Annotated in this window: 102 protein-coding genes and 5 tRNA genes (2 of these 107 running past the window's edge); 52 read left to right on the top strand and 55 right to left on the bottom strand. The window is 36.4% G+C overall.

The window, feature by feature from the left end; genetic code table 11:
• Both AYC65_RS11785 and AYC65_RS11780 read left to right on the top strand, forming a co-directional pair.
• Nucleotides 1-2,088 carry the 3' portion of a cation:proton antiporter gene (locus AYC65_RS11785; RefSeq protein ID WP_034866448.1) on the top strand. The gene continues 189 nt to the left of window position 1, outside the view, so 2,088 of the gene's 2,277 nt are visible here — the last part of the coding sequence; its start codon lies off the left edge, out of view; it ends in the stop codon at nt 2,086-2,088.
• A 77-nt stretch (nt 2,089-2,165) separates the two neighbouring features.
• Nucleotides 2,166-2,633: a hypothetical protein gene (locus AYC65_RS11780; protein ID WP_034866470.1), complete on the top strand. Its 468-nt coding sequence runs from the start codon at nt 2,166-2,168 to the stop codon at nt 2,631-2,633.
• Between the two features lie 9 nt (nt 2,634-2,642).
• On the opposite strand, the gene AYC65_RS11775 is transcribed toward AYC65_RS11780, so the two are convergent.
• Complete coding sequence (locus AYC65_RS11775) at nt 2,643-3,290, bottom strand: hypothetical protein (protein ID WP_034866451.1); 648 nt, start codon at nt 3,288-3,290, stop codon at nt 2,643-2,645.
• A 357-nt stretch (nt 3,291-3,647) separates the two neighbouring features.
• Here AYC65_RS11775 and AYC65_RS11770 point away from each other — a divergent pair, with 357 nt between their 5' ends.
• From AYC65_RS11770 to AYC65_RS11755, 4 genes are all read left to right on the top strand, one after another.
• Nucleotides 3,648-4,598, top strand: a complete 951-nt coding sequence (locus AYC65_RS11770) for an NAD-dependent epimerase/dehydratase family protein (protein WP_034866453.1) — start codon at nt 3,648-3,650, stop codon at nt 4,596-4,598.
• Nucleotides 4,599-4,632: 34 nt separating this feature from the next.
• Nucleotides 4,633-5,544, top strand: a complete 912-nt coding sequence (locus tag AYC65_RS11765; protein ID WP_034866454.1) for a helix-turn-helix domain-containing protein — start codon at nt 4,633-4,635, stop codon at nt 5,542-5,544.
• Between the two features lie 292 nt (nt 5,545-5,836).
• A complete protein-coding gene (locus AYC65_RS11760; protein WP_034866455.1) occupies nt 5,837-7,192 on the top strand; it encodes a hypothetical protein in 1,356 nt (451 codons plus the stop codon).
• Nucleotides 7,193-7,433: 241 nt separating this feature from the next.
• On the top strand, nt 7,434-8,279 hold the full coding sequence (locus AYC65_RS11755; protein ID WP_034866458.1) for a GLPGLI family protein: 846 nt from the start codon (nt 7,434-7,436) through the stop codon (nt 8,277-8,279).
• A gap of 16 nt (nt 8,280-8,295) precedes the next feature.
• On the opposite strand, the gene AYC65_RS11750 is transcribed toward AYC65_RS11755, so the two are convergent.
• Nucleotides 8,296-9,489, bottom strand: a complete 1,194-nt coding sequence (locus AYC65_RS11750) for a serine hydrolase domain-containing protein (RefSeq protein WP_052114591.1) — start codon at nt 9,487-9,489, stop codon at nt 8,296-8,298.
• A 211-nt stretch (nt 9,490-9,700) separates the two neighbouring features.
• The gene (locus tag AYC65_RS11745) at nt 9,701-10,489 is read right to left on the bottom strand and encodes a PhzF family phenazine biosynthesis protein (protein ID WP_034866460.1); all 789 of its coding nucleotides are present in this window, start codon (nt 10,487-10,489) and stop codon (nt 9,701-9,703) included.
• A 151-nt stretch (nt 10,490-10,640) separates the two neighbouring features.
• On the opposite strand from AYC65_RS11745, the gene AYC65_RS11740 reads away from it, so the two are divergent.
• Both AYC65_RS11740 and AYC65_RS11735 read left to right on the top strand, forming a co-directional pair.
• A complete protein-coding gene (locus AYC65_RS11740; RefSeq protein ID WP_034866461.1) occupies nt 10,641-11,183 on the top strand; it encodes a GNAT family N-acetyltransferase in 543 nt (180 codons plus the stop codon).
• Nucleotides 11,184-11,313: 130 nt separating this feature from the next.
• Complete coding sequence (locus AYC65_RS11735; RefSeq protein ID WP_034866463.1) at nt 11,314-12,465, top strand: serine hydrolase domain-containing protein; 1,152 nt, start codon at nt 11,314-11,316, stop codon at nt 12,463-12,465.
• Nucleotides 12,466-12,583: 118 nt separating this feature from the next.
• On the opposite strand, the gene AYC65_RS11730 is transcribed toward AYC65_RS11735, so the two are convergent.
• The 7 genes from AYC65_RS11730 to AYC65_RS11700 all read right to left on the bottom strand — a co-directional run bounded on the left by AYC65_RS11730 (nt 12,584) and on the right by AYC65_RS11700 (nt 13,816).
• Nucleotides 12,584-12,823, bottom strand: coding sequence for a GIY-YIG nuclease family protein (locus tag AYC65_RS11730; protein ID WP_257788238.1), 240 nt, complete (start codon nt 12,821-12,823; stop codon nt 12,584-12,586).
• Nucleotides 12,824-12,941: 118 nt separating this feature from the next.
• On the bottom strand, nt 12,942-13,196 hold the full coding sequence (locus tag AYC65_RS11725) for a GIY-YIG nuclease family protein (protein ID WP_034866467.1): 255 nt from the start codon (nt 13,194-13,196) through the stop codon (nt 12,942-12,944).
• A gap of 51 nt (nt 13,197-13,247) precedes the next feature.
• A tRNA-Arg gene (locus AYC65_RS11720) sits at nt 13,248-13,321 on the bottom strand.
• Nucleotides 13,322-13,364: 43 nt separating this feature from the next.
• Nucleotides 13,365-13,439: transfer RNA gene (locus AYC65_RS11715), tRNA-Pro, on the bottom strand.
• 82 nt (nt 13,440-13,521) lie between these two features.
• Nucleotides 13,522-13,595: transfer RNA gene (locus AYC65_RS11710), tRNA-Arg, on the bottom strand.
• Nucleotides 13,596-13,640: 45 nt separating this feature from the next.
• A tRNA-Pro gene (locus AYC65_RS11705) sits at nt 13,641-13,715 on the bottom strand.
• Nucleotides 13,716-13,731: 16 nt separating this feature from the next.
• Nucleotides 13,732-13,816: transfer RNA gene (locus AYC65_RS11700), tRNA-Ser, on the bottom strand.
• Between the two features lie 130 nt (nt 13,817-13,946).
• On the opposite strand from AYC65_RS11700, the gene AYC65_RS11695 reads away from it, so the two are divergent.
• The 5 genes from AYC65_RS11695 (at nt 13,947) to AYC65_RS11675 (ending at nt 23,758) form a co-directional block, all read left to right on the top strand.
• Nucleotides 13,947-14,987 (top strand): N-acetylmuramoyl-L-alanine amidase, encoded by a 1,041-nt coding sequence (locus AYC65_RS11695; protein WP_034871147.1) that lies wholly within the window; start codon nt 13,947-13,949, stop codon nt 14,985-14,987.
• Between the two features lie 166 nt (nt 14,988-15,153).
• Complete coding sequence (gene aspA, locus AYC65_RS11690; protein WP_034871146.1) at nt 15,154-16,557, top strand: aspartate ammonia-lyase; 1,404 nt, start codon at nt 15,154-15,156, stop codon at nt 16,555-16,557.
• Between the two features lie 83 nt (nt 16,558-16,640).
• Entirely contained in the window at nt 16,641-19,556 is a 2,916-nt protein-coding gene (locus AYC65_RS11685; protein WP_078674583.1) for a M16 family metallopeptidase, read from the top strand.
• Nucleotides 19,557-19,832: 276 nt separating this feature from the next.
• Entirely contained in the window at nt 19,833-21,329 is a 1,497-nt protein-coding gene (putP, locus tag AYC65_RS11680; RefSeq protein WP_034871166.1) for a sodium/proline symporter PutP, read from the top strand.
• 167 nt (nt 21,330-21,496) lie between these two features.
• Nucleotides 21,497-23,758 (top strand): glycoside hydrolase family 3 C-terminal domain-containing protein, encoded by a 2,262-nt coding sequence (locus AYC65_RS11675; protein WP_034871145.1) that lies wholly within the window; start codon nt 21,497-21,499, stop codon nt 23,756-23,758.
• A 68-nt stretch (nt 23,759-23,826) separates the two neighbouring features.
• On the opposite strand, the gene AYC65_RS11670 is transcribed toward AYC65_RS11675, so the two are convergent.
• Entirely contained in the window at nt 23,827-25,962 is a 2,136-nt protein-coding gene (locus AYC65_RS11670; protein WP_034871144.1) for a S46 family peptidase, read from the bottom strand.
• Nucleotides 25,963-26,095: 133 nt separating this feature from the next.
• Here AYC65_RS11670 and AYC65_RS11665 point away from each other — a divergent pair, with 133 nt between their 5' ends.
• Nucleotides 26,096-26,575, top strand: coding sequence for a copper resistance protein NlpE (locus AYC65_RS11665; RefSeq protein ID WP_034871143.1), 480 nt, complete (start codon nt 26,096-26,098; stop codon nt 26,573-26,575).
• 49 nt (nt 26,576-26,624) lie between these two features.
• On the opposite strand, the gene AYC65_RS11660 is transcribed toward AYC65_RS11665, so the two are convergent.
• The 16 genes from AYC65_RS11660 to AYC65_RS11590 form a co-directional block, all read right to left on the bottom strand.
• Nucleotides 26,625-26,996, bottom strand: coding sequence for a hypothetical protein (locus AYC65_RS11660; protein ID WP_034871142.1), 372 nt, complete (start codon nt 26,994-26,996; stop codon nt 26,625-26,627).
• An 11-nt stretch (nt 26,997-27,007) separates the two neighbouring features.
• Nucleotides 27,008-27,652, bottom strand: a complete 645-nt coding sequence (locus AYC65_RS11655; protein ID WP_034871141.1) for an MgtC/SapB family protein — start codon at nt 27,650-27,652, stop codon at nt 27,008-27,010.
• A gap of 89 nt (nt 27,653-27,741) precedes the next feature.
• Nucleotides 27,742-29,463, bottom strand: coding sequence for a HAMP domain-containing sensor histidine kinase (locus AYC65_RS11650; protein ID WP_034871140.1), 1,722 nt, complete (start codon nt 29,461-29,463; stop codon nt 27,742-27,744).
• A 5-nt stretch (nt 29,464-29,468) separates the two neighbouring features.
• Nucleotides 29,469-30,578 carry a histidine kinase gene (locus AYC65_RS11645; RefSeq protein ID WP_034871139.1) on the bottom strand — a complete coding sequence of 370 codons (1,110 nt, stop codon included), beginning with the start codon at nt 30,576-30,578 and terminating at the stop codon, nt 29,469-29,471.
• Nucleotides 30,579-30,722: 144 nt separating this feature from the next.
• Nucleotides 30,723-31,811, bottom strand: a complete 1,089-nt coding sequence (locus tag AYC65_RS11640) for a porin (RefSeq protein ID WP_172795469.1) — start codon at nt 31,809-31,811, stop codon at nt 30,723-30,725.
• 92 nt (nt 31,812-31,903) lie between these two features.
• Nucleotides 31,904-32,470 carry a potassium-transporting ATPase subunit C gene (locus AYC65_RS11635; RefSeq protein WP_034871137.1) on the bottom strand — a complete coding sequence of 189 codons (567 nt, stop codon included), beginning with the start codon at nt 32,468-32,470 and terminating at the stop codon, nt 31,904-31,906.
• Nucleotides 32,471-32,481: 11 nt separating this feature from the next.
• Complete coding sequence (gene kdpB / locus AYC65_RS11630) at nt 32,482-34,521, bottom strand: potassium-transporting ATPase subunit KdpB (RefSeq protein ID WP_034871136.1); 2,040 nt, start codon at nt 34,519-34,521, stop codon at nt 32,482-32,484.
• 25 nt (nt 34,522-34,546) lie between these two features.
• Entirely contained in the window at nt 34,547-36,241 is a 1,695-nt protein-coding gene (kdpA, locus tag AYC65_RS11625) for a potassium-transporting ATPase subunit KdpA (RefSeq protein ID WP_034871135.1), read from the bottom strand.
• A gap of 6 nt (nt 36,242-36,247) precedes the next feature.
• The gene (locus AYC65_RS21250) at nt 36,248-36,325 is read right to left on the bottom strand and encodes a potassium-transporting ATPase subunit F (RefSeq protein WP_165698305.1); all 78 of its coding nucleotides are present in this window, start codon (nt 36,323-36,325) and stop codon (nt 36,248-36,250) included.
• A gap of 441 nt (nt 36,326-36,766) precedes the next feature.
• Nucleotides 36,767-38,095, bottom strand: a complete 1,329-nt coding sequence (locus AYC65_RS11620) for a sigma-54-dependent transcriptional regulator (RefSeq protein WP_034871134.1) — start codon at nt 38,093-38,095, stop codon at nt 36,767-36,769.
• Nucleotides 38,096-38,205: 110 nt separating this feature from the next.
• A complete protein-coding gene (locus AYC65_RS11615) occupies nt 38,206-38,658 on the bottom strand; it encodes an HAD domain-containing protein (protein WP_034871133.1) in 453 nt (150 codons plus the stop codon).
• A gap of 9 nt (nt 38,659-38,667) precedes the next feature.
• The gene (locus tag AYC65_RS11610; RefSeq protein WP_034871132.1) at nt 38,668-39,048 is read right to left on the bottom strand and encodes a ParB N-terminal domain-containing protein; all 381 of its coding nucleotides are present in this window, start codon (nt 39,046-39,048) and stop codon (nt 38,668-38,670) included.
• Between the two features lie 126 nt (nt 39,049-39,174).
• Nucleotides 39,175-41,154 (bottom strand): heavy metal translocating P-type ATPase, encoded by a 1,980-nt coding sequence (locus tag AYC65_RS11605; RefSeq protein ID WP_034871131.1) that lies wholly within the window; start codon nt 41,152-41,154, stop codon nt 39,175-39,177.
• Nucleotides 41,155-41,211: 57 nt separating this feature from the next.
• Nucleotides 41,212-41,919: a LytR/AlgR family response regulator transcription factor gene (locus tag AYC65_RS11600; RefSeq protein ID WP_034871130.1), complete on the bottom strand. Its 708-nt coding sequence runs from the start codon at nt 41,917-41,919 to the stop codon at nt 41,212-41,214.
• Nucleotides 41,919-43,073 carry a sensor histidine kinase gene (locus AYC65_RS11595; RefSeq protein ID WP_034871129.1) on the bottom strand — a complete coding sequence of 385 codons (1,155 nt, stop codon included), beginning with the start codon at nt 43,071-43,073 and terminating at the stop codon, nt 41,919-41,921. The genes AYC65_RS11600 and AYC65_RS11595 overlap by 1 nt, the downstream gene beginning before the upstream one ends.
• A gap of 75 nt (nt 43,074-43,148) precedes the next feature.
• Nucleotides 43,149-43,886 carry a CPBP family intramembrane glutamic endopeptidase gene (locus AYC65_RS11590; protein ID WP_034871128.1) on the bottom strand — a complete coding sequence of 246 codons (738 nt, stop codon included), beginning with the start codon at nt 43,884-43,886 and terminating at the stop codon, nt 43,149-43,151.
• A gap of 162 nt (nt 43,887-44,048) precedes the next feature.
• Here AYC65_RS11590 and AYC65_RS11585 point away from each other — a divergent pair, with 162 nt between their 5' ends.
• Nucleotides 44,049-44,534 carry a DUF6265 family protein gene (locus AYC65_RS11585; protein ID WP_034871127.1) on the top strand — a complete coding sequence of 162 codons (486 nt, stop codon included), beginning with the start codon at nt 44,049-44,051 and terminating at the stop codon, nt 44,532-44,534.
• Nucleotides 44,535-44,538: 4 nt separating this feature from the next.
• On the opposite strand, the gene AYC65_RS11580 is transcribed toward AYC65_RS11585, so the two are convergent.
• The gene (locus AYC65_RS11580) at nt 44,539-44,907 is read right to left on the bottom strand and encodes a Fur family transcriptional regulator (protein WP_045185062.1); all 369 of its coding nucleotides are present in this window, start codon (nt 44,905-44,907) and stop codon (nt 44,539-44,541) included.
• Nucleotides 44,908-45,098: 191 nt separating this feature from the next.
• Here AYC65_RS11580 and AYC65_RS11575 point away from each other — a divergent pair, with 191 nt between their 5' ends.
• Nucleotides 45,099-45,563 carry a hypothetical protein gene (locus AYC65_RS11575; protein WP_034871125.1) on the top strand — a complete coding sequence of 155 codons (465 nt, stop codon included), beginning with the start codon at nt 45,099-45,101 and terminating at the stop codon, nt 45,561-45,563.
• Nucleotides 45,564-45,624: 61 nt separating this feature from the next.
• Here the strand turns inward: AYC65_RS11575 and ligA are convergent, their stop codons facing one another.
• The 3 genes from ligA to AYC65_RS11560 form a co-directional block, all read right to left on the bottom strand.
• Entirely contained in the window at nt 45,625-47,631 is a 2,007-nt protein-coding gene (gene ligA / locus AYC65_RS11570) for an NAD-dependent DNA ligase LigA (RefSeq protein ID WP_034871124.1), read from the bottom strand.
• A 75-nt stretch (nt 47,632-47,706) separates the two neighbouring features.
• On the bottom strand, nt 47,707-50,163 hold the full coding sequence (locus tag AYC65_RS11565) for a DUF5686 family protein (protein ID WP_034871123.1): 2,457 nt from the start codon (nt 50,161-50,163) through the stop codon (nt 47,707-47,709).
• A 125-nt stretch (nt 50,164-50,288) separates the two neighbouring features.
• Nucleotides 50,289-51,626 (bottom strand): carboxylesterase family protein, encoded by a 1,338-nt coding sequence (locus AYC65_RS11560; RefSeq protein WP_034871122.1) that lies wholly within the window; start codon nt 51,624-51,626, stop codon nt 50,289-50,291.
• A 101-nt stretch (nt 51,627-51,727) separates the two neighbouring features.
• Here AYC65_RS11560 and AYC65_RS11555 point away from each other — a divergent pair, with 101 nt between their 5' ends.
• Nucleotides 51,728-52,222 carry a thermonuclease family protein gene (locus AYC65_RS11555; RefSeq protein WP_234300318.1) on the top strand — a complete coding sequence of 165 codons (495 nt, stop codon included), beginning with the start codon at nt 51,728-51,730 and terminating at the stop codon, nt 52,220-52,222.
• A 252-nt stretch (nt 52,223-52,474) separates the two neighbouring features.
• The gene (locus tag AYC65_RS11550) at nt 52,475-53,188 is read left to right on the top strand and encodes a 3-ketoacyl-ACP reductase (protein WP_034871165.1); all 714 of its coding nucleotides are present in this window, start codon (nt 52,475-52,477) and stop codon (nt 53,186-53,188) included.
• Between the two features lie 67 nt (nt 53,189-53,255).
• Here the strand turns inward: AYC65_RS11550 and alaS are convergent, their stop codons facing one another.
• From alaS to AYC65_RS11535, 3 genes are all read right to left on the bottom strand, one after another.
• Nucleotides 53,256-55,859 carry an alanine--tRNA ligase gene (gene alaS, locus AYC65_RS11545; RefSeq protein ID WP_034871120.1) on the bottom strand — a complete coding sequence of 868 codons (2,604 nt, stop codon included), beginning with the start codon at nt 55,857-55,859 and terminating at the stop codon, nt 53,256-53,258.
• Between the two features lie 213 nt (nt 55,860-56,072).
• The gene (locus AYC65_RS11540; protein ID WP_034871119.1) at nt 56,073-56,921 is read right to left on the bottom strand and encodes an ABC transporter permease; all 849 of its coding nucleotides are present in this window, start codon (nt 56,919-56,921) and stop codon (nt 56,073-56,075) included.
• Between the two features lie 5 nt (nt 56,922-56,926).
• Nucleotides 56,927-57,817: an ABC transporter ATP-binding protein gene (locus AYC65_RS11535; protein ID WP_034871118.1), complete on the bottom strand. Its 891-nt coding sequence runs from the start codon at nt 57,815-57,817 to the stop codon at nt 56,927-56,929.
• 98 nt (nt 57,818-57,915) lie between these two features.
• Here AYC65_RS11535 and AYC65_RS11530 point away from each other — a divergent pair, with 98 nt between their 5' ends.
• Nucleotides 57,916-59,259, top strand: a complete 1,344-nt coding sequence (locus AYC65_RS11530) for an AAA family ATPase (RefSeq protein WP_034871117.1) — start codon at nt 57,916-57,918, stop codon at nt 59,257-59,259.
• Nucleotides 59,260-59,434: 175 nt separating this feature from the next.
• Here AYC65_RS11530 and AYC65_RS11525 read toward each other — a convergent pair whose 3' ends face one another.
• Nucleotides 59,435-60,001, bottom strand: coding sequence for a Crp/Fnr family transcriptional regulator (locus AYC65_RS11525; RefSeq protein ID WP_034871116.1), 567 nt, complete (start codon nt 59,999-60,001; stop codon nt 59,435-59,437).
• 177 nt (nt 60,002-60,178) lie between these two features.
• Between AYC65_RS11525 and prfB the strand changes: the two genes are divergently transcribed.
• The 6 genes from prfB to AYC65_RS11495 all read left to right on the top strand — a co-directional run bounded on the left by prfB (nt 60,179) and on the right by AYC65_RS11495 (nt 65,713).
• Nucleotides 60,179-61,288 carry a peptide chain release factor 2 gene (gene prfB / locus AYC65_RS11520; protein ID WP_034871115.1) on the top strand — a complete coding sequence of 370 codons (1,110 nt, stop codon included), beginning with the start codon at nt 60,179-60,181 and terminating at the stop codon, nt 61,286-61,288.
• A gap of 9 nt (nt 61,289-61,297) precedes the next feature.
• Nucleotides 61,298-61,774 (top strand): cupin domain-containing protein, encoded by a 477-nt coding sequence (locus AYC65_RS11515; protein WP_034871114.1) that lies wholly within the window; start codon nt 61,298-61,300, stop codon nt 61,772-61,774.
• Between the two features lie 93 nt (nt 61,775-61,867).
• Nucleotides 61,868-62,545 carry a DedA family protein gene (locus AYC65_RS11510; RefSeq protein WP_034871113.1) on the top strand — a complete coding sequence of 226 codons (678 nt, stop codon included), beginning with the start codon at nt 61,868-61,870 and terminating at the stop codon, nt 62,543-62,545.
• Nucleotides 62,546-62,640: 95 nt separating this feature from the next.
• On the top strand, nt 62,641-64,560 hold the full coding sequence (dnaG, locus tag AYC65_RS11505; protein ID WP_034871112.1) for a DNA primase: 1,920 nt from the start codon (nt 62,641-62,643) through the stop codon (nt 64,558-64,560).
• 70 nt (nt 64,561-64,630) lie between these two features.
• Nucleotides 64,631-65,314, top strand: coding sequence for an ATP-dependent Clp endopeptidase proteolytic subunit ClpP (gene clpP / locus AYC65_RS11500; protein ID WP_034871111.1), 684 nt, complete (start codon nt 64,631-64,633; stop codon nt 65,312-65,314).
• Nucleotides 65,315-65,479: 165 nt separating this feature from the next.
• Nucleotides 65,480-65,713, top strand: coding sequence for a hypothetical protein (locus tag AYC65_RS11495; protein ID WP_034871110.1), 234 nt, complete (start codon nt 65,480-65,482; stop codon nt 65,711-65,713).
• Here the strand turns inward: AYC65_RS11495 and AYC65_RS11490 are convergent, their stop codons facing one another.
• The 3 genes from AYC65_RS11490 to AYC65_RS11480 all read right to left on the bottom strand — a co-directional run bounded on the left by AYC65_RS11490 (nt 65,714) and on the right by AYC65_RS11480 (nt 67,427).
• Complete coding sequence (locus tag AYC65_RS11490; protein ID WP_034871109.1) at nt 65,714-66,130, bottom strand: EamA family transporter; 417 nt, start codon at nt 66,128-66,130, stop codon at nt 65,714-65,716.
• A gap of 18 nt (nt 66,131-66,148) precedes the next feature.
• Nucleotides 66,149-66,847 carry a VIT1/CCC1 transporter family protein gene (locus AYC65_RS11485; protein WP_034871108.1) on the bottom strand — a complete coding sequence of 233 codons (699 nt, stop codon included), beginning with the start codon at nt 66,845-66,847 and terminating at the stop codon, nt 66,149-66,151.
• Between the two features lie 160 nt (nt 66,848-67,007).
• Nucleotides 67,008-67,427: a GNAT family N-acetyltransferase gene (locus tag AYC65_RS11480; protein ID WP_034871107.1), complete on the bottom strand. Its 420-nt coding sequence runs from the start codon at nt 67,425-67,427 to the stop codon at nt 67,008-67,010.
• A 142-nt stretch (nt 67,428-67,569) separates the two neighbouring features.
• Here AYC65_RS11480 and AYC65_RS11475 point away from each other — a divergent pair, with 142 nt between their 5' ends.
• Nucleotides 67,570-68,487, top strand: a complete 918-nt coding sequence (locus tag AYC65_RS11475; protein WP_234300316.1) for a hypothetical protein — start codon at nt 67,570-67,572, stop codon at nt 68,485-68,487.
• Nucleotides 68,488-68,508: 21 nt separating this feature from the next.
• Here AYC65_RS11475 and AYC65_RS11470 read toward each other — a convergent pair whose 3' ends face one another.
• Nucleotides 68,509-69,429: a DMT family transporter gene (locus AYC65_RS11470; RefSeq protein WP_034871105.1), complete on the bottom strand. Its 921-nt coding sequence runs from the start codon at nt 69,427-69,429 to the stop codon at nt 68,509-68,511.
• 128 nt (nt 69,430-69,557) lie between these two features.
• On the opposite strand from AYC65_RS11470, the gene AYC65_RS11465 reads away from it, so the two are divergent.
• Nucleotides 69,558-70,028 (top strand): Lrp/AsnC family transcriptional regulator, encoded by a 471-nt coding sequence (locus AYC65_RS11465; RefSeq protein WP_034871104.1) that lies wholly within the window; start codon nt 69,558-69,560, stop codon nt 70,026-70,028.
• A gap of 82 nt (nt 70,029-70,110) precedes the next feature.
• Here AYC65_RS11465 and folP read toward each other — a convergent pair whose 3' ends face one another.
• Nucleotides 70,111-70,971, bottom strand: coding sequence for a dihydropteroate synthase (gene folP / locus AYC65_RS11460; protein ID WP_052114770.1), 861 nt, complete (start codon nt 70,969-70,971; stop codon nt 70,111-70,113).
• A 53-nt stretch (nt 70,972-71,024) separates the two neighbouring features.
• On the opposite strand from folP, the gene AYC65_RS11455 reads away from it, so the two are divergent.
• The 8 genes from AYC65_RS11455 to AYC65_RS11420 all read left to right on the top strand — a co-directional run bounded on the left by AYC65_RS11455 (nt 71,025) and on the right by AYC65_RS11420 (nt 79,420).
• Nucleotides 71,025-71,561, top strand: a complete 537-nt coding sequence (locus AYC65_RS11455) for a DUF1599 domain-containing protein (protein ID WP_034871103.1) — start codon at nt 71,025-71,027, stop codon at nt 71,559-71,561.
• 41 nt (nt 71,562-71,602) lie between these two features.
• Nucleotides 71,603-72,688, top strand: coding sequence for a BT_3928 family protein (locus tag AYC65_RS11450; RefSeq protein ID WP_034871102.1), 1,086 nt, complete (start codon nt 71,603-71,605; stop codon nt 72,686-72,688).
• Between the two features lie 51 nt (nt 72,689-72,739).
• Complete coding sequence (locus AYC65_RS11445; protein WP_034871101.1) at nt 72,740-74,209, top strand: M28 family peptidase; 1,470 nt, start codon at nt 72,740-72,742, stop codon at nt 74,207-74,209.
• Between the two features lie 45 nt (nt 74,210-74,254).
• Nucleotides 74,255-74,608 (top strand): hypothetical protein, encoded by a 354-nt coding sequence (locus AYC65_RS11440; RefSeq protein WP_034871100.1) that lies wholly within the window; start codon nt 74,255-74,257, stop codon nt 74,606-74,608.
• A gap of 33 nt (nt 74,609-74,641) precedes the next feature.
• Nucleotides 74,642-76,768, top strand: coding sequence for a S9 family peptidase (locus AYC65_RS11435; RefSeq protein ID WP_034871099.1), 2,127 nt, complete (start codon nt 74,642-74,644; stop codon nt 76,766-76,768).
• A gap of 22 nt (nt 76,769-76,790) precedes the next feature.
• Nucleotides 76,791-77,549, top strand: a complete 759-nt coding sequence (gene tpiA / locus AYC65_RS11430) for a triose-phosphate isomerase (RefSeq protein ID WP_034871098.1) — start codon at nt 76,791-76,793, stop codon at nt 77,547-77,549.
• Between the two features lie 36 nt (nt 77,550-77,585).
• Nucleotides 77,586-78,413 carry a 50S ribosomal protein L11 methyltransferase gene (gene prmA, locus AYC65_RS11425; RefSeq protein WP_034871097.1) on the top strand — a complete coding sequence of 276 codons (828 nt, stop codon included), beginning with the start codon at nt 77,586-77,588 and terminating at the stop codon, nt 78,411-78,413.
• Nucleotides 78,414-78,475: 62 nt separating this feature from the next.
• Nucleotides 78,476-79,420 (top strand): SH3 domain-containing protein, encoded by a 945-nt coding sequence (locus AYC65_RS11420; protein WP_234300314.1) that lies wholly within the window; start codon nt 78,476-78,478, stop codon nt 79,418-79,420.
• 86 nt (nt 79,421-79,506) lie between these two features.
• Here the strand turns inward: AYC65_RS11420 and AYC65_RS11415 are convergent, their stop codons facing one another.
• On the bottom strand, nt 79,507-80,352 hold the full coding sequence (locus tag AYC65_RS11415; protein ID WP_034871163.1) for a M23 family metallopeptidase: 846 nt from the start codon (nt 80,350-80,352) through the stop codon (nt 79,507-79,509).
• Between the two features lie 189 nt (nt 80,353-80,541).
• Between AYC65_RS11415 and AYC65_RS11410 the strand changes: the two genes are divergently transcribed.
• From AYC65_RS11410 to AYC65_RS11400, 3 genes are read left to right on the top strand one after another with little or no spacing between them, the layout of a single operon-like run.
• Nucleotides 80,542-81,552, top strand: a complete 1,011-nt coding sequence (locus AYC65_RS11410) for an NAD(P)H-dependent glycerol-3-phosphate dehydrogenase (RefSeq protein ID WP_034871095.1) — start codon at nt 80,542-80,544, stop codon at nt 81,550-81,552.
• Nucleotides 81,553-81,580: 28 nt separating this feature from the next.
• On the top strand, nt 81,581-83,062 hold the full coding sequence (gene mqo / locus AYC65_RS11405) for a malate dehydrogenase (quinone) (protein ID WP_034871094.1): 1,482 nt from the start codon (nt 81,581-81,583) through the stop codon (nt 83,060-83,062).
• Nucleotides 83,062-83,661, top strand: a complete 600-nt coding sequence (locus AYC65_RS11400; protein WP_034871093.1) for a DUF1684 domain-containing protein — start codon at nt 83,062-83,064, stop codon at nt 83,659-83,661. Before mqo ends, AYC65_RS11400 begins: the two co-directional genes overlap by 1 nt.
• Nucleotides 83,662-83,784: 123 nt before the next feature.
• On the opposite strand, the gene AYC65_RS11395 is transcribed toward AYC65_RS11400, so the two are convergent.
• The 3 genes from AYC65_RS11395 to AYC65_RS11385 form a co-directional block, all read right to left on the bottom strand.
• A complete protein-coding gene (locus AYC65_RS11395; protein WP_034871092.1) occupies nt 83,785-85,152 on the bottom strand; it encodes an MFS transporter in 1,368 nt (455 codons plus the stop codon).
• A gap of 17 nt (nt 85,153-85,169) precedes the next feature.
• On the bottom strand, nt 85,170-86,000 hold the full coding sequence (gene kduI, locus AYC65_RS11390) for a 5-dehydro-4-deoxy-D-glucuronate isomerase (RefSeq protein ID WP_059333885.1): 831 nt from the start codon (nt 85,998-86,000) through the stop codon (nt 85,170-85,172).
• A gap of 118 nt (nt 86,001-86,118) precedes the next feature.
• Nucleotides 86,119-86,883 carry an SDR family NAD(P)-dependent oxidoreductase gene (locus AYC65_RS11385; RefSeq protein WP_024566487.1) on the bottom strand — a complete coding sequence of 255 codons (765 nt, stop codon included), beginning with the start codon at nt 86,881-86,883 and terminating at the stop codon, nt 86,119-86,121.
• A gap of 196 nt (nt 86,884-87,079) precedes the next feature.
• Here AYC65_RS11385 and AYC65_RS11380 point away from each other — a divergent pair, with 196 nt between their 5' ends.
• Nucleotides 87,080-87,556, top strand: a complete 477-nt coding sequence (locus AYC65_RS11380; RefSeq protein ID WP_034871162.1) for a GNAT family N-acetyltransferase — start codon at nt 87,080-87,082, stop codon at nt 87,554-87,556.
• A gap of 105 nt (nt 87,557-87,661) precedes the next feature.
• Nucleotides 87,662-88,138 (top strand): GNAT family N-acetyltransferase, encoded by a 477-nt coding sequence (locus AYC65_RS11375; RefSeq protein ID WP_034871091.1) that lies wholly within the window; start codon nt 87,662-87,664, stop codon nt 88,136-88,138.
• Here AYC65_RS11375 and mtaB read toward each other — a convergent pair.
• The gene (gene mtaB / locus AYC65_RS11370) at nt 88,135-89,481 is read right to left on the bottom strand and encodes a tRNA (N(6)-L-threonylcarbamoyladenosine(37)-C(2))-methylthiotransferase MtaB (RefSeq protein WP_034871090.1); all 1,347 of its coding nucleotides are present in this window, start codon (nt 89,479-89,481) and stop codon (nt 88,135-88,137) included. The two genes, AYC65_RS11375 and mtaB, sit on opposite strands and share 4 nt — an antisense overlap.
• Before the next feature lie 413 nt (nt 89,482-89,894).
• On the opposite strand from mtaB, the gene AYC65_RS11365 reads away from it, so the two are divergent.
• From AYC65_RS11365 to AYC65_RS11355, 3 genes are read left to right on the top strand one after another with little or no spacing between them, the layout of a single operon-like run.
• Nucleotides 89,895-90,935, top strand: a complete 1,041-nt coding sequence (locus tag AYC65_RS11365; protein ID WP_078674586.1) for a UDP-glucose--hexose-1-phosphate uridylyltransferase — start codon at nt 89,895-89,897, stop codon at nt 90,933-90,935.
• Between the two features lie 2 nt (nt 90,936-90,937).
• Nucleotides 90,938-92,098 carry a galactokinase gene (galK, locus tag AYC65_RS11360; RefSeq protein WP_078674587.1) on the top strand — a complete coding sequence of 387 codons (1,161 nt, stop codon included), beginning with the start codon at nt 90,938-90,940 and terminating at the stop codon, nt 92,096-92,098.
• Between the two features lie 15 nt (nt 92,099-92,113).
• Entirely contained in the window at nt 92,114-93,175 is a 1,062-nt protein-coding gene (locus AYC65_RS11355; RefSeq protein ID WP_234300313.1) for an aldose epimerase family protein, read from the top strand.
• Nucleotides 93,176-93,274: 99 nt separating this feature from the next.
• Here the strand turns inward: AYC65_RS11355 and AYC65_RS11350 are convergent, their stop codons facing one another.
• On the bottom strand, nt 93,275-94,057 hold the full coding sequence (locus AYC65_RS11350; RefSeq protein WP_034871088.1) for a hypothetical protein: 783 nt from the start codon (nt 94,055-94,057) through the stop codon (nt 93,275-93,277).
• A 114-nt stretch (nt 94,058-94,171) separates the two neighbouring features.
• On the opposite strand from AYC65_RS11350, the gene glgP reads away from it, so the two are divergent.
• Nucleotides 94,172-95,836, top strand: coding sequence for an alpha-glucan family phosphorylase (gene glgP / locus AYC65_RS11345; protein ID WP_034871087.1), 1,665 nt, complete (start codon nt 94,172-94,174; stop codon nt 95,834-95,836).
• Between the two features lie 72 nt (nt 95,837-95,908).
• Here glgP and AYC65_RS11340 read toward each other — a convergent pair whose 3' ends face one another.
• On the bottom strand, nt 95,909-98,107 hold the full coding sequence (locus tag AYC65_RS11340) for a glutamine synthetase III family protein (RefSeq protein WP_034871086.1): 2,199 nt from the start codon (nt 98,105-98,107) through the stop codon (nt 95,909-95,911).
• Nucleotides 98,108-98,387: 280 nt separating this feature from the next.
• On the opposite strand from AYC65_RS11340, the gene AYC65_RS11335 reads away from it, so the two are divergent.
• Nucleotides 98,388-98,804, top strand: coding sequence for a hypothetical protein (locus AYC65_RS11335; RefSeq protein ID WP_034871085.1), 417 nt, complete (start codon nt 98,388-98,390; stop codon nt 98,802-98,804).
• 83 nt (nt 98,805-98,887) lie between these two features.
• On the opposite strand, the gene AYC65_RS11330 is transcribed toward AYC65_RS11335, so the two are convergent.
• Both AYC65_RS11330 and AYC65_RS11325 read right to left on the bottom strand, forming a co-directional pair.
• Complete coding sequence (locus AYC65_RS11330; protein ID WP_034871084.1) at nt 98,888-100,159, bottom strand: Y-family DNA polymerase; 1,272 nt, start codon at nt 100,157-100,159, stop codon at nt 98,888-98,890.
• Nucleotides 100,160-100,394: 235 nt separating this feature from the next.
• Nucleotides 100,395-101,141, bottom strand: coding sequence for a DeoR/GlpR family DNA-binding transcription regulator (locus AYC65_RS11325; RefSeq protein ID WP_034871083.1), 747 nt, complete (start codon nt 101,139-101,141; stop codon nt 100,395-100,397).
• A 123-nt stretch (nt 101,142-101,264) separates the two neighbouring features.
• On the opposite strand from AYC65_RS11325, the gene AYC65_RS11320 reads away from it, so the two are divergent.
• Complete coding sequence (locus AYC65_RS11320; RefSeq protein WP_034871082.1) at nt 101,265-101,792, top strand: 5' nucleotidase, NT5C type; 528 nt, start codon at nt 101,265-101,267, stop codon at nt 101,790-101,792.
• A gap of 58 nt (nt 101,793-101,850) precedes the next feature.
• Here AYC65_RS11320 and AYC65_RS11315 read toward each other — a convergent pair whose 3' ends face one another.
• Both AYC65_RS11315 and AYC65_RS11310 read right to left on the bottom strand, forming a co-directional pair.
• On the bottom strand, nt 101,851-103,038 hold the full coding sequence (locus tag AYC65_RS11315) for an MFS transporter (protein WP_157877526.1): 1,188 nt from the start codon (nt 103,036-103,038) through the stop codon (nt 101,851-101,853).
• Nucleotides 103,039-103,226: 188 nt separating this feature from the next.
• Nucleotides 103,227-105,026 (bottom strand): DUF4091 domain-containing protein, encoded by a 1,800-nt coding sequence (locus AYC65_RS11310; RefSeq protein WP_034871080.1) that lies wholly within the window; start codon nt 105,024-105,026, stop codon nt 103,227-103,229.
• A gap of 170 nt (nt 105,027-105,196) precedes the next feature.
• Here AYC65_RS11310 and AYC65_RS11305 point away from each other — a divergent pair, with 170 nt between their 5' ends.
• Together AYC65_RS11305 and AYC65_RS11300 are read left to right on the top strand one after the other, a co-directional pair.
• Nucleotides 105,197-106,333 (top strand): acyltransferase, encoded by a 1,137-nt coding sequence (locus AYC65_RS11305; RefSeq protein WP_034871079.1) that lies wholly within the window; start codon nt 105,197-105,199, stop codon nt 106,331-106,333.
• A 68-nt stretch (nt 106,334-106,401) separates the two neighbouring features.
• Nucleotides 106,402-108,648, top strand: coding sequence for a glycoside hydrolase family 20 protein (locus tag AYC65_RS11300; protein WP_034871078.1), 2,247 nt, complete (start codon nt 106,402-106,404; stop codon nt 108,646-108,648).
• A 67-nt stretch (nt 108,649-108,715) separates the two neighbouring features.
• Here the strand turns inward: AYC65_RS11300 and AYC65_RS11295 are convergent, their stop codons facing one another.
• From AYC65_RS11295 to AYC65_RS11280, 4 genes are all read right to left on the bottom strand, one after another.
• On the bottom strand, nt 108,716-110,116 hold the full coding sequence (locus AYC65_RS11295) for a TolC family protein (RefSeq protein WP_034871077.1): 1,401 nt from the start codon (nt 110,114-110,116) through the stop codon (nt 108,716-108,718).
• Nucleotide 110,117: 1 nt separating this feature from the next.
• The gene (locus tag AYC65_RS11290) at nt 110,118-111,275 is read right to left on the bottom strand and encodes an HlyD family secretion protein (RefSeq protein ID WP_034871076.1); all 1,158 of its coding nucleotides are present in this window, start codon (nt 111,273-111,275) and stop codon (nt 110,118-110,120) included.
• 2 nt (nt 111,276-111,277) lie between these two features.
• On the bottom strand, nt 111,278-111,607 hold the full coding sequence (locus tag AYC65_RS11285; protein ID WP_024565144.1) for a DUF3302 domain-containing protein: 330 nt from the start codon (nt 111,605-111,607) through the stop codon (nt 111,278-111,280).
• Nucleotides 111,608-111,793: 186 nt separating this feature from the next.
• Nucleotides 111,794-112,399 (bottom strand): Crp/Fnr family transcriptional regulator, encoded by a 606-nt coding sequence (locus tag AYC65_RS11280; protein ID WP_234300311.1) that lies wholly within the window; start codon nt 112,397-112,399, stop codon nt 111,794-111,796.
• Between the two features lie 117 nt (nt 112,400-112,516).
• Here AYC65_RS11280 and AYC65_RS11275 point away from each other — a divergent pair, with 117 nt between their 5' ends.
• The 4 genes in view from AYC65_RS11275 to AYC65_RS11260 are tightly spaced (at most 22 nt apart) and all read left to right on the top strand, a layout consistent with a single transcriptional unit that may run on beyond the window.
• The gene (locus AYC65_RS11275; RefSeq protein WP_024565142.1) at nt 112,517-113,512 is read left to right on the top strand and encodes an isoaspartyl peptidase/L-asparaginase family protein; all 996 of its coding nucleotides are present in this window, start codon (nt 112,517-112,519) and stop codon (nt 113,510-113,512) included.
• Nucleotides 113,513-113,534: 22 nt separating this feature from the next.
• Entirely contained in the window at nt 113,535-114,092 is a 558-nt protein-coding gene (locus AYC65_RS11270) for a hypothetical protein (protein ID WP_034871075.1), read from the top strand.
• Nucleotides 114,093-114,107: 15 nt separating this feature from the next.
• Nucleotides 114,108-114,770 (top strand): copper homeostasis protein CutC, encoded by a 663-nt coding sequence (locus tag AYC65_RS11265; protein ID WP_034871074.1) that lies wholly within the window; start codon nt 114,108-114,110, stop codon nt 114,768-114,770.
• 3 nt (nt 114,771-114,773) lie between these two features.
• Nucleotides 114,774-115,343, top strand: the 5' portion of a protein-coding gene (locus AYC65_RS11260) for an SGNH/GDSL hydrolase family protein (protein ID WP_034871073.1). It continues 51 nt past the right edge of the window; only the first 570 of its 621 coding nucleotides appear in the window; its start codon is at nt 114,774-114,776; the stop codon falls past the right edge of the window.

The raw sequence follows: 115,343 nt of genomic DNA, 5'->3' as shown, positions 1-115,343 counted from the left end.
CTGTTATTGATACAGATTGTCACTATTATATTGGTAGCAAGACTTTTCGGGTGGATATGCATGAAGATGAAGCAACCTTCTGTAATAGGAGAGATGATTGCAGGTATTGCTCTCGGTCCTTCTCTTTTAGGACTTTATTTTCCTGAATTTTCAGCATTTCTTTTCCCTAAAGAATCATTAGGAAACCTTCAGTTCCTCAGTCAGATAGGACTAATTTTCTTTATGTATATCGTTGGAATGGAACTCGACCTTAGTGTTCTTAGAAAGAAAGCTCATGATGCAGTAGTGATTAGTCATGCCAGTATTATTATTCCTTTTGCTTTAGGAATAGGGCTTTCCTATTTTATTTATAAAGAATTTGCACCGGATGGTGTGCAGTTTAGCTCGTTTGCACTATTTATAGCCATTGCAATGAGTATTACAGCATTCCCGGTTCTGGCAAGGATTGTTCAGGAGCGGAATCTGCAGAAAACTAAACTGGGGACTATTGTTATTACCTGTGCAGCAGCCGATGATATTACAGCATGGTGTATTCTGGCAGCAGTTATTGCCATTGTAAAAGCAGGATCATTTGCCAGTTCTATCTATGTCATTATTATGGCAATTGCTTATGTTTTCTTAATGATTAAAGTAGTGCGTCCGTTCCTGAAAAGAATAGCCGACCTGCAGACCGGAAAAGGAATTATGAGCAAATCTGTTGTTGCTATATTCTTCCTCATTCTTATTATTTCTGCTTATGCAACTGAAGTTATTGGTATACATGCATTATTCGGGGCTTTTATGGCGGGTGCTATTATGCCGGAGAATACTAAATTCAGAAATATATTTATAGAAAAAGTTGAAGATGTAGCATTAGTTGTATTGCTTCCTTTGTTCTTTGTTTTTACCGGATTGAGAACGGAGATTGGGTTGTTAAATCATGGTCATTTATGGATGACGGCCGGACTAATCATTTTAGTTGCTGTTACCGGTAAATTTATAGGAAGCGCACTCACAGCGAAGTTCCTTCGTATAGGTTGGAAAGATAGTTTGACTATTGGTGCATTGATGAATACCCGTGGATTGATGGAGCTGATTGTTCTGAATATTGGCTATGACCTTGGTGTACTAAGTCCGGAAATATTTGCGATGATGGTTATTATGGCATTGTTCACAACATTCATGACAGGGCCTTCATTAGACTTTATCAATTATATTTTTAAAGGAAAAAAATCTGAGAACGAAGAAGATGTTGACGATAGTGGTAGAAAATATAAAGTATTGCTCTCTTTCGATGGGCCGGAATCAGGAAGTACCCTGCTGAGGCTTGCTGATAATTTTACCCATAAAATGAACGGAAACAAAAGCATTACAGCGATGAATATTGCTCCGGTACAGGAACTTCATGCTTTTGAAATGCAGGATTTTGAAAACGAACAATTTGTAGATGTAGTACAGACATCTAATGAACTTAAACTGCAGATTACCACTTTGTTTAAAGCTTCTAATGATGCTGAAAATGATTTGGTGAATATTACCAACAAAGGCAATTATGATTTGCTACTCATTATGCTCCGAAGATCGATTTATGAAGGAAGCTTACTGGGCAGATTGCTAGGTTTTACAACCAAGATTATTAATCCGGAAAGACTGCTGAATACCGTAAAGGGTAAATCATATATGTTCAATAATTCACCGTTTGATGACTTCACTCTGGGGATATTAGATAAATCCAATATTCCTGTGGGGATAATGGTAGATAAGAATTTCGAAAATGCCGGAAAGGTATTTGTTCCAATCTTTGACTTGAATGATTTCTACCTCGTGGAATATGCAAAAAGGCTGATTAATAACAACGACTCGCAGATTATTATTCTGGATGTGGTGGGACAAATTCGTAGAAATACAGAGATCCGTGAGTTGATAAGAAGTATTGAACAGATCGCTCCTAATCATATTACATTATATAACGAAAGAACTATAGAAAGGGAATTTCTGGAGTCTCAGGATCTTATGCTGATTAGCAGTAAAAGCTGGAGAAGCCTTATCGATTCAAAGAGTCTTTGGTTATCCGATATTCCGTCTACTTTAATTATTTCTAATCCGTAAGGCAACTTTAAGCTCTATTAAGGATGGCTTTTGTTGAAGAATAGGGTATATTTATGCTCCAACAAAGAATGCAAAGTATGGAAGTTAATGTAGAGAACGGAAATATAATCCTTAAAGAGTATCATTTGCAGATAGAAAAAGGGATGTTGTTAAAAGATCTTCAGCAGACGGAATTTTACAAAAATTATAATAACGGAATGCGTGATGTTAAAACAGGCTATTTCTGGTATTATTTTGATGCTGTTGATATTAAAGGCTATAAACTTTCATTCGATCTGTGTTTTTTGGGAGATACACTAGATAAGATTTTTATGAACACTCATGAAAAATCAGATGCAAAAACATGGGATGATTGGAGTGAAGCAAAGGAAATGAAAGTTTTTGAGCGAAATAATCAGTTTTTATCAATGATATTAGGAATACGGCCTACAAAAAAGAAAAAGACGCCATACCCTACCTGTACATTTAATTTTCCGTGGGGAAATGCATGGTCGGTTTACGATCCCAGAAGTGCTACAAGCTTTATGGGAATACATTACGATTAATAGGTAATCTTATTTATTCCGGATCAATTTCAGAAGCTTGCTGTACTCACCTAAAATACTTTTCTGCTCTTCAGCGATATAGTCACTACTAAACGGAGCTCCACAATCTTCACTGTTTAGGATGTGAATAAGCTTTCCGTTTACAAAATAACTTCTGTTCTCAGTAATTTCAGATTTATCAAAGTCAAAAGCTTCGGTATCATTATTTTCCTTCATGGCTTTCGTGTCATAATACAGAGGTCTGTTGTATTTATAGTCTTTTTCATATACAAAAGACAATTGTCCGTTTAAAAGATAATATTCAGTCAATGTTTGTCCACTTTCTCCAAATATTCGGGTAATTATTTTTTCAAGTTTATTTTTCTGATAATAATACTTTGCTTCTCCACCTTCAGCAGATTCAAAAAGATCCCGTTGCTTTATTAAATGCCATTTCTCTATGGAATTGATTCTTTTGAAATTGTCCCGAACAGGTTTTAGTTTGTCTGTAAGATATTCATTAACCGGAAGATCTTCCTTATTGAAGCTTGCCCTAGCTTGTATAGTATTATATCGGTGTACAGTGTGCTTTTCTTTAGATATTTTAGTGCTTTGTGAAAATACCAGATTAGGAACAGTTAGAAAAACCAGTATATAGCAGAAGAATATTTTTTTCATAAATAGTGTTTTTAGGTGTGTTTTCTAAGAGCATGAAGATACTAAAATTTATCATTTTGCTTTATCATTATTATAGAGCAGAGATTCTGTTACAATTTACCTTAATTAAGATACTCTTATATTTTCCTTTCTGTCGAACTTTGCTATACAAAAATTACTAAGAGTCTGTTTGAATATTATTGCTAATACTCTTCGATAATTCGTCAAGCTCATTACAGGCTTAGAGCTCAGAGTGACATTGCTCGTCTCAAATATCTTATTTTTAGAGGTGTCAGGCTGAGCTTGTCGAAGCCTAATGTTTTTTTGAATTAAAATTAAACAAGCTCTTAGTATAAACACTTTAAAAATATAGACGTTATGCAAACAATATTAGGTGCCAACGGCCAGATTGGCGAAGAATTGGCAAGAGAGCTGAAAAGAAATTTTACTTCAGATATACGTATTGTCAGCAGGCATGCTCAAAAGGTAAATGACACAGATGAGATATTCTCAGCAGACTTATCTGTTCGTGATAAGGCTATTGAAGCAGTTAGAGGCAGCGAGATTGCTTATTTTACATTAGGACTTCCGATAAGTTCTGATCTTTGGGAAAAACAATTTCCGGTTATTCTCCGTAATGTAATTGATGCTTGTAAAGTTAATGGAACCAAGCTTGTTTTCTTCGACAATACCTATATGTATCCGCAAGACGATCGGATTTTGACCGAAAATATAGCATTTGCTCCTCTTGGCAGAAAAGGTAGGGTAAGAAGAGAAATGGCAGAAATGGTATTGAAGGAAATTCAGTCCGGTGAACTGGAAGCTGTTATTTGCCGTGCTCCCGAATTTTATGGACCGGCTAAAACACAAAGTATTACCAATACTTTAATTTTTAATAATATAAAAGAAGGTAAGACACTAAAGGTACCATTGAGTGACAAGAAAAAAAGAAGTTTGATATGGACGCCCGATGCCAGCCGTGCAACAGCATTGATCGGAAATACACCCGATGCATTTGGCCAAACGTGGCATCTTCCTGTGGATAAGAGTCATCCTACATACCGTGAATTCATCAGAACAGCTTCAGGAATTTATGGTAAGGATCTGAAATATTCTGTAGTTCCTAAATTTGTTTTCAGTATTGGTGCTTTATTCAATAAAAAAATGAAAGAACTACTGGAGCTTCTCCCAAGATACGAACACAATAATATTTTTGATGATTCGAAGTTCAGAAAAAGATTCCCTGAATTTAAGGCTACCAGTTACAAGCAAGGAATAGAGCAGATTAAAAAAGAGCAGTTTCAACAACAAAATAAATCAGTAATTTAGTGATGATTAAATCTGAATATCAATTTATATAGATATGAAAACTCCGGCAAAAGTTTCATCAATTAGCGCAATGCACCAATTTTTAGGACTTAAAAGACCTGCAAATCCATTAATTAGTGTATTTAATTTTGATGAGGTAAAACTGGAACCTGAAACTATTCTCAGTGCAGTAACAACAGATTTTTATGTAATTGCTCTAAAGAAGGATTGTGCAGGCGGAAAATGTAAATATGGGCAGCAATATTATGATTTCGACGACGGGATTATGTATTTTATCGCACCCCATCAGGTTTTACAGTTTGAAGATGTACTGCTGAATAGTGTGAGAGGTTTTGTATTGGTTGTACATCAGGATTTCTTACATGGATATGCGCTAGCCTCCCAAATCAGGGAATATGGCTATTTCTCTTACACAGCAAATGAAGCGCTGCATCTTTCCGAAAAAGAAGAAAAATCCATTATGGACATTATCCATAATATAGAGCAGGAGATAGATGCTAACATGGATTTGTTTACACAGGATCTGTTGGTGTCTAATCTGGATCTTTTGCTAAAATATTGCGACCGTTTTTATAACCGTCAGTTTTTAACCAGAAAAAAAGCCAACAATGATTTACTTTCAAAATTGGAAGCTTTACTGGATGATTATTTTAAAAATGACAGACAGATTGTGAGTGGTATTCCTACAGTTCATTTTATTGCAGAGCAACTACACCTTAGTGCCAATTATCTTAGCGATATGCTTCGGGTGCAAACTGGGCAGACTACGCAGCAGCATATCCAGAACAGATTGATAGAAAAAGCAAAAGAACTGCTGTCTGCTACTGAAATGTCTGTTTCCGAAATTGCCTATCATTTGGGCTTTGAACATCCACAATCTTTTCATCGATTATTTAAAAATCGTACTTCTGTTTCCCCATTGGAGTTTAGGGCGTCGTTTAATTAATTTCTGTAAACAAAAATTTTCATTCGAATAATTAAAATAAAATTTACGAATTGAATATTTCCCCGGCATAGCTTGTTGGGGATTTTTTACATAAGAATCGAGAATTTCTGCTGGTGCGAACCTATGGCTCGTGACATCTATATTGATAGGAGCCATAGGCTTGCGCTAGCGGAGGGAATGATATAAGAAGGTGAGGGAATTTATATGATTATCAATGTTTTAATTTGAAATAAAGTGTTCAATTATTTTATTTTCTTTAATTTTGAGTCAATCAAATCACAAAAATATAAAAATGAAAAAAGAACTAAAAACCATTTTTTCTGTAGCATTATTGTGTATTATTAGTAGTTGTAATAATGATGATTTGCAACCTAAAAATAGAAATGAGCTACAGGCAGTAAATCAAAAATTCCAGAATGTTAATGCTACATATGTTGTAGATTACTTTAAAAGAAATTTAGAATCAGAAAATTTAGAAGTAATTGAACAATCTTATTACGATAAGGTAGTTACTACAGATAGTTTGAAATCTGAAAAAGAAAGAATCTGGAAACTCTGGAAAGACGCTAATATTAGTAGATTAGGTACTCTGCCTAGTACTAATGCAAATGGGACAGAATTTATCTGGGATATTCCTCAAGGTCAACGTATGAAAATAAAAACCTTTACTAAAGGTAGTAAGCCTGCTTCTGGATATCCATTTTTTATTAATCTTCATGGAGGTGGTGGTTATAGTAACCTATCAGGGCCATGGGAATCATCTACAAATTCAGGAGAGTGGAGTGCAGCACAAACTTTGGGAAAAGCATACCAGGATAATCCGAGTTATTATTTTGTGCCTAGAATGGCGGATGATAGAATTGGAAGATGGTATTATAAACCCCAGCAGACAACTTGGCTGAGAGCTTGGCAATTAGCAGTACTTTCAAATGAAATAGATCCGGATAGAACGTATATCTTAGGCATCTCCGAAGGAGGATATGGAAGCTTTAGAATGGGTGCTTTTTATGCTGATTATTTTGCAGGAGTTGGCCCTATGGCCGGACCTGAAACCAAAGAAGCTGCTCCCATAGAAAATTTAAGAAATACTTCCATTAGAATCGAGGTTGGTGAATTTGATACAGGATTTGGTCGTAATGAGATGGGGGAATTATGGAAGCAAAGACTTGATAGTGCTGCTTCTGCAAACCCGGGTTACTTTAACCATGTCGTTACTATACAACCAGGCAAAGGCCACGGGATTAATTATTATAATGTGACTCCTTGGTTAATCCAGCAAAAAAAGAGAGATACTTATCCTAATATCTTATCATTTATGTATTATGACACAGATGGTGGTTATAGAAAAGGATTTGGTTATGTTAGATTAGATGGGCTTAATAAAACAGGAGGTCGCAAGTCTTTTGAAATTAAAAAGGACGGTAATAACTATGATATCACTACAAAGGATGTTAAAGGAGTAGTTTCCGGAAAAATAAGTCTCTATGTTGATAAAGTAGATTTTTCAAAGCCTATTGTGGTTACCCTAAATGGAAAGGAGGTATATAATGGAAACGTAAAGAATAGCCTTGGTGTTATGGTTGAAAGTATTGCCTTGTTTGGAGATCCTGGCCGTATTTATTCATCTAAAATAGATATCAATATTTAAGATATATAAATTAATATATGTTGGATTTTGTTTTTCTAATTATTAAAATTTAATCAGCATAATTACACCCCGATTAACCTCGGGGTTTTTCTTTTTCTCATGATATTCTGTGAAGTAACAAAAAAGTATTCCTGCCAAGTACTGAATGAGTATTATAAATTATGAGTATGTATTTTAGTAAATTAAATTACTAAATACCGCGCATAATTGTATATTTATGAGGTATTAGAAATTTGTTAAAATGAAATATATTTTTTCTTTCATCTCTTTTTTTACTTTTTTATTTTGTTATGCACAGGAATTTAAATTTGCAGATAATGCTTCTTTCAAGCCGTTTCCTTATAGTGTGGAAAGTTTGGATACAAGTTATCAGAATATTTATTACCAGCTATCTTTTGCCAATAACTCTGAAAAGCCCGACTCTAAAAAGCAGGCTGTCTGTATTCTGGAGTTAGGAAAAATTAAATCTAAATTTTTTGATTTTAATAGTGTAAAAAGTGATTCTCTGACGAAGAAATACAGTGTTGAAAAAGAAATTACCGGAAAGGAATTGACTGCTATGCTTGCCTTTAAAACCAATTGGGAAAATGTATTGATAAGAGATATTCAGACTAAGAATATTATTTTTCAGGATCATGCGAGTAAAACTTTTCAATATGAAGGAACTCAGCCTGAATTAAAATGGAATTTAGAAAAAGAAAGCAAAACTATTTTGGGCTATACTTGCAATAAAGCAACAACGGAATATAGAGGAAGAAAATATACAGCTTGGTATACGACGGATATTCCAATTAGTAGTGGACCTTATGTTTTTGAAGGCCTTCCGGGACTTATTTTAGCCATTTCGGATTCCAAAGATCATTTTAACTTTACAGCAATTGCTATGGATAAAAATCCAAGAGAAATTTACCTCAATAATGGGAAGCATATTATAAAAGTGAGCCGCGATCAATTTCGAAAAGTTCAGAAAAATTACCATAGCAATCCCGGTTTTTATATAAATGGTGGAGCCTATAATGCAGACGGAACTGAAGTAAAAGTGGATCCAAGATATAGTAAGCCGTATAATCCAATTGAACTAGAGTAAAAATAAAAACTTTGTGCTATTTAAATTGAGGGACAAAAAAGCGATCCCAGTTATAAATACGGGCAACACTATTGCAAATTTCAAGCATTAGTTCCTGGTTATTGCTGTTGGTCATAACCACAACGCCGTAACCCTTGTCCAGGCTCCCATACGACGCACAGGTAAAGCCTTCGTTGCCACCGTTATGATTAAAGTAGTAAGCTCCGTTTTTATACCGAAGGAAAACACCCAAAGCGGCCTTGCTCTCATCATAGTTTACAACTGGTGTAAAACGTTCTTTCATGTATTTCTGTGATAGTATTTTTTGAGATTTCCCCTGTAATGTCAGCTGACATTCAATTATATATTTAGCCAGATCTTCAGGTGTAGTCCAAAGTCCGGCGGCGGCATATTCCGGATACAAATGATATTTTCCTTTTACCTTCTTCCCATCTGTATAATATCCTGAAGCAATATTCAAGGTGTCATTTTTTACTGAATATGTACTATGGGTCATTTGTAACGGAATAAAAATCTCTCTTTTTATAAAATCTGTATAGCTTTTCTTAGCTACATCTGTAAGGATTAGTTGGGAAATCATAGTGCCTCCTCCTGAATAGTCGAATGCAATTCCTGGTTCTTTTACAGAACGTACAGGTTTGGAATTGGCAGGTGGAGTTCCGTTTAAGATTTGTATAATATTGGGTATAGCTGCTGTTCTTTCATAACCTCCGAATCCTGAAACATCTAGACCTCCGGAATGGCTCAACAGATTTCTGGGAGTAATTATTTTATTTTTGGAAATGCTGTCATAGGGAAAACGCCAGCTTTTTAGGTAATGGTTGATATCCTGATCAAGATCTATTTTGCCAAGCTGTACCAGTTTCATAAAAGCCAGGCTGTTGATGGTTTTACTTATTGAAGCTGCCTGAAATAAAGTATTGACGTTGGTTTTTCTGTTCTCTTCTTCATCTGCATATCCGTATGCTTTCACCCATTCTATTTTATAGTTATTGATAACCGCAATACTTACTCCCTTAACGTTGAGTTGCTTCATTCTCTCAATAATGTTAAAATCAGGTACTTTATTACTGCCTGAAATAACAGATGGACTTAGAGAGTTTTCTACTTTTTCAATTTTGTTTTTAATTTCATTATTCAACTTCTGAGCAGATGAGTAGCCGGAAAATATTATAGAAAATAGTACTAAAATAATTTGTAATGTTTTCATAATAAGTGAATTGGTTTGTTTTGCAATTTAATCATTTAGCCAATTCATTGTTAGTGAAAAGTGACAATGTTAAGGATAAACCTCTGTGAAAATAAAAAAGCCTTACCTGACTATGTAAGACTTTAATATAATTCTTTTGAACCTAATTAAAAGTAAGCTATAAACTTTCCTTGTTGTTCTTGGGATTGAGTTGTTAATAATAGAGCTTAGGTTACTCTATCCACAAATGTCCCATAGAATAGGTTCTGCCTTTACCCGCTACGATCACTCTTTCATTTTTGTTTTCACAATAAAGCTGGCCGCCTCTTTCTGATAGCTGGCGGGCGAAAAGTTTATCCTTTCCTAATCTCGATGACCAGAACGGAATGAGTGAACAGTGTGAAGAGCCGGTTACAGGATCTTCAAGAATCGAAGACTGTGGCGTAAAATATCTTGAAACAAAATCACTGTCGGTACCTGCTGCTGTCACAACAACACCGCCCGGATCCAGATTGATAAGGTCGAAAATAGATCTTTCAATTTCAATTTTTTTTATGTCTTCCTCAGATTCATATACCAGTACATAGTCTCGTGATTTGAAGACTTCCTTAGGTTGTATATTGAGAGATCTGGTTATAATATCCGGAAGAGTAGAGGATTCAGGCATCCTTGACGGGAAGTCCATATAATAAAATCCATCTTTTACATCCACTGTTAATTCACCACTTTTGGTTTGAAAAATGATTCTGTCGTTCTGATAGTTTAAGATGGAAGCTAAACAATGAGCTGTAGCAAGAGTAGCATGCCCACACAAATCCATTTCTATTTCAGGTGTAAACCATCTTAGATGAATAGTATCGCCATTGTCGATAAAAAAGGCCGTTTCTGCTACAGCATTTTCACGGGCTATTTTTAAGAGTATCTCATCAGGTAACCAATTTTTTAACGGAACAACACATGCAGGATTTCCATGGAAAATATCTTCTGTAAAAGAATCTATTTGATATAATTCTAGCTTCATAATTGATAAAATTTCGGTTAATAACAAAGATAAGCTATTCTCCGGACAGGCCTTGGTCTTAATGATGTTCTAACGATATATTTTGCTCGTATTTTGTACAGCATATTGTACGGCTTATAGCTTTTTGTATATTAGTTTCATATAAGTAATTATGAGCAAGATAGATATGAATTCAGCAGTTTTCCCAATTTTGAAAACTGAAAGATTAACGCTCAAGCAATTATCAATTGATGATCATCAAGATATTTTTGCTTTGCGTTCCGACCCGGAAATTAACGAGTTTCTTGGCAGGCAAATATGTGAAACAAATGAAGAGGCAATAAGTTTCATTAATAAGGTTAATAATAATATTAAAGAAGGCAATTCTTTTTATTGGGCAATTACTTTAACAGAAACTAATACACTTGTTGGTACAATATGTTTATTTGACTTTTCAACCGAAAATGATAGCTGTGAAATAGGATATGAATTAATGACAAAATTTCAAGGACAAGGTATAATGACAGAAGCTGTTCAAGTTGTGATTGACTACGTATTTCACACTTTGAAACTCGAAAAAATACTTGCTGTTACACACTATAAGAATCAGAGTTCAACCAATCTTCTGTTAAAATTCGATTTTGTAAAATCGATAGAAACGCTCAAAGAAGATCCTGAATTGAATATTTTTACTTTGAGTAAGGAGTGTAAATGATGTGAAGTGAAAAATAAGTAGAGAACTACAGTTTTTATATTATATTATTTTTGTATTCTGATGATTTTCTAAAGTAATGTTAAACTTTCAAATATTTGAGAATTAGCTACAACCATATCAAAAATTGAAAATGAAAAAAAATATCATTTACCTTTTATTGCTTTTGTCTTTGTTAAGTTGCCAAAAGTCCTATAAACGCTCTACTGATTATTCATACACAAAACCTATTCAACTATCCGATAGTATTAAAGTAGATTACCTATATAATACTGGAATGGATACCGTTCAAATAATAAATCTTACAAAACTCATATTGTCAGATACTATTCCGAATATACACAGCCTACTCATACTTAAAGATAATAAGCTGGTTTATGAAAACTATTTTGCGGGAGATGATGAAATTGTGGGAAAGAAACTAGGCTATGTAGAACACGGTATTGAGGATTTGCATGACTGTCGGAGTATGTCAAAAAGTGTTACATCTGCCTGTATAGGAATTGCTGTAAAAAAAGGACTTATTAAAAATATTGATGACTCTATTTTCCCCTATTTTAAGCAATATCAGAATGATTTCGATGAGCAAAAGAAAAAAATCACCATTCGTCATTTACTGACTATGACAAGTGGTCTTAAGTGGAATGAAGATATTTCTTATAGAGATCCAAGAAACACAGAACTTAGAATGGATATGAGTTCTGATCCAATTGATTTTATTTTGAGTAGACCAATGGTTTCAGAGCCCGGTGCTACATGGAATTACAATGGCGGTAATACACAATTATTGGCAGAAATAATAAAATCAGTCAGTGGTTTACCCATAGATAAATTTGCTGAACAAGAATTATTTACCCCTCTAGGTATCAATAAATATGAATGGCTTCCGTTGGTCAAAAATATGCCTGCCGCAGCATCAGGAGTTCGATTACGTTCAAGAGATCTACTTAAATTCGGGATGTTGTATATGAATGACGGAAAATGGAAAGATAAAGACATTTTAAATACCGATTGGACAGAGCAATCTCTGAGTTCAGCCATAACAAGACCTTCTACAAAAGATAAAAATGCAGGATATGGTTTCCAATTTTGGACATTCAAGGAAACAATAAAAGATAAAGAAATAGAAATTCAGGAAGCTAAAGGAAATGGTGGGCAAAGGATATTTTTTTGTAAGCCGTTAAATTTATTAGTTGTGATAACAGCAGGAAATTACAATAACTGGGAAATAAAAAATGATTCTAAAGCGGTCTTATTGAAATATATAATTCCTGCGATAAAATAAGCATCTGTTGTTGGAGTATGAAAGGAGGATAGCAAGTAGAATTAAAAAGTTCTGATGATTATGAAGCGAGCGCGACAGGATTCGAACCTGTGACCGTTCCGATTGAAATCGGAGTGCTCTATCCAGTCGAGATTTTTATAAGTTGTTCAATTTTCTTTTTACTTTTCCATGCCTTTATTTCGCGTTTTCTTTTGTATGCAGAGCTTTTATCATCAAAAGTTTCAGAATATACAATAATCCAATCTTTAGCACGAGAAGTAAAACCTTTATAATTAGAAAGGTGTTTTCTCAATCTCTCATTAAGTTCTTCTAAGCAATGACCAATATAAAATTGATCGAGAGTATAGGAGTGTAATATATAGCAGAAACAAATAGCTAAATATAAACAAAAAAGCCTCTACATTTCTGTAAAGGCTTTTTAAAGTGAGCGCGACAGGATTCGAACCTGTGACCGTTCCGATTGAAATCGGAATGCTCTATCCAGTCGAGCTTTTTATAAGTTGTTCAATTTTCTTTTTACTTTTCCATGCTTTTATTTCGCGTTCTCTTTTATATGCAGAGCTCTTATCGTTGAAAGTTTCAGAATATACAATAATCCAATCCTTAGCACGGGAAGTAAAACCTTTATGATTAGAAAGGTGTTTTCTCAATCTCTCATTAAGTTCTTCTAAGCAATGACCAATATAAAATTGATTGAGAGTAGAGGAGTGTAACATATAGCAGAAACACATAGCTAAATATAAAGAAAAAAGCCTCTACATTTCTGTAAAGGCTTTTTAAAGTGAGCGCGACAGGATTCGAACCTGTGACCGTCTGCTTAGAAGGCAGATGCTCTATCCAGCTGAGCTACGCACCCTTCATGTATAAAAAAAGCTTTTTAAACTAAAAAGCTTTTTAAGTCGGGATGGCAGGATTCGAACCTGCGACCTCCTGGTCCCAAACCAGGCGCGATGACCGGACTACGCTACATCCCGAGTATTTTTAAAATCTGTAAAGATTTTTACAAATGCAGAAAAAAATATAAAAAAATAAAAGCCTTATTAGATAAGGCTTTTGTGAGCGCGACAGGATTCGAACCTGTGACCGTCTGCTTAGAAGGCAGATGCTCTATCCAGCTGAGCTACGCACCCATTTTGGTAAAAAAAAGCTTTTTGAACCAAAAAGCTTTTTTTAAGTCGGGATGGCAGGATTCGAACCTGCGACCTCCTGGTCCCAAACCAGGCGCGATGACCGGACTACGCTACATCCCGAATATTTTTTATACTGCGGAGGGTAAGGGATTCGAACCCTTGCGACCCTTGCGAGTCGACAGTTTAGCAAACTGCTCCGTTAACCACTCCGGCAACCCTCCTTATTTTTTAATGATCTTTTGTTCTGCGTTTGCGAGTGCAAATATAGAACGGATTTTTGAATTTACCAAAACTTTTTTGCATTTATTTTTTGTATTTTTGACAAAATAAAAACCTTTAAAACACCTATTGATGCGTAATACATTATATTTCATCGGATTAAGTGCAGTGCTTTTTTCCTGCGGTTCTTCTAAAAATGTTACACCTCAGAAAAAAAACTTACCAGTAAATAAAAATAATACCAGTAATGTTACTGCAAAACCACAAACGCCGTCTGTGCAGACCCCGGTAAAACCGGCTATACAGAAAGACCATGGAGTAGAGTTTTATACAACAAATATTGCTGACATTACTAAAAACGATAATACAGCAAGTTATGGTAGTATTGTAACTGCTAAACCAATGGGTTACCAGATTACAAAAAACTATTTTCCGGCTATAGGACAAAATTTCAGACAGCGCTATCTTATTCTTCACTATACAGCGTTGGATAATGATCGATCCATTACGGCATTAACACAAAGAGGTGTAAGTGCCCATTATTTGGTAAGTGATATCAACGATCAGGAAATCTACCAGATTGTAGACGAAAATAAAAGATCCTATCATGCAGGGGTAAGCAACTGGAGAAAAGACTCTAACCTAAATGATACTTCCATTGGGATTGAAATTGTGAATAGCGGATTTACAACAAATGCTTCAGGTCAGAGGATTTTTGCAGATTTCCCGGATTATCAGATCAGAAAAGTAGCTGCATTAGCTAAAGATATCGTACAACGCTATAATATTCCGCCAACGAATGTTTTGGCACACTCAGATATAGCCCCCGGCAGAAAGCAGGATCCAGGGCCAAAATTCCCGTGGAAAAAACTATATGACGAATACCAGATTGGAATGTGGTATGATGAAGGTATACGTGCAGGGTTCCTTAATCAGTTAGAGACAGGAACTTTTGAATCCGATAAAAATACACCACCATTCATTTATAAAGTACAGAGCCAGCTTCAGTCATTAGGATACCAAGTTGATTTATCCGGGCAATGGGATAATCAGACTAAACTAGTTGTTCAGTCATTCCAGTATCATTTCTGGCCGCAATTAGGAGACGGAGTTCTGGATATGGGAACTTATGCTACTTTATTGGCATTATTGCAAAAGTATCCGTCAAAATAATGGATTGAAAAATATTTCTTAAAAGAAATATTTGATTAATATTTTTCTTAATTCCTGCCCCTGAACATAAGGAGCAGGAATTTTTTTTCGTAATTGATTTATTATAAATGATTTTTTTCTAATCCAATATATTTGGTTTAACTTTAGAGTTTAAAATTTTTGAATAATGAATGATTACAGAATTGAAAGTGATCTGATAGGTGAACTAAAGGTTCCGGTAAATGCATACTATGGAGTACAGACGCAGAGAGCGATAGATAATTTTAAAATTTCCAATGATCACTTATCGGATCATCCGGAGTTTATTAAAGCTTTTGCTTTCGTCAAAAAGGCAGCTGCTCAGACTAATTTTGAATTAGGACTTTTAGATGAGATCATCAATAAAAATATAACAACAGCTTGTGATGAGATTATCGCAGGGAAAATGCATGAAGAGTTTCCAACGGATATGATCCAGGGCGGAGCAGGAACTTCAATGAATATGAACGCTAATGAAGTAATTGCGAACAGAGCTTTGGAACTTATGGGACACCAGAAAGGTGAATACCAGTTCTGTTCTCCAAACGATCATGTAAACCTTTCTCAGTCTACTAACGATGCTTATCCTACTGCAATTCGTATAGCATTATACAACCTGAATAAAACACTTGTAGAGCGTCTGGAATTACTGATTCAATCATTCAGAAAAAAAGCGGATGATCTGAAAGATGTCATTAAAATGGGGCGTACCCAGCTGCAGGATGCAGTGCCTATGACAATGGGGCAGGAGTTTAATGCTTTCGCCAATACTCTTCAGGAGGAAATAGCCCGTTTGAATACGAATGCAGATCTGTTCCTTGAAACCAATATGGGAGCAACAGCAATTGGTACAGGGCTTAATGCGCATCCGGATTATGCTTTGAAATGTACAGAGAATCTGGCTAAGATTTCAGGAGCAGATGTAGTGTTGGCTTCAGACCTTGTAGAGGCAACACCTGATACCGGAGCTTATGTTATTTATTCTTCTGCAATGAAAAGAATGGCTGTGAAGCTTTCCAAAATTTGTAATGACTTAAGATTATTGGCTTCAGGACCGAGAGCTGGTTTTTATGAAATTAATTTACCAAAAATGCAGCCCGGATCCTCTATTATGCCTGGAAAAGTAAATCCGGTAATCCCGGAAGTGGTAAATCAGGTTTGTTTTAAAGTTATTGGGAATGATCTTACTGTAACTTTTGCAGCAGAGGCTGGTCAGTTACAGCTTAATGTTATGGAACCCGTTCTTACGCAATCAATCATGGAGTCTATCCGTTTTCTGAAAAACGCGATGGATACTCTTCGTGAAAAATGTATAGATGGTATTACAGCCAACAAAGAAGTTTGCCTGAATATGGTGAAAAACAGTATTGGTATTGTTACAGCACTTAATCCATATATTGGATATAAAAATAGTACTAAGATTGCTAAAGAAGCCCTTGATACTGGTAAGAGTGTATATGATCTGGTATTAGAGCATGAATTATTAAGCAAAGAAAAACTGGATGAGATTCTGGCACCTGAAAACATGCTGAATCCACATGCAAAATTCTAAAAGAAAATGATATTAACAAATAGAGAGGAGTTTTTTACTCCTCTTTTATTCTAAATATACGCTCTTTTATAAAAATATATAATATGAGAAAAATAGTATCTACACTTTCCTTAGTTTTGTTGATGAATATGATGAACGCACAAGATTTTAAAATACAGACATTAAAAGATAATAAAGGTTATACTTATGAAACGGTAAATAATGATCCGGATCATGTAAGAGTATATACCCTGAAGAACGGTCTGAAGGTATTTCTGGCTAAGAATACAGATGCACCGAGAATTCAAACCTATATTCCTGTACGTACAGGTTCCAATAATGACCCTGCAGACAATACTGGTTTAGCCCATTATTTAGAGCATATGGTGTTTAAGGGAACGTCAAAACTAGGAACTAAAGACTGGACTAAAGAAAAAGCTTTGATTCAGCAGATATCAGATCTTTATGAAGCACACAAAGCAGAAAAAGATCCTGCTAAAAAAAGAGAGATCTATAAAAAAATAGATGCTGTTTCTCAGGAAGCCTCCAAATATGCAATTGCGAACGAGTACGATAAAGCAACATCTTCTATTGGTGCTACCGGTACCAATGCGCATACCTGGTTGGATGAAACTGTTTATAAAAATAACATTCCAAATAACGAGCTGGAGAAGTGGTTTAAAATAGAAAAAGAACGTTTCTCTGAATTAGTGCTTAGATTATTCCATACTGAACTGGAAGCTGTTTACGAAGAATATAACCGTGCACAGGATAATGACGGAAGACTTGTAAACTACGAATTGATGGATGCTTTGTTTCCAAAACATCCAAACGGTCAGCAAACAACTATAGGAACAGCGGAACACCTGAAGAACCCTTCCATGGTAGCGATCAATAAATATTTTGATACTTATTATGTTCCTAACAATATGGCTGTAGTATTGGTAGGAGATTTGGATTTTGATAAAACGATTGCACTCGCAGATAAATACTTCGGAACTTTCCAGTATAAAGAGCTGCCAATGAAGAAAATGGTTTCGGAAGAACCCATGACTAAAATTGTTGAGAAAACAGTGAAAAGTCCTACCACACCAAGATTGCAAATGGCATGGAGAACAGATAGCTATGGATCTAATGAATCCCATCTGGCAGAAATAACAGCACAGATTCTTAGCAATAGTGGGGAAGCAGGACTTTTGGATACCAATGTCAATCAGCAGCAGAAAGCACTGCGTGCAGTTGCTTATAACTCTCCGCTGAAAACCTATGGATACTTTACTATGGTTATTGTCCCTAAAGAAGGGCAAAGCATGCAGGATGCAAAGCAATTATTACTGCAACAGATAGATCTTGTTAAAAAAGGAGAATTTCCGGATTGGATGATTCCGGCAATTATAGAAGACATGAAGCTCTCCAGAATGAGACAGCTGGAAACAGCTGACGGACTTGCAACCAATCTTTATGATACTTATATCAAAGGTAGAAGCTGGGACCAGGAGCTTAATGAGATCAACGAATATTCTAAGATTACAAAGGAAGATATTGTAAAATTTGCCAACGATTTCTTTAAAGATAACTATGTCGTTGTCTACAAAGAAAAAGGTGTAAATGATAAACTTGTCAGAGTAGAGAATCCAGGTATTACACCAATTCAGCTAAATAAAGATGCACAGTCACCTTTCCTTAAAGAAATCATTTCCGAAAAAGTTTCAGATATTACTCCTTTATTTGTGGACTTCAAAAAAGAAATAAAAGAAACCGCAGTTAAAGGTGTAAAACTGAGTTATATTCAGAATAAAACAAATGATATAGCACAGATGAACTATATCTTCAACTTTGGTACTGACAATGATAAGGAGTTGGGATTAGCACTAAGTGTATTGGAATACCTGGGAACAGATAAATATACTCCGGAGCAATTAAAGGCTGAATTCTACAAGATAGGTATCTCTTACAATCTTCAGATTGGCGCAGACAGAATCAATGTTTCACTTTCGGGACCTGAGAAGAATATAGGAAAAGGTCTTGCTTTGGTAAATCACTGGATTCAGAATGTGAAGCCAGATCAGGAGATTTATAACAAGACAGTCAAAACTATACTGGAAGGCCGCGAAATAGCGAAAAAAGACAAAGCCCGTATTATGGCTGCGTTGAGTAACTACGCTAAGTTTGGAAAAGATTCGAGATTCAGGGATGTTATTTCCAAAGAGCGTCTTACAGCTATAAAAGCGGATGAAATCACGAATAAAATAAAATCTCTTGCAAAATACCCGTATGAATTGTTCTTCTATGGTAAAGACCTTGGTGCTTTTGAGAAGGAAGTAAGCGGATATGTACAAAAAGCAAGTCTGAAATATCCTGTGGCTAAAGTATATCCTGAATTGCCAACCGGTGGACAGGTGTATTTTACAAACTACGATATGGTACAAATGGAGATGAGCAAAATTGGACGTGGTGAAGAAATTAAGCCCGCTAATTTTGGGAAAATCAATGTATTCAATGAATACTTTGGTAGAGGTTTGTCATCTATTGTTTTTCAGGAAATCCGTGAATCGCGTTCACTGGCATATTCTGCTTACGTAAATTATGTTTATCCAGATGAACTGAAGAAGCACGATTATGTAACAACTTATATCGGAACACAATCTAATAAGTTGCTACAGGCAGTTTCCGCAATGAATGAGTTGATGGCAGAACTTCCACAAATTCAGGTACAGTTTGATAATGCTAAAGGATCTGCACTAAAACAAATTGCGTCTAACAGAATTACCAAGCGTAATATCTATTTCAACTACCTTAGAATGAAGAAGCTGGGGATTGATTATGATGTTCGTAAAGATATTTATAATGAAGTAAAAGAACTTACTTTACCTCAGTTATCCAATTTCTATAATACAGAAGTTAAGCCTGTTAACTATAATACAGCTATTATTGGTAAGAAAGAAAATCTGGATATGAATGCAATAAATAAACTGGGAACATTCCGGGAAGTAAGCTTAGAAGAAATCTTTGGTTATTAAAAATAAAAATCCGGGAAACTTCCCGGATTTTTTTATTGAAAATTAAACACGACTTTCAGTATTTAAAAACCTCACAGACTATTACAGGCTATGAGGTTTTTTATATCTGTCCGGTTTACTACAAGTTATCATGTACGCTTTACTTTTGAAATGGAGGCTATATGAAGTTGAAATAGTTTAAACATAGGTTTTGCTGCTTTAAAACCTTAATTTTTTCTTAAAATTAGACCCCGTATTTTTTTGAAAATGGCTATATTCGGGACCATAAAAAACGATATGCAAATATACGAAGCGATTTCTGTGGGGCTGTATCTGTTGTTAATGATAGGTATCGGCGTATATTCTTATAAAAAATCAACAAGCAATTCCGAGGAATTTTTAATAGGCGGAAGGAAAATGGGAGCGGCCGTAACAGCGCTTTCGGCCGGAGCAGCCGACATGAGTGGCTGGCTACTGATGGGTGTGCCAGGCGCTATGTATTTATCGGGAATTTCCAGTTCCTGGATTGCAATAGGGCTTACTACCGGAGCATTTCTTAATTATATTATTGTAGCACCGCGGCTGAGAATTTATACCGAAGTTGCTCAGAATGCAATTACATTACCTGTATTTTTTGAAAACAGATTTAAAAATAAAAATCACCTTCTGAAGGTTACTTCTTCCATTTTTATTCTGGTATTTTTCACATTGTATACTTCTGCAGGTATGGTTTCCGGAGGTAAGCTATTTGAATCAGCCTTTGGAATTGACTATACGGTGGGATTATTACTGACCAGTTTGGTAGTTGTCTTATATACATTTTTGGGAGGTTTCCTTGCAGTAAGTCTTACCGACTTTGTACAGGGGACTATTATGGTATTAGCCTTAGTTATCGTGCCTATTGTAGCAATTTCACAAATCGGAAGTATTGGGGAGACTTTTTCCCTTATCAAAGCCAAGGATCCTAAATATTTGGATTTGTTTAGAGGGACAACCACTATCAGCATTGTTTCTCTTTTAGCATGGGGGCTTGGATATTGCGGGCAGCCACATATTCTGGTGCGTTTTATGGCTATAGATAAGCCAAAAGACCTTGTTAAAGCTAGGAGAATAGGAATTACATGGATGATTTTTACTGTTGCCGGAGCATTAGCGATTGGTTTAATCGGGATTGCTTACCTTCAAAAGTTTGATCTTGAAACGATGATGAAGTTTGATGGTTCTAAAACAGAGGCGGAAACTATTTTTATTTATTTCTCCCGTATTCTGTTCCATCCGCTTATTGCAGGATTTCTATTAACAGCAATTCTTGCAGCAGTTATGAGTACTATTTCCTCTCAATTGTTAGTAACATCCAGTTCATTAACTGAAGATATTTATAAAGCTTTCCTGAATAAAAATGCAACGCCAAAACAACTCTTGCTTACCAGCAGGCTTTCAGTTCTGTTAGTGGCTGTGGTAGCTGTACTTTTGTCCCTTAATCCTAAAGATAGTATTCTTAATCTTGTAGGGAATGCATGGGCAGGCTTTGGTTCCGCATTTGGACCTTTAATTCTGTTATCTCTTCTCTGGAAAAAAACAACTTGGCAGGGAGGTCTTGCCGGTATGCTGGTTGGAGGAATTACAGTATTGGCCTGGGTATATATCCAACATCCGTTTAAAGACTGGTATGAAATGATTCCAGGTTTCATATTGTCCTTATTAACCAATCTGGTAGTTTCTACATTAACTTACAAGCCAGATGAGGTTATTGAAAGTGAATTTGAAGAAGTAAATAAAATTATGCAGGAATAATAAATAACTGTAGAATAACATAAAATAACCAGAGGGAAATAGTAATTTTAAGACGAATCCCCCTGGTTATTTTATTTTTGTACCATATTTTTATTATCTCATTTTGAGACAATTTAAAAATTTATTACATTTACATTATTAATAATTATAAAGTAAAAACGATAGCTATGCTGAAGAGAATTATCTTAGCCTCATTGATATCTTTGCTGGCTCCCGGATTACAGGCACAGAATAAACAGGTTCCTGCCTATCTGGATGCATCAAAACCAGTAGAGCAGCGCATTGAAGATGCACTTTCCAGAATGACTCTGGAAGAGAAAGTAGCCATGCTTCATGCGCAGTCCAAATTTAGTTCTCCCGGGGTTCCACGTCTGGGAATACCGGAATTCTGGACTACAGATGGTCCGCACGGCGTACGTCCGGAAGTTTTGTGGGATGAATGGGATCAGGCAGGCTGGAGTAACGACTCTATTGTAGCGTATCCGGCTCTTACAGCATTATCAGCTACATGGAACAAAAAAATGTCATGGAATTATGGTAAAGCTTTGGGTGAAGAAGCCCGCTATCGTAAAAAAGATATTTTATTGGGTCCTGGTGTCAATATTTACAGAACACCGCTTAACGGACGTAATTTTGAATATATGGGAGAGGATCCGTATCTCACTTCCAAGATGGTTGTTCCGTATATCAAAGGAGTACAGTCTAATGGTGTAGCAACCAGTGTAAAGCATTTTGCACTTAATAATCAAGAGGAATTCCGCCATACCAGCAATGTTATTGTGGACGATCGTACTTTATACGAAATATATTTACCGCCATTTAAAGCTGCAGTTCAGGAAGGAGATTCCTGGACAATTATGGGAGCTTATGATAAATATAAGAATCAGTATGCGAGCCAGAATGAATATCTGCTGAACAAAATTCTGAAAGGCGAGTGGGGCTATAAAGGTGTAGTAGTATCCGACTGGGGCGCAGTAAACAATACTGAACAAGCTATTCATAACGGATTGGATATGGAATTCGGCAGCTGGACAAACGGATTGTCGGCTGGTACCAGAAATGCATATGACAACTATTATCTGGCAAAACCTTATCTGGATCTTATAAAATCCGGAAAGGTAGGCACAACAGAGCTGGATGATAAAGTAAGAAGGATTCTGCGTTTGGGCTATAATACAACAATGAATCCTAATAAACCTCTTGGTAATATAGCTTCGGAAGATCATATGGCTGTTGCCAAAGAGATTGGAGAAGAAGGAATTGTATTGCTTCAGAACAATAACAATGTTTTGCCAATAAATACGGATAAAGTCCGAAAGATTGCAGTAATCGGAGAGAATGCAATTAAGATGATGACTGTTGGCGGAGGTTCTTCGTCACTAAAAGTAAAATATGAAACACTTCCTTTAGAAGGTATCAAATCAAGGTTTGGTAAAAAAGCCGATGTGCAGTTTGCACGTGGCTATGTAGGAGATGTCGGTGGAGAATATAATGGTGTGAAGTCTGGTCAGAATCTGAAAGATGACCGTCCGACTTCAGAGTTGCTGAATGAGGCGGTAGCTCTGGCTAAGAAATCAGATGTTGTAATCTTTGTTGGCGGGCTTAATAAAAGTGATTATCAGGATAGTGAGGGACATGACAGAAAAGGATTGGGATTACCATATAATCAGGACCAGCTTATCTCTGCATTGGCAAAAGCCAATAAAAATCTTGCTGTAGTACTGGTTTCCGGTAATGCTGTAGCAATGCCGTGGGTAAAAGAAGTGCCTGCAATTGTTCAGGGATGGTACTTGGGTTCTGAAGCAGGAAATGCTTTGGCTGCTGTATTAGCAGGCGATGCCAATCCTTCAGGAAAATTACCGTTTACTTTCCCTGTAAAGCTGGAAGATAACGCAGCTCATCAGATGGGTGAGTATCCGGGAAACAAAGAAGAACTGGCTGCCGGAAAAGGAAAAGATCAGAAAAATCCAATTAATATCACATACAACGAAGGGATTTTTGTAGGCTATCGTTGGCATGATACTAAAAATATAAAACCATTGTTCAGTTTTGGTCATGGTCTTAGCTATACAACTTTTGAATATGGAAAAGTTAGTGCAGATAAAACTCAGATGGCGCAAGACGGAAAAATTACATTTACAGTAAGTATTAAAAATACTGGAAAAAGAGAAGGTGCCGAGGTAGCACAGCTTTATATAAGTGATCTTAAATCATCTGTGCCACGTCCTGTAAAAGAGCTGAAGGGGTTTGAAAAAATAAATTTAAAACCGGGTGAGCAAAAAGAAGTAAGTTTTACGATTGATAAATCAGCATTAAGTTTCTTTGATGCAGCTACACATCAGTGGGTAGCTGAACCCGGAGAATTTGAAGCATTAGTTGGAGCTTCTTCTTCAGATATTAAAACAAAAGTGAAGTTTACACTTCAGTAATATTAGGTTAATTACAAATAGAAAATGCCGGAGAATTCCGGCATTTCTTATTTTAGTTACAACGAAGATTATTTTACAATTTTCATTTCGTTAATTAACCATTTAGCATCAGCGAATTTATCAATAATGAACAGAATATATTTTGTATCCACCATAATGTTTCTGCTGAATCTAGGGTCGAAGTTAATGTCACTCATTGTTCCTTCCCATTGTCTGTCGAAGTTAAGACCCACAAGGTTTCCGTTAGCATCTAATGCAGGACTTCCGGAGTTACCACCTGTAGTGTGATTAGTTGCTGTAAAGTTTACAGGAACATCACCTGTCTGATCTTTATACATTCCGTAATCTTTCTTGTTGTATAAATCAATAAGCCTTTTAGGAACATCAAATTCATAATCTCCAGGTACATATTTTTCCATTACACCTGCAAGATGAGTTTTGTATCCATAGGTTACAGCATCTCTTGGATTAGAACCTTTTACTACACCATAAGTTACACGAAGTGTAGAATTAGCATCCGGGAAGAATTTCTTATCCTTATCAGTTTCCAGCTGTTGCTTCATATACTTTTTCTGAAGCGCATCTATTTCAGTTTGTAAGGAAGCATATTTAGGCTCTACTTTCTGAGAGTAGGCATCCTTCATAGATAAAGCTAGTTTGTAGAAAGGATCATTCTTAATAGCAGTTGCAAAACCAGCGTCAGCAAATATTTTGTCAATATTCTGATTTGTATAAGTGCCATTTAAAGCTTTACGTCCACTGATTATAGAGTTTTTAGACCAGTCCTCAACTACTGTAAGGTTTTTGGTTACATCACTGAACTGAGCAAATCCTGAAGGTAAAAATTCAGCCGGAGTTTTCTGTGCATATAACGCCAATAATTTTGCTGTTACTTTAGCATCCAATTCTCCTTCATAATCCTTGTAGAAAGAAGTTAAAGTGTTCTTTAGTTTCTTAGTAGATTCCGGAGTTGCCTTTCCGGATTCAACATCCTGAAAATATGTAATGAAATAGTTGGCAAGACGCAATGTCTCTGCATTCCTTGTAACCTCAGTATAGTAAGCATTGTTTAATGCATAAGGAGCTTGCTCGTTATACAATTGGCTAAATTTATCAACAGTTGCTTTAACCTCCTGGTTTTTCTGTGCTAAAGTTTGTTCATAAGCCTGCTTTTTAGCTACTGCATTAGATTTTTTCAAACCTTCCACTTCACCCATCCATTTTTTCCAGTAGTTAGCAACGGATGCATATTTAGATGCATATTTAATGCGGGTTGCATTATCAATACGCATTTTTTCATCAAGAGTCTTCAGCGCAATATCACGTACTGTAATTTTAGCCGGATCTGTATCGTTGATGATCTTTTCTACAGCAATTGAAGGAAGGTATTCAGTTGTTTTTCCCGGGAATCCGAAAACGAATGTGAAATCACCTTCTTTAAGGTCTTTTACAGATACCGGAAGTGAATATTTCGGTGTGTATGGAATGTTATCTTTAGAATATTCTGCAGGTTTATTGTTTTTGTCTGCATAGATACGGAACATAGAAAAATCTCCTGTATGTCTTGGCCATACCCAGTTGTCTGTATCAGAACCAAATTTACCAATAGATTGAGGTGGTGCTCCTACTAAACGGATATCTTTGAAAGTCTCAATGATAAACGCATAATATTTGTTACCATCATACATGGATTTTATAACAACCTTCTGTGAAGGTTCTAATTTAAAGCTTGCTTTTGCAGCCTCTATATTTTTTTCAATTGCAGCTTTTACATCCTTAGCAGCCAGATTTTCTGTTCCCGGAAGAATTTGATTAGTCACCTCTTTAATATCGGTGATGAAATCTACAACCACACCAGGGTTTGGAAGTTCTTCTCCCATATTTTTTGCCCAGAAACCATTACTTAGAAGGTCATTTTGTACAGTAGAATGAGCCTGAATCTGTCCGAAGCCACAGTGGTGATTTGTCAATAACAAACCTTTTGGAGAGATTATTTCAGCAGTACAGCCTCCGTTGAATTGCACTACAGCATCTTTAATACTAGGTTTTTGAGTATTGAAAATATCTTTCGCAGAAATTTTCATGCCCAATTCCTTCATTTCCTTCTCATTTAACTCTGTAGGAATCCACATTCCTCCCGCCTGTTGAGCAAAAGCCGTTACTGCGGGGAGTAAAGCTAGTGCTAATAGGATGTTTTTCTTCATAAACTAAAATTTGCCCCAATTTACGAAGAATATTTAGGATAGACGGACTTTATATTAATTTCTGCAAGTAGGTGAAAATGGCTTGAAATTTGGATTGTAGGCGATAAATTTCACACCTAAAATTAACTAAAAGATGAAAAAAAATGTATTACTATTTGCTGTTACAGCAGGAGCTTTATTAATGTCATGCTCACAAAAGAAGGAGCTAAAACCGGAAAGTGGTGCCGAAGTTACATCAACTGAGATTAAAACAGACTCTATTGCATCTGTAGCTCCAATTACCGATGATGGACACAATGCACAGAATTCTTTAGACTGGGCAGGAACTTATGAAGGAACATTACCATGTGCAGATTGTCCGGGTATTAAAACAACCATTACGCTAAAAGATGATAATACCTATACAATCTCAGAAGAATATCTGGAAAGAAAAACAAAAGCAGAGGATAAAGGAAAATTTGAATGGGATAAAAGCGGTAGCAAAGTATCCTTAATCAGTAAAGATGGTAAGAGACAGTATTTTGTTGGTGAAAATCAACTAATCCATTTGGATATGGACGGAAAAGAAATTACCGGACCTAATAAAGATCTTTATATTCTTAAAAAGAAATAAGGTTTATAGATAACAAAAGAGAACTCCCTGAAATTATTCAGGGAGTTTTTTATACCAGTCTGCAGGGAACATCCAGATCTTCTGTTAGATAATAGCTGCTGCATAAACGATGGTATCCATCAGCTATAATTAATTCATTTTGGCCTCTTACCAACAAGATAGGAGAGAGCTTTTTATTCTTTTCTACTTTCTTCAGGTTTTCTTTTACATGAATATTGGTTTCAGGGAGCAACGCTAGCTTACTTGCCCTTAGTATATCTTTCGATTTTTTCTTTATAGTAGGAGCCTTTTTTAGTTTTGCAACAATTTTCTGTGCTTCATCAGGTACAAAAAGAAGTTCTAAATAATCCTGTGCTGCAGGAAAATCATGTTCTTCCGGTTCTCCCAGCCAGATATCTGCTTTTGGTGTAGTTTTCTTCATTGAAATATGTTTTAGAATTGGTACGAAGTGATTTTTTCATCATCCATCAACTGATGGATGAGGGCCTGATGATGTCTGTTTTTACCAGAAAGTCTCCATGTTGTGGCCAATATACCCTGTCCGTATTGTTGTTTGATAATAGTGAAATTAAGATGGTGCTTTTTAAAAATGTTTTCGCAGTAGATAAAGTCATCTTGTGATGAGGTCGTGATTTTGTATTCCCGGATTTTGTGATGATTGTCGATATAATCCTGAAGATAGGTTAACAAACTAAGAATAGCCATTACCAGCGCAAAGCCTAATAATGCCAGATAAACATAGCCAGAGCCTACACACATCCCTAGTGATGCTGTGGCCCAGATTGTAGTGGCAGTGGTAATTCCTCCAATTTTATTGTCATCTTTGAAGATAACCCCGGCGCCCAGAAATCCAATACCAGTAATAATATTGGCAGCTAACCGATCCGGATTTTCAACGCCTATTTTTATAGAAAGTATAGTAAATAAACAGGATCCGAAGCATACCAGAATAAAGGTACGCAAACCAGCTGATTTATTCCTATACTCCCGTTCAGCACCAATAATAAGTCCAATAATAACGGAAATAATAATAAGTAATAATTCATTCTGTACAGGAAGTTTATCAAATATATCCATAATGCTGAAAATGATAAATAAATGTACAAAAAAACCTGTTACGTTTTTATGATTTTAGTAACAGGCCTTTTAATCTTGTATTTTTTTATTTATGTATCAGAAAGGGGTAGTGTAAAATAAAAAGTACTGCCCTGATTCAGGGAACTAAATACACCGATTTCGCCATGTTGCTTTTCAATAAAATTCTTGGATATTGCCAGTCCCAAACCTGTTCCGCTTTGATGCTCTCCGGGTACCTGAAAATAACGGTCAAATATTTGGCGGTGGTATTTTTCGTCAATTCCTTTTCCGCTATCAGAAATCCCGAACCGTACAAATGCACCTTTCTTTTCTATGAGAATGCGGATGCTTTCTTCGGGGAATGAATGCTTGATGGCATTGCTCAGGAAATTATTAATAACCCATACCGTTTTATCAAAGTCCGCAACTACGCGGTCTTCTTTATCTGTCTTTACCTCTGTGACAACAGAAATATTTTTTTGCTCCGCCAGCATTTCAACATTTTTAACGGCTGTATAAACTAATTCTTCAGGATTACAAGATTCAACATTCAGACGGATATTGCCGCTTTCTACCTGAGAAAGGTTAAGTAACTCACTGGTTATGGTTAACAAACGTTGCCCGTCCTCATCTATACTTTTTAATAATTCCTGCTGTTGCTCATTAAGATTACCGAACTTTTGGTTCCCCAATAGCTGTACGCCCATTTTAATAGCCGCAATTGGTGTTTTCAGTTCATGAGAAATAGTTGCGATGAAATTGGTCTTGGCGAAGTCTAATTCTTTGAAAGGGGTAATGTTGCGAAGGAGAATTACTTTACCAATGTTTTTCTTTTCTTTTTCACCGGTTTTAATGGCGCTGATAGGAATTACATCCTGTTCAAAATAACTCTCTTTGTTATCAGCTACAATTTTTATAGGCTCTTCCGAAGGATTGTCTATATTTTTAAGGAGTTCACGAAGCAAATCATTATTTATAGCAACCTCATGAGCTGTTTTTCCCATCAATTCTTCTTTCTTCAGATTGGTTATTCTTAATGCCTGATCATTGATCATGTAGATGAAATGATTTTCATCCAGACCAATAACAGCATCGTGCATATTGTTAACAAGTGTTTCAATACGCTTTTTATCCATTAATTGTTTGGACAAATTGCTGCTTTCATATTCCTCAAGCTTTTCAGCCATAATATTGAATGAATCTGCAAGATCATTAAATTCTTCACTGCCTTTGAAGTGAACTCTTTCATGATAATTTCTACCGGCAATCTGACGGATACTGGATGTAAGTTGGCGAATAGGTTCGGCAATGGTCTGGGGGAGATTAAAAAGAAGTGTAAAGGCAATCATGAAACATACTGTTCCTAAACTAACAATCCAAAAGGTAGCATTACCAGCTGTAACAATAGCCGTATCACTTTTTCTTTCAATGGCTTTCATATTCAGCGACATGATTTTTGCCAGATCACTTCGGATTTGCTTTTCGCCTGCAATAGTCTTTTCTTCTAAATACTTTTTAAAATGGATATTCAGACTGTGAGTAGCTTCTTTTTCTCCGGGTTCCGAAAGATTCTTATCCTGAAAAGCATTGTTTATTCTGAAGTTTTTTACAGCCTGTGCACTATCTGTATCTATCTTATCCAGTGCCAGCATCATGTTTTTAGCATATTCCAGACTGTTATAATTGGCTGTAAGAATTTTTTCAGTGTCGGATTTTAGTTTATTGATATACAATGCACCAATCACCGAAAGTAAAACAATCAGTAAAAACAGAAGCCCGACTCCTAAAGTGAGTTTTGTTTTAAGTTTCATAGTGCTTAAGATAAAATGATAATATCAATATGTTTTTCGTTCAGTCGGTTCATTAACGTATAAATCCAGCTGTAGCCGGATATGCGTTGCCATAGTTTATGACGGGGTTTCCCTATACATACTGTGGTAATATTATGCTGATTAACGTATTCCAGAATCCCCTGGTGAACACTGCTTTCCTTCATGCGTACAACTTTGGCTCCTAATTCCTGCGCTAAGTTAAAATTATTAATCAGGTAACGTTGCTTATCCAGGGCTATTTTTTCAGGACTTTCTGAAGGTTTCTGTATATAAAGGACAGTCCACGGACTACTGTAGTAACTTGCCAGACGGGCTGTTTTTCGGATAATGGTTTTTGCTACTTTTTCATTACTGCTGATACAGGCTAGAAATTTAACAGGTTTAAAGTTTTCTGTTTTTATTTCGGCTTCTACTTTTTTTTCTACGTGGGTAGCGACTTCTTTCAAAGCCAGTTCTCTGAGCTGAAGAATATGATTGCTCTGAAAGAAATTGGCAAGTGCAGTTTCTATTTTTTCTTTTTTATAGATTTTACCTTCCTTTAGCCGGGTTAGCAGTTCATCAGCCGTAAGGTCTATGTTTACAACTTCATCCGCCAGTGCCAAAACTTTATCAGGAACACGCTCGGATACTTCTATTCCGGTAATATTTTTTACATCTTCATTCAGACTTTCTATGTGCTGAATATTCATTGCACTGATTACGTTGATTCCGTTTTCCAGAATTTCCAGTACATCCTGCCAGCGTTTTTTGTTTTTGGAACCTTCTACATTAGTATGGGCTAATTCATCTACCAAAACTACTTCCGGATGATCGTTAATAATAGCCTGAAGATCCATTTCTTCCAGATATTTCCCTTTATAGAAAATCGACCTTCTTTCAATAGTTGGGATTCCTACAACAAGAGCATCTGTTTCCTCTCTGCCGTGGGTTTCAATAAAGCCCGCTTTTACATCGATACCGTTTCTCAAAAGGGTATGCGCTTCCTGAAGCATGCGGAATGTTTTTCCTACTCCGGCACTCATGCCGATGTATATTTTGAATTTTCCCCGTTTGGACTTCTGGATAAGTTGTAAAAAATGGTCTGCTGATGACATAACCTAAATTTATTGATGTTTTAATGAATTGTAAAATTGTGGAATCGTAAAGTTGTCTTTTTGTGTATTTGTAAAGTTGCAGAATAACAAAAAATCAAAAAAACAACTTTACCATTTCTCACCTCTTTTTGTAGTTGTAATTTTTTAAAACCATACATTAAGACTTGATGTTATAATAAAATTAGCTTTTTTAAAATTATCATTTTTTGCAAAAACAGCATCTTTAGAAGTAAAGCCTCTTGCTTCTGTACGGAACATTACATTTTTGAAAATAGTGTAATCCACATTTACGGAATAACCAAAAGTTTGGAATCCATTGGGTGTGCCGGAATTGATAATTACCCCATTTTTATCATTATAATATTCCAGTCTTCCTGCTACAGCCCAATCCGGATTAAGCTGATATTTTAACAGCAGGTTAGGAGAATACCATATATTATAGGCATCACTACCTTTTACTTTTTGTTCTGCTCCTATATCAAAGCCTGCAATAGCAGAAAATTTATCAGTTAATTGAAAGGTTCCATATAAATCGTGGAAATACCGCATTCTTTTTTCTTCTCTTGATTTATCATTTCCGATAAATGAGCTACTGTTCAGGGTTATTTTCTCTGATGGTTTGTAAGTAACCTGATGTCCGAAAGAAATACTCTGATTACCTTCAGGCTTGGCTATTCTCTGCCATCCGTTTAGTACAAGTCCGCTGAGGTACCATTTTCCGTTGTCAGTAGTATAAGAAAGTCTGACACCCGTTTCAAAATACGGAGAGTTTTCAGCAGCTATACTTCGGGTTAACGTGTAGTTGTCTTTGCCAATTGCGCTTTCCCATCCAATATGCGACGGCATAATCCCTGCATCGATCCATAAATTTTTGTTTTCAGAAATTTTCACCCCAATATTGGCTTCATTGATGTAGCGCAGTGCTCCCTGTTCTGCAACCATATTGTCCTGAGGATAGGTTCCTGCCATTAGTGCTAAGTTGGCTCTTATACGCTTGTCCTGATAAGTTGCTTTTGCAACGGCCAGATTGAGGTTGATCTCATTATGGCGGTTAAAATTGTACAGGAAATTCTGATGTATATGTTGTCTTGGTTCATTGAAATTATAACTGTAAAATACTTCTGCATAGGCAGAGAATGTTATTTTCTTAGCTGTTGAAATACTGTCTGAAGACTGTGCTTTTGCTGAAAAACTCAGTCCCATTGCCACAAGGGCTATCATGCTCTTTTTCATTCGTAGATTTTTTTAATTTGCCGCTTCCTGCAGCTGATGTTTTTGTCAGATGCAATGCCGCTTTTTAGAAGCATTGCAAAAACGTTTCATGATTATTGGTGAGTGCTAAGTTTGTCTAATGCCACGTTCAGTTCTAATACGTTTACTTTAGCTGGTCCCAGAAGGTGAAGAACTGGTGGAGTTGTATTTTGGGTAACAAGATTCTTAACCTCTTCCTCAGAAAGATTACGAACTTTAGCAATTCTTTTTACCTGATAAAGAGCTCCTTCAGGAGAAATATCAGGATCCAATCCGCTGCCACTGGCAGTGATAAGTTCCACAGGAACTTTTGTGTTTTCCATGCCAGGGTTTTCCATTTTCAGCGTATTGAGTCTCTTTTGTACAATATCCAGATACTCTTTATTACTTGGGCCTTTATTGCTTGCGCCACTTCCGTCAGCTTTATAATTTACTGAAGAAGGACGTCCGTGAAAGTATTTTGGTGATTTGAATTCCTGTCCGATATTTCTATAGAATTTTTGACCTTTATAGGTAATAATTTCGGCATTTCCGCCGGTAGGAAGAACTTTTGAACCAGCATATACAAACATAAGATAAATGCCAACGAGTACTGCCATCACAAATGTGAGTTTTACGGCAGGTAGAATATAATTTTTCATTTTTTTAAACTTTAAAAGAATACACTGATGAACAGATCAATAATTTTTATTCCGATGAAAGGAACAATGATTCCTCCTAATCCGTAGATAAGCAGATTTCTTCTCAGAAGAGCACTGGCACCTATTGGTTTGTAAGCCACACCTTTTAGTGCAAGCGGAATAAGAATCGGGATAATTACAGCATTGAATATAATCGCTGATAATATAGCCGATTGCGGACTGTGAAGCTGCATAATATTAAGCTTCTGAAGCGCCGGAATAAAGGTGATAAACAAGGCCGGAATAATCGCGAAATATTTGGCAACATCATTAGCAATACTAAAGGTAGTCAGCGTTCCGCGGGTCATTAGCAATTGTTTTCCAATTTCCACAATTTCAATAAGTTTAGTAGGGTCATTGTCTAGATCCACCATGTTTCCTGCTTCTTTTGCTGCCTGTGTTCCGCTGTTCATTGCTACACCTACATCTGCCTGGGCCAATGCGGGCGCATCATTCGTTCCGTCTCCCATCATCGCAACCAGCTTACCAGATTGCTGCTCTTTTTTGATGTAGTTCATCTTATCCTCAGGTTTAGCTTCGGCAATAAAATCGTCTACTCCTGCTTTTTCAGCAATGTATTTTGCAGTTAAAGGGTTGTCTCCGGTAACCATTACCGTTTTTACACCCATTTTTCTTAGCCGCTGGAAACGTTCCTGAATTCCGGTTTTAATAATGTCCTGTAATTCTATTACACCAATTACTTTTTCATTAAGTGATACCACTAATGGAGTACCTCCATTTTCAGAAATCTTGATTACCGCTTCTTCTGTTTCTTTAGGGAAAATATTTCCTGCTTTCTCTGTCAGTTTTTTTATCGCATCATAAGCTCCCTTTCTGATTCTGGTATCGTCGAAGTCTACACCCGAACTTCTTGTTTCAGCTGTGAAATTTATGTAATGAGGATTGTTTATTTTCAGGTCTTCTGATTTCAGCTGGCTTAGTTCTATGATAGATTTTCCTTCAGGGGTTTCATCTGCAACAGAGCTCAAAGCAGCAGCTTTTACAAAATCATCTTTCGCTACAGCCAGACAAGGGTGAAACTGAGTGGCCTTACGATTTCCTATTGTAATAGTTCCGGTTTTATCCAAAAGTAGTACATCTATATCTCCGGCAGTTTCTACGGCTTTACCACTTTTAGTAATTACATTAGCGCGAAGTGCTCTGTCCATTCCTGCAATTCCGATTGCAGAAAGCAAACCTCCAATTGTAGTGGGGATTAAACAAACGAAGAGGGAAATGAATGCCGCTATAGTAATTGGGGTTTGCGCATAGTCTGCAAAAGGTTTCAGTGTTACAGTAACGATAATAAAAGTAAGGGTAAAGCCCGCCAAAAGTATTGTTAATGCTATTTCATTAGGTGTTTTCTGGCGGGAAGCTCCTTCCACAAGAGCAATCATTTTGTCCAGAAAAGATTCACCAGGTTTAGTTGTAACTTTTACTTTTATTCTGTCAGATAGTACTTTTGTACCTCCGGTTACAGAGCTTTTGTCGCCTCCGGCTTCACGGATAACAGGAGCGCTTTCTCCGGTAATGGCTGACTCATCAATAGTAGCCAACCCTTCAATAATCTCACCATCCATTGGAATCTGATCTCCGGCTTTACATAAGAAGATATCTCCCAATTGCATTTCCGCAGATCTTTTCAATGTGGTTTCTATCTGAAATCCCGGCTGGTTTTTTGTAATAACTTTTGCAGGAGTTTCTTCACGGGTTTTTCGAAGAGAATCGGCCTGTGCTTTGCCTCTGGCTTCAGCGATTGCTTCAGCGAAGTTGGCGAAAAGAACAGTGAAAAATAATATAATAAAAACTAAAAAGTTATAAGCAAAGCTTCCCTGGCTTGTATTTCCTGCAAGGCTGAATAATGATACAATAAGCATAACTACTGTACCAATTTCTACAAGAAACATCACCGGATTTTTAAACATAATTTTCGGATTCAGTTTTACGAAAGATTGTTTCACCGCTTCGTTTACCAAATCTTTTTGAAATAATGTTTGAGATTGATTTTTCATTTTTTTTAATGTTAAAAATGTTCTGTTATTTGGAAAAATATTGAAGCTGTTCTGCGATTGGTCCCAGTGTAAGAGAAGGGAAGAAGGATAGTGCAGCAATTAATATGATGACAGCAAGCGTCATGAATCCAAAAGTTAATGTGTCAGTTTTTAGTGTTCCGGACCCCTCAGGAATGAATTTTTTCTCGGCCAGACATCCTGCAATGGCAATAGGGCCTATAATCGGGATAAATCTTGAAAGAAGAAGGACAATCCCTGTGGAAATATTCCACCATGGTGTATTGTCTCCCAGACCTTCAAAACCTGATCCGTTGTTTGCTGAAGAAGAAGTGAATTCATACAGCATTTCGCTGAAGCCATGGAAGCCCGGATTGTTTAATGTCTTTGTACCAAATTCCGGCAGATAGGCTGTAAGTGCAGTTCCTGCAAGAATAAGAAACGGGTGGAATAATGCTACAATCATAGCGATTTTCATTTCTTTAGCTTCAATCTTTTTACCCAAGAACTCCGGAGTTCTTCCGACCATTAGCCCGCTGATAAATACTGCCAGAATAATGAAGATGAAGTAATTAAGAATTCCAACACCACAACCTCCATAAAAGCAGTTAATCATCATTGCCAGAAGTTCATTCATTCCGGAAAGAGGCATGGTACTGTCGTGCATAGAGTTTACAGATCCGGTAGAGATTACAGTAGTTGCAATGCTCCAGTAACCTGAAGAAGCACTGCCAAAGCGAATTTCTTTGCCCTCCATAGCACCAAGACTGCTATCTGCACCCATCTGAGTAATGAGTGGATTTCCGGAAGTCTCATTGATTACATTAGGAATTGCTAATGCAAGAAAGCCTACAGTCATTACTGTAAATATAATCCGGGATAATTTTTTTCTTTTAAGATAAAAGCCCAATGCAAATACTAACGCAAACGGAATGATCATCTGAGTAGCCATTTCCGTAATATTGGTAACGTAATTAGGATTTTCTAAGGGGTGGGCAGAGTTAGTACCGAAAAAGCCGCCACCATTAGTACCTAGGTGTTTAATAGCAACAAATGCAGCTACAGGACCTCTTGAAACGTCTGATTTTTGTCCTTCAAGCGTTGTAATATGATCTTTTCCTTCGAAAGTCATTGGGCTTCCGTTTGCAGAAAGAATAAATGCTACAATAATGGAAATAGGAATCAGGATCCGGGTCATGGATTTCATGAAATAATCGTAGAAGTTTCCTAATTCTGTAGTTGTTTTTTCTTTGAAAGCTTTAAATAGTACAGCCATAGCCGCCATTCCGGTTGCAGCTGTTACAAACTGAAGAAACATCAGAAAAAGCTGACTGAGATAACTGACCCCGGTTTCACCTGAGTAATGCTGAAGGTTACAGTTAACAAGAAAAGATATTGTTGTATTAAAAGCTAAATCCGGTGACATATTAGGATTGTTGTCCGGATTCAGAGGCAGCCATTGTTGGGTTTGCAGGAGGATGAACCCGATAACAAACCAAATCAGATTAATGGTAAGCATGGCATACATATTTTGCTTCCAGTTCATCTGGCGATTGGGATTTATTCCTGATATTTTGAAAAATAACTTTTCAACAGGATTAAAAACCGGGTCTAAAAAGGTTTTCTCATAACCATATACACGGGCAATATATTTTCCTAAGAAAAGACCTATGATTAAGGTTAGAACAAACATGGCAATAATGCCTAAAATTTCTGTATTCATAATAATTTAAAATTTTTCAGGCTTCATAAGCACATAACAGATGTAAATGAATGCCAGAACGGAAAGGATGAATAAACTCCACATGATATGTTATATTTTATCAAAAAATTGAACTGTTTTATACAAAAGCCAGAACAAAACAATACTGAGTAATAAAAGGACTAAAAGCATCATACTATTCTAATAATTAAGGTTAAGACCACGAGTGCTGCCAGAAACGTCAGTAACCAGGTATAAGAAGACTGGCTGGGCTTCTGACTGGTTTTTTTTAAAGTTGTCATTTTTCATAATTTTTATCTGAACGATATATGCCAAAACCAGTTCCAATTCACTATGAATGTTCTTAAAGTATTGTTGTGTAATGAGTTGTGTGTTTTTCGGACATACTGTTCACAGAGAAAACCTTATCAAAATGATAGGCTCATTATCCAAAATGATAAATAGGGAATAGGTTTGTTAAAATAAGACACCCCATAACTTTCATAAGTTATGGGGTGTCTTATATATAATAATAAATAGAATTCCTTATCTCAATTGGTATTCCTCTAGCTTACGATATAATGTTGCTATACCGATTTCTAAAAGTCGTGCAGCTTCAGCTTTATTACCTTTGGTATATTGTAATACTTTCTGGATGTGTTCTTTTTCAAGAGTCTTAATACTCAATGAATCTGTTTCTGCAGAAGTTTGTTCTGAATATAGAGGAAGGCTGTCGGCATCCAGAATATTGTTATTCATCAGAATAAGACTTCTTTCAACAGTGTTTCTAAGCTCACGAATATTTCCCTGCCAGTTATTTTTCTTTAAGGTTTTATAATAATCTTCGGAAACCTGAACTTTTGAAATCAGATTCATTTTTTTACTGAAGACATCGATAAAGTTTTTGGCCAAAATTTTCAGGTCTTCCTTTCTTTCACGCAATGCCGGCAAATGAATTTCAAAGACATTAAGTCTGAAGTATAAATCTTCTCTGAAATTTCCCTGTTTTACTTCTTCCAAAAGGGTTCTGTTGGTAGCAGCGATAAGACGGAAGTTAGAGGTCGATACTTTCGTTTCTCCCATTTTAATAAATTCTCCAGTCTCCAGTACGCGTAGCAATTTCGCCTGTAGATCCATTGGCATTTCTCCAATCTCATCCAGAAATAATGTGCCGTCATTGGCTTCTTCTACCAATCCCTTTTTGTCTCTTACAGCTCCGGTGAAGGATCCTTGTTTATGTCCGAACAGTTCGCTCTCCAAAATCTCTTTGCTGAAAGCAGAACAGTTGATTGCAACAAAGTTTTTATTGCTTCGGCTTCCTGTTTCATGGATAGCATGGGCAAATACTTCTTTCCCGGTTCCTGTTTCCCCGGTTAGTAATACGGTAGCATCTGTATGGGCAACTCGTTCCGCCAATTTTTTCGCCTGAAGAATAGATTCTGCAGTTCCCAGGATCTGATCCAATCCTTTTAATTTACATACTGGAATTGTATTATGGGATCTGTTATCTTTTGCTTTTTCCAGCGCTCTGTATACAAGAGGAATAATTTTTTCGTTATCATCTCCCTTTACAAGATAATCGTATGCACCGTTTTTCATTGCCTGCACAGCATCAGAAATATTTCCAAAAGCAGTCATCAAAATAACTTCTTTTTCAGGATACTTAGTTTTAATGGCTTTTACCAATTCTACACCAAATGCATCAGGAAGCCGGACATCACTCAGGACAACATCAAAATCGTGCTGCTCCAGCATGGTCATAGCTGATCTTGCAGTCGAAGCTTCTTTTACACTGAATTTTTCCTGAGAAAGAATCATTCCCAGAAGTTTCAGAAGTTTCAGCTCGTCGTCAATGATGAGGATAGTTCCCGGCATATGATAGAATTGAGATGCAAACTTACGTATTATTCGGCATCGAAAAACAGAAGAAGTAATTCAAAATATAAAAAATAGTCAGAAACCTGCTTCTGACTATTTATATTGATTTATTTCTCGGTCAAAATTCTTTTTAATTCCTTAGAATCGATTAATCCGATATAAGGATCAGTTAGAATTAATCTCGTTTTTAAACTTTCTGGTAGACCATTTAATGATTTATCATCATCAATAATAATAACATCATTCGAATTGATATGATGATCTGTAATCCATTTTTCTATCTCTGTTTTTCTGGAGTATTTATGGTTTAAATCTTGATTTATAATAGATATTTTATCAAATTTGATTCCTCTTTTATTAAAGATATGTTTCCATTGGCTGAGGTTAAATCTAAATCTATGGGAAGTTGAAAGGACTAATTCAATATTGGTGTGATCAACTGAATTTAGGGCATCAACAGCCTTATGATTGAATTTATAGAATCCATCATCTTCCATCTCCACTTGTTTATGTGGATTGGCATGAACCATTACACCGTCAATGTCTAAAAAAAGTTTCATATTGAATATTTATAAATCTTTAAGAAAATCATCACTACAATATTTTCTGTTTTTTTCACTATTCATGTCCCAATCTTCATTTATGACTATTATGAAATCGTTGATATTATTATATAAATCACTATAGTTTTTATTCCATGGAATAGTCTCAAAATCGAAATTAGCTAATTTATAAGCAATATATCTGTGATTTCCATCTACAATAAGATTAGTCTTTTGATCTACTTTTATAGGCCCAAATTTAGTGCCATACCCATCTAAAACTCTTCTGTGTATTCTTTCTATTATAGAGTAACACACTTTAGTATGCGTAGTGAAAAAAATATGATTTGTATTTTTAATAAAATCAATTAATCTTTTATGAAAATCGGTATCTAAATTATTTTCCAAATCTTACATTTTTAATTAAAAAAATGTTATCTGTTTGGTAATCAAATTTATAAAAAATATTTTTAAGTACTTAGATATAAAAAAACGCCAGAAAATATTTTCTGGCGTTTTCTATTGATGTTAATTTTAAAAATTCATTCTCTGGATTCTTACTGCATTTAGAATAGCTAACAGCGCTACACCAACATCAGCGAATACCGCCTCCCACATAGTAGCTAAACCTCCTGCTCCAAGAACAAGTACGATAGCTTTTACGGCAAATGCCAGTATAATATTCTGCCATACGATTTTCTTAGTCTCTTTTCCTATTCTGATGGCTGTAGGAATTTTTGAAGGTTGATCATCCTGAATAACAACGTCTGCCGTTTCAATTGTAGCATCGCTGCCTAATCCGCCCATCGCCATTCCGACATCACTTAGGGCAACAACCGGAGCATCGTTTACTCCATCTCCGATGAAGGCAACTGTTTCATTTTGTGCTTTTATGGCTTTTACTTTCTCAACTTTATCTTCAGGTAAAAGATCGCCAAAAGCATTTTCAATTCCTATCTTTTGTGCTACTTCTTTTACTACGGCTGTTTTATCACCACTCAACATAGTTGTTTTTATATTGAGTTTTTTAAGTTCTGTAACAGCTTTTATTGCATCTGGCTTTATCTGGTCCGAAATACTCAGATAACCTGCAAACTGTCCTCCGTAAGCGATAGCGATTAATGTATCGGAAATTGCAGAGTGATTAACCTGATACTGGATATTGAATTTATCCATTAGCTTGAAGTTACCGGCAAGGAAATCTTTTCCGTTGATTGTAGATTTCAATCCGTGTCCCGGAATCTCTTCTGCATTTTCTAATACTACGGAATGGTCTACTTCACCAACATATTCATGTACAGCAGTTGCAATAGGGTGTGTAGATTTACTTTCAATAACATTCAGATATTTCAGAATCTCATCTTTATCAAATCCGTTTTCAATATTTGCAGTTTGTACTTTGAATACACCTTCTGTCATTGTTCCGGTTTTGTCCATTACCACATTCTGAATATTGGCTAATGCATCCAGGAAGTTACTACCTTTAAACAGGATTCCGTTTTTACTTCCGGCACCAATTCCGCCGAAATATCCCAAAGGAATAGAAATAACCAAGGCACAAGGACATGAAATAACCAGGAATATCAATGCGCGGTATAACCAGTCTCTGAATTCATATTGCTGTACAAAGAAGTAAGGTAAAAGACAGATCGCAATAGCCAATACGACAACAATTGGAGTATATACTTTAGCAAATTTCCGGATAAACAATTCTGTTGGTGCTTTTTGAGAAGTGGCATTTTGTACCAGTTCCAGAATTTTGGAAAGTTTACTGTCTTTATATTCTTTCTGAATCAGTACCTGAGAGACCGAATTAAGATTGATCATTCCCGCAAGTACAGCTTCGCCTTTTCTTTTAGTATCTGGTTTACTTTCACCCGTTAGTGCAGCGGTATTAAAAGATGCGCTTTCTGAAATCAGTTCCCCGTCCAATGCCAATTTTTCACCTGGTTTTAGCTGAATAATCTGCCCAACCTGTGCAGTTTCGGCTTTAATAGTCTTAGGAATATTGTTTTCCAGAATCGTAATTTCATCCGGTCTCTGATCCAATAGTCCTTTAATATTCTTTTTGGCTCTCTGTACAGCCATCGTTTGGAATACTTCGCCTACAGAATAGAAAAGCATTACGGCAACGCCTTCAGGATATTCTCCGATAGCAAAAGCACCAAGAGTTGCAATACTCATCAGAAAGAACTCTGAAAAAAAATCGCTGTATCTAATGCTGTTTATTGCATCTTTTAGTACCGGAAGCCCTACCGGAATATATGCTGCTACATATAATACAATTCTTACCCAGCCTTTGAACCATTCAGGTTTTATATAATTGTCCAATGCGATTCCTACCATAAGCAGAACGAAGGAAATCACAGCTGGCAAAAATAACTGGAAGTTTGTTTTCTCGCTATTATCATGAGAATGGTCGTGACCATGATCGTGATCATGTCCATCCCCGTTGTGCTGATGATTGTGTTGTTGCTGCGGTTTTGTGCTGCAGCAGTCGCTATTTGAACTCATAACTTTTAATTTTTATCAAAGATAATGCGGGGAAGCATGCAACCCTATTGCAAAGTTCTATTTTATGCCTAACAGACTGAATAGTTCATCTTTTTTATTCAGCGCTATTGATATTGTTTTTCCATTGATAAGTTCTACCATATTAGCGTTTACACTTCTTATAGCTTCTGTATTCAATATAAATGAACGCTGCACACGAAAGAAACCGGGTAAGGTCAGAATTTCTTCCATGGATTTTAAGGTTGCCTGTGTAGTGTAGGTTGCAGAATCTATTACAATTTTTAGATAGTCACCCTGAGCCTCAACATACAGGATTTCACTCAGCAATATTTTAATGAGTTTGCCTTCAGATTTTATAAATATTCTATCCGGATTGACTTGTTGGATTGAAGGAATCTGCTTTAGAGCGATATAATCTTTGGCTCTGTTAATGGCTTTCAGAAAACGATCAAAACGTACCGGTTTTACAAGGTAGTCTGTGGCTCCGTTATCAAAGCCATCCAGCGCAAAATCACGATGGGCTGTAATAAAAATAATGATGGGTGGATTTGATAGTGATTTTACAAGCTCCATTCCGTTGATTTTAGGCATCTGAACGTCACTGAAAATAATATCTACAGTATTATTCTGAAGATAGATCAGAGCTTCTGTGGGATCTCCAAAGGACTTTGTTAAACTAAGAAATGGAACTTCTTGTACAAAAGTCTCTATAACATCTCTACCAAGTGGTTCATCATCTATAATTATGCAATGTAATTTTTCCATCAGTTTTCTAAAACTATTTTTAAAGTTACTTTAAATCTGTTCCCGGTATTTTCTATTTGTAATTCATGCTGTTCAGGATACAATAACACTAAACGTTTTCGCATATTTTCCAGCCCGATTCCGCCAACAGATTGATCCTGGTTTATTCTTTCTACATCGTTTTCCAATTGGAAATAAAATGTGTTGTTTTCAGTCTTTATATCTAAAAGAATAAATTGTTCTTCTGTACTTTTTAGCCCGTATTTAAAGGCATTTTCTATACAGCTGAACGTGAGCAAAGGTGCTATATATAAATCTGAAGTACAGCCTTCATTAGAAATATTTATCTGAATATTTTTATCCGTAGGATAGCGCATTTTTTCTAACTCAAAATAATTTTTGATAAAGTCTAGTTCTTTATCCAGAGAAACTTTTTCAGTATTTGATTCATATAAAGTGTAGCTCATCATCTCAGAAAGATTAAGAATAACTTCCGGAGTCTGATTGTCTTTTTTTATAGCCAGACTGTATAGATTATTTAGAGTATTAAAAAGAAAATGTGGATTGAGCTGAGCTTTCAGGAAATTCTTTTCCATATTAATATTCTGAATTTCCACTTCCATTTTCTGTTGTTGTAGCTTTAATGTTCTGTTGTACATTCTGAAAATTTCGAAAAGAATTTTGACAAAAAAGAAGGGCGATAAGAGTGAGATGACAATAATAATCTGAGATAAAACTCTTCTGAAAGATAGGGCTTGTGCAAAACTTTGTTCAGCCGCTTTAGAAATAACACCTTTTAGTTCACCTGTAGGTATATCGAATCCAAAATTATTGTAGACCAATGTAGTAAAGTAGGTGATAGCCATCCACAAGTATATACAGAAAGGAATACTAAGAAGTAATAATACAGTGGCCTTTATTTTTCCGCCTTCAAAGATTCTGGGTAAAAGAATATAGAAAAAAGTATAAAAAACTGCCATATTGCAAATCGTCATACGCAGGGTTAGAATCAGGCTATGAAGTGGTGGAATATCATAAGCCAGAATATAGCTAAGCAGTAAAAATGTGGCAAAAAGCAACCACATAATACTATGGAATAAAATTCTTCTTTTTTTAGTATAAAACTGGTCAAAGTCGAATGTGGCAATTTTATCCGAAAAGTAATTATTAGACACTGGTATATTTAGTTTTTTGCATATTTAAAAGCAACTTCAAAGATAGTTTTTTGAAGTTGCTTTTGCAGATTAGTATTATAGAATTCTTATAATGACATTGATGGTGTTGATCAAATTATGACCCAATACAGGAAAAATAAGATTGCCGGAGAACTTTCGCAAAATGCCAACGCTAAGAGAGGAGATTAAAGCAAGGTAAACAATCGTGATAATATCTGTTTTCAGTTGATGTGTATCAGTTAGTACAACACCATGCATCACTGCAAATAAAATAGTTATAATAATAAAGCCCCAGCCAAACTTAATACCTTTGAAATTCCATTGAGGAGGAAAAGCTTTTTCCAAAATCCATAAGAATATCCCTCTGAATAATATTTCTTCACTCAGACCAGGCATGGTCGCCTGAAAGATAAAAGTTTCAGCATCAAAAGAAGCTCCTTTAGGGAATAAGATCAATTTGAATATAATATCGAAAAGAGTAAAGCCTAAAAATACCAGAATACCATATCGCAATTGTTTTTTACTGTTGGTTTTGGTCGTGAATCCAATTGCTTCCTGCTCACTTTTGGACACCGACAATATAAAAGCTAGGGCAATGGAGAGGCTTATAAGTTTAGTAATCCATGCAAACTTTAATCCTATGAATTCCAAATTGATATACTGCCTTCCTAATATCTGAAGATATGAATCTGCAAAGAAGTAAAGCAGAAAGTAGAGTAGGTATTTAGTATTTCTGTTTTTAGATTTTATAAAAGCTGAAATGATAACCGGAAGAAGAATTAAGATCCAGATAAAAGGTGTAAATAATGACATAGTTTTTGATTTTTTTCAAAGGTATTTTTATCCCGTACGGATATCGAAAGCTACCGATGAAATCATCTTATTAAACGATAAAAAGAGATTATTAGCAGATTAAGGTTTTTGGTTATAAAGGTGAAGTGTGGTTTCTGTATATTTGAAATAAGAATCATTGGTATGAAAACGAAGTCTGTAAAAATATTTTTGTCTGCAATTATTGTAGTATCTATTGTGAGCAGCTGGGCTCATTACTCTGTGAAGCCAATTGATAATGCTATGTGGCTTATTGGTACCTGGGAGAATAAAACCTCTCGTGGAAGTGTTTATGAATCCTGGAAGAAAATAAACGAAAATGAGTTGGCGGGAAAGAGCTATGCTGTTAAAGGCGCAGATACTATTATATTCGAAATGGTACAGTTAAAGCAAGAAGGGGAAAATTTATATTACATTCCTACAGTAAGAAATCAGAATAATGGTGAACCGGTTAGTTTTAAAGCTTATACCATTACAGACCATAAAATGGTTTTTGGAAATCCAGAACATGATTTTCCACAATCTGTTTCTTATACAAAAGTAAATGCTGATTCACTGGTTGCAGAAATTTCAGGCGTTAAAAACGGAAATGTACGTCACCAGACTTTTCCTATGAGAAGATTAAAATAACAGGTTATTGAATAGTTTCACGACATTCTTTACAAATACCTGTGGCCAGAAACTTTAACTCTTTTACCAGATAGTCATCCGGAAAAGGAACATTGTTAAAGCTTACTTCTTCCAGACAAGTCGTTTGTTTGCACTCTGTACAGTAAAAATGCAGGTGATAGTCATGGTGGATTTCTTCATTACAGTCATCACTACATAAGAGATATTGTGTCGTATTATGCTCCTGAATACCATGAATAAGACCTTTCTTTTCAAAAGTTTTCAGGGTGCGGTATAAAGTACTACGATCAGACTGTACTAGTTTTTCCTCCAAATCGGACAGCGAAAGAGCTTGTGGAGCCTCTAGAAAAGCATCCAGAACCAGCATCCGCATAGAAGTAATGGGAATCTTTTTATTGTCGAGGATATTTTCTATTCTTTGCGTATTCACCGGATTAATAATTAGATTTTTGATGTTATAACAAATTTAAGGATAAATTTTAAATTTTTGTTAAAACAACTATTTTATAATTGATTAATAATCAGTTTTTTATAAATTGTATATAGACAAATAAAAACCTGATTATGGAAAATACTAAAAAAAGACTGCAAGAATACTCTTTTGATAATTATAAGCTGATCTTAAACTTTGAAACTTTCGAGGATGCAGAACAATATGCTCAGGAGCATCAGGGAGATCTTGTAGAAATAGGATTTACAGACGGTGCAGATAATCCGTTATTCGATGATTTTGCGAAGCTAATTGATAACCGTGCTGTATTCAGAGTGAAACTTCCTGCTGAGTATGAAATTTTATATTCTCATGATGAACGTTTTCAGGAGCTGGCGGAAGATATTCTGGAAGCTATGAAACGTAAAGAAAATGATGTAGCTCCGGAAGACTGGCTTGCCGATCAGAATATAGCGCCTGGGGACAGAATTATTATTCTGAGGGATGGTAGTATTAATACTGTAACAACAAGAGAGAGAATTAAATTCCTAATGGCTGGGAAACTTTATGAGATCGCAGTACAACTGCCTAAAAAATAATAAAAAACGCCTCACAGATATTTAAAATCTGTGAGGCGTGAATTTTATAAATGAACGGCTCTTAGCTATTAACAAGATCTAAAAACTGTTGTTCATCCAGAATCGTAATAGTTCCGATATCCTGAGCTTTTTTCAGCTTGCTTCCGGCCTTTTCTCCAACAATCAGATAGTTTAGGTTTTTAGACACAGCAGAAATATTTTTACCACCATGTTTTTCTACCATTTCTTCAGCCTGCTCTCTGGTGAAAAGAGATAATTTTCCGGTAAAAAGAAACGTTTTTCCGTCCAGAACATTGCTGATTACGTCATTGGTATTTTCCCCTTTTTCCAATTGTACACCATAGTTTTTCAGACGTTCTATCATCAAAAGGTTTTCCTGATTCGCAAAGAATTCAGTGATACTTACAGCTATTTTTGCACCGATATCTTCTACCTGGCAAAGCTCTTCTTCTGTCGCATTTTTTAATTCCTCTATTGTTGGGAAGTTTTTCACCAGCTTTTTAGCAACTGTTTCCCCCACATGCTTGATACCTATTCCGTACAATACTTTTTCAAAAGGTATTTCTTTTGATTTTTCCACACCATCCAGAATGTTTTGTGCAGATTTCTCAGCCATACGATCTAATGGAAGTAATTGTTCCTTGGTTAGTGTATAAAGATCAGCCGGATTTTCAATTAACTTTTCACGGTAAAGCTGTTCGATAGTTTCACCACCCAGATTTTCTATATTCAGAGCTTTACGGGAAACATAGTGGATCATTCTGCCAACTACCTGTGGCGGGCAATGCAGTTCGTTAGGACAAAAATGTATTGCCTGATCTTCTATTTTTACAAGCTCAGTCCCACATTCCGGACAGTGCTTTATGTATTCTATTTCTTTACTTTCAGATGTTCTTTTTTCAGTATTGACACCTACAATTTTAGGAATGATTTCACCACCTTTTTCTACATAAACGAAGTCGTTTTCATGAAGATCTAATTTTTTGATAATATCCTCATTATGTAGTGATGCACGTTTTACAGTTGTTCCGGCTAATAGAACCGGACGAAGATTGGCTACAGGGGTAATAGCGCCAGTTCTTCCAACCTGATAAGAAACGCTCAGAAGCTCAGTTTCGACTTTCTCTGCCTTAAACTTATAGGCCATAGCCCAACGTGGTGATTTGGCAGTATAACCAAGTTCACGCTGATGTTTTAGGGAGTTTACCTTTATTACAATACCATCAATTTCAAAAGGCAGGTTATGTCTTTCCTGATCCCAGTAATTGATGAAATTTTTTACATCATCCAAGGTTCTGCATAATTTAGCCTGATCTTCGGAAACCCGGAAGCCCCATTGCTTTGCATTTGCCAATAAATCCCAGTGGGTTTCTGCAGGGAAATTTTCAGCGATATATTGATATAATACTGCAGAAAGTCCACGTTTTCTTACCTCACCGGAATCCTGCATTTTAAGGCTTCCGCTGGCTGTATTTCGTGGATTCATAAAAGGGTCAAGCCCCTCTTCCTCACGCAGTGCATTGAGTTTGTCGAAGTTTTTTCGGGTAAGATAAATTTCTCCACGCATATAGAAATGTTCAGGGAATTCACCTTTTAACTTTAACGGAACATCGGAAATAGTTCTTACATTACTTGTAATTTCATCTCCTTGGAATCCGTCTCCACGGGTTACTGCCTGAATAAGTTTTCCATTTTCATAAAGAATGGAAATAGAAGCACCATCATATTTTAGTTCTGCAACAAACTCTACAGGCTCATCAATGGTTTTTATTATCCGTTTCTCCCAATCTTCCAGATCATTGAAGTCATAGGAATTATCCAGTGAGTACATTCTGAACTGGTGTTGTACAGTGGGAAAGTTTTTGGTAACCCCGCCGCCAACTCGTAAAGTAGGTGAGTTAGGATCATTGAATTCAGGATACTGAGCTTCCAGATCCTGAAGTTCCTTCAGTTTTGCGTCGAATTCAAAATCCGAGATAGAAGGTTCATCCAGAATATAGTAATTGTAATTATGCTGATGAAGCTCCTCTCTTAGCTCTTCTATCTTTTGTTGAATGTTTTCGGACATAGGGTCAATAAATGTTTTTACAAAAATAAACAATCTGTTATTTTAATCATATTGTAAACTGTAAAAAGAAATTTTCTAAAAGGCATTTAATTTGATTTGGAACCCAATATTGTCTTTGAATGCCGGCATCTGATAGTAACCTAATCTGTAAGAAAAACCTACACCAAATTTACTACCCAGAAATCTGTTCCATATAATCCCCACTTCCTGATAGTTGTGATCCAGTACCCGAAAATTAAACTGATGGTCTGCACTATTTTTGAAATTACCTACTACAGTTTGGTATTCCAGTTCTATATTGGAATAAGCTTTTCCAAGAGTTCTGAATCTGAATGGCAGAGATTGAGAAATCTGAAAACCAACAAATTTGTCTGCATAGAATGTTCCAGCTGGCATAGTTACGAATCCTAAATTGGAAGGTTTGTTTATTTTTGATGCCCAGTTACTGCTAAAATCTCCTGTTTGTCCGGTAATCTCAAAGTTTTTCCATATCGGTGCTGTTCCGGAAGAAAAGCCACCAAAAACTTTAATATTGGTATAGCCTAATTTAGTTCCGAACTGATGGATAGCTAAGGCATCTAATCTGTGATAATTAAGATCTCCGTCGAATATTTTACTTCCTTTTTCATAGTTTACAAAGAAATAAGGATAATGCTTTTCGTAGGTAAGCTTTCCACCAGGTGTCATCAAATTTTTATCATTCGGTGCATATTTCAAGGATAGAGTAGTGCTGACATTTTTAAAGCTGTTACCCATATTCTGATACTGATAGTCGAATTGAGCATTTTGATTTTCATGGTTAACACTGATTTTAGCACTTAGTGTATTGGACAGGTCGTATAAAAAAGAAGCACCCCATTTCTGACTCCGGTAAAAGTTTGCATTGTGCATATCAACAAGAATATCTTTTAGCCTCATTGGATTGTCCCAGAATGTGGTATTGATTCGCCCAGCAGGGAATACGTCATCAAGATAATCTACGCGGAAAACCGATGTTCTTTTATCTGAAAGCTTCATATCCAGACCTGCACCATACTTCCAGCGATGGTCTTTGAATCCATAGCCGAAATAAGCATCAGGAGAGAACGTTTTACTGAACTTTTCATTCAGTTTGACACTGGCTCCCAGTCTTATGCCCTGATATTTATCGTAATTAATAATTTTAGTCAGGTCAAAATCTAACATTTTATAACGTAGATTTCCTTTCATCAGATTGGTGAAAAGACTTACTTTTTTATCGAAATCATATTTTTGAACAAGGCTGTCTATTTTTACATAGGTGCCTTTTTCTCTTTCTGTAAGGCTGTCTGTTCTGTACTCCTGCAGGAGCTTTCCATCGGAATTTTTAACAGTCATGGTGTACCCCCGGAAATCTTCAGCTTTTTGTTCTTTATTGATTTCAAAACCAAAGAACTGATTTTTAATAAACAGATAGTTGCCAAACCTCTTTCTTTTTAGTTTAGGTTTTTCGGAGGTCTTAGCGCTGTCTTGTACCTTTCCGGTAGTAAAACTTTGGTCACCCATTTTTATTTTCAGGTTTTCGTAATCCAGAAACCATTTGTTGTTGATTGGTTTCCATACAGAAACTACGTTCCCCTCATTTGTCTTTTTACTATTGCTTTCTATTTTCTTTAAAGCATAATTTTCAGCATCTACATAGATGAAACCATTATATTTTCGTGGATTCTGCCTTAGTTTATTGTTGATCTCCTTGAATTTAATTACATAGGTTTTCCTATTGTCTATAGTAGTTGTATCCGATATATAATAGTTGTAAATAGTTCTGCTTTCAGGTCTTATCTGTCTGGGGATTTTGTTGAGGTTTGAAATATTCAGTGCCAATGCTTCATAAATAGGATTAGGAAAGCCGGACATTCTGTTGTCCAGTATATTTGTTTTTTCTCCGTATTTTTTAGAAAAAAGATATTCTGAAACCTTTTCCCAAAGAAAATATTGATTGTGGGTTACAGTACTTACCAAATCCTCCTCGGCTAGTGAATCTTTCTTTTTCGTTTCCGGGGTTTTCAGATTTCTGTTCTGAATTTTACCGATAGAGTCTTTTCTTTTAGAAATAAAATCCTGATAAGCACTAATAGAGTCTTTATCAAAGTCAATAGATATTTTGCTGTAAGATTTGAAATTGTAAGAGTCTAATGACTGCGGACTGTTTTCTTTGTAGCGCTTTAAAAGCTCATCAAGAATTTTTAAGGCACGCGGATCGCTTTTATCAGCGATAGTGACCCGATTGATACTCTTTGTTTTTTCGGAAGTTGGTTTCAGGGAAACAAGCATTTCCTTGCTTACTGCAGCCTCTTCGTCTTCAAAGTCATTAGCCAGAATATCGACTTTCTTGCATTTGGTTTTAAATGATAAAATACCGTTTTGGTCGGTTTTTCCAAGTAAATTGTCATCACAGTAAACAGAAGCGTCCGGAACGGGTTTTCTATTGTCAGCATTAATAACTTTTAGTTGAGTCTGACTAAAATAAAAGCTTATAAAGAAGAGAAATAGAATGGATAAAGCTTGTTTCATATATTGTTTTTATATAAGACAAAGCTATGTGTAAGAAAGTTACAGAAAACACAAATAAAATTTAAATTTTTGTTAAAGTAAATGTGTTGGAATGCTTATTAATAAGGTGTTTAGGCCGGAATATATTATTTGTCCCTTATTTGGGAAATTTTTAAAACTTCGGGTTTTTCTGAATTTTCTGAAACAGATCCATTTTTGGCAAATTCTGCCCAAATAGCTCGTATTTTCTTTCCGACTTTATTGATTTCCGCCCATGGAATACCTTTTAATAGTTCTGCATGTTTCCATGCTTCTTCATTACCAAACAACAATGGAAGATCTAAACAGTGAGCCGCTCCTATTTTATTGCTTTCCAGTTTTGAGAAAATCCGGAATAAATATACATTTCCTCCAGCCTTTGCATAGGATGAAGCAAATTCAGCCGCTGGTTTTCCGTATATCTTTTCAGTGGTCAGACGTATCGTTTTATCCAGTATTTTCTTTCCGAAGCCCTTCTCTGTATATTTTTGCAGTGCTCCTGAAGTTCTTAAGTAGAATGCAGTCTCTTCATCATTCAGCCCAATAAGGACATCATATTTTGCAGCATGATCCTTCCATAATTTTCGAATTTTATTTTCTGGTGCCATAGGCGGAAAACCATATTGCAGACCGAATGGCATAGCTGCTTTTAAACCATATTTTAAAAGGGAAGGACGAAACTTTGAATATTCGTCTACCATTTTCATAAAATCTGCATCCTCTTTGATAGGGCTTGTTTTCAACGAAAATTCTTCTGACATTTTTTGTCTTTTCTCACGAAGTCCTAAGGGTGCACTTTGGATAATAGCTCTCTTGAATAAACCTTCGGCACCTTCGGCAATCATAAGATGGGTAACAGCATCACCTCCGGAAGACTGTCCTAACAGAGTAATATTTTCAGGATTTCCCCCAAATTCTGAAATGTTTGCCTTAATCCATTTTAATGCTTCTATGATATCAAATAATCCCAGATTAGCAGGTCTTTCATCATAACCCCCTAAAAATCCAAATAGGCCTAAGCGATAAGAGACTGAGACAACAATAATGCGCTGTTCTTTTACCCAGACTGAAGGATCTGAAGTGGGAAGGCTCCCACATCCTATCTCATAAGATCCGCCATGAATCCAGATAATGACAGGGAGTTTTTCCTCTGGTGAAATGTCTTTTGGAAAAGTAATGGAAAGATATTGTGGAGATTCTTCAACCAGAAAATCTTCAACATGCGTAGGTTCAATCAGTCTTTCCAGCATTGCGCTTTGGTATTGGGGGCAGACAGGTGTCAGTACAGGTATATCAGCTAATGCTTCGGTAATGCTTACGGGTACTGGCAGCTGATAGCGTTCTGATTTGGCATAACGAATATTTTTGGCTTTAAAAACTCCATTTACTTCCTGAATTTTAATCTTTTCTGAACCAATACTGAAAGTGTAATCTTCCAAAAGCATAAATACTGTGTTTTTTGACGACTAAAAATACGGACAAATTTCAAATAAACAGCGATAGTAAAAGAAACTAATTCGTATTGTATATGCTTATATTTGCGGCCATGAAAAAAATAATAGCACTATTATTATTTCCTGTTTTATTGTCTGCACAGACAGTAGCAAGAGTAGTAGGGATTAAGGATGGGGATACTGTTGTGGTTCTTTTAAAAGGTAATGTACAGAAAACATTAAGACTGGCAGAGGTAGATTGTCCGGAAAGCAGGCAGCCTTTTGGTAAAAATGCCAAAAAATTTACTTCTTCAGAAATTTTTGGAAAAAGCATTACTTATGTAGAAACTGATACGGACCGTTATGGAAGGTCAATAGCTAAAGTATATTATGACAATGGAAAATATCTTTCTGCAGAACTTATCAAAGCCGGATTGGGCTGGTGGTACTTTAATTATTCAAAGGATAAATCTTTGGGTGATTTACAGGAGGTCGCTAAGAATCAGAAGTTAGGGTTGTGGCAGGATGTTCATGCAATAGCGCCGTGGGAATACAGAAAGCAACAAAGAAATAAGATAAAGCAAAGAAATAACGGTTTCGGAGGTTAAGGATTTAATAGATGCTAATGGTTTGACTGAAATTTTATAAAACACTTAAGGAAAAAGTTATTCATTATAATAATAGTTCACATTAGAAGACTTTAGTTTTTTGAAAATCTTTGATTTTTATCTTTAGTGAACCTAGTTATATGTATTAATAGTTGGAATCTCAAGTAACTTAAGTGTTGAGATTTAAACAATTTGAAACATTAGTCTCTGATGCTTTTTGTAAATTTGTATACACAGATAAAAAATAACATAATGGATCTAAAGGGAAAAAACGCCATTGTAACCGGTGGTGGAAAAGGATTAGGTAAGGCAGTTGCTTTAGCGCTGGCTAATGAAGGAGCAAACGTTGCAATTACCGGAAGAAATGAAGAAAATTTAAAGAACACAGTAGCCGAATTGGAGCAGCTGGGTGTGAAATCGGCTTATGCAGTATTCAATGTAGATCAGGAAGCTGAGGTACAAAAAGGTATTGCAGATCTTGCAGGTAAGTTAGGAAGTGTAGATATCCTGATAAACAATGCCGGAATCGGAAATATGGGAAAACTGGAAGATATGTCTTCTGATGTATGGGAGCAGGTAATTAAAACCAACCTTTTTGGTGTGTATTATGCTTCAAAGGCGGTATATCCGTTTATGAAAGAAAATGGCCAGGGAGATATTGTAAATGTTGCTTCTACAGCTGGATTGAAAGGTGGCGGCGGAATGTCGGCTTATGCAGCTTCTAAAGCAGCGGTAATATCACTTTCTCAGTCAATGATGGCAGAATGGAGAAAACAAAATATCCGTGTGATTACGCTTACGCCAAGTACAATAGCATCGGATATGAGTATTGGAGCAGGCTTAACAGATGGTAACCCTGATAAAGTATTACAGCCGGAAGACTTTGCAGAGTGGGTTAGAGATATCCTGAAAATGAACAGAAGAGCGCTAATTGCTAATGGTTCTATTTTCTCTACAAATCCTTAGTAAATAAGTTTTACAAAATAAAAAAGCTACCTATTCAGGTAGCTTTTTTTATGTATAAACGATGTTGTTATAACTGTTGTGCTTTCTCAAAAGCTTTTTCCAGTCCGTCTAGGTTTTTACCTCCGGCTGTAGCAAATGCAGGAGCACCACCACCGCCGCCTTGGATTTCTTTAGCAAGATCTTTAATTAAAGCTCCGGCCTGGTAAGTCTGAGTAAGATCATCAGAAACTCCGATTGTAATCATTGGTTTATCACCAGCATTAGATAAGATAATCGTTAATGATCCCGGAATCTCTTTTTTCAATTGGAAAACAATATCCTTAACAGAACCAGCATCCATTGAAGTTTTCTTTACCAATAGCTTTTTATCACCTTTATCCTGATATTCATTTTTCCATTGTAAAGCTTCTTGTTTCGCTTTTTCAGCTTTAAAGCTTTCAATTTCTGATTTTAAAGATTGGTTTTCTTCTACCAGTTTCTGAACAGATCTTAAAACATCTTTGGACTTGAGGAACTGTGCTATTTCCTGGTAGTTCTTTTCTAATGTTTCGAAATATTCTCTAGCTTTAGATCCGGTGATTGCTTCAATTCTACGGATTCCGGCCGCAGCAGAACCTTCAGATTCTATTTTGAAAAGTCCTATTTCTCCGGTATTCTTTACGTGTGTTCCTCCACATAATTCTTTGGATGTTCCAAATTCTATCATGCGGACATTGTCACCGTATTTCTCACCAAATAAAGCCATAGCACCTTTGTCCATAGCCTCCTGAATCGGAATATTTCTGTATTCCTGAAGTGCTATATTTTTTCTGATCTTTTCATTTACCTGTTGCTCTACAGCAGCCCATTCTTCTTCTGTCATTTTGCTGAAATGCGAGAAGTCGAAACGTAAATAATCTGGTCCTACAAATGAACCTTTTTGCTCTACGTGAGTTCCTAATACACTTCTTAAAGCTTCGTGTAAAAGGTGAGTAGCAGAGTGATTATTTTCTGTATCCTTTCTTTTGGAAACATCAACTTTTGCTGTAAAAGTGGCTTTTACATCCTGTGGTAGAGTAGGGATTAAAGAGATATTAAGGTTATTCTCTTTTTTTGTATCCAGAATTTCAATACTCTCTGTAGCATTTTCTAAGATTCCTTTATCTCCAACCTGGCCACCTCCTTCTGCATAGAAAGGAGTTTCGTCCAGTACGATCTGGTAAAACTCACCGTCTTTATTTTCAATCTTTCTGTAACGGGTAATTTTCACTTCGTTTTCAGTAAGATCATAACCTACAAAGTTTTCAGGTTTTTCTTCCAAAATAACCCAGTCATAAGTTTTAGAAGCAGAAGATTGTTTTGAACGTTGCTTTTGCTTGTTCATTTCCTCTTCAAAACCAGCTTCGTCTATGCTTAATCCTTTTTCTTCAGCAATGATACGGGAAAGGTCAGCCGGGAATCCAAAAGTATCGTATAGTTCGAATACTTGCTCGCCCGGAAGGTTTTTCTCGTTATTTTTTATAGTAGCCTGGATAATTGCATCCAGTCTTACCAATCCGTGTTCAATCGTTTTCAGGAATGAATTTTCTTCCTCCTTAATTACTTCGGTAACCAGTTTCTCTTGTTTTACAATTTCCGGGAAGAAAGAACCCATCTGATCCTTTAGAACAGCAACAAGCTTGTAAAGGAAAGCTTCTTTCATGTCCAGGAATCTGTATGCATATGAAATGGCACGTCTTAGGATTCTGCGGATAACATATCCGGCACCACCATTGGAAGGTAATTGTCCATCGGCAATAGCAAATGCTACAGCACGGATATGATCTACTACTACACGAATAGCAATATCTTTTTCATCTTCCAGAATACCTGTATACTTTTTACCTGAAATTTCTTCTACTTTAGAGATTAGTGGTGTGAATACATCTGTATCGTAGTTAGATTCTTTTCCTTGTAATGCCATACAAAGACGCTCGAAGCCCATACCAGTATCTACATTCTGTTTTGGAAGTTTTTCCAGAGATTTATCTGCTTTTCTCAGGAATTCCATAAATACAAGATTCCATACTTCAACGACTTGTGGATGATCCTGGTTTACTAATTCTCTTCCCGATACTTTTGCTTTCTCTTCAGCGCTACGAATATCTACATGAATTTCAGAACATGGTCCGCATGGTCCGGTATCACCCATTTCCCAGAAGTTATCTTTTTTGTTACCATTGATAATTCTGGATTCATCAACATATTCTTTCCAGTAATTATAGGCATCCTGATCTCTTTCGAGATTCTCTGAAGCATCACCTTCGAATATGGTTACATACAAATCGTCTTTAGAAATCTTATATACTTCTGTAAGAAGCTCCCACGCCCAGGCTATTGCTTCTTTTTTGAAATAGTCACCGAAAGACCAGTTACCCAGCATTTCGAACATTGTGTGATGGTAGGTATCGCGGCCTACATCGTCCAGGTCATTGTGTTTTCCGGAAACACGAAGACATTTTTGTGTGTCGGCAATTCTGAGACTTGAAGGCTCTTTGTAGCCTAAGAAAAAATCTTTGAATTGCGTCATCCCCGAATTGGAAAACATCAGTGTAGGATCATCCTTTAGCACAATTGGTGCGGACGGAACGATCTGGTGTCCTTTTTCTTTAAAGAAATCTAAGAACCTTTGGCGTATTTCTTGTGAAGTCATATGAAAATTTGATGTGCAAAAATAATGATTTTAAAAGAAAGTGATGTACTGTATATGATGATATAAAAAACTAATATCAATAAAGTGTTAAATAAACAGAATGATATACTGTTTCAGGCAAATAAAAAAAGGAACTTTCTCCTTTATTTTCGGGGAAAGTTCCTTTTGAATATGATCTGAATTTATGCTGATATAATATCAGTCAGAATGGATTTACCAGTCTCTTTTCTTCAGGATATAGTAAGAACCATAAACGAATAATATACACCAGAAAATACATGCAATAACACTTTCGGTAGGATATTCAAATTTATACGGAACACCAAATATTTTCATGGCTTTTAGTCTCATTACCGGATTAGGAATCAGTTGAGACATACTTTCCAACGGAAGGATTTTTGAAATGAAAAATGAATCATGCATTACAGTTGCTGCCTGCTCATTATTCAATCCTCTGAATTTGGAATAGCTCTCAATACCACCAAAAATAGCTTCAGCAATCCACCACATAAAAGATGCAAGCAATACAAAGATGGATTTTCTTAAAAGAATAGACAGGAACATGAGGAAACTAAAGAACGTAAACAATTTCAGGAAATAGTGACCTATGAAAAATATTTCTTTGAAAATTAATTCAGATTGTGTCGATTCTGAATAGGAAAGACCTATTGCCAGAGTAATACCAAAAACAATAAGAGTGGAGATAAAAGTGAATATAAAAATTGTAAGCAGTTTGGAGCCTATAAATTCCTCTCTGCTGAGCCCGTCAATGGTGTTTTGTTTAAACATTCGGTTTGTGAATTCCTGACAAATAGAAAAAACAATAATAAGCCCAAGGAATATTTTCAGAAGGGCAACAATCCAGGTTGTGAAATTCCAAATTTCCGGAAAATTATAAATTCCCTGATCTTTTAAATTGATCTGAAAGCCTTCTGAAAATTTTATATCGATAAGTCCGATAAACAGCAGGGCTATTAATATAATGAAATATAAGGTTGTAAATACTTTGAATGGCCTGTAAGTAAGGTTTTTATAGTATTCTATTGCGATTAATCTTTTCATCGTGGTTATTTTTTTACAAGTTCAAGGAATTGAGCTTCAAGAGATTGTTTCTTTTTGGCTAGGTGAGAAAGGTAGATACCTTTTTCAGAGATTTTTCTGTTAAGCTCTGAAGCCGATAAATCTTCATGGATATTGGCAATGATAATCTCTCCGTTCTGTTTTAAATCCGAAAACAGGTTAAGTTCTTCAAGTATTTTAAGAAGTAAATCATTATTGTCTGCTCTCAGTTCAAAGTAACCTTTGGAGTTGGTCATACCATCAACACTGCCACTGTATATTGCATTTCCTTCTTTTAGTACAATAACATGACTGCATATTTTTTCGATCTCATCCAGAAGGTGGCTTGCGATAATAATGGTGATACCTTGTTTGGCTATATCAGAAATGATGTTCCGGATCTGAATTATCCCTTCAGGATCCAGTCCGTTTGTTGGTTCATCCAGAATTAAAACTTGTGGATTGTTCAATAATGCAGAGGCTATTGCCAGACGCTGTTTCATTCCCAGAGAAAAAGTTCTGAAAGGATCATCTTTTCTTTCGAGAAGACCAACTGTAGAAAGTACTTTATCTATTTCCGAATAAGGAGTTCCTTTAATTTCAGCAACAATTTTCAGGTTTTTAGCAGCACTCAGGTAAGGATAGAAATTAGGTTGCTCAATAATGGCTCCTATCTTTTTTAAAGTTTCTGTGGTTGTTCCTTTTTTGCCAAACCAGTACCATTCGCCGGAAGTTGGATTAATAGTTGTGAGAAGCATTCCGAATGTTGTTGATTTTCCACTTCCATTGGGGCCAAGAAGTCCATAGACATTTCCTTGTTCAACATCGAACGAAATATTGTTTACAACCGTTCTTTTAAATTTCTTTGTAAGATTCCTGACGGATAAAACTTTTTCCATTTTTAGTTTTATTTAATAGTAGTTAAAAAAACATAAATGTTACAATCGGGGAGAATTCTAATGAAATAGTTGTATCTTGAATTAAAATTTCAAAACGGATGAAACTAGCAGAACTTACAAATGATCTTACAATTTCTAAGGAGAGTATAAAACAGTTTATACAGGATTTTGATCTGGGAGTAGAGGATGTAATGGATGGACAGCTGAATCTTAAAGATAACTTTGTACAGTTTGCAGAAGAGAATGCAGATTTTCTAAAGAAATATGCTGAAGATATTCGCGCTGAGAAAACATCTGAGGAGATTGCACAACGTATCAAGAAGCCTGTAGAACAGGTAGATGAAGTCTTAAAAAAAGAATGTCCAAACTTGTTTGAGGCCAACGGTTATAAAACGAGTGTTTCCAGTTATGGTATAGACAACAAGCTGGGCGGAGATTATAACTTTATCTATAATTATTTTGGAAAACAAACACCGCTTACACAGCATAACTTTATAGGATACAGAGATCTGTTTTTTTATGTTACGGATATTATAGAACCTTTTATTAATCCAAATCAGCTGGAAAATTGGGGAATTGCAAAACCTGCAGGTATTATACTGTATGGCCCTCCCGGTAGCGGTAAAATTTTCTGGGCTAAGAAAATAGCAGAAATGATAGGCTATGACTTTGTAGAAGTAAGAAACGACTATCTTTCGGTGCGTTATAATGACGGTAAAATGAGAAAGTTTAAAGATTTTCTCTTTGGTAAAATGAAAAAGCCCAAGACATTACTGTTTATGGAGCATTTTGAAGATGTAGCATTGGAAAAAACAGCTGATGTTGTATTAACACCAGAGGCATTGGAAGTTAAGAGTGCCATTTTGCACGCTATACAGAATAATCTGAAAGATGAAGCTTTATTTGTAGGTTCTACAGATGCTCTTGTCGGATTCGATGAAGAAATACTGGCGCCGGGTAGATTTGATCTGCTCATTCCTGTTTTTCCACCCAATGAAGATGAGAGAGCACAGTTAATTCTGTATCATATGATGAAAGATTTGGTAGAAAGTTCTCCGCTTCTGAAAATTCTGAGAGATAATAAAGCTGATAAAAAGCCTTTCTGGGAAGAAACTGCGGAGAAAATGAAGCTATTCTCTAATACCATGATGATTGATTTTACTCAGGGAATAAAGAAAAGGCTGCATTCTGAATATATGCGCCTGCAGGGACAGAATGTTATGATTTCTGAAAAGATTATTAATGCCGCTTTAAGCGAGTCTTTAGCAAAACTTACTCCTGAGTATCTGAATCAGTGCGCTGTTTTTATCTCGGAGTTTAATCAGAATCTTTCTACGGAATTCCCGTTACGTATACAGAAACTAAGTGAAGAATTGGATCATTATCGTATTAAAGAAGAGCCTATACGGAAAATAGGATTTAATCAGGATGATGAAGACTAATATAAAACCAACTGAAGAAAAATATTGCCTGAATTAATCAGGCAATAAATTTTTTCTCAAAGCCTAGGTGCTTTTTTTTCATTTGTGAGTTTGAGATTTGAGAAAGGTTTTATTCTTGAAGTCAAAAACCTCAACAAAAGTATGGCTTTTTTTGATGGCTGGAAATGAATTTAGGTTAAAAAATCCGCCTTCTGATCCTGCTTAAAGCCTGTGGAGTCACTCCGATATAAGATGCAATATACTTTAACGGAATTCTTTTTATGACTTCCGGATTTTGTTTGAACAGGCTTTCATATCTTTCCTGCGGAGATTTGGTCAGTAAAGAAAATTCCCTGTCAGACCTTTCTACATAAGCTTGCTCATTCAGTATGCGTCCGATTTTGTCCCATTTTGCAGATTGCTGATAGAGATCCTGAACATCATGCCACGATATTCTTAAAAGGCTGGTGTCTTCCAGTGCTTGTAATGAATATCTACACGGAGTCTGAGTGATGAAAGAATCATATGCAGAAACAAAGTCCTGTTCGAAAGCAAAATAGAAAGTAGCCTCGGCTTCACCTCTTTCAATAAAACGTCTGACAATACCTTTTTCAATGTAGTAGGCATAACGCTCTATACTTCCTTTAGGCGTTATAATGTCTCCTTTCTTATAATCTTTACTGGATATTTTCTGTAGGTAGTAATTAAATTCAGCATCAGTTAGCTCGATAATATTATCAAACAATTCTCGTATTTTTTCCATCAAATCTGTTGTGTGTTTGTTTAAAAAATGTGTTTTTATTTATTTGTATTTGTGTGTTGAATAGATGTCAGATGTCTACTATAGTAGTAAATATAGCGGTTTTTTTGAAAAATCAGAATTATTTGTTAAATATTAAATTATTCTTAGCATTCGTTGTCGAAGTTTTATCTTTGCGGAATGATAAATAATGAGCAAACAAAAGATGTGCTAAAACGCATCGATGATCTATATAAATATCTACAGATTGAAAAAAAGCGGATAGAAATTGTTAATGATGATGAGAAAACAGCTGCTCCTGAATTTTGGAATGACCCTAAAGAAGCGGAAGTCTTTTTGAAGCAACTTCGTGGAAAAAAGAGATGGGTAGAAGGTTATGATGAAATCAGAAGTACTTTTGAAGATTTATTAGTTCTGCAGGAGTTTGCAAAAGAAGATCCTGAAAGCGAAAAAGAATTAGATGAGGCTTTTCCTCAGCTGGTTGAAAAAATTGAAGAATTGGAATTCCGCAATATGCTATCCAATGAAGGTGATGAATTGTCGGCTGTAGTTCAGATTACAGCAGGTGCAGGCGGAACAGAAAGCTGTGATTGGGCAAGTATGCTCATGCGGATGTATGTAATGTGGGCAGAAAAACAAGGCTTCAAGGTAAAAGAACTTAACTATCAGGAAGGTGATGTTGCAGGAGTAAAAACAGTGACACTGGAAATAGATGGTGATTATGCTTTTGGTTACTTGAAAGGAGAGAACGGAGTACACCGATTGGTACGTATTTCTCCTTTTGACTCTAATGCGAAGAGACATACCAGCTTTGTTTCTGTATATGTATATCCTTTGGTAGATGATACTATTGAGATTAATATTAATCCGGCCGATATAACGTTTGAAACAATGCGTGCCAGCGGTGCCGGCGGACAGAACGTAAACAAGGTAGAAACAGCTGTGCGTCTACGACATGCTCCAACGGGTATTATTATAGAAAACTCCGAAAGCCGTTCGCAGTTACAAAACAAAGAAAAGGCAATGCAGCTCCTAAGATCCAGACTATACGAAATCGAATTGGAAGAGCGTATGAAAGCCCGTAACGAGATTGAAGCTAACAAAATGAAGATTGAATGGGGAAGCCAGATTCGTAACTATGTAATGCATCCGTATAAACTAGTGAAGGATGTGCGTTCTGCTTACGAAACATCTGATGTGGATGGTGTAATGAATGGTAATATCACACCATTCCTAAAAGCCTTCTTAATGAATGAAGGACAGAGTTCTGAAGAAGAAGATATATTTTAAAGAATAAAAATGTCAGAAATTCCTAAAATCCCAAGAAGAGTTGTTACAGGTATTAAAGATGGAAAGTCTGTAATAGCAGAAGATAGTATTGTAACCAACATAAATGAGGATATTAAAGGCCTTGTGCTTTCTGATATTTGGTCAACCGATACTTTCCCGGTAGATTTGGAGAAAACTCTTGTTATAGAGAATACACCTATCCCAAAAGTTCCGACAAATGGTACTTACTTCAGGTATGTAAGCATTCCGCCTGATAAAGAATTAGGAATAGAGGTGAAAGAAGGTCAGCCGCATCCATTAATGCACGAGACTAAAACGCTGGATTATATTGTGATTCTTTCCGGTGAAATATATTTGATTTTGGAGGAAGGCGAAACATTATTAAAGGCTGGAGATATTGTCATTCAGCGTGGCACGAATCATGCATGGAGTAATCGATCGGACGGAAACTGCATTCAGCTGGCCATACTTCTGGATGCCAAATAAAGTTTGAGCTTAATTTTAACAAAAGATTAAATAGATTCTGTCATTAGAAGTTTTTAATTTTATTTATATTTGTCAATCATATAAATCTACTGAATGGAAAGTTGGAAAGATCTGTTAAATCCCGATTTTTATATTACGAATGGAGGGCTTTGGATTGTATTGTTTATTATTTTTGCTGAAACTGGCTTATTTGTAGGTTTCTTCTTACCAGGAGATAGTCTTCTGTTTGTTTCCGGAATATATGCGACCAAGATTATATCAGAGAGTTTCGGCTCTACAGGAAGTGATTTTATAGATACTACTATATTAGCTTCGTTAATAGCTATAGCTGCTATTATTGGTAATATGGTAGGATACTGGTTTGGTTACAAAAGCGGACCAATGTTGTATGAAAGAAAAGATACCTGGATATTCAAAAAGAAATACCTGTTCAAGGCGCATGATTTCTTCGAAGATCATGGTAAAGTAGCTGTTATTATGGCTAGATTTCTTCCGGTTGTAAGAACATTTGCTCCTATTGTTGCCGGAATTGTGAAAATGGACAAAGGACGTTTCTTTGTTTATAATGTAATTGGAGGGGTACTTTGGTCATTCTCTTTGGTATATGCAGGACATTATCTGGATAAATTTTTCCAGGATCAGTTCAATATCGATTTGAAGAGTCATTTGGAGTGGATCATTATTATTATCGTGATTATCACTACAGCTCCAGTTGCTATTAAATTACTTTCGGGCGGAGATAAGAAAAAAGAAATAGAAGGGTCTAATTAATTTTCCCTGATATACAGATAGATTGAGATTGCTTTTAGCAATCTCTTTTTTTCTTCAATAAATAAATTAATATTTTTACTTTTTAAAAACTTAGTATGATTTCGAAAACCACAATAGATAAAATTTTCTCCGCTGTAAGAGTGGAAGAGGTGGTTGGTGAATATGTACAGCTAAAACGTGCTGGTGGAAACTTTAAGGGGCTAAGTCCTTTTCATGATGAAAAGTCGCCTTCATTTGTAGTGTCACCAAGTAAGCAGATCTGGAAAGATTTTAGTTCCGGAAAAGGGGGAACTGCAGTGTCTTTCCTGATGGAAATCGAAAACTTTACCTATCCTGAAGCATTACGTCATCTGGCTAAGAAATATGGAATTGAGATAGAAGAAGATGTTCAGGAGATATCAGAAGCTGAAAAAGAATCCCGTAATCAGCGGGAGCTATTATATAAAATCCATGAGGTTGCCAATAATTTCTTTCAGGAGCAGTTGTATGATACTGAAGAAGGGCAAAATATTGGTTTGTCCTATTTCCGAGAAAGAGGGCTGAATGATGAGGTTCTGAAAAAGTTCCAGTTAGGATATTCACCGGAACTTAAGAATGCTTTTACCAAATCTGCTAAAGAAAAGGGCTATGATAAAGACCTCCTGGAGAAATCCGGATTATCTATTTTTCCGGAAAATGCCCCTGATGGTATCGACCGTTTCCGCGAACGGGTAATTTTTCCTATTCTTAGTTTTTCAGGAAGAGTATTAGGTTTCGGTGCCAGAATCCTGAAAAGTAATGTAAAGACAGCCAAATATCTCAACTCACCAGAGACCGAGATTTATCATAAATCCAACGTACTCTATGGAATTGCCCAGTCTAAACAAGCAATATCCAAAGAGAATCATTGCCTTCTTGTGGAAGGTTATATGGATGTTATTTCACTACACCAGGCAGGAATAGAAAATGTTGTAGCCAGTAGTGGTACAGCCCTGACAAAAGAGCAGATCAAACTAATCAAAAGGCTTACGCCTAATGTAACAATCCTGTTCGATGGTGATGCTGCCGGAATTAAGGCCTCATTCAGAAGTATCGATCTCCTTTTAGAAGACGGGATGAACATTAAGGTAATGCTGTTTCCGGATGGACATGATCCCGATAGTTTTGCCAAAGCCTTTCCACAGGACTATGTAAAAAGCTATATCGCAGAGCATGCAGTAGATTTTATTCACTTCAAAATAGATGTTCTTCAGAAAGATGCCGGAGACGACCCTTTTAAAAGAGCAGATCTGATAAAGGAAGTTGTAAAGAGTATAGCCTTTGTTCCGAACAATCTTCAACAGGAGATATTTATACAGCAGGCATCCAAATTATTACATGTTTCCGAGCAAAACCTGTTCAATGAACTACAGGTCCAGAAAACCGGAATACAGCATCAGGAAAAACCTAAAGCACCGCAAATCCAGCCTAAACTGGAAAAAGTGGAGATGTCCCAGATTGAAACCATCAATCCGTTGTTGCTATTGGAGGAAAAACTGGTCGAACTTATGCTGAAATATGGTGATAAAGAAATTGTAAGAAAGAAAGAAGAGGGAATGGTAAAGTCTTCTGTTATTCAGGAGATTTTAAATCATTTTGATGAAGATTCTTATGAAATTCAGATCCCTCTGCATCAGAAAATTATAGATGAAATACGTAAGGGTGCTGAAAAAAATGAATTACGTTCCGGGCAATTTTTCTTTAGCCTGATGGATGAAGAGGTGAACCAAAAAGTAGCAGACGCATTGATCGATCCTTATCAGTTAAGTGACTGGAATAAGTTCAATATTTATTTTAGTTCGGAAGAAGATGTTGTAGAAAAGATGGTTCAGGATATTATTCTCCGTCATAAACGGGAGTATATACTGAAGATTATAAAGGACTTACAGGTAAAAGTGCAGGAAGACCCTGGTAATGATGTACAGTATTATGCCACAATTGTAAAACTCACCAGGCTTAAAATGGAGCTGGACAAAGTATTATACAGGATATTGTAATTAATTTCTGCCAGAATGTCCGTATATTCGTTTGGAACAAAATTAGTAACACAATAGAAAAATTAATTCAATGGATATTAAAAAAGAATTTAGAGATTATGCAGTAAAACACCTTGGAGTGAATGGTCTTGCTGCTGATCAGTATATGGGTATATATGGTCCAACCAATTTAACGCCGTACATCATGGAAGAGCGTCGTTTAAATGTAGCGCAAATGGACGTTTTCTCCCGTTTGATGATGGACAGAATTATCTTCCTTGGAACTGGGATCGATGATCAGGTTGCCAATATTGTAACAGCTCAGTTATTATTCCTGGAAAGCGCTGATCCTGCTAAAGATATTCAGATTTATATCAACTCTCCTGGTGGTAGTGTATATGCCGGATTAGGAATATATGATACCATGCAGATTATTAAGCCGGATGTAGCTACAATCTGTACAGGTATGGCAGCGTCTATGGGTGCTGTATTATTAGTAGCTGGAGAAAAAGGTAAGCGTTCTGCTCTAAAGCATTCAAGAGTTATGATTCATCAGCCAAGCGGAGGTGCTCAGGGGGTAGCTTCCGATATGGAAATCAACCTTCGTGAAATGTTGAAATTAAAAACAGAATTATACGATATTATCGCTCACCATTCAGGTCAGACTTATGAATGGGTAGAGAAGTCTTCCGACAGAGATTACTGGATGACTTCCGAAGAAGCTAAAAACTTCGGTATGGTAGATGAAGTTTTGCAACGTAAAGTAGAAAAATAATTTTTTTCATATTTGTTTAGAAGGGAAGGCGTAAAATCTAAGGGTTTTACGCCTTCTTTTATTTAATAAAAACACAATTTTGGAATGTTTCGCTAAACATAAAAAATACATTTATATTTTCTAAGGAAGCTTTGACGGATGGAGAAGCTTTTTTACTTTTGCAGCATGAAAAATATTCAGATAAAAACCGAGGAGTTTTTTGAATTACTAAAGCTACAGGATGCTTCTATGTGGGACGTTTTCGAGAAAATGGTAGATGGGGAAGAGAAGCAGATTATCTTCTTGGATAAAGATGATAAAGTAGTAACAACTTATATTCTGCCCCAAACTATTGATCAGTTGAAAGCCGATAAAGAAATCTTCAATAAGACATTCACGGAGAAATTATCTCAGAACTAATTATTTTAGCAATAAAACAATTGTTCCGGCAATAATTAGCCCTGCACCAATTGCTGTTTTTGTATCTATTGTTTCGCGCAAAAATACAGCGGCTAATATAATCGTGAGAGCTATACTTAGTTTGTCTATAGGTGCCACTTTAGATACATCTCCCATTTGTAAAGCCTTAAAATAGAATATCCAGGATAGTCCGGTTGCTATTCCGGATATTGCTAAAAATATAATATTGGTTTTGGAGAGACTGGTTATTTCTTTTGTCTCCCCACGGACAATAACAATTCCCCATATCATAACCAGTACAACCACTGTACGGATGGCTGTTGCAAGATTAGAATTGATGTTGGAAATACCTATTTTAGCAAATACTGCAGTGAGCGAAGCAAATAAAGCAGAAAGAAGTGCATAAATCCACCACATAATATTTTATTATTTAATTTATGAAGCATTGACTCCGAATAGGTAGCCTACCAGAGCAGTTAGTGCCATTGCAGCAGTCCCCCAGAAACAAATTCTTATAACTGCAGTACTTATTTTAGAACCTCCGGCTTTAGCGGCTACAGCCCCCAGAATCATGAGGAATATAATGGAAAAACCATATTCGTAATACAGCATTTGTGGTATTGGCGCAAATATGGCCACAAGAAATGGTAATATGGCTCCTACAGTAAATGAGGCAAATGATGAAGCAGCAGCTTGCAATGGTCTTGCCGTTGTAATTTCGTTGATCCCCAATTCATCACGGGCATGGGCTTCCAAAGCATCATGTTTTGTGAGTTCCTCTGCTACTTCTAAAGCCAGTTCAGAGTTTAGTCCACGAGCTTCATATATTTTGGCCAGTTCTTTCAATTCTATCTCAGGAATACGTTCTAACTCTTTAGCTTCTCTTTCCAAATCAGCTTTCTCCGTATCAGCCTGAGAACTTACCGATACATATTCGCCAGCAGCCATAGACATTGCGCCGGCAACAAGACCTGCTAATGCAGCTAGTATAATTGCTTCTCTGGAAGGTGTAGCGGCAGCTACACCAATCGTGATACTGGTAGTAGATAAAATACCATCATTAGCCCCAAGAACAGCAGCCCTTAGCCAGCCTACACGATTTACATAATGTTTTTCTAAATGATGATGCGTCATTTCCAGATTTTTAAAGAATGATTGAGAAGTGAGAGATTTGATACTTACGTAAATTTATGCAAAAATCTGGTTAAAAGATAATGGAAGTGGCTGATTTACTTTAGTGAATGAAATTTTTAAATTGCCTAAATAAAATTAATCCAAATCATTTTCTTTTTGATTAAATCTTCTTCTGATAAAAATAACGGGAAAATCCACGTGGGAAATCCTCTTCTGTTCCTACTTTTATAAATCCCAATTTTTCATAAAACTCCGGAGCCTGATAAGAAAAAGTATTTAGGCTCAGGTAGCTGCATTTTCTTTTTTTAGCTTCTGTTTCTGCGGCAGATATCAGTTTCGATCCTATACCTCTGTTTCTGTAATCCGGATGGACAGCCAGACGTTTTATTTCTAAGGTTCCCCATAAAGAACGGCCAACGATTCCACCAATAATCTTTTCACCATCATAGATTACAATTTCCACATCTTCATTGATTTCATCTTCAAAAGAAACAGCACGTTCCTGATTGTACTGGTTTAGAAAATCGGTTATTATTTCATCGTGATTCTCTGTGATTATGGAACTGGTTTCGATCTTCATACAAAATATTTAAATTAAAATACAGGCTTTATGCGGAATAAATATATTGTTTTTAGCAGCCAGAGTATATAAAAAAACAATATATTTAATCAAAAGCAAGTGTATGAAAATTATGATAAGGTTATATGTTATATTTTTTTTGATGTCAGGTGCACTAATCCCGGCTCAATATAAGAATACAGATGTTGAAGGAGTCTATAATGGAGGGGGTACTTCTTTTATTATCAAAAAAGACAATACCTTTTTAGTTGTTGCAATGGGTACTCTGATAAAAGGGACATGGGGTATTGATAAAAATACAATAACATTGACTCCTAAAAATCCTGATGCTCCGTTTTATCTTTATGCAAGAAAAAATCCGGATATAAAAGGCGGAATGCGGTTAATGATTTCCGGAAACGACTCTGCTAATGATATTTATGTAGGTGTCTTTCCGAATAAAATGAAGCGTTTTTTTAATGAGGAAGCAAACTGTTTTGACTATCCTTATATACATCGTTCCAAAGAGCTTCCCGAAATTCTGACTTTTATAGATCAGACGAAATCAGACAATCCTTATCAGCTGCAAGTGCAGAATATGATGCAGCATTTTCAGACAGCAGGTTATAATGATTTTATTGTACAGTATATGAGTCCTAATCTTTATCATAATCCATTCCGGTTTGAAATAAAAAAAGAAGGATTAAAATCTTTATTTGATACAGATAGTAAGATTATCAAAAAGCAGAATTTAAAAGAATTCTTTAAAAATGAAAAAGAACTGCAGTTTTTAGAAGACTCTTTTGATATGGCTTATAGTACAGATGTTAAACTTGTCAATTATGCTTACAATACTAATGATGATATGTCCGAAAAAATAGATATAGCTCAATACAAATACGATCCGGTACGTAACGTTTATGTCAATCCTTATGCACCATCCAAAAGTTTAAATTATAAAAGTGATGATTTTCATTATACTGATGTCCTAATGAAGTTTGACAGGATAAAATCTGAAAATAAAACAGTTCCGGACTTTAAACCACTTTCTGGTTCTGTATTCGTTGCAAAATGTCAGTAAAAGCTCTGTTAATCTAAAAGATTAGGTACCAGACAGGCGCAGGGTTTTTTCCTTTTTGGTTTCATAGCTCAGCAGGAATATTGTAGATATGATCAGTAAGCTCCCAATCCAGTCGATATAAGTAAAAGGTACATGTAACCACAATACTGCAATAATAGTTGCCGAAAGTGGTTCGCCGGAAGCCAGAAGACTGCTTTTTTGACCACCAATTAGCTGAACTGCTGTCAGGTAAAAATAGAATGGAATTAATGTTCCGAAGATGACAATAAATGCAGTATACAGATATGCTTGGGTATCCCAATGCCCTTCAGCATGCCATGGAGCTTTTACAAAGGAAAAAGCAATGCCACCAATCAGCATTCCCCAGCCAATAATAACCGCTGAATTATATTTATGGAGAAGCTTTATAGGCTGTATAGTATAAATAGCCAGTGCGAAAGCTGAAGCTATACCGAAAAATAAAGCGGTAGAGGAAATATTTAGTCTTCCCATGTCACCATGTGTTACCAGTATAAAAGTACCAAGAACCGCAAAAGCTATGGCCACAAAGTCTATAAATCTGGGAGCTTTTTTGTTTTTAATGGCCAGGTAAACAGCTATGATTACAGGTCCCGCATATTGTAATACGGTAGCAGTAGCGGCATTAGAATGTTTAATAGCTGCAAAATAAGTATACTGAACCATTAGCATACCCGTAATTCCGAATAATACCAGTTTTATTGAATCTTTTTTATCTTTCCATACTGCCCATAAATCGGGGTTTTTACCAAATACACCAATCGATAAGAGTATTGCACCAGAAATAAGCATGCGGACGGTAATCATCCATTCTACGCTAATACCTCTCTGTTGAAATAAAAATTGTCCGAAGGTGCCGGATACTCCCCATAATGATGCAGCAATAAGTGCTAAAAGAAAGCCTTTTGTATTTGTACTTTTCATTTTGTTGTGAAAGATTAGGAATAAAATTAGTTTGTCATATTTATTTCACGAAATTACTTCAAAACACATGTGTTTTTTCTTTAATTTTAACCTCTTATTTGCAATTTTGTTTCATATTAAACCTGCTTATGGAAGATTTGGATAAATTCGATTTACAGATTCTGGATATTTTACAAAAAGATAACCAAACGTCGCAACGGGATATTGGCGATAGAATAGGACTTTCTGCAGCTGCAGTACAACGACGTATTAAGCGGATGCGCGAAAATAAAATTATTACATCAGATATTTCTGTAATTGATTCGGAAAAAGTAGGCGCCCAAATTCTTTTGTTTGTAGAAATAGAACTGGATACAGATAAAATTGAATTTATAGACGAAATAGAGAGAACCTTTAGCAAAGTGCCTCAGATCCAGCAATGCTATTATGTAACCGGAGAAGTTGATTTCGTATTGGTAATGGTCGTCAATACAATGCAGGAATATGAATTGCTGACAAGGCAGTTATTCTTTAGTAATACCAATATCAAACGTTTTAAAACTTTTGTCAATATGCATACGGTGAAAAATGGCCTACAGATTCCTATTCCGGGAAAATAGAAAATAGAAGTTAGAAATTAGAGTTAGAAAATGTAGAGTAAACAATTCAACGATTAACCGATTTAACAATACAACAAGTAAATCAATAATTATTCAGGAAAAGATCAATTGTTTTTTTAGTTTCAGCAACATCGTGTACCCGTAAGATTTTTGCTCCCTTATGCAGTAATTTTAAATGTAACTTTTGGGTTTCTTCTACGATTTCCAAAGGTGATTTGCCCAGAGATTTGTAAATAAAAGATTTTCGGGAAATACCAATAAGTAAAGGAAGTCTTCCGAATCCGAAATATTCAGCTTCTTCAGTCATTGTATACTGGTCTTCTATTGTTTTTCCGAATCCAAATCCGGGATCCAATATAATATCGTGTACCCTTAGTTCTGTAAGCTCCCAGACTTTTTCAGAGAAAAACTGATTGATACTAAGTGTGATGTCCTTGTGCTGTATTTTATCATGCATCTCTCCAAAGCTTGGATTAATATGCATGAGAATATAAGGTAATCCCGTTTCAGCAGCCGTTTTAAACATTTGGGGATCAAACTGACCGCCTGAAATATCATTAATGATATCCATTCCCTCATCAGCTGCATATTTTACCGTCTCAGCATAAAACGTATCAACAGATATCAGCGTTTCCGGAAACTCTTTTTTTAGTAATGAGATTACTTTACCCAAGCGTTCTATTTCCTCCTTTGCATCAATCTGCTTTGAGTTAGGATTGGTAGACTGAGGTCCGATATCGATGATAGAAGCTCCTTCCGAAATCATTTTTTCAGCGTGTTCTAAAGCTGCTTTTTCCTGACCAAATTGCCCGCCATCAGAGAAAGAATCCGGAGTAAGGTTCAGAATTCCCATGATGAGTGGTTTTTCAAGGGAAACTAATTTTCCACGGCAATTGATACTAAAATTATGATTTACAGAAAGTTGTTTTTTATAAGTGTTCATCAGCTTTTTCGCTTTAGGCTAAATTTGTATCTTTGGCATTACAACGCTAATTTATGCAAAATACAGCAATTGAGTTTGATGAAATAATCTCCGAGTGCAGAGATTTGTTTAGTAAAAAAATGCACGATTACGGAGCTGCGTGGCGGGTATTGCGCCCAAGTTCTATTACCGATCAGATTTACATAAAAGTGAACCGTATCCGTACCCTGCAAATGACGACAGTAAAAATGGTAGATGAAGACGAAAGGGGAGAATTCATTGCTATCGTTAACTATTCTATTATTGGATTAATTCAGCTTGAAAAAGGACTTGCCGAATCGCTGGACGATGATCAGGAACAGATTATCCAACTGTATGATCATTATGCTAACGAAGCCAAAGAGCTTATGCTGCGTAAAAACCATGATTACGGAGAAGCGTGGCGTGAGATGCGCATTTCTTCTATTACGGATTTGATCTACCAAAAAGTACTGAGAACAAAACAGATTGAAGATAACAAAGGAAAAACTTTAGTTTCCGAAGGTTTAGATGCCAACTATTTCGATATGCTGAACTATGCCGTTTTCTGTCTCATCAAAATGAAAGATTAGTTAGCTGAACTAAAATTTATTAAACACCATAATTATATAAGATGAAAAGATTTATCAGAGTTTTTGTAGCCATTATATTTATTATATCGGGCTTTGTAAAAGCAGTAGATCCTGTAGGATTTTCCTTTAAACTGGAAGAGTATTTCTCGCCTTCAGTGTTTAATATTCCTTTTCTGGAAAAACTGGCATTGCCTATCGCTATAATAGTCGTTACAGTAGAGCTTCTGTTAGGCGTTTTGCTGTTACTGAAAATAAGAGTAAAACGTACATTACTCTCACTTCTTATCATCTGTATATTCTTTGCTTTCCTTACTTTCTATTCTGCATACTTCAATGTAGTAACGGATTGTGGCTGTTTTGGTGATGCGCTGAAAATGACACCATGGACCTCTTTTACAAAGGACATGGTATTGTTGGTACTGATAGCGATATTGCTTAAAATGTATAAAAATGACGAAAGCAATAAAGTACATTTTCTGAAAAGTGGTTTCCCACGAATGACGTTGTTTTTGTTAAGCTGTATTTTCCTTACTGTTATTATATTGAAAGGGATACTGGGAGAACCTTACATAGACTTCAGAGATTATAAAATCGATACAGATCTGAAAGCTGAAAAAGCGAAAATAGAAGCTAATCCTTCCGAATACGAAGTTTTCTATACCCTGAAAAATACGAAGACAGGAGAAGAGAAAACAATGTCACAGAACGACTATCTTTCTACCAATATCTGGAAAGATGAAACCTGGCAGATAGAGTCTGATAAGACTAAGGAGAAACTGAAAAAGCAAGGTTACGATTCTACTATTAAAAACTTTAAGATTACAGATTCAGACGGACAGGATGTTACTGAGCAGATCCTTAATGAACCAAGAATTATAATGATCTTTACCTATAAGCCTGAAAAACTATCGAAGGAAATGATTAACAAAATTGAAAACGGACTTCTAAGCAGAAAGTCTAAAGTATATGCGGTTTCTACACAAGAAAATACCTTTACCAAAGTGCCACATGGTACGATGGATGGTACAGCTATAAAAACTATTGCACGAAGCAATCCTTTTGTACTGATTCTGGAAAACGGAAAAATTGTTTTCAAGCAGGAAGCAAAAGATTATTTTAATAATTAAGAATCTTGATGGCTCTGATATTTTACATAGTAACCAGGTTTAATTAACAGAATGAAAAAGAAATATTTACAAGTGGTTATTGGTCTGGCGTTTTTTTGTCTGGGCAATGCACAACAGTATAAAAATCCGTTGGTTTCAGCTATCAAAGAATCAGATCTTAGAACAGATATGTTCGAGATTGCTGCGGATCAATTTCGTGGCAGGGAAGCGGGAACTCTGGATGAACTTAAGGTATCTATGTGGCTGGCTAATAAAGCCAGTGAGTCCGGAATGAAACCCGCAGGAGATAACGGAACTTTTTTTCAGTTTTATGAAATGTACAGACACCAGGTGTCTCCACAGAGCAGTCTGAAGATTGGAGATCGTGATTTAAAATTATGGAAAGACTTTCTGGTAACGGAACCCGTAAATGCTAATATCAATGCTGATATGTTATATGCCGGAAATGCAGAACCGGAAGACTTACAAAAATTAAATATTAAAGGAAAAGTTCTTGTTGTCAACAGTTCGGCAAAAGGGATAAAACAAGATATGTTTCTTTTCCAGAGACGGTATCCGGGATTTGTAAAAGCAAAATATTATAATACAGCTTTTAAGCTTGGGGCAAAGGCTATTATATTTATTACCGATGACATTGCTGAAAAAAGCTGGGTAGAAGTATATCCGCAAATGACAAGAGGATTGTATGGTGTTGAAGGTCTGAGAGAGAAAGTAGAGAACAATATGCCTGTTGTATGGATTAGAAAATCTGATGCAGACCAGTTGAAAAATAGTACTAAAGTTTCATTAAATCTGATGACTGAAACTTACAGATATCCTTCTGTAAACGTTATCGGCAAAATAGAAGGCACAGATCCGAAATTAAAAAATGAATACGTTCTGATTAGCGGCCACCAGGATCATGATGGAATACGGCATCCTGTAAAGAATGATACAATTTATAATGGTGCGGATGATAATGCCAGTACCTGTGTTGCCATGCTGGCAATGGTAAGAGCCTATAAACTGCAGCCTGGTAAAAGAAGTATTCTTTTTGTATTTCATGGTGCTGAAGAAAGAGGATTATTGGGATCCAGATGGCATGCATCACATCCTGTAGTTCCAAAAGAGCAAATCGTTGCTGTACTGAACGGGGATATGATCGGGAGGAATAGTAATGATGAAGCAGCTTTATTAGGCGGAAATACTCCGCATAAAAATTCCGAAGAGCTTGTGAAAATGGCTGAAGAGGCTAATAATGAAGGAACAAAATTCAGATACCTGAAAGATTGGGATTCTCCTGAACATGCTGAATATTTTTACTTCAGAAGTGATCATCTTCCATATGCAAGGATTGGAATTCCGGCATTGTTTTTTACCAGTGTTTTGCACAATCAGTACCATACCCCTCAGGACGAGTCGGAAAATATCAATTACAAAAAACTGTATAAGATGACAGAATGGATGTACAGAACTTCATGGAAAGTAGCCAATGAATCTCAACGTCCGGGTTTAATTCCTAATTTTTCTTTAGAAAGATAGAAGATGGAATTTTAATAACTAAATTTGAAAAAGAAACATATAAAAATGACACATAAATCGAACAAATCAATCGCAGGATATCATCTTTTAATGATTCTTTCTGCTGTAGATTATAAATTTCATCCGGGAGAAGAAAAAGTAATTAAAGAATATATAGAAGATGAGTTTCCTTTCTTTGTAAGCCTTGATGCTGAAACAGAAATAATAGCCAATCTAAGCCCTGGTGAATGGGAGAAACATTTTGAATTCCATGCACAGTGCTTTTATGATGATTCTACAGAAAAAGAAAGAAAAGATTTTCGTCAGTTTGCTAAAAAACTAATTAAAGCAAACGATGAGGTGAGCGAAGAAGAACACCAGTTTTATTCCTCGATGAAATCTATCTGGAAGATGAAATAATACAAGACAAAACACAACACCAAAAGCGAATATATGAAAAATAAATACTTAGGATTAATACTTATGAGTACGACTATACTTCAGGCTCAGCAATTTCCTGATATAAAAGCACCAGTTGCCGAAAAGCAGGAACACATACGGGAAATTCACGGTGATAAAGTAAGTGACCCTTATTACTGGATGATAGATTACTTCAAAAAAGGAGCTAACTCCGAAAAAGTTGTAGACTATCTGAAAGCTGAAAATACTTACTGGACAGGGATGATGAAGGATACGGAGCCTTTCAGAGAAAAACTTTTCCAGGAAATGAAGAACCGCATCAAGGAAAAAGATGAGTCTGTTCCTGTTTTCAGAAATGGTTATTACTATTATACCCGTACAGACGCTGGTAAGCAATATTTTAAATACTGCCGGAAGAAAGGTGACCTGAAAGCTCCCGAGGAAGTACTCTTAGATGTAGACAAACTTGCAGAGGGACATGCCTACTATGCTGCATCAGGATTTAGTATAAGCCCCGATAATATGAAAATGATTTATGGGGTAGATGATGTATCCAGAAGACAGTATAAACTTTTTCTGAAAGACTTATCTACAGGTAAAACAACAGATTTAGGGATAATCAATACAACGGGATCTGCAACATGGGCCAATGATAATAAGACTATTTTCTATACAGCTAAAAATCCCGAAACACTTTTAACAGAGAAAATTTTCAGACACAGCTTAGGAACCGATCCTTCAAAGGATGTATTGGTTTATGAAGAAAAAGATAAAAGTAACTATATCGGAGTTGGAAAATCCAAGAATGAGAAATTCATTATGATCTCTTCAGGGGCTACAACCTCTTCCGAAATAAGATATCTGGATGCAGATAATCCTGCAGGAACATTCAAAGTTTTCCAGCCGAGAATGAAAGATGTAATATATGATGTTACGCCATTGGAAGACAGATTTCTAGTTACAACCAACAAAGATGCTTTAAACTTTAAAGTTGTAGAGACTCCTTTGGACAAAACCGGAGTTGAAAACTGGAAAGACTTTATCCCGCACAGAAAAGATGTGCTAATGCAAGGGATTACAGAATTCAAAAATTATCTGGTATTTAGTGAAAGACAAAATGGACTTTCACAACTGGTAATATATGACAGAAAAACCGGTAAAAAAGAGTTTCTGAAATTTGATGAACCTGCATATACCGTTTATTCCTCCGGAAATCCGGAATATAATACCGATAATTTCCGTTTCGGTTATACTTCTATGATTACGCCGAGTTCTCAGTTTGAACAAAATTTGAAAACGGGAAAAAGAATATTATTGAAACAACAGGAAGTCTTAGGTGGTTATGACAAAAATAACTATGAAACCGAAAGACTTTTTGCTACAGCAAAAGACGGGACTAAAATTCCGATTTCCATTGTTTATAAGAAAGGCTACAAGAAAGACGGAAAGTCTCCTTTGCTTTTATACGCTTATGGTTCCTACGGAAGTTCTATGGATGCCACATTCAGCAGTACAAGATTAAGCCTTCTGGACAGAGGATTTGCTTATGCCATAGCACATATCCGCGGTGGACAGGAGATGGGAAGACAGTGGTATGAAGACGGTAAAATGATGAAAAAGAAAAATACTTTTACCGATTTTATTGATGCCGGAGAATATCTGGTGAACCAAAAATATACTTCTCCAAAACATTTGTACGCTCAGGGTGGAAGCGCCGGAGGTCTGTTAATGGGAGCTGTTGTAAATATGAAACCCGAACTGTGGAATGGTGTAATTTCTCAGGTTCCGTTTGTAGATGTTGTGAATACAATGATGGATGAAAGTATTCCGTTAACCACAAATGAATATGATGAGTGGGGGAATCCTAATAATAAAGAAGCTTATTTCTATATGAAGTCTTATTCTCCATACGAGAATGTAGAAAAGAAAAACTATCCTAATCTTTTGGTCACTACAGGTTTACACGATTCTCAGGTACAGTATTTTGAACCTGCGAAATGGGTGGCGAGATTGAGAGATATGAAAACGGATAAAAATGTACTGATGCTGAAAACCGATATGGACTATGGTCATGGCGGAGCTTCAGGAAGATTCGATTATCTGAAAGATGTTGCCTTAGTATATGCTTTTATGTTCAAATTAGAAGGAATTAATAAATAACTTAACAAAACTTATATAAACTATGAGAAAGAAAATCGTTGCAGGAAACTGGAAAATGAATAAAAATTATACTGAAGCTCAGGAACTAATGCATGAGTTAGACAGATATAAAAAGCATAATGCTATCAACTGTGAGGTTTACATTGCACCACCGGCACTTTATATAACTACTGCTAAAAATATTTTCTTAAATGATAACGTAGGTGTTTTTGCTCAGGATATGTCGGAACACACCAGCGGAGCTTATACTGGTGAGATTTCAGCTGATATGTTGGCTTCAGTTAATGCAACAGGTGCTATTATTGGCCACTCAGAAAGAAGACAATACCACGGGGAAACAGACAGCCACTGCAACAGAAAAGTAAAATTAGCTTTAGATAATGGTCTTGTGCCAATCTACTGTAACGGAGAAACTTTGGAGCAGCGTAAATCTGGACAGCATTTTGAGGTTATTAAAAACCAGACTGAAGTTGCGCTTTTCACTCTTTCAGCAGAAGAGATTAAAAAAGTAGTAATCGCTTACGAACCGGTTTGGGCTATCGGAACCGGAGAAACTGCTTCACCAGAGCAAGCTCAGGAAATTCATGCACATATCCGTTCACTTATTGCTGCTAAATACGGGCAGGAAGTAGCTGATGAAATTTCTATCCTTTATGGCGGAAGTGTAAAACCGGATAATGCAAAAGAAATATTCTCTAAACCAGATGTGGACGGAGGTCTTATTGGTGGAGCTGCATTGAAAATAGAAGATTTCACTGCAATTATTAAGGCTTTTGACTAAACTTAAGCTAACTTTGCCAATTGCAACATTTTATAAATGACACAATACTTAGAATTCGATTTTAAAATAGAACCTGTAGAGCCTTGGAATGAAATTCTGATGGCTGAACTGATAGAGCAGGGATTTGACAGTTTTACTGAGAACCCGGATGGGATCTTAGCTTATATTCAGGCGGAATTACTTAATGAAGAAGAGCTTAAAAATCAGTGGCTGCTGAATCATGATGATGTGAAAATTTCTTATACCTATAAAGAAATGCCTAACATCAACTGGAATGAAGAATGGGAGAAAAACTTCCAACCGATTAATGTAGAAGATAAAGTTTTAATCCGTGCAGAATTCCATGAATCACAAGGATTGGAAGAAGAAATTATCATTCAGCCGAAAATGTCTTTCGGAACCGGGCACCATGCTACTACATATCTTATGATCCAACAGATGATGGATATGGATTTCCAGGGAAAACAAGTACTGGATATGGGGTGTGGAACTTCTGTTTTAGCTATTTATGCTAAAAAGAAAGGCGCTTCAGATGTTTTAGGAATCGATATTGATGAATGGGCAGTGGAGAATTCCAGAGAGAACGCAGAACGTAATAATACACCAATGCGTGTAGAATTGGGAACTGCTGATAACCTGGGACAGGAAAAATTCGAGATTATTTTAGCGAATATTAACCGTAATATTCTTATCTCCGATATTCCACGATATGTTGAGGTATTGGAGCCGGGAGGTTCTTTATTGCTTTCAGGATTATGTTTCTTCGATGTAGACGATATTTTACAGGTCTGCGAAGAACAGAATCTTCAGTTGCAGAAGAAGTTACAAAGAGAAGAATGGGTTTCATTACTTCTGACTAAATAAAAATAAAGCCGAATCTAGTAAGATTCGGTTTTTTCTTATCTTTGAGAGCATTAATGATGATTATGAAAAAAACAATTTATTATTTTTTAGCTCTTAATATTTCTACCTTATATTTTGCTCAGGAAACAGCTGCTGTCGAAGTTGCTGTAAAGGCGCGGGATGCTTCGGATAAAGCTGCAGCTATTGCTGTACCAGTGGAAGAAGCTTATGAAAATTATATATTTCACAAAGAGGTTGGAAGTACGGCTAAAATTTTTGTAGATAAAACCAATATCAGAGATCTTCCGGGGCTTACAGGGAATGTTGTAGATGCTTTGCCGCAAGGGACTTCTGTGAAAATTGTTCAGGAGACCAATATTATAAACAAAATACAGGAAAGAAGTGCCCAGTGGTACAAAATCCAGTATAATGGAAAGGAGGGATATGTCTGGGGAGCCAATCTAAGTGTAGCCAATAAGCTATTAGATGGAAAAGAATTTCTTTTTGGAGTTAGCGGAACTCAGAAGGTTATAGATATAGAAGGCATCAGTAGCAATGCATTAAAAGGAGAGGTAAGTGTTCTGGAAAAAGGAGAGCTTTTAGGTTCCGGAGTTTTCAATGCAGGTACTATGGAAAATATTGCAGGAGTTGAATTTAAGGTTGACAGAACTAAAAAATTCAAAAATATTGACTATATCATAGATGTATCTGTTTCTGGTGAAGCTTGTGGTATACCTACCTATAAACAAACTTACTTTATGAAAAAGGAAGGATTCTTAGTAGCCTTACCATTGTTGCAATCTGTGGCAGATGCTGGTATTTATTACCATTCAGAAGACTATAACTTTACCGGAAAAACTGCAAATCAGTTTGTCATGACGACAGAAGAGGCAGAAAATGCTAATCCGGATAATGATGAATATAAAATGGATGGATTTACCAAAACGGCTGTCTATGAATGGGATGGCGACAGAGTTATGGAAATGAGTTCTTCAGTCAAAAAATTTAAAGGAAAAAAACTGCAGTAAGAATTTAGTATAACCGGACATCAATCTGGTTAACGATATATAAATAAAACCCTCACATCTGTGAGGGTTATATTTTTTAGCTCGGTTTATTTTATTCCCAGAAATAATCTTGGGTTAACCGGAGTATTATTCTTATGTACTTCGTAATGAAGATGTGGTCCTGTGGAACGCCCTGTATTTCCTGACTTTGCAATGACTTCGCCTACTTTTATTTGCTGATTAGGACTTACCAATACGCTGGATAAATGTCCATATAAGGTAGCTAATCCATTTCCGTGAGATACAATAACACAGTTTCCGTAACCACCTTTCTGACCTGCAAATATTACAGTTCCCTGTGCAGCACTTCTTACATCAGAACCAAAAGGAACGGCAATATCCAAACCTTTATGAAACTGCATAACTTCCGGATCCTGGGTTGGTTTTACTGTAGCTGTTGCAGTTCCTGCAGAATCCGTTTTAGGAAGGTTTACACCAGCCATCACAATTCTTTTTGGAGGAATAGGATTCTTTCTGACACCAAAGTTAGATGAGATCTCTCCGTTGGTTGGAATCCCAAGAGGAATTTGCTGAAGCTTTGTCTGATAATCTACAAGAGCTTGCGTATACCGGTTGGCCTGCTGGCTTAAGTAAATACCGTTTGAAAGATTTTCAGCATCCAGAGATTCAATTTGTGGAGCCTCAATATTATTAGATGCCAAAAAGTTGGAAAGACTTTTAACAACTCTGTCCAACTGTGTAAGGTTGTTTTTTACTTCCGTATAATCCAGACTGTCTTTTTTATCTTTTATTTGTACCAGATTCACCTGATAGACTTTATCATCTTTTTTGTTTATAAAGTTTATCATAACTACAGCTTGTACCAGAACAACAGCTAATAAACCATATATGGTATATCTTAGATTCTTACGGGACGAAAAAAAATGTTTCATAAGCATGAAATGTTAGGGAGGCAAAAATAAAGAAAATATTATAAAAAGTTCACTGGCAAAAGTTATATTATGTTGTCAATCTGTTAATTAATGTTAAATATTTTAGCCCTTTTTCCTGAATAAATAAAGGCCAAAGTCTTGAATGTTTTATTGGTTAAGTTGTATATTTGTGGAACCTAAATTCTAATAATGGCTAAGAAGAAATCCGGGAACGGTATTAGCGTCGGCGTTGTAGGGAGCGGGAGTTTTGCTACTGCAATAGTAAAGATGCTGACAGAAAACTGTAAAACGATTCACTGGTGTGTAAGAAACGAATTTGTAAAAGGAGCGATAGAACTAAAAAAGCATAATCCTTCATATCTTACAGCTGTACTTTTTAACCTCAAACAGTTGCAAATAACAACAGATATCAATGAACTGGTATCTGCCTGTGATGTTATTATTCTGGCAACTCCCTCTATATACCTTGGTAAGACTTTAGAACCTCTGAATGTTGATCTTCAGGGAAAACTATTTGTATCTGCAATTAAAGGGATTGTACCAGAACAAAATGATATTGTTGCACATTTCCTGAGAGAAAAACACAATATTGGTTTCAGAAGCCAGGCTGTAATTTCTGGTCCTTGTCATGCTGAAGAAGTTGCTATGGAGAGACTTTCTTATCTTACGGTTTCGGCTGCTGAAGAAGAAAATGCTGCCAAAGTAGCTAAACTTTTGGAATCAGATTTCATCAAAGTAAACAAATCTTCGGATATCTTAGGAAACGAGTACAGCGCAGTCCTGAAAAATATTTATGCAATCGGTGCAGGTATAGCAGCAGGTCTGGGTTATGGAGATAACTTTAATGCAGTATATGTTTCCAATGCAATCCGTGAAATGGAATTGTATTTGGATGCAATCTATCCGGAACCAAGAGATGTGAACCAATCTGCATTCCTTGGAGACTTATTGGTAACGGCATATTCTTTATTCAGCCGAAACAGAATGCTGGGGAATTTAATAGGTAAAGGATATACTGTAAAATCAGCAATCCAGTCTATGAGTATGGTGGCGGAAGGTTATTATGCAACAAAAAGTATTTATGAAATCGGAAAGGAAAGGAAATTAAAGCTTCCGATTGTTAATACTGTGTATGAAATCCTATATGAGGACAAGAATGCTGAAAAGCAGTTCAAGAAACTAACAGCGAAACTTAACTAATCCTATAATATAAAATTGTTATAATAAAATGAATCCGAAACCTAAATACGATGTCGTTCTTATTGGCGGAGGTATAATGAGTGCTACTTTGGGTACTATGTTACATGAGTTTGACCCAAACCTGAAAATTGCACTTTTCGAAAGATTAAAAGATGTAGCCCGCGAGAGCTCATCTGCGTGGAATAATGCAGGAACAGGTCACTCTGCTTTTTGTGAACTGAACTATACTACTGAGAAGAAAGACGGCTCGGTAGACATCAGTAAAGCTGAAAAAATTGCAGAACAATTTGAAATTTCAAAACAATTCTGGGCTTATCTGATTAGCAAAGGATATATTGATTCTCCCAGAGAGTTTATCAATTCCTGCCCGCATATGAGTCTGGTATTTGGAGAAAAAGATATTGAGTTTCTTAAAAAACGTCATGAGACAATGATAAAATCCCATTTGTTTGAAGGAATGGAATTTTCTGAAGATCATGGTAAACTAAAAGAATGGGTTCCTTTGGTTATGCGTTCACGTAATGCTTCTGAAAAATTAGCCGCTACAAGAGCAACAATGGGAACAGATGTAGACTTTGGGGCTTTAACCAAAAAGTTGGTAAAACACCTTGAAGAAAGCTCTAACGTTGAAGTATTCCGTTATCACGAGATCAAGGATATAGATGATAACAATGGTAAATGGAGAATGAAAATAAAAGACAGGTTAAACAACCATCCTGTAGAAGTAGAGGCAGATTTTGTTTTCATTGGAGCAGGGGGGTATGCATTGCCTCTTTTAGACAGTTCAGGTATTGAAGAAAGTAAAGGTTACGGAGGTTTCCCTGTTAGTGGACAATGGTTGGTGACCAAAGATCCTGAGCTTATTGCAATGCACCATGCAAAAGTATATACACAGGCTACTGTAGATGCACCACCAATGAGTGTGCCTCACTTAGACCTTAGAATTATTGATGGAGAAAAGGCTTTGCTTTTCGGGCCATTTGCAGGATTCTCTACTAAATTCCTTAAAAACGGAAGTTACCTGGATTTACCGGAAAGTGTAAACTTCAAAAATATCCGTTCTTTATTCGGTGCATGGTGGCATAATCTGTCATTGACGAGATACCTGATCAGACAGGTAACGATGAATAAAGATCAGCGAATTGCACACCTTAGAGATTTCATTAAAGATGCTAATGCCGACAAATGGGAATTAATGGTTGCCGGGCAAAGAGTACAGATTATTAAGAAAGATGATGCTGAAGGAGGTAAACTGGAATTCGGAACCGAGGTTGTAACGAACAAACAAGGAACTATTGCATCTCTGTTAGGCGCTTCTCCGGGGGCGAGTACAGCAGCTTTTGCCATGATTAATATTCTTGAAAAATGCTTCGGAGACAAGCTTCAGAAAGAATGGAGAGATAAGCTTCTGGAAATGGTTCCTACCTACGGAAGAAAGTTAAAAGACAGTGCTGAGCTTACAAACAGAGTGAGAAATTATACTAAAGAAAAGCTGGAATTAGATTACTAATGAAGTATCTGTTTGTTTTCCTGTTTAGCATTTTTGCTTTTGGACAAAAAGCCGAAATAAAAGAGATTCAGAAATTTCAGGCTGACCTGAATGCTGAATACAAAAATCCTAAAGAAAGCCCGTTACGCGGAGATTTACTAAAGGATTTTAAAGCAATACCTTTTTTTGATATCGATCTTAAATACAGTGTAAAAGCTAAGCTGGTTCCGACAAAAGATGCAGAAGTTTTTGAACTGCCTACATCTTCCGGGAAAACAAAAAAGTATAAAGAATATGGAACTGTAACCTTCTCTTTGGAAGGCCAGCAATATTCACTAAAAGTATACCAGAGTCAGGATCTGATTAAAAAGCCAAGCTTTAAAGATCATCTTTTTCTGCCGTTCAGAGATGCAACTAACGAGAAAGAAACTTATGGTGGGGGACGTTATATTGATTTGAGGATTCCTAAAAAGGATCATCTGATTATTGATTTTAATAAAGCTTATAATCCTTATTGTGCATACAATGCTTTCGATTATAACTGTCCTATTGTACCTATAGAAAATAAACTTCCTGTAGAGATAAGAGCAGGAGTAAAGTATGACGATATTTATCACTAAAATGAAATCCCCGGAACTTCCGGGGATTTTTTTATGTAATGCTGAGGTAAAAGTTAGCTGTTTTTTGAACTTTTCATAACATTGGTTCTTTTGTACCTTTTGTGGTTGGTATAATTTTATTCTCTATAAATCCGTAATAGGTTTGTATTTCGGAACCAAAATTTTCATAATACCCCATGCCAGAATATAGGCAATAGCGCAGTAAGTAAACATAATGGAATATCCGGTTTCAATACTGCCTTTCTTTTCGTAAAAATCAAATAACGGGCCTCCTATTTTTGAGATAATTACACCGCCAATACCACCAGCCATTCCGCCAATACCAGTCACGGATGCTACTGTTTTTCTCGGAAACATATCAGACACTGTAGTAAAGATATTAGCACTCCATGCCTGATGTGCAGAAGCGCCGAGGCCGATAAGGATTACCGGAACCCAGTAGCCGAATGAACCCAGAGGCTGAGCGGCCAATACAATTAAAGGACATAATGCTATAAAGAACATGGCACGCATTCTTCCGTCATAAGCCTGATATCCTTTCTTAATAAAATACATAGGGAACCATCCGCCTGATATACTGCCGACCATTGTCATGCTATATAATACAAACAAAGGGAGAGCAAGCTCTTTTCCACTCAGATGATATTGCCCTTCCAGATACTTAGGAAGCCAGAATAAGAAAAACCACCATACACCATCGGTCAGGAATTTTCCGGTAGCAAAAGCCCAGGTTTGTTTATACTGTAGCAACCTGAACCATGGGACTTTTTTAGCATCCTCAGGGTTCTCGCTTTGATCTACTGTTCTATCAACATCACTACGGATATAAGCCAGTTCTTCGGCAGAAAGCTTTTTCTGTTTTTCCGGTGTTTCATATAAGAGAAACCAGAAAATTAACCAAAGAAAACCTATACCCCCGATAATCATAAATGTAGATTCCCATCCGTACTTTTCAGAGAGAACAGGTACTGTTAATGGAGCCAGAATAGCACCGATATTACTTCCTGAATTAAAGATTCCGGTAGCTAAAGCACGTTCTTTTTTAGGGAAGTACTCGGCTGTGGTTTTAATAGCTGCGGGGAAGTTTCCGGATTCACCAATTCCTAATACTGCCCGAGCGATGACGAATCCCAGTATAGATACAGGAACGCTCGCCAGGCCAACCCATCCCATAACAGAATTGGCTGCGTTGCCAATATCTATAGCATGTGCATGCATCATAGCTCCAAGGCTCCATATAATAATAGCAATGGCAAATCCCCATTTTGTGCCTAGTTTATCGATAAACCTTCCAGCAAAGAGTAGAGATATGGCATATACAAACTGGAAGACTGCTGTAATATTTCCGTAGTCGCTATTGCTCCAGCCAAACTGATGGGTAAGCTCCGGGGCCAGAAGACTGAGAACCTGGCGATCTAAATAATTAATTGTTGTAGCAAAGAATAAAAGACCGCAAATTGTCCACCTGTATTTTCCGATACTTTTTTCCATAATCTAAACGCTTATGGTTATAAAAGTACATTTAAAGGAGCCGGGTCCATATCGTCGTATCGTTTGTTTTCGCCACCCATTCCCCAGATAAATCCGTAATTGGAAGTACCGGCACCAAAGTGTAGACTCCATGGTGGTGAAATAACGGCCTCATGGTTTTTCATAATGATATGGCGCGTTTCCGTCGTTTCACCCATCATATGAAACAATCTTTGTTCTGCATTCAGATCGAAGTAAAAATAAATCTCAGTTCTGCGGGTATGGGTATGTGCAGGAATTGAATTCCATACACTGCCTTCTTCCAGAACAGTAAGACCCATTACGAGTTGGCAGCTTTGGATTCCTGCTTCATGGATATACTTGTAAATTGTTCTTCTGTTAGATGTTTTACCATCACCCAGCGTTACAGGAGCTGCCTGTTCTTTTGTGTATTTTGTTGTAGGGTATTCCTTGTGAGCAGGAGCTGATAATAAATAATATGTAGCGGGTTCAGCAGGATTGTCACTGAAAAAAAAAACTTTTTGTGCCCCTTTACCTACATACAGACAATCTAATTTATCCAGTGCATACTTTTCACCATCTACTTCTACAGAACCTTTTCCACCTACATTAATAATTCCTAATTCTCTTCTCTGAAGAAAATAATCGGCTTTTAGTTCTTCATGTGTCTTCAGTTCAGTAGATTGTTTTATAGGCTTGGTTCCGCCTATAATAAGTCTGTCGTAGTGTGAATATGTAAGGCTGATGTTGTCTTCAGTCATAAGGTTTTCCACCAGGAATTCCCGGCGTAAAGATGCAGTGTCCATCGTTTTGACCTCACGGGGACTGCTCTCAAATCTAATTTGCATAGTTGTAATGTTTTTATGGTTGTTAGTTTTTATTGTGGTCACCAAGAATATTGTACTGATTACATGGTATTTCAATACATATTCCTGACTTTATTACACAGCTGATTGTGGAAAGAAATTAACGTCCCATCCATCCGCCGTCGACAGTAAGAATTGTACCGTCAACATAATCACTGGCTGAAGATGAAAGAAAGACTGCGGGACCTGCAAAATCTTCCGGAGTGCCCCATCTGCTTGCGGGTATTCTGTCCAGAATAGCTTTACTGCGCTCTTCATCGTTACGTAGAGCTTCCGTATTATCTGTGGCGATATAACCTGGTGCAATACCATTTACGTTGACACCTTTAGAAGACCATTCGTTGGACAAAGCCTTGACTAAGCTGGCCAAAGCTCCTTTGCTGGCAGCATAGCCCGGAACATTGATCCCGCCCTGAAAGCTTAATAAAGAACAGGTGAATATAATTTTACCCTTCCCCTGATCGATCATTTTTTTTCCTATTTCACGAGCCAGGATAAATGGTGTATCCAGATTGATATTGATTACAGAATCCCAGTATTCGTCAGGATGTTCTGCAGCAGGTTTTCTAAGAATGGTTCCGGCATTATTGATAAGGATATCTATATGTGGATGATTGGAGTTGAGCTGCTGAATAAATTCATAGACATTATCCCTGTTTTCAGCATCCATCTTATAAAAATGGAAATTCCTTCCCAGTTTTTTTACCTCCTGTTCTATTTCAGAATTGGCTTCTATACTACGGGATGCAATAATAATATCAGCACCTGCCTGAGCGAGGCCTATAGCCATTCCGCGGCCAATACCTTTATTGCCTCCTGTGACCAGAGCAGTTTTACCGCTAAGGTCAAATAATTTGTTCGTCATGGTTGGTTTTAGTTTTTCCAAATATATAAATTAATTATGAAGTATGAATGACTAAATATAACCCCCTGTTAATTATTCATCATAATGTGATAAAAAGATAAATGTATATCGTCATAATAGATATTTTTAACAATTTGTTAAAATATAAAATAGATTATTAGTCTAAATTTGAGCCTAAAATCTGATGACAATTAATATGGTTAAAATTCTTGAATACCAGACAGAACATTTTGCAGACCTTACCTCTTATACATTACCCGAAGAACAGGCTATGTTTTCCAGAATACCGGCAGAAGTGCTGAACAACCCCAGAATAGATGATGAAACGGATCGATTTTACTATACAATTATGTATAATGATAAAGCTGTAGGATTCTTTCTTCTGGAATTTGCGCATGACAGATGGTATAAGCCTCAGGATGAAACAGCTGCATTATTAAGATCGCTTACTCTAAATCCTGAATTTCAGGGAAAAGGGATTGCCAAGGAAATGATGATACAACTTCCGGATCTGGTAAGAAAACAGTTTCCTGATGTAAGAGAAATTGCTTTTGGAGTGAATTTTAAAAATATATCAGCTTATCAGATGTACCTGAAGGCAGGATATCAGGATTCCGGTGAAAGTTTTGACGGGCCTAAAGGTCCACAGCATATTATGGTTAAGGAACTGTAACTTCAAAGTTTTATCCTTTTATATATATCCCGAAATACCGAATAATTCGAAGAAATTTGAATTCTGCTTTTTGAATAATGTTGTAAATTCGTTTAAAAATAAACCATGACAGAAATTGTCCCTTATGTTGAAGAACACTACGATGCACTAACTTCCTATATACTGGACGAAGAACAGTCTCAGTTTTCGCTTGTACCAAGACAGGTACTGAATAATCCTGATATAATGGGGCTTAAAAATCGTTTTCAGTACACTATAATACATGAAAAAGAGATAGTTGGTTTTTTCTCACTCGATTTCTCCTCAGATCTTCTTACTTACTCAGATAATAAAAATGCCGTTTTACTTCGGGCACTATCTATAAACCCTAAGTTTCAGGGGAAGGGTATTGCAAAATCAGCAATGATAGAGCTTCCGGCTTTTGTGAAACAAAATTTCCCAAAAGTTGATGAAATTGCTTTTGGTGTAAATGCAACAAATGAGAATGCTTACAAACTCTATTTGAAAACAGGATATCAGGATTCAGGTAAAATCTACGAAGGAGTGAAAGGTCCACAGCATATTATGCTGATGAAGCTTTAGGCTTTAGCCAGAAAAGCATCAAAGGCAGCCAATATGCTTACTGTTCCGTCAGCTTCAATTTTGTCTAGCTTTACCAGTTCGATTTTATTAATGCTCAATGCATCAAAAGGTTTATGGACACGAACATAATTTTCGGTGAAGCCATACATAAGGCCATCTTTATTTTCGTGTTCCCACAGAACAGGTAATGTTTTGCCTAACTGAGTCTGGTAAAAAGCCATTTTCTTTTTTTCGGAAAGTATACGGAGCATTTTGTTACGCTTCTTTCTTTCTACAACAGGAACAATACCCTGCATTGCAGCAGCTTCAGTATTTTCTCTTTCAGAATAAGTGAAAACGTGTAGATAAGAAATTGGTAGTTCGTTTAGAAACTGATAGGTTTTCATAAACTCTTCTTCAGTTTCCCCCGGGAATCCTACAATAACATCCACACCAATACAAGCATCAGGCATTACCTCACGGATTTTTGAAACTCTGTTTCTGTAAAGCTTTGTAAGATAGCGGCGTTTCATTTTTTTCAGAACTTCGTCGCTTCCGGATTGCAGCGGAATATGAAAATGTGGAACAAAGCTTTTGCTGGTCGATACCAGATCAATGGTTTCGTCTTTTAGAAGATTAGGTTCGATAGAAGAAATTCGGATTCTTTCGATTCCGTCTACCATATTAAGTTCTTTTACCAGATCGAGGAAAGTATGTTCGTGTCTTTTATTACCGAATTCCCCTTTACCATAATCTCCGATATTTACTCCGGTTAATACAATTTCTTTAATATCCTGAGATGCAATTTCGCTTGCATTTTTAATTACATTTTCCACAGTATCCGAACGGGAAATTCCTCTTGCTAAAGGAATAGTACAATAGGTGCATTTGTAATCACATCCATCCTGAACTTTCAGGAACGCACGTGTTCTGTCACCAATAGAGTAAGAACCAATAAAGAAATCGGTTTCCTCAATTTCACAAGAATGCACTTCTGCAAGATTTTCGGATTTTTCCAGATCATTCAGATAGCTAAGAATATTAAATTTTTCTTTAGCTCCCAATACAAGGTCTACACCTTCAATTTCTGAAATTTCTTCAGGCTTTAACTGAGCATAGCAGCCGATAATAACCACGAGGCCATCCGGATTAGCTTTTAATGCTCTTTTTACAATCAGCTTACATTCTTTATCCGCATTTTCGGTAACCGAACATGTATTGATCACAAAAACATTAGCCGCATCATCAAACGAGACCTTCTTATAACCTGCATCTGTTAACTGACGGGCAATAGTAGAAGTTTCTGCGAAGTTGAGCTTGCATCCTAATGTGTGAAATGCAACTGATTTTAGACCTGATTCCATAATTAAAAACGAGAATGCAAATTTACGAAATTATTATAAAATTGTATTGAAGTGTTTTTATTCTTTGGCGAATAGACTACTGACTCTATCGTGTACTAGTATGATGTACAGCTAAACCGGCGGATATAAAGCAGTGATGGCTTTGCGTAGCATAAATTTATAAGCATAAGGGTATAAAAATTTTACATTACGGTGAAATTATTTCTAACATTTAGATATTAAGACAATTAAGATTTCAGTGATCATTGCTAAGCGTTAGCGGCTTTGCGTTCTTTAAAAAGCATGAGAATATAAAGATTACTTGTGCCTTAGTGCTAAAAACATCATCTTATAGTATATAATTTTACCTTTTGTGGTTAACTTAAATTCGCGTCAATTAATTTATTACATTTGTTAAAACTATTAACTAAAACATGAATTTCGACTCTAACGTACCACACACTCGTGTCAATATATTAACGGGTGAAAAAGTATTAGTGTCGCCACACCGTAACAAAAGACCCTGGCAGGGACAAACGGAGGCGATTTCTTCTGAACGGAGAAATGAATATGAACCGGAATGTTATCTGTGTCCGGGAAATAAAAGATCAGACGGTACTGTAAACCCGGATTATTCAGATCATTTTTCTTTTGTTAATGATTTTTCTGCTTTATTACAGGATACTCCCGATCATCAGTCGGATGAGGAAGGCCTTTTTGTAACTGAAAACATCAAAGGAATCTGCAAAGTTCTGGCATTTACTCCAAGACATGATCTTACTCTTGCAACCATGAATGAAATTTCTATTGAATCTGTAGTAAACTTATGGCAAACAGAATTTGAAGAACTGCGTTCGAATGACTGGATTAAATACATTCAGATATTTGAGAATAAGGGAGCAGTTATGGGGTGCAGTAATCCGCATCCGCATGGTCAGATCTGGGCACAAAATACATTGCCTGTTGAGCTGGAAAAAGAATCTGTACAGCAGAAGAAATATTTTGAAAAATATCAGAAAACTTTACTGAAGTCTTATCTGGAAGCAGAATTGGAAAAGCAAGAGCGGATTATTTATGAGAATAATTCATTCGTTGTTCTGGTTCCTTTCTGGGCAGCGTGGCCTTTTGAAACGATGATCATCAGTAAACGTTCGGTACAGTATATCTCAGAATTTACAAGCTCTGAAAAAACCGATTTGGCGCAAGCGCTAAAAGTTTTAACGGTAAAATACGACAACCTTTTTAAAACATCTTTTCCTTATTCTGCGGGAATACATCAGGCGCCAGTTAATTCCGGAGACTTCCCGGAATGGCACTGGCATATGCATTTTTATCCGCCTTTGTTAAGGTCTGCTACAGTGAAAAAATTTATGGTCGGCTACGAAATGCTGGCTAATCCACAGCGTGATATTACACCGGAGCAGGCAGCGCAGCAACTGAGAGAACAATCTTTAACACATTATCTATCTGTCTAAACATGGCAACAATTTCAAAACAATATATAACAGAGAAATTCGAAGAGGTATTTGGTCAGGCACCAGATGTCGTTTCTAAATCACCCGGAAGAATTAATATTATAGGGGAACATACGGATTATAATGACGGATTTGTTCTGCCTGCAGCGATTGATAAATACAGTTATGTAGCTGTTGGTCACCGCAACGACGATGAAATTCATTTATTTTCTCAGTTGTTTAATGAAAAGCTAAACTTTAAACTTTCAGAGATAAAGGCACTGGAAAACTCCTGGGCTAATTATATTCTGGGAGTGGTGTATCATATTCAGAAAAATGGACACCAGCTAAAAGGCTTTAATATGGTGATTGACGGAGATGTTCCTTTGGGAGCAGGTGTTTCTTCATCCGCTTCTTTAGAGAGTGCAGTGGCAGTAGCTCTGGATAAAATATTTGATTTAGGTTTATCTAAATGGGATATGACTAAAATTGCACAAACTGCCGAGCATACTTTTGCCGGAGTGAAATGTGGTATTATGGACCAGTTTGCTTCAGTTTTTAGTAAGGAAGATAAGGTGGCGAAATTAGACTGCAGAAGCCTAGAGTTTGAATATTTCCCTTTAGAGCTTGGTGAGTATACTTTACTCTTACTGAATACTAATGTAAAGCATTCATTGGCTTCTTCTGCTTATAACGACAGAAGGGAAGCCTGTGAAAAAGCTGTTGAGATTATCAGTAAAGATTTTCATGATGTGAAATCATTGCGGGATGTGAACAGCCAGATGCTTCGGGAATATTTATATTCTGATTATCCGGAACTCTACGTTAAAGCAAGTTATGTTCATGATGAAAATAAAAGGGTAGAAGAGGTATGCAAAGCTTTGGAAAAAGGAGACCTGGCAGCAGTAGGCTTGTTCCTGTATGCTTCGCATGAAGGTTTGAGTGAATACTATGAGGTAAGTTGTGATGAACTGGATTTTCTGGTAGACGAAGTAAGACAATATCCTGAAGTTTTGGGCGCAAGAATGATGGGGGGCGGATTTGGAGGCTGTACACTGAACCTTTTAAAGAAAAGCTTTGTACCTGAACTTATTGCTAAACTAAAGCCAGCTTATGAAGCTAAATTTAACCTTGAATTAACACCTATAGAAGTTGTGCCTTCCGAAGGTGGACATGTTCTTTAAAATTGTATGGTATTTATGAACTATAGACCTGAAAGACAAAAATTCCAAAAAGAAAAAGACGAAAAAAAAATAGATTTATTTCAGCTTAAAAATAAAAATAATACGGAAGTTTTCCTGACCAATTACGGAGCCAGAATTGTAAGCTTTTTGTTTAATGACCGAAATAATAATCCAGTAGATGTTAACCTGGGACATGCCAGTATAGATGAGTATTTGGAACCTAAAGGTAACTTTTACGGGTGTGTTATCGGTAGGGTGTGCAACAGAATTGGCGGTGCTGAGTTTACACTGAACGGAAAGAATTATCAGTTAAATCCTAATATCCCGAACAATCTTTTGCATGGCGGAGAAAATGGTTTTCATACAAAGGTTTTCGATGTAGAAAATACAGGAGACAATTTTTTGAAAATGACATATCATTCGGAAGATGGCGAAGAAGGCTTTCCGGGTAATGTAAAAGTAAAGGTCAGCTACACGCTGACGGATGAGGATGCTCTGGAAATTTTGTTTGAAGCCGAATCGGATGAAGAAACTCCTTTTAATATTACCAATCATGCATTCTTTAATCTGAATGGAGAAGGGAATGGTAATATGCTGAAACACCAGCTTCAGATCTTTGCAGAAAAATATTTGCCGGTAACGGAAAATGTTGTTCCGAACGGAACTTTGGAATCTGTAGAAAATACACCTTTTGACTTCAGAGAGGTGAAAACTATAGGACAGGATATTAATGCAGAGAACCATCAAGTGGTTTTAGGAAGTGGTTTCGATCATACTTATGTATTAAAAGAAGCATTTGATTCGGAATTACTGCATGCAGCAAAAGCAACAGGAGATCTGACAGGAATTGTTCTGGATGTATATACGGATCAGCCGGGAGTGCATTTATATACCGGGAATTTTATGGATGAAACACATACTTTAAAGTCTGGTAAAACAGACGGATGGAGAGAAGCATTTTGTTTGGAAACACAACATTTTCCGGATGCAGTTCACCACAATCATTTTCCTTCCGTTATCCTGAAACCGGGAGATAAATTTGCTTCTAAAACGGTATTTAAGTTATCTAATAAGTAAGTGATTTATTAAAATAAAGCCTTGTCAAGGTTCTGAACCTTGACAAGTATTATTCGTATTACATAGCCTGAAGAATTGAACTTTGCCAGGGCTTATCAATTATTTAATATACATCATCTGGCTGTATAAATTCTCGATATGCAGTATTCTGCTAAACGGACTTTTGATGGAAGAAAGCTGTTTGTTGTGATTGATATAACTATAGCGGGAAGCCAGGTTGTTCATATTAGAAACCAATACCAGCCAGCATTCATCTACATCCTTTTTATAAATGCGGAACTTTTTATTTTTCTTATAAATAGCCTGCGCTATTTTTTCGGAATTCAGCTCATCAAAGAGAGATAAATTATAATCTAAAACAAGAAGAACACCTTTATTATAGGGTGTTCTTCTTATTTTTTGTACATATTTAGACTTCTTATTTTCGGTAATACAGCTGATGATTTCCTGTTCAATCATTTCTGGTTTTTTATGAAAATCATTATCATATTCATTTAAGCTTAGATAATAGATTCCGGAAAAATTCTGTTGGGTTTTCTCTAGATATTTTTCAATATTCCGGAAGATTTTTGAAATTTGAGTTTCTTTTTTCTTGAGTTCAAAATGATTAATGATTTCTGAAACTTCCAATCCTATTTTTTTATTCTTGTACTTAATGATGAAGTCGGGACTTTCGCAGATTAAGTTTTCAATTTCAATTTCCGGGAAGTGATGGAAAAGAGAGGTGATAAGTAATAATTCCAGCTTTTTCTGATATTCTTCTCTTTCAGACAGACAGGCTCCTTCAATCTGTTGATACCAAAGGTTGAGGTTGTTTTGATTAATGTTCTGGTTGTTTACACACAATTCCAGACTTTTTTGTAAATCCTGAAACGAAATCATAGCTGGCTGAATTTCAATTCTCTACTGATATAAAGCTAAACATTTTTTTTGATATAAAGGGTTATGTATCAAAATTTAAGATTAAATTCATATTGTATATTTGTAAACCGAATAATGAAAAAAAATATGGATTTTAGAAACTTTACTATTCCTTTTGAAATTAACCCCGAGTATAAAAAGCGTGTCGCTTACTTCTCCATGGAGTTCGCAGTCGATCAACCCCTGAAAATCTACAGCGGTGGACTAGGTTTTTTAGCCGGATCACATATGAGAAGTGCATATACATTGAAGCAAGATTTGGTGGGTATTGGTATTCTTTGGAAATACGGATATTATGATCAGGCAAGAAATCAGAATCAGACGCTTAATGTAGCCTGGACAGAGAAGAGTTATAACTTTCTTCAGGATACCGGTATAAAATTCCAGATAGATATTCATAGTGCTCCGGTTTGGGTGAAAGTATGGTATCTGGCGCCGGAAACTTTCGGTACAGCTCCTATTTTCCTTTTGTCTACGGATATTCCGGAAAATGATTATATATCACAAACGATTACACACAGACTTTATGATGCCAATCAGGCAACTAAAGTCGCTCAGTATATTTTATTAGGAAAGGGTGGGGCTAAGCTTCTGGATGAAATGAATCTTGGCCGGGATATCTATCACTTGAATGAAGCGCATGGATTGCCGGCGGCTTTCTATCTGTTGCAGAAGTATAAAGATCTGAATGAGGTAAAGAAAAAGCTGGTGTTTACGACTCATACACCTGAAGAAGCCGGAAACGAGAAACACGATTTCCATTTGTGTTATAATATGTCTTATTTTTCCGGTATCAGCGAAGAGGAAGTACGTAGGGTGTCCGGAACCGATGGTGAAGTATTCAATCATTCTTTGTGTGCCTTAAGAATGGCGCATATTGCAAATGGGGTTTCCAAGCTCCATGGTGAGGTTTCCCGTGAGATGTGGGGTAAATATTCCGGTATTTGCGATATTAAATCGATTACCAATGCTCAGGATTATAATTTCTGGGCAGACGAAAAGCTTTATGCTGCCAAAGACAATGCAGATGCTGCAGGATTTGATGAACGTAAAAAAATAATGAAGTACAGAGGTTTCAAGATAGTATCCGATCAGACCGGAAATATATTCAATCCTGATGTTTTTACGATGGTCTGGGCCAGACGATTTGCAGGCTACAAAAGAGCAGATTTGCTGTTGGAAGATCAGGAGCGTTTTCGCAGACTGATGGAAAACGAAAAATATCCGATCCAGATTATCTGGGCAGGAAAGCCTTATCCATTGGATTATCCGGCAATTTCGACTTTCAATCGCTTGGTAGAAGAAAGCAAGAAATATAAAAATATGGCTGTGCTGACGGGATATGAAATCTACCTGAGTAAGTCTCTGAAAAGAATGTCCGATGTATGGCTGAATAACCCGCGTGTACCCCGTGAAGCTTCTGGTACCAGTGGCATGACAGCAGCAATGAACGGATCGGTAAACTTTTCTACAGATGATGGTTGGGTTCCCGAGTTTGCAAAACCCGGACAAAATTCATTTGTAGTACCTAAAGCAGATTATAACAATATGAGCACTTATGATCAGGATATGTATGATCTGAATAAGCTTTATGATTTGTTGGAGAATGAAATTCTGCCGACTTATTATGATCGTCCGGATGAATGGCGTACATTAACACAGCAAGGGATGGAGGATGTGCGTTATGCTTTTGCAAGCGATCGAATGGCGGACGAATATTACAGGGAAATGTATAATTAAATAGCTTTATAAAATAAAAAAACAGACTGCCAGCGGCAGTCTGTTCCTCTATATAGATGTTAAATTGGTGTATTAACGTGTGAACAAAAGTTCTCTGTATTTAGTCAACGGCCAAAGCTCGTCATCAACCATCATTTCCAATGCATCAGAAGCTTCTCTGATAGTGTCAAATAAAGGTTTTACTTTGTTACAGTAAGCTTCTGCTTGTTTGTGGCTGTCTTTTGTATTTTTAGCTTTCTCTTTTTCTGTTAATAGGTTGTCAACACCAATTTTGATGTTAGAAACATTTGTAGAAATCTGAGTAATAAGACTGATTTGCTCTTTTGCCAAAGTCTGGAATTCTTTGTCTCCAAAGATTTCCTTCAAGCCTTTAACGTTCTCAATTAATCTGTTCTGATAGTTAAGTGCAGCAGGAATAATGTGGTTTCTTGCAATATCAGCTAATACTCTTGCTTCAATATCAATAACTGTAGAGTATTTCTCGAATTTAATTTCGTTTCTGGCTTCAAATTCTCTGTGAGAGAAGATGCCTAGCTCTTCATAAAGATCAGCAAACTTCTTATCCATTTCCTGTTTAAGAGCTTCAGGAGTAGTCTTTAAGTTGTTCAGGCCTCTCTTTTTAGCTTCTTTAGCCCAGTCATCGGAATAACCGTCACCTTCAAAAAGGATGTTTTTCAATTGCTTGATGTATTCTCTAAGAACGTTGAAAATAGCTTCGTCTTTTTTCAGACCTTTTTCAATCAGAGCATCAACTTCTGCCTTGAATACTTTTAGTTGTTTAGCCGCAATTGCATTCATTACAGTCATCGGTTCTGCACAGTTTGCAGAAGATCCTACAGCACGGATTTCAAATTTGTTTCCGGTGAAAGCAAATGGTGAAGTTCTGTTTCTGTCGGTATTATCCAGAAGGATTTCAGGGATTTTTCCAACAACGTTTAATTTCAATTCTGTTTTCTCTTCCGGAGATAATTTTCCGTCAGTTACTTTTTCTAATTCTTCAAGAACAGAGAATAGCTGACTTCCGATAAATGCAGAGATAATAGCAGGTGGAGCTTCGTTTGCACCTAGTCTGTGATCGTTGCTTGCAGAAGCAATACTCGCTCTCAGTAAGTCTGCATAATCATGTACAGCTTTCAGAGTGTTTACAAAGAATGTTAAGAACTGTAAGTTTTTCTTAGGATTTTTACCAGGACTTAATAAGTTCTCTCCTGTATCTGTTGCAAGGCTCCAGTTGTTGTGCTTTCCGCTTCCGTTTACACCATCGAATGGCTTTTCATGGAATAAGATATGGAAGTGGTGCTTGTGTGCAACTCTTGCCATAACATCCATTAATAAGGAGTTGTGGTCTACCGCTACGTTTACTTCCTCAAACATTGGAGCAAGCTCAAACTGGTTTGGAGCAACTTCGTTGTGACGGGTAGTTACAGGGATTCCCAGTTTCATACATTCTATTTCCAACTCTTTCATGAAGTTCATTACTCTTGTAGGAATAGAGCCGAAATAGTGATCATCCAATTGTTGTCCTTTTGCCGGAGAATGTCCTAAAAGAGTTTTTCCTGTTAGTACAAGGTCCGGGCGGGAAATATATAAAGCTGAATCTACAAGGAAGTATTCCTGTTCCCAGCCTAAAGTAGGCATAACTTTCGTTACGTTTTTATCAAAGTAAGCTTTACAAACATCTGTAGCAGCTTCGTCAACAGCATTCAGGGCTCTTAATAAAGGCGTCTTGTAATCCAGTGTTTCTCCGGTATAAGAGATAAAGATAGAAGGAATACAAAGAGTGGTTCCCATAATAAATGCAGGAGATGTAGGATCCCATGCAGTATATCCTCTTGCTTCAAAAGTATTTCTGATTCCACCATTAGGGAAAGAAGAAGCATCCGGCTCCTGTTGGATCAGCATTCCGCCGTTGAAACGCTCGATAGCTCTGTCTCCTTCAATCGGAGTGAAGAAAGAATCGTGCTTTTCAGCTGTGGAACCTGTTAATGGTTGAAACCAGTGAGTGTAGTGGGTAACCCCCTTAGACATAGCCCAGTCTTTCATTGCAACAGCTACCTGATCTGCGATATGGCGCTGTATTTGTGATCCTTTTTTAATAGCATCCATAATAGAACTGAATGCTTCTTTAGTAAGGTATTCTCTCATAGTGTATTCAGAGAATACATTAGAACAGAATAATTCTGAAAGTTTTCCGGGAACTTCTACGAAATTGTCTTGTCTGTAATTTCTGAAAGGAAGTTCTGCTAAGGCTTTAAATCTTAATGTTGACATTGTTGTGTTGGTTAAGTGATGCAAATTTAGATATTTTTTGAAATAAAATAACAATACCCCTATTTTTTTTAGGGGTGTTATGTAAAATTTAACATTTGAACTTGTTTTAACCTATAGTTGTCTTTGGGGTGTTTTGTTTTTTATAGGGATGTGTGGAGTGTTGGAAATATTTTTTCCTTAAAACAGAGAACTTTCAATATTCTGACTAAGTTAAATAATGTTCATGATTAATTTGTACTTTTATCATATAAACAAACATCAGATTTTATAAATACATGATATGAAGAACAGGATTTTTATTGTTATTGCAATTGTTTTATTTAGCTGTACATCTCAGATACAGGCGCAATCAAAAAATACTTCAGGTACAACCACTACAAAGAGTATGGATGGCGGCTTTGAAGGTAAGTATTCCAGTGAAGGTGAAAAAAACGGAGTTTTAGCTTTTGATATTTCACAAACCGGAACTAAAGTAGAAGGTACAGCCCGTTATAATACTTATGGAGCTAAAGCGAAGAGCGTAACATTGTCAGTCAAAGGGTATGTAAAGGGAAAGACGGCTTATATTAGGCTTAGAGATAAGAAAGGCTCTGTTATAGCCGATGGTACCTTGGGTATAGATGGGGAAGATACTGTTCTGTTTAAACAGACAACTTCGTCCGGAATGATACCACGAGACGCAGTACTCCTTAGATAAGTAAACCCGATTAAAATAATTTTAATGCTTTTGTGCGGAATTCTGAATCAAGGTTCCGCATATCTTTTTGAATACTGATACTATTATTGGAATCTGTAATCGGCTTCAGGGAGCGTGTTGTTTTTTAAGAAATCTTCATAGTTGGCGGAAAGTTTCTTTCTGCCATAATTACTTTTGAAGTCCAGATTGCCAAGACGTATCTTATCTTTTCCATAGCGACGGTTAAGCTTGTCCATTGCTTCCATAATGTTTTTATGTCTGTCGAAATGATCTTCTTCGAAAAGACTGATAAGCCTTTCATTTTCCGGAACAAAATCGTTAATCCAGACACCCGCTCTTTTATAATGATAACCTTCAATAAATATTTCGTCCAGAAGCTTTGCAGCGGTTTTAGCAAGATCTATTGAAGAGCTTACGGGATTCGGGAAGTGATATGAAACCACATTTTTGTATTCCGGTAAGTCTTTACGGTAACGATTGGTACCTACAAATACAGTAAGTACTTTGCAGCAACTCTTTTGTTTACGTAGCTTCTCTCCGGCAGAAAACGCAAAAGAACAGATGCGCTCCTGTAGTTCTTCCTTAGTTTTAATCATTTCCATAAAGCTGCGGGTTACAGCTATAGACTTTTTAGAGGAAGTGTTTGGGATTTCTAATTGAGGGATACCCTTTAGTTCATTCACTAAGCGGACTCCGTTTATACCCATTTCTTTCCGGATCCATTGTTCTGGTTTGCTCAGTAAGTCATAAGCTTTATAGATACCTGCATCTTTCATGCGGGCACCCAGTCTGCGCCCAATTCCCCAAACATCTTCTATGTTCAGCCACCGAAGTGCTTTTTCTATGTCTTCGGGTTTTTCCAGAATAAAAAGTCCATTAAACTTTTCGGGATTTTTCTTTGCAATTCTGTTGGCAATCTTTGATAAGGTTTTGGTAGGTGCAATGCCAACACTTACAGGAATGCCTTCTGTATCCAGTACATCTTGTTTTAGCTTTATGCTGTGTTCAATAATATTAATGTATCTGAATCCTGAAAGATTAAGAAAAGCCTCGTCTATACTATAAACTTCTGTTTCCGGGGCATATTTTTTAATGATGGCCATTACATTCTGGCTTCTGAAATTGTACAGTTCGAACTTTGCAGAAAGGGCTATAACATTATTTTCCTGAAAAAACTTTTCATATTTGAAAGTAGGAGCGCCCATAGGTATTCCTAAAGCTTTAGCTTCTTCACTTCTGGATATAATACACCCATCGTTGTTGGAAAGTACTACAACGGGTTTGTCGATCAGGTCGCTATCCAGCGCCCGTTCGCAGCTTACAAAAAAATTGTTGCAGTCGACCAGAGCAAACATGAGAAATTTTATTGCAAGTTAGTCCGAAAAAATAAAATAAGAATACAGTTGTGGATAAAATCCGATAGGTATTTTGAATAAAGAATTATCTTTTTAATTATGATCTCCATAATCCTGAATCAGTTAAAAATAGATAAAATAAAAAATAACCGGAAGAAGAACCCGGCTATTTTTCATAATATTTTTTGATTCAAAAAATATGTTTTGCATCTTTTACGGTTCATCTGTCCGTACTTTAAATCATTTCTATACCCTGAGCGATATATTTGCTTACCTGAGCGCTGGTATTGTCTTTTTCAGTAATGATTATATCAAGTTTACTTGTTTTATCAATTATAAAATTAGATTCAGTGTCAAGTTTATCAGCTGTACATAATCCGATTATTCTTTTACTCTGCTTTATCATTGCCTTCTTTACTTCCGCGTCTTCTAGATAGGCTCCGTATAAATTTTCGGTGGTAACAGAGCATACTCCAAAGAAGTATAAATCTGCTTTAAAGCCTGTAATGCTTTCTAAAGTGGCATTTCCGAAAGTAGTAAATGCAGATTTGTAAAGCCTGCCTCCTAAAAAGATTAATTCTACAGAAGGATGATCTTCTATAATGCTTGCTACAGGAAAACTATTGGTAATAATGGTAACTTTAAGATCTTTCGGCAAAATCTTGGTCAATTCCAAAACAGAGGTACCTCCGTCAAAAAATAAAACCTGATCATTTCTAATTAAGGATAAAGCCTTTTCTGCGATAATCCTTTTTTCTTCCAAACCTTCTTTTTCCCGGTCGCGATAGTGGTGTTTTTTCTGAACAATACTATGGGCACCACCTCTTACTGCTCTAAGCAGATCTCTTGTATCCAGTTCTTTTATATCTCTTCGGATAGTATCTTCCGATACCGCAAGTTTTTTGCATAACTCCTGAAACGAAACGGAACCTTCTCTGTTTGTTATATCTAAAATGGTTTGTAAACGATCATACTTTAGCATGAGTACAAATATATGTATTTGTTGTAAAAATTCAATTCGCAAAATATTGCTATAATTGCAATGTTTTGCAGTTATTTATGTTTGTTTGTATACATTTGCATTGTCATAATAAAATCAAGAAACATGAAAAGAAAGACTATTTCCATAGATATGGATGGTGTATTGGCTGATATTAAAGAACATTATCTGTCTCATTATTTTGAAGAAACCGGTATTCGTATAAATAATGAAGATATTATAGGAATGGATGAAATAGATTGTGTACCGGATAAAACTGCTGTACGTCGTTATTTGAATAAGCCGGATTTTTTCAGAACAATTCCTGTAGCTAAAGATGCTCAGGATGTGGTTAAGGATTTACAGGCTCATTATGATATTTTTGTAGTTTCTGCAGCAATGGAATTTCCCCGTAGTCTTTTTGAAAAGAAAGAATGGCTGGCTGAACACTTTCCGTTTATTTCCTGGAAGAATATAGTTTTCTGTGGGAATAAAGAAATCATCAATACAGATTTTCTTATTGATGATCATGCTAAAAACCTGATTAGTTTTTCAGGGAAGAGTCTTCTGTTTGATACATTTCATAACGTTAACGAGAATAGATTTGAAAGGCTGAAAGACTGGAAAGACGTATATCGTTTTTTTATTGGTTAAAAAAAATACCAGCATATTGTGAATGTAATATGCTGGTATTCTTTTTAATGATTCTGTATTACTGTACTTTTTTCTGTTTAATATAATAGGATATACAAAGAAGCAGCATAAGGAAAGCAACTAATAACAGGGATGCAGAGATTCCATAGTATTCAGCAACTCCTCCTAATAACGCAGGGCCTAATAATTGTCCGGAATGTCCCATAGTAGACATTACAGGAATGCTGGCGGAACTGCTTATTCCCTTCAGGTCTCCGGCATGGCTAAATAGTACCGGAACGATATTAGAAGCACCAAGACCTAATATTGTAAATCCGACTAAAGCTCCCGGATATGAGGGGGAAATAACTGCAATAACTAATCCTGCAACAGCAAGGAGGCTGCCTGCAATAACAACAGTATTGTGATTCAGATGTACGATTAGTTTGTCTCCAAAAAGTCTCATAAAAGCCATAGATATAGAAAAGGATGCGTAGCCTATCCCTGCTATTTCCAGGGGAGCTTTCTTTTCATCATGAAGAAAAACAGCGCTCCAGTCCAACATTGAACCTTCAGCAAGATAGGCACAAAAACAAAGTGCTCCAAGAAATAAAACATTCGGATTAATCCATCCGGACCATTTTGACTGATTTTTAGCTGTCGCTCCATGGTTGTGAAAATTATTAATTTTTGCTTCATCTGTCCGCGCATAGAGTTTTTTATGCATTAAAAGCATAATTATCAGAATAAGTATGGATATAAATATCATTACATAAATAGCTTCTAATCCAGCTTTCATCAGTAATCCGGGAACTAGTGATCCGGTTAATCCACCAACACTGAAGATTCCGTGTAATCCGGAAAGAATAGGCTTATCATATAACTTTTGTACGAGGATAGAATGTGCATTTGCTGATACTTCAATTCCTCCCATACACATGCCAAAGCAAAAGAGTGCTATAACTATAGCCGGAACTGAATTGGCAATTAATAAAACGGGTAAGACAGCAGCAAGAGAGATTCCGGAAAAAAAAATAACTTTCCGTGTCCCGAATTTATTCAAGAGAATCGCTGAGAAGGGCATAATAAAGAGTGCTCCGCCTCCGATAAGAAGCATTAAGAGTCCCAGAATACCGTCATCGATTCCAAGCTTCATTTTGACATAGGGAACCATTGGTGCCCAGCTGGCAAGTCCAAGACCACAGACAAAGAAAATAAACCTTATGGCATTTCTTGCTTGGGGAGGTTTGACTAATAGAGTTTGCATTTCCATATAAATTAACTGGATGCAAAACTATTGATAATTATTTAAGTTTAACGCATAATATTGCAATTTTTGCAATATTATGCGTTTTATAGCAAGTCAAAATTTAGAATAGTAAAATTTAATAGCATTTTTATATAGGCCAGAATCTTACTATAGTTCTGTTTATCAGGTATATTAATGAATTTGTTCTATTTAGTCATTGATTCAGAGATGTTGTTCAGAAGTTCTTTAGCGGTATTCAGATCCTGATTCCAACCATCATGACGTTTATCGTTGCTAAGCTTACTGATGGCATTGTCCAGTGCTTTTAATTTTTCAGTTTCTTTCTTTTCTTGCAGGAGCTTTTTTACAATCGATACTTTTTCATAATCCTGTATACCTTCTAATAATCGTTCATAGCGAATGGAACTTCTTGCCTGTGGATAAGCAATATATGTGTCTCCGGCTGGCCAGGTTCTGAATCTGGAATCCACCAAAGGATTTTCCACCCAGGAATTAAATGCCCAACGCAATGCACCATTATATCCTGCAGCCATTGCATACCAGCCCATATAAGTAGATTCTGCCGGATCCGAGAAAGTAAACTGGTTAGGGAAGTTGTTTCCGCAATAAACATAAAAGGTTGTATTAAGCCCTCTGGAATTTCGGTCTTTTAAGTCCTGAGGAGATAATGGATGTTGTACTGCTGTGCTTACATCCTTACTGTCCGGATAACGCTTAAAGGTCTGCTGGTTGTCTGCATAAGAAACACCCAGTTCCGGAGCTACTTTTTTGATAAGGGCAAAGGCTGCACCCATTTCATTTTTATCTCTTTCATCCAATGCTATATTGGTAATCTTCAGCCACCCTTTTTTCTTTTGATGTTTTACAAAGTCTTTCAGAAAAGGCTCCCATATCTTTGTGAATTCATCGGTAGCCGGTTTGGCAACAACATCAACAAATTTGCCCGTTGCAGCATCTTTATAATGGATTTCGTTATTCCAAGGAACAATAGAGTAACAGTTGATCATTTTTTTTATCCCCAGATCCATCATAAAAGATACCCATTTATCGAATACTGTATAATCATAAGACCAGCTTCCGTCCTTTTCCTTGGTCCAGATAATCATATCCTCGTATGGATCAAAGGTCTGTACATGCCATGGATCTTTATTCAGGGTAGTGGTAATCACTTTCTGTCCCAGATTTGCCAGCATTTGCATTTGTGGTTTTAGCGCCTTGAAGTGTTCATCACTCCAGACAGGTACTTTATTTACACGAGCTACTGCCGAAGGATGCTGCCATTGGTCGAGATGGAATGTCCATTTTGCAGGTTCCGGAAGAAGCATGTCAATAACATCCAGAGATATGTTGAGTTCTTGTTGTTTTGTTGTAGGAGAGGTGATTAACACTTTAGCATTGTAAGCCCCTTTTGCGGCATTTTTCGGAATATTTATCGTGATCCATACAGGTCTTACCTCTTTTTTTTCTATACTGAACGAGGTGAGGTCGTCCAGCATATCCGGAGACAATGAAGAACTAAAATCTTCAGGCTTTCGCCATCCGCATCCGGGACCGAATTCATCTGTTACTATGTAGCGTTCAAATCTGGCATAACCTATGGATCCTATTTTTTTTCCACTTTTAGCAGTGAAGTCGGATATCTGCATTTTAATATCCGATACAGGATCTGTTGTCCATAGTAATACCTGAGCAGACAGACGTTCACCCTTCCATCCTTTTAAGGAAATGGTATTGTTCTTTATAATGACAGGGGCCTGGTCTTTACTGTAACGTTTATCAATACTCACAAAAGAACTGTGTAAACCGGGAGTTATGCCTTTCCACGTTTCTTCATATCCTTTTGTTTTCATAGAAGCTTCTGTAAAGGTCTGGCCTTTGTTCCATTCTATCTGTTGGGCAGGTATCCTATTGGAAAATCCTGCAAGAGCACTCAGACAAAAAAGTGCATACAATCTTATCTCATTCATAATTAATTGAAATGTCATGGTTTAGTCCGGATAAAATTATAGAAAACCACCTTATATAACAAATTGTTTTGTATTTAATGTAAAACATGAGTTTTTTACTGGATTATGATTATAAATAGTGATCCGGGATAATAAATTCATTTTTCTTCCTTATTTTAGTAGACTTAAAAACTAACTAATCCGAAAATATGAAAACTCAAACGGGGCGAACCTACATTCCCTGGGTAGACTTACTGCGCATTGTTGCGTGTTTTATGGTTATTATTTCACATAGCTGCGATGCCTTTGTCGGATCTTTTGATAACAGCTTTAGCTTTCATACCGGAGTTTTCTGGGGAAGTCTTGTACGGGCTTGTGTTCCGTTGTTTGCCATGATGTCCGGAATACTTTTGTTTCCGGTAACTACAGATCTTTCCACATTTTACAAAAAGAGAATAGGACGTATTGTAATTCCTCTGGTCTTTTGGTCTGTTGTACTGCCTTTGCTGTTTTTTCTGTATCTAAACTATATAAAGGCAAGTACCAGCGCAGTGATCGACCTTTCTAATTTTACATGGCAAGCTACATTGAAGAAGATTGGAACATCGATTTTTAATTTTAATTATGATACAACGCCGTTGTGGTATCTTTATATGTTGATAGGTGTTTATTTGTTCATTCCCATTATAGGAGTATGGCTGAATACTGCTTCTGCTAAGGATATTCGCCTCTTCTTGAGCTTCTGGGTTGTATCGCTTATAGCACCTTATATTAAAATGGCAGCTCCTCTGCTGGGCTATACGGGTAATTATGATAATGCAGGGATTTGGGGTGTATGCAATTGGAATGAGTTTGGAACTTTTTACTACTTTTCCGGGTTTTTAGGTTATATTATTTTAGCCTACTATCTGGTAAAATATCCGCTGAACTGGTCTTGGAATAAAACACTGGCTGTAGCGATACCTTTATTTATCGTAGGATACGGAATTACTTTCTCAGGGTTTCTTATTACCCAAAAGTATTTTCCGGCTAATTATGCCAATCTGGAAATTGTATGGTATTTCTGTAATATAAATGTTGCAATGATGACGTTTGCAATGTTTATTGTTTTCCAGAAAATCAATATTAAAGAATCTAAATTATTGAAGAATCTGTCATCGGCAACATTTGGTATTTTCCTGTGCCATTTTATCCTTGTACAAGCTTTTACAGACGTGTTTCTTCATCTGGAATTTCTCCCGGCAACTGTCAGAATTTTATGTATTGCTATTGTAAGCTTTTTAGTGAGCTATGGAGTAACAGAATTGCTAAGCTCTAATAAATTAACGAGACGCTTTGTGAAGTAGGTGATTCCCAATTTTAATCGCTATTAAGAATAAGAAAAAATTAAACTATCTTTGTTAAAATCAGTAATATGAAAAAACTTAATTCCATGGTCCTGTTGGCTGCTTTATCTGTGGGGACAGCAACATACGGGCAAAACTCAATTATTCCCAAGCCCCAGAAAATAACAGTACAACAATCTGTTTACAATTTCAATAATATTTCTATTCAGTCATCCAAAGCTATTCCGGAAGCTGTATACTTACAGAAGCAACTGAAAAGTATTACAGGACAGGATTATAAATTATCCCCGAAAGCCAATGTAACCTTTACTCTTTTGAAAAAAGATGCAAAGCAAAAGGATGGGTATTATACTTTAACTATAAACGATAAGGGAATTAATATTTCCGGTTACGATAATCAAGGTCTATTCTATGGAGTGCAAACACTTTTACAATTAGTAGAAGAACATAAAGCTGATCTTAAAATTCCTTATTTAGAGATTGAGGATTATCCTAAGTTTGCTTACAGAGGAATGATGCTGGATGTAAGCCGTCATTTCTTCAATGCTGATGAAGTGAAAAACTATCTGGATTACCTTGCTGCATATAAATACAATAAATTCCACTGGCACCTTACAGATGACCAGGGATGGAGAATCGAAATAAAAAAATATCCTAAGCTTACCGAGGTCGGAGCATGGAGGGACGGATCACAAGTTGGTCGCTATATCGACATGAAATTCGATGATAAGAGATACGGAGGCTTCTATACACAGGAACAAATAAAAGATGTTGTAGCTTATGCAAAGAAGCTTCATATCGATGTTATTCCTGAAATAGAAATGCCGGGGCACGCATTGGCAGCTTTAGCAGCTTATCCTAATCTGGGATGTACAGACGGACCTTTTAAAGTTGGTAAAACCTGGGGGGTAATGGATGATATTTTCTGTCCTAAAGAAGAAACTTTCAAATTCTTAGAAGGTGTAATTGATGAGGTAGTTCCGTTGTTCCCGTATCAGTATATTCATATTGGTGGAGACGAGGCTCCTAAAAAACGCTGGAAAGAAAGCCAGTTTGCTCAGGATCTTATCAAGAAACTTAACCTGAAAGACGAACTTCATCTTCAGAGTTATTTTGTTACCCGTATGGAGAAGTACATCAACTCTAAAGGGAAGCAGATTATTGGCTGGGATGAAATTCTGGAAGGAGGTCTTGCTCCAAATGCAACTGTAATGAGTTGGACTGGTATTGAAGGCGGAATACATGCTGCTAAAACAGGACATAAGGCTATTATGACGCCTACATCTACCAACTATTTCGATTACTATCAGGGAAGCCCGGATACAGAACCAATTGCTATTGGCGGAGATCTGAGACTGCCTAAAGTATATGCTTATAATCCTATTCCAAAAGAATTAACACCAGAACAGGCAAAATATATCTGGGGAACACAAGGGAATCTGTGGACGGAATATATTCTGGATTTCAAACATGTACAGCATATGATTTTCCCGAGAATGATGGCGCTTTCTGAAGTGGCATGGGGAACATCTAACCCGGATGAATACAAGAACTTTGAAGGAAGAGTTATTCAGCACTTCAAAATATTAGATCGTAAAGGAGTTGACTATAGTAAAGCTATTTATGAAGTAGATGGAAAATCTATGGCCAAGGATGGCAAGATTTTCTTTAACCTTACTTCTGCAAATCAGCCAGAAAATATCCGTTATACAACAGACGGATCTGAACCTACATTACAGTCTAATGTATACAGCAAACCAATTGAGGTAAACAAAACAATGACTGTAAAGGCAGCTTATTTTGAAAATGGTAAAAAAGCAAGCGCAGTAACAAGTCAGGATTTCTTGATTACAAAGTCTACGGGTAAGAAAATTACTTTGGAAAAGCAGCCTAGCGAAGCTTATTCAACAGGTGGTGCAGCTTCTTTAGTAGATGGTATCCGCGGGAATATGAAAAATCATGGTAAATCATGGTTAGGTTTTTCCGGTAAAGATGTTGTAGCAACTATAGATTTTGGTGCTAAAACAGATTTTACCAGCGTTCAGTTTTCTACATTAGAACGTCCTGGAAGCTGGATCTATTGGCCTTCATCTGCTAAAGTTTATGTTTCTGATAACGGAACTGACTTTAGAGAAGTAAAAAGTGTAGATGCAGCAACTATTCAGCAGAGTAACGGAGTTGTAGTGATTAACTTCCCGAAACAAACAGCACAGTTTATAAAAGTTGAAATTAAAAACATAGGGAAGGTTGCTGACGGAAAAGCTGGTGCAGGTAATAACGCATGGTTATTTGTAGATGAGATTGCAGTAAACTAATTATTTATACAACCGTTTATATATAGAAAAGAAGTCAGATAATCTGACTTCTTTTTTTTTGAAAAAATTATAATGATATGAGGTTTTCTGCACCTAAGGCCATATACAGATTAATACGCTCTATTCTGTTTTGCAGTTCCAGATTAATGAGATTCATTTCGTTTTTTAGAAGATCCCTTTGCTTTCGGATTAGTACAAAACTATTGCTGGTACCTACTTTTATCTGTTTATGAGTTAATGTAATGTTGCTTTTAAGCTCATCTATAGCATTTTGATTATAGCCAATTTGCTTTTCAACAGAACGTAAATTTGCTAAAGCTGATTCTGTTTCACTCAAAGCGTTCAGAACTGTTTTTGAATATTCTTCTACAGTCTGTTTTTGTTGGGAGTTTTTTACCTCCACATTCTTTTTGAGCTTTCCGTTGTTAAATAATGGTGAAACCAATCCGCCACCCACTTTTAATAATGGATTGGAAAACAAAGAATTTATAGCATCTACATTGCTTCCTGCTGTCCCGAAAGAAGCACTTATATTAAGAGAAGGAAGCCTTGCTGCATTGGCTTGCTGTACTTCATAGAAAGCTTTCTCTATTTTGAAATGCTGAACCAGTATATCAGGTCTTTTTTCTAAAAGATTCAACGGGATAGATTCCGGAATTTTATTTTTTACAGGATTAAAAGCGTCCTGTGTTGTTAGCTTTCCTTCCGGATATTTTCCTGTAAGCAATTCAAGAGTCCTTCTGGATTGGATATTGGCATTTTTTACCTTTTCCAGATACCCCTTCAAAGAAATAATTTCAGCCGAGATATTTGATAAATCCAGTGCATTGGCCGTACCTACTTTTTTCTGTATAGTATATAGTTTTTCCAGATTTTGGGATTCCTGAATATAACTTTCAATTTTATCTTCCTGAATATTACCTGCGATATTCAGAAAATAAGCCTTGGCTATCATACCGGCAATGGACTGGCGTAGCAGAATATTTTGATGTACTGCTGAAAAGTAATCACTTGTACTGGCCATTTGTGAAGATTTTCTTTTTCCCCAGATGTCTAATTCCCAATTGGCTTTTAGTGCCAGACTTCTAATCTGACTGCCGCTGATAAGGTTATTAGATGTATTAGCAACAGCATTAATGCTTGGGTAGAGATCGGTTCCTGCAATTTCCATTGCCAATTCAACCTGATTAAGTCTTTCTTTTGCAATGATAATATCTGCATTGTACAACATCCCTTCATTAATCAGTGCTTCTAATTGCGGAGATTTAAGATCATTAATCCATTCATAGGAAAACGAATCTGACAGAGCATTTCTGTCGAAAATCCAGTCATCAGGAATTTTAATATTAGAGATTATTTCACTTTTCTCTTTTAAATAATCTGTTGTTTCTTTAGTCGCTTCTTTGTATCCGATACAAGAAGTTAAGCTCACGGAAATTATCCCCAATATAATTAACTTTTTATACATGTTAGTGGAGTTTAGGAATCAGGAAGTTTATTTTACTGTTCACACGTACCATTACTTTTCGGATAAGATGCAATGGTTTTATATGATCGGAATATATGACTGCTGTTCCTCTTGCTCCAACGGTTAGTTGTTTTTGGCTATCTTCTAATACAAACTTTGCAATAAGTTTTCCATCTGTTTCAGGCAATACTCTTGCAGTGTCCGGTAAGCCTGCAGTAGAGCCGTTTCCTCCCAGCATTCCTCCTGCATTATTCATAATTCCTTGACTGGTGGCGTCAATCACATACTCTAATCTGGCTTTGACAACTTTTCCCGGTTCTGTTTTAAGGGCCAGTTCAACTTCGTCTCCTTTTTTTACTGTTTCTAACTCATTCTGAGCAAAGAATCCAATTACAGATTGTTGTTTCTGGATTAAAACAAAGGCGGATTTGAAGGGCGCCATGATGGCGCCCTCGTTTAGCTGAACGTTGGGAATTATACCATCTGTAGGTGCTAAGACAATAGTTTGCGATAGATTCCATTTAGCCTGATCCAGTTTAGCCTGAATTTCAGATACTGAAGAGTTTTCTCCATTATAAGAGGCGTTGTATTTGGTTTCTAATGATTGTTGCTGGGATTGTGCAGCACTAATACGAGATTGCAAATCACGAGCGTTTGTAACAGCCTGCTCCAGATCAAACTTATTGGCTGCTCCGGCAGCAACGAGTTCCTGGTATTGAGTCACTCTTTTATTAGCCAATTCCAGCTGAGACTGTAATCCTGTAATATTTTTCAAAGAAGCCTGAATATCGGCATTATATGAATTGACCGTAGCCTTTGTATTACTCAATTTAGCTTCAAGAGATTTAATTTCCTGTATAAAAGGCTCTCTGTCCAGTACAAATAAGGTATCGCCCTTTTTCACTTCCTGATTGGTGCTCACATATACCTTTTTTACTTTTCCTAATATTTGGGTTGTAATATCTACACTTCTGTTTCCTACTTTAACATCAGATGTTATGGGGCAGAAATAGTTAAGACTCAGTATCAGAGCAATGCTTCCAAATATAGGAAGAGAATAAACAACGACCTGTGTAGTGAAAGTCCATGGAATAAGCTTCAGTTTTTTTATAAATAACCAGCATATTCCGGCGTATATAGCGACAAGTAATTCCAGCATAATTAATTTTCTTCAGTAATGTTTGTGTCTTTTTTTTGATCTGTGTAATTATAGTTGGCCCATATTAGTGCAACAGGCCATAATAGTCCTCCGAATATCAGAGATAACAGGCACATGCTTTTAATGGCATTCAGCTGAGGATGGTTTTTCTTTTCGGCTACTTTTTCCGGATAAATATGAACTTTCCAGAAAAGATAAATTCCTGCAGCCGGCAACAGCAGTAAAATTAGCCATGACGCAAAATCAGCTATGTTATCTTCAATGTTGCCCGATGCTGCCTGAACAAAATTGCATGATAGTAACAGGCAGAGAAAAATGGATATTCTTTGCATAGTGAAATAATAATATTGATAAGGTTGTAATAAACAAGAACGGAATTAGTCAATTCCTGATTTGTTTCCGCTAATTCTAATAAACTTGATTAGTTAAAATATTGGTAAACAGTTTTCTTCTCATTTTTGTTTATGTTTTCAGTAGGCAAAAATAGACTGAACAAAATGAGAAAAAATATTCTTAAGTTATTTTTTTCTTTGATTTCTCTTCTGGTGAATTCTCGCTGTCATACGTGAAAGTGAGTTTGGAGTAATACCCAAAAAGTTAGCAATATGCTTTCTGCTGGCATTCTGAGAAGTGAAGGGGCGATCTCTTAAAAAGTCTTCATACCGCGAATGAGGAGATGAAGAACATAATTGTTCTGTTCGTGTTTTTAAGGTGCTGATGATTTGCTTCAGAGATTTTATATACAGATTATGGATCCCTCTGTACTTAAAAGCAGCCTCTTCAAACTCGTTTTTGTTGAACAGAAAAATCTGAGTATCAACAACAGCTTCAACCGTATACTTTGTTGTGCTCTCATAAGAATAAGCTTCGGGATTCTCTATTATAGCCGCCTCTTTTTCCGATGGTAAGAAAAGATTGTTTTCAACCCCGTTTTCATCATCAAAGAAAAATCTGAGTAAGCCGTTAGAGAGAATGAAAAAATAATTAAAGGATTGTCCCGGGGCAATTAGTTTTTCTTTTTTATGAAGCAGTTTCGGAGTGCTCATGTTTACTAAAATATTAATTTCTTCATCAGATAATTCCTGGAAGAAGCTAATATTCCTGAAAGTAGTAAGCATGTCCATTATGGGAGTAAAGATAAATAAAAATGCGGCAGAAACTTCATTAAATGACTTTGATAATTTTATCAGAGCATTTTTTTTTAGATATTTGTTATGCGTATTATATATAAGCAACAAACTATGAACAATAACCGAAGAGATTTTATCAAAAAACTGGGAATCGCAACCGCAGCAATTGCTATCAATCCGCTAGAAGCTAAAAATTTATTAGATACATCCGAGCCTAAAACTACGAATAAACCAATCGTTCTTTCCACTTGGAATTTTGGACTTCATGCTAATGTAGAAGCATGGAAGGTTCTTTCTAAAGGAGGGAAGGCCCTGGATGCTGTAGAAAAAGGAGTTCGTCTGGTAGAAGATGACCCTACAGAAAGAAGCGTAGGCTATGGCGGACGCCCGGACAGAGACGGAAGAGTGACTCTGGATGCCTGTATTATGGACGAAAATTATAATATAGGTTCAGTGGCATGCATGGAACATATCAAAAATCCTATTTCTGTAGCCCGTGCTGTAATGGAGAAAACACCTCACGTAATGTTAGTAGGAGACGGAGCTTTGGAATTTGCTTTATCTCAGGGATTCAAAAAAGAAAACCTTCTTACGGCAGAATCGGAAAAAGAATGGAAAGAATGGTTGAAAACCAGTCAGTATAAACCAATTGTAAATATCGAAAACCATGATACTATTGGTATGATAGCCTTAGATGCGCAGGGAAATCTTTCCGGAGCATGTACGACGAGCGGAATGGCTTATAAAATGCACGGCAGAGTAGGCGATTCTCCAATTATCGGGGCAGGATTATTTGTAGACAATGAGATTGGTGCAGCTACAGCAACCGGACATGGTGAAGAGGTTATCCGTACTGTGGGAACACATTTGGTTGTAGAATTGATGAATCAAGGAAGAACACCACAACAAGCATGTAAAGAAGCTGTGGAAAGAATTGTAAAGATTGTAAACAGAAGAGGAAAGAACCTTAAAGATATTCAGGTAGGTTTTATTGCACTGAATAAAAAAGGCGAGTATGGAGCTTATTGTATTCAGGACGGGTTTAATTTTGCGGTGCATGACCAAAAAGGAAACCGTTTGGAGACGCCTGGCTTTGCTCTGAAGTAGTATACCATTATAAAAACATAATATGACGAAAAAAATATTTATTATCGGGGCTCTTGCTATCCTTTCCTGTAAAGAAAGGCCTAAAAAAGAGACTGCAGAAATTAGTGTACAGCAATCGGGAAGTGCAGTATATGATGATGAGAAAAAAGAAACTGATGAAGCACATAATTGGCTGGAAATACACATTGAGAACTATTTTGCCGGAGACTTGGGTAATTTGGATAAGATGATGAAGGATATGACAACCAAAGACTACTATGACTACAAAAGTGATGCAATGAATGTAGATATGGAAGTCGACGGAAGTCTTACCCAAAAAGAATTTGAACAAAAATGGAAAACTAAATTTGATACGAGTAAAGCTGGTGTTGGTGCAGGTTTTTTAATTACCGGGCAGGATTGGGATTCTATAAAAGTTGTAAAGTGCCAGCTGGTTTCGCAGAAAGGAAAGGAATTCTTATTTGATGTAATACTTTCTGATGCTTCTCATCAGCTTAATTATCCTATAAAGGTGAAAGTAATAAAGGAAAACAATGAGTTCCTGATTGCAGATGTATTACAGGAGGATATTCAACCATAAACGATAAAAATATACATGACAAAAATAGAAGTAGCTTGTTTCAACGAGCAATCCGCTCTAACTGCTGCAAAAGAAGGTGCAGACAGAATAGAGTTATGTGAAAACTATGCAGAAGGAGGTCTTACACCCAAACGTGAAACTTTGGAGCAATTAAAAGCCAATTTTTCAACACCGGTTTTTACAATGATCCGCCCGGTAGGCGGAGGTTTTCTTTATACCGATGAAGAATTTGAGATAATGAAATCCGAGTTACTTAATCTGAAAGAAGCAGGTGCAGATGGTTTTGTATTTGGATTTCTTACAGAAGATAATAAAGTAGATAAAGAAAAAAACTCGGCTTTAGTGCAATTAGCAGAAGGTTTGCCTTGTACTTTTCATAGAGCTTTCGACAGAATACAGGATAAAGAAGAAGCTCTGGAAGATGTAATTGATTGTGGTTTTGCTACAATTTTGACTTCCGGAGGTGAGCATCCTGCAATGGAAGGATTATCTAAACTTAAGCTTATCCAGGAGCAGGCAGATGAAAGAATTACAATTCTTGTAGGCGGAGGAGTACGTTCTACGAATGCCGGTGAATTGAAAAAATATTTTGGTTATATACATTCAGCCTGTATTACAGACGGTACAGAAAATATAGATGCCAACGAGCTGAAAGCTATAAAAGAAGTAATTCAGTAAGCTATGATCAATTGTCTTTGTTTTGGAGATAGCATTACTTATGGTGAATATGATGGTGTTTCAGGTGGCTGGACCGATATACTAAAGCGCTATTTTCATTCCAGATTTATAAATGAAAATATTGAAGAACTGAATGTTTTCAATTTGGGGATAGGAGGTGAAACAACAAATGGGCTTGTAAATAGATTTAGCATAGAAGCTGATGCACGTACATCTCCGGATCAGAACCTTATTTTCTTTGCTTATGGTGCTAATGATGTTGCTATGAAGGAGGGGAAAAGAATGACAGATGTTATAAAACTCAGAGCTAATCTGCAGGAAGTAGTAGAGAAGGCGAAGAAGATTACCCCGTATTTGTATATCATCAGTATTCTTCCGGTGGCTTCTGCTATAGATGGAATTACGGTTCCTTCCGGAAAGCAAAGATCAAATCAGATAATTGAAGAATATAATCAATCGCTTCAAGAGTTTGCTGCACAGCACGAAATTGTATTTATAGATTTATATCACTCGTTTTTTGTAGAAAAAGATATTCTTTTATCGGGTGATGGTGTTCATCCCAATGATAAAGGT

It is taken from the genome of Elizabethkingia bruuniana (genome assembly GCF_002024805.1).
Taxonomy (GTDB): Bacteria; Bacteroidota; Bacteroidia; order Flavobacteriales; family Weeksellaceae; genus Elizabethkingia; species Elizabethkingia bruuniana.
The sequence above is the reverse complement of the archived record's forward strand: the minus strand, read 5'-3'. Positions and strand labels throughout refer to the sequence as shown.

Coding starts and splice junctions, on each gene's coding strand:
- AYC65_RS11780 (WP_034866470.1), top strand. CDS start 2,166: ATGGAAGTTAATGTAGAGAACGGAAATATAATCCTTAAAGAGTATCAT.
- AYC65_RS11775 (WP_034866451.1), bottom strand. CDS start 3,290: ATGAAAAAAATATTCTTCTGCTATATACTGGTTTTTCTAACTGTTCCT.
- AYC65_RS11770 (WP_034866453.1), top strand. CDS start 3,648: ATGCAAACAATATTAGGTGCCAACGGCCAGATTGGCGAAGAATTGGCA.
- AYC65_RS11765 (WP_034866454.1), top strand. CDS start 4,633: ATGAAAACTCCGGCAAAAGTTTCATCAATTAGCGCAATGCACCAATTT.
- AYC65_RS11760 (WP_034866455.1), top strand. CDS start 5,837: ATGAAAAAAGAACTAAAAACCATTTTTTCTGTAGCATTATTGTGTATT.
- AYC65_RS11755 (WP_034866458.1), top strand. CDS start 7,434: ATGAAATATATTTTTTCTTTCATCTCTTTTTTTACTTTTTTATTTTGT.
- AYC65_RS11750 (WP_052114591.1), bottom strand. CDS start 9,489: ATGAAAACATTACAAATTATTTTAGTACTATTTTCTATAATATTTTCC.
- AYC65_RS11745 (WP_034866460.1), bottom strand. CDS start 10,489: ATGAAGCTAGAATTATATCAAATAGATTCTTTTACAGAAGATATTTTC.
- AYC65_RS11740 (WP_034866461.1), top strand. CDS start 10,641: ATGAGCAAGATAGATATGAATTCAGCAGTTTTCCCAATTTTGAAAACT.
- AYC65_RS11735 (WP_034866463.1), top strand. CDS start 11,314: ATGAAAAAAAATATCATTTACCTTTTATTGCTTTTGTCTTTGTTAAGT.
- AYC65_RS11725 (WP_034866467.1), bottom strand. CDS start 13,196: ATGTGTTTCTGCTATATGTTACACTCCTCTACTCTCAATCAATTTTAT.
- AYC65_RS11695 (WP_034871147.1), top strand. CDS start 13,947: ATGCGTAATACATTATATTTCATCGGATTAAGTGCAGTGCTTTTTTCC.
- aspA (WP_034871146.1), top strand. CDS start 15,154: ATGAATGATTACAGAATTGAAAGTGATCTGATAGGTGAACTAAAGGTT.
- AYC65_RS11685 (WP_078674583.1), top strand. CDS start 16,641: ATGAGAAAAATAGTATCTACACTTTCCTTAGTTTTGTTGATGAATATG.
- putP (WP_034871166.1), top strand. CDS start 19,833: ATGCAAATATACGAAGCGATTTCTGTGGGGCTGTATCTGTTGTTAATG.
- AYC65_RS11675 (WP_034871145.1), top strand. CDS start 21,497: ATGCTGAAGAGAATTATCTTAGCCTCATTGATATCTTTGCTGGCTCCC.
- AYC65_RS11670 (WP_034871144.1), bottom strand. CDS start 25,962: ATGAAGAAAAACATCCTATTAGCACTAGCTTTACTCCCCGCAGTAACG.
- AYC65_RS11665 (WP_034871143.1), top strand. CDS start 26,096: ATGAAAAAAAATGTATTACTATTTGCTGTTACAGCAGGAGCTTTATTA.
- AYC65_RS11660 (WP_034871142.1), bottom strand. CDS start 26,996: ATGAAGAAAACTACACCAAAAGCAGATATCTGGCTGGGAGAACCGGAA.
- AYC65_RS11655 (WP_034871141.1), bottom strand. CDS start 27,652: ATGGATATATTTGATAAACTTCCTGTACAGAATGAATTATTACTTATT.
- AYC65_RS11650 (WP_034871140.1), bottom strand. CDS start 29,463: ATGAAACTTAAAACAAAACTCACTTTAGGAGTCGGGCTTCTGTTTTTA.
- AYC65_RS11645 (WP_034871139.1), bottom strand. CDS start 30,578: ATGTCATCAGCAGACCATTTTTTACAACTTATCCAGAAGTCCAAACGG.
- AYC65_RS11640 (WP_172795469.1), bottom strand. CDS start 31,811: ATGAAAAAGAGCATGATAGCCCTTGTGGCAATGGGACTGAGTTTTTCA.
- AYC65_RS11635 (WP_034871137.1), bottom strand. CDS start 32,470: ATGAAAAATTATATTCTACCTGCCGTAAAACTCACATTTGTGATGGCA.
- kdpB (WP_034871136.1), bottom strand. CDS start 34,521: ATGAAAAATCAATCTCAAACATTATTTCAAAAAGATTTGGTAAACGAA.
- kdpA (WP_034871135.1), bottom strand. CDS start 36,241: ATGAATACAGAAATTTTAGGCATTATTGCCATGTTTGTTCTAACCTTA.
- AYC65_RS21250 (WP_165698305.1), bottom strand. CDS start 36,325: ATGTGGAGTTTATTCATCCTTTCCGTTCTGGCATTCATTTACATCTGT.
- AYC65_RS11620 (WP_034871134.1), bottom strand. CDS start 38,095: ATGCCGGGAACTATCCTCATCATTGACGACGAGCTGAAACTTCTGAAA.
- AYC65_RS11615 (WP_034871133.1), bottom strand. CDS start 38,658: ATGAAACTTTTTTTAGACATTGACGGTGTAATGGTTCATGCCAATCCA.
- AYC65_RS11605 (WP_034871131.1), bottom strand. CDS start 41,154: ATGAGTTCAAATAGCGACTGCTGCAGCACAAAACCGCAGCAACAACAC.
- AYC65_RS11600 (WP_034871130.1), bottom strand. CDS start 41,919: ATGGAAAAATTACATTGCATAATTATAGATGATGAACCACTTGGTAGA.
- AYC65_RS11590 (WP_034871128.1), bottom strand. CDS start 43,886: ATGTCATTATTTACACCTTTTATCTGGATCTTAATTCTTCTTCCGGTT.
- AYC65_RS11585 (WP_034871127.1), top strand. CDS start 44,049: ATGAAAACGAAGTCTGTAAAAATATTTTTGTCTGCAATTATTGTAGTA.
- AYC65_RS11580 (WP_045185062.1), bottom strand. CDS start 44,907: ATGCGGATGCTGGTTCTGGATGCTTTTCTAGAGGCTCCACAAGCTCTT.
- AYC65_RS11575 (WP_034871125.1), top strand. CDS start 45,099: ATGGAAAATACTAAAAAAAGACTGCAAGAATACTCTTTTGATAATTAT.
- ligA (WP_034871124.1), bottom strand. CDS start 47,631: ATGTCCGAAAACATTCAACAAAAGATAGAAGAGCTAAGAGAGGAGCTT.
- AYC65_RS11565 (WP_034871123.1), bottom strand. CDS start 50,163: ATGAAACAAGCTTTATCCATTCTATTTCTCTTCTTTATAAGCTTTTAT.
- AYC65_RS11560 (WP_034871122.1), bottom strand. CDS start 51,626: ATGCTTTTGGAAGATTACACTTTCAGTATTGGTTCAGAAAAGATTAAA.
- AYC65_RS11555 (WP_234300318.1), top strand. CDS start 51,728: ATGAAAAAAATAATAGCACTATTATTATTTCCTGTTTTATTGTCTGCA.
- AYC65_RS11550 (WP_034871165.1), top strand. CDS start 52,475: ATGGATCTAAAGGGAAAAAACGCCATTGTAACCGGTGGTGGAAAAGGA.
- alaS (WP_034871120.1), bottom strand. CDS start 55,859: ATGACTTCACAAGAAATACGCCAAAGGTTCTTAGATTTCTTTAAAGAA.
- AYC65_RS11540 (WP_034871119.1), bottom strand. CDS start 56,921: ATGAAAAGATTAATCGCAATAGAATACTATAAAAACCTTACTTACAGG.
- AYC65_RS11535 (WP_034871118.1), bottom strand. CDS start 57,817: ATGGAAAAAGTTTTATCCGTCAGGAATCTTACAAAGAAATTTAAAAGA.
- AYC65_RS11530 (WP_034871117.1), top strand. CDS start 57,916: ATGAAACTAGCAGAACTTACAAATGATCTTACAATTTCTAAGGAGAGT.
- AYC65_RS11525 (WP_034871116.1), bottom strand. CDS start 60,001: ATGGAAAAAATACGAGAATTGTTTGATAATATTATCGAGCTAACTGAT.
- prfB (WP_034871115.1), top strand. CDS start 60,179: ATGATAAATAATGAGCAAACAAAAGATGTGCTAAAACGCATCGATGAT.
- AYC65_RS11515 (WP_034871114.1), top strand. CDS start 61,298: ATGTCAGAAATTCCTAAAATCCCAAGAAGAGTTGTTACAGGTATTAAA.
- AYC65_RS11510 (WP_034871113.1), top strand. CDS start 61,868: ATGGAAAGTTGGAAAGATCTGTTAAATCCCGATTTTTATATTACGAAT.
- dnaG (WP_034871112.1), top strand. CDS start 62,641: ATGATTTCGAAAACCACAATAGATAAAATTTTCTCCGCTGTAAGAGTG.
- clpP (WP_034871111.1), top strand. CDS start 64,631: ATGGATATTAAAAAAGAATTTAGAGATTATGCAGTAAAACACCTTGGA.
- AYC65_RS11495 (WP_034871110.1), top strand. CDS start 65,480: ATGAAAAATATTCAGATAAAAACCGAGGAGTTTTTTGAATTACTAAAG.
- AYC65_RS11490 (WP_034871109.1), bottom strand. CDS start 66,130: ATGTGGTGGATTTATGCACTTCTTTCTGCTTTATTTGCTTCGCTCACT.
- AYC65_RS11485 (WP_034871108.1), bottom strand. CDS start 66,847: ATGACGCATCATCATTTAGAAAAACATTATGTAAATCGTGTAGGCTGG.
- AYC65_RS11480 (WP_034871107.1), bottom strand. CDS start 67,427: ATGAAGATCGAAACCAGTTCCATAATCACAGAGAATCACGATGAAATA.
- AYC65_RS11475 (WP_234300316.1), top strand. CDS start 67,570: ATGTCAGGTGCACTAATCCCGGCTCAATATAAGAATACAGATGTTGAA.
- AYC65_RS11470 (WP_034871105.1), bottom strand. CDS start 69,429: ATGAAAAGTACAAATACAAAAGGCTTTCTTTTAGCACTTATTGCTGCA.
- AYC65_RS11465 (WP_034871104.1), top strand. CDS start 69,558: ATGGAAGATTTGGATAAATTCGATTTACAGATTCTGGATATTTTACAA.
- folP (WP_052114770.1), bottom strand. CDS start 70,971: ATGAACACTTATAAAAAACAACTTTCTGTAAATCATAATTTTAGTATC.
- AYC65_RS11455 (WP_034871103.1), top strand. CDS start 71,025: ATGCAAAATACAGCAATTGAGTTTGATGAAATAATCTCCGAGTGCAGA.
- AYC65_RS11450 (WP_034871102.1), top strand. CDS start 71,603: ATGAAAAGATTTATCAGAGTTTTTGTAGCCATTATATTTATTATATCG.
- AYC65_RS11445 (WP_034871101.1), top strand. CDS start 72,740: ATGAAAAAGAAATATTTACAAGTGGTTATTGGTCTGGCGTTTTTTTGT.
- AYC65_RS11440 (WP_034871100.1), top strand. CDS start 74,255: ATGACACATAAATCGAACAAATCAATCGCAGGATATCATCTTTTAATG.
- AYC65_RS11435 (WP_034871099.1), top strand. CDS start 74,642: ATGAAAAATAAATACTTAGGATTAATACTTATGAGTACGACTATACTT.
- tpiA (WP_034871098.1), top strand. CDS start 76,791: ATGAGAAAGAAAATCGTTGCAGGAAACTGGAAAATGAATAAAAATTAT.
- prmA (WP_034871097.1), top strand. CDS start 77,586: ATGACACAATACTTAGAATTCGATTTTAAAATAGAACCTGTAGAGCCT.
- AYC65_RS11420 (WP_234300314.1), top strand. CDS start 78,476: ATGAAAAAAACAATTTATTATTTTTTAGCTCTTAATATTTCTACCTTA.
- AYC65_RS11415 (WP_034871163.1), bottom strand. CDS start 80,352: ATGAAACATTTTTTTTCGTCCCGTAAGAATCTAAGATATACCATATAT.
- AYC65_RS11410 (WP_034871095.1), top strand. CDS start 80,542: ATGGCTAAGAAGAAATCCGGGAACGGTATTAGCGTCGGCGTTGTAGGG.
- mqo (WP_034871094.1), top strand. CDS start 81,581: ATGAATCCGAAACCTAAATACGATGTCGTTCTTATTGGCGGAGGTATA.
- AYC65_RS11400 (WP_034871093.1), top strand. CDS start 83,062: ATGAAGTATCTGTTTGTTTTCCTGTTTAGCATTTTTGCTTTTGGACAA.
- AYC65_RS11395 (WP_034871092.1), bottom strand. CDS start 85,152: ATGGAAAAAAGTATCGGAAAATACAGGTGGACAATTTGCGGTCTTTTA.
- kduI (WP_059333885.1), bottom strand. CDS start 86,000: ATGCAAATTAGATTTGAGAGCAGTCCCCGTGAGGTCAAAACGATGGAC.
- AYC65_RS11385 (WP_024566487.1), bottom strand. CDS start 86,883: ATGACGAACAAATTATTTGACCTTAGCGGTAAAACTGCTCTGGTCACA.
- AYC65_RS11380 (WP_034871162.1), top strand. CDS start 87,080: ATGGTTAAAATTCTTGAATACCAGACAGAACATTTTGCAGACCTTACC.
- AYC65_RS11375 (WP_034871091.1), top strand. CDS start 87,662: ATGACAGAAATTGTCCCTTATGTTGAAGAACACTACGATGCACTAACT.
- mtaB (WP_034871090.1), bottom strand. CDS start 89,481: ATGGAATCAGGTCTAAAATCAGTTGCATTTCACACATTAGGATGCAAG.
- AYC65_RS11365 (WP_078674586.1), top strand. CDS start 89,895: ATGAATTTCGACTCTAACGTACCACACACTCGTGTCAATATATTAACG.
- galK (WP_078674587.1), top strand. CDS start 90,938: ATGGCAACAATTTCAAAACAATATATAACAGAGAAATTCGAAGAGGTA.
- AYC65_RS11355 (WP_234300313.1), top strand. CDS start 92,114: ATGAACTATAGACCTGAAAGACAAAAATTCCAAAAAGAAAAAGACGAA.
- AYC65_RS11350 (WP_034871088.1), bottom strand. CDS start 94,057: ATGATTTCGTTTCAGGATTTACAAAAAAGTCTGGAATTGTGTGTAAAC.
- glgP (WP_034871087.1), top strand. CDS start 94,172: ATGAAAAAAAATATGGATTTTAGAAACTTTACTATTCCTTTTGAAATT.
- AYC65_RS11340 (WP_034871086.1), bottom strand. CDS start 98,107: ATGTCAACATTAAGATTTAAAGCCTTAGCAGAACTTCCTTTCAGAAAT.
- AYC65_RS11335 (WP_034871085.1), top strand. CDS start 98,388: ATGAAGAACAGGATTTTTATTGTTATTGCAATTGTTTTATTTAGCTGT.
- AYC65_RS11330 (WP_034871084.1), bottom strand. CDS start 100,159: ATGTTTGCTCTGGTCGACTGCAACAATTTTTTTGTAAGCTGCGAACGG.
- AYC65_RS11325 (WP_034871083.1), bottom strand. CDS start 101,141: ATGCTAAAGTATGATCGTTTACAAACCATTTTAGATATAACAAACAGA.
- AYC65_RS11320 (WP_034871082.1), top strand. CDS start 101,265: ATGAAAAGAAAGACTATTTCCATAGATATGGATGGTGTATTGGCTGAT.
- AYC65_RS11315 (WP_157877526.1), bottom strand. CDS start 103,038: ATGCAAACTCTATTAGTCAAACCTCCCCAAGCAAGAAATGCCATAAGG.
- AYC65_RS11310 (WP_034871080.1), bottom strand. CDS start 105,026: ATGACATTTCAATTAATTATGAATGAGATAAGATTGTATGCACTTTTT.
- AYC65_RS11305 (WP_034871079.1), top strand. CDS start 105,197: ATGAAAACTCAAACGGGGCGAACCTACATTCCCTGGGTAGACTTACTG.
- AYC65_RS11300 (WP_034871078.1), top strand. CDS start 106,402: ATGAAAAAACTTAATTCCATGGTCCTGTTGGCTGCTTTATCTGTGGGG.
- AYC65_RS11295 (WP_034871077.1), bottom strand. CDS start 110,116: ATGTATAAAAAGTTAATTATATTGGGGATAATTTCCGTGAGCTTAACT.
- AYC65_RS11290 (WP_034871076.1), bottom strand. CDS start 111,275: ATGCTGGAATTACTTGTCGCTATATACGCCGGAATATGCTGGTTATTT.
- AYC65_RS11285 (WP_024565144.1), bottom strand. CDS start 111,607: ATGCAAAGAATATCCATTTTTCTCTGCCTGTTACTATCATGCAATTTT.
- AYC65_RS11280 (WP_234300311.1), bottom strand. CDS start 112,399: ATGGACATGCTTACTACTTTCAGGAATATTAGCTTCTTCCAGGAATTA.
- AYC65_RS11275 (WP_024565142.1), top strand. CDS start 112,517: ATGAACAATAACCGAAGAGATTTTATCAAAAAACTGGGAATCGCAACC.
- AYC65_RS11270 (WP_034871075.1), top strand. CDS start 113,535: ATGACGAAAAAAATATTTATTATCGGGGCTCTTGCTATCCTTTCCTGT.
- AYC65_RS11265 (WP_034871074.1), top strand. CDS start 114,108: ATGACAAAAATAGAAGTAGCTTGTTTCAACGAGCAATCCGCTCTAACT.